This is a genomic window from Pseudoalteromonas sp. OANN1, assembly GCF_024124685.1.
In the GTDB taxonomy this organism is placed as follows: domain Bacteria; phylum Pseudomonadota; class Gammaproteobacteria; order Enterobacterales; family Alteromonadaceae; genus Pseudoalteromonas; species Pseudoalteromonas piscicida.
The window spans coordinates 1-115,343 of the sequence record NZ_JAMXSE010000015.1 but is presented as its reverse complement, the minus strand read 5'-3'; the positions used below and the strand labels follow the sequence as shown (position 1 = coordinate 115,343).

The following is a 115,343-nucleotide window of genomic DNA, read 5'->3' as shown; positions in this document are numbered from 1 at the left end:
AACGCAAACTGGTTCTTCGCACGGTCAAGATTATGATTGGCTCTGTGGGTTGCAAAATAATTATCTCCATCTAAGTGATCTGTTAAAAATCTCAGACCTATCATGAATGGCATCACTTTGGCGCCAAGAATAAAACTGTCTTTTTCTGCTTCAGTCACACTGTCTTGTAACGGTTCAATGTACCCTTGCGCCAGCGCAGCAAAGATATTTACTCTTACCTGCACATTACTCAAGTTCGTAGAGTCTTCAGCTTCTGGCGAACAGAAGGTACGTACCATATCGCCAAAATCAAACAACCAGTTACCTGGCATACAAGTATCTAAGTCGATAACGGCTCGTGCTGCATCACTCTGTGTTGAGAACAGCATGTTGTTGATTTTGGTATCGTTGTGGCAAGCTCTAAGTGGTACTTGTTTTTGTGCCTGCTGCAATTCTTCTGCAAGTGCAAATTGCTGCTGAAAAGCGGCGATAACATCACTGCACTTTTCCGCGCGACCATGCTCATCTTTCGCAAGTACTTGGTTGAATGCGTCAATACGCATCGCCAAGTTATGAAAGTTTGGAATGACATGATGTAACTGCGCCGCATCAAAATCATTTAGCGCATGTGCAAACTGCCCGAAGGCATTTGCAGCCGTTAATGCTTGTTGTTCGTTTGCCACTACGTCTTCGCTATAACTGCGGCCAATAAATGCAAGCGCACGCCAAACTTCGTCATTAATATCGACTAAATATTGGCCTGAACTCGTCGCTAAATGCTTTATGATAGCGAGACTATATTCACCATTTAAGGCTTTTGCTGTTAAGTGCTGTTCAATCGCTCGCGCATTTTCAACAAGGTGTAAAGGGTTTGGAAATACCGTGGTATTTAGTTTTTGTACTACCATGGTTTTGTGGTTGTCCTGCAACAGCATAGTCGTGTTGATATGACCACTACCAATCGGCTTCATTTTAGCTTCTTCACTAATGAGACCGTACTCATCAGCAAGTTGTTGCGCAACGGCTTGATACTCCATATTCACCTCAAAAGGAGTTAAGTCGGATGTAGTTGTGTGGAGATGATTATCTTCCCTGACGTGCTTCATAAATCTTTCTCGCGACAATGTCTAGTTCGCTCTTATAAGTTATACCGTACCAATGTGATTTAGCTTGGTAGACCGTCACGGTTTGCAGGCCCTTATTGATACTGTGTTGGATACAATCTGGCAGATAATACTCTTTTTTGACACCGTTGTCATAACTCCTTAAAAACGCATTAAATCCGGCTTCTAATGAATCAAAAAGTGACGGCGTCACACCCCAGCAGGTCATCGAAGCAAGCGCAGAGTGTGCGATCTTACATCGCTTACCTGCAATATCACCTGACAATTCGCCGTTTTCAAAGCGAATATCTAATGCTTCTTCAACCGAGTGTAGTTGTTGCGCTTGTACCTGACAAACGCCACGGTTTACTCCACCTTGTTCAGATAAGGTATTTATAATTGGGTATGCGACCATCGCCATATTGCGATGATTTTGAAAATGTTCAACAAGCTGCTCAAATGCATCAGGCCCGTAATAATCATCCGCCGTGATAACTATCGCTGGCTTATCAACGTATGCCTTTGCACACAACAGCGCGTGCCCTGTGCCCCATGGTTTTTCTCGCCCGGCTAAACAGTCGATAAATTCACTTGGAATATCGCTAAGCCGCTGCTGCACTAAAGTAATGTTCAGCGCCTTCGGCAATCGTGGCAATATCACATTTTCGATTAGGCTTCGCACTTTGTCATTAATGATCAAAATAACATCGCGCACACCAGCATGATGCGCGTCAATTATGCTCAATTCCATAATGCTTTTATCGATACTTGGCAGCTCAGCAACCTGCTTGTTACCACCAAAGCGGCTTCCTAATCCACCAGCCAAAATGATCAGCGTAGGGGGTTGTTCGATTCCTATCATTGAAAAAATATCAAAACTCAAATAAGCGGGTAAGTGTACTGAGCTTTTGCTCAGAATAAAAGCAATTGCGAGGAAAGGCGTCCTCGCAATTAGTGTGAACTAGCTAAACTTTTGGCATAAGTACTTTATTTCTTGGTATTCAAGCAGTCCTTCCTGTGCTCCTTCTCGGCCAAGACCTGAAAACTTCACACCACCGAAAGGCGCTACAGGATTGGATATGATCCCTTCATTAATCCCAACCATGCCATACTCAAGCGCTTGACTTACTCGCCTTATTTGATTGCCATCATTCGAATAAAAATAAGCAGCAAGCCCTTCTGGCACAGAGTTTGCCATTCTTACCACATCATCTTCACTCTCAAAATCAATAATGCTGACAATCGGTGCAAAAATTTCTTCATGGAAGATCCGCATGGCGCTATTTACACCCGTGATAACTACTGGTGCTATAAATTGGCCGCTTTGTTTATCACCTTGATAAGCGATGCTCGCACCTTTAGCTAACGCATCTTCCAACAACTGCTGTGCTTTTTGTTTGGCTTCAAGTGAAATGAGTGGACCAATATCAACACCTTGTTCTAAACCATTTCCCAAGGTGAGCGTGCTTACCTGCTGAGTGAGTGTATTGAGTAACTCTGCCGCGATACCTTTCGCGACAAACACGCGATTTGCGGCCACACAAGTTTGTCCTGCATTTCTAAACTTCGCTGCCATCAAACCACTTACCGCTTGCTCAACATCAGCGCTGTCGAAAACAATAAATGGTGCATTACCACCAAGCTCCATTGACGTTCTTTTCACCGTATCGGCACATTGCTTCAACAACGCACTCCCCACTTGTGTTGACCCCGTAAAAGTGAGTTTTCGCACTTGTGGTGACTCAGTAAGATGTGCTACTAACCCTTTAGAATCGTTAGTCACTAACACCTGAAAAGCACCAACTTCCATTCCAGCCTGGATAGCTAGCTTAGCCAGTGCGATGGCCGCTAGAGGGGTTTTCTCAGAAGGCTTTAAAATAAAACTACAACCTGCGGCATAAGCTGGTGCTACTTTTCTGGTGATCATCGCCAGTGGAAAATTCCACGGTGTGATCCCAAGTACAACACCAACCCCTTGCCTGATTGTAGTTAGCTCATGTGATTGAGAATGACTGGGAATAACCTTACCATAGGCGCGCTTGGCTTCTTCGCTATACCATTCAATAAATCCTGCTGCATAATCCGCCTCGGCAAGTGCCTCCTTGAGCGGTTTGCCTTGTTCCTTAGTGACGATTTCAGCCAAGGCCTGTCGATGCTCTATTACCAATTCGTACCATTTTCTGAGTACTTGACTACGGGCATGTGCTGTCGTGCTAGCAAGTCTTTCAAAGGTTTCAGCCGCTGCTTGCAGCGCTTTATCGGCAGCCTGGTTATCCGCCTCAGAAACCTGAGCAAGGTGCTCTCCAGTTGCAGGATTAACCACATCGACTTGCGTTTTACTATGATGTGCTTGGCCATTGATAAGTGAAAATTCGGGATTACTGATGAGTGACATAGCGTTCCTCCTAGAAAAGCAAAAAGCCGTAGTATAAGACTACGGCTTTTATTAAATTTGTCGGTAACAACCTAGGTTGTTAGCAGCTCTTAATGGTCTTCATTAACGATATTGAGATTGTACTTTGGAATTTCAACCACTAAGTCTTCATCACTAATTATCGCTTGGCAACCCAAACGAGACTCAGCTTCAAGACCCCATGCTTTATCTAGCATGTCATCTTCTAACTCATCGCTTTCTTCCAGCGAGTCAAAACCTTCACGAACAACGATATGGCACGTAGTACATGCACATGACTTTTCACAGGCATGTGGAATACTGATTCCGTTTTTCAACGCCACATCGAGTACAGTTTCACCCGTTTTCGCTTCGATTGCAGCACCTTCCGGACATAACTCTTCATGGGGTAAAAAGATAATTTGTGGCATATTACACCTCGTCTACCGACTGCCCTTGCAGTGCCTTTTTAATTGATTCATCCATACGGCGTGAAGCAAAATCACTACTCGCCTGATCGACTTCTTCGATCGCCTTTTTAATCTGCTCTGGATTGTCTGCACTTTCGCGAATTTGTGCAAGTTCAGTCATTGCACCGCGCAGTGTATTGAGCTCATCTTCTGCCAACAGATGACCATCCGTTGCAAGCGATGCCTCTAACGCTTCCAACACACGCAGTGCTTCAACCTGCTGCTCTTTAAGCATACGAGCGCTCATGTCTTCTTTGGCATTGCTCATCGAATCTTTTAGCATTTGTGCTACTTGGTCATCGCTCAAACCAAACGACGGTTTTACCTGGATCTCAGCCTGCACACCTGTCGACTTTTCTTCAGCCGAAACACTCAATAGACCATCAGCGTCAACTCTAAAAGTGACTCGAATATGCGCAGCGCCTGCCGCCATTGGTGGAATGCCTTTTAGACTAAATTTAGCCAAGCTACGACAATCATCAACGAGCTCTCGCTCACCTTGCAATACATGCAATGACATAGCAGTTTGACCATCTTTAAAGGTGGTAAACTCTTGTGCGCGTGCAACAGGAATAGTGGTATTGCGCGGAATGATTTTTTCAACCAGTCCACCCATAGTTTCTAGGCCTAAAGACAATGGCAATACATCAAGCAGTAACATGTCAGAGTCAGGCTTGTTACCCACTAAAATATCAGCTTGGATAGCAGCACCTAATGCCACCACACGATCTGGATCGATTGATGTTAGAGGCTCTTTGGCAAAGAAACTCCCGACTTCTTCACGTACCACCGGCATACGAGTCGACCCACCGACCATCACAACCTGCAAGACTTCTTCTGCTGTGACACCGGCATCTTTTAACGCGCGGCGACAAGAGCGTAAAGTCTTTTTAACCAATGGCATTGCCATTTCAGCGAATGCTTGACGCGTGATCGTAACAACCAACTTTTGCTCGCGAACTGGTAGCTCTACGTTTACCGTTTCATAGCTTGAAAGCGCTTCTTTACAGGCTCTTGCCTTATTGATAAACAAGCGTAGCTCTTTAGGGTTTAAATCAAATAGCTGCGTTTGCTGTTTGAAGAAATCGACCAACAGTGAATCAAAGTCATCACCACCGAGGCTAGAATCGCCACCGGTTGATAATACCTCAAACACGCCTTGGTTTAAGCGTAAGATAGAAATATCAAACGTACCACCACCAAGGTCATAAACCGCGATCACGCCTTCTTGACCAGAGTCTAGGCCGTAAGCTACCGCAGCTGCAGTCGGCTCATTGAGAAGTCTTAATACTTTTAGACCAGCAAGCTCGGCTGCGTCTTTTGTACTTTGTCTTTGTGCATCATCAAAATACGCAGGTACGGTGATCACTGCGCCCATTACATCTTCACCAGCAAAGCTATCAATAGCACGTTGGTGTAATGTTTTTAAAATTTCAGCGGAGGCTTGTACTGGACTTACAGCGCCAGCTACGGTTTCAATAGCAAGCGAACCGTTATTATCGACAAAGTTATAAGGCAACTGACCATAGCTTTGTTCTATTTCAGATTGCGTTTTACCTAAAAAACGTTTTACAGAAATAAGCGTATTTGTCGGGTCTTCAGCAGAAGCAGCTTGGGCTTGTTCACCAACGATAACCTCTGAGTCGGTGTACCTTACTACCGACGGCAGCATAGGTTTACCCATTAAATCGCTAAGGGTCTTCGTTTCGCCACTTTGTACTGTTGCCACAAGAGAGTTCGTGGTACCTAAGTCAATACCAATCGCTAATTTATGCTCATGAGGTGCCGCGCTCTGCCCCGGCTCAGCAATTTGCAATAATGCCATAATGCTCTTTTCACTTTAACGTTTGTTGATGCTATACATCATCAATCGAATAATTCATCTTCGATACGTGCTAATTCGTCGCGTAACTTGTAGACAAACTTTAGCTTACGAATATTGTCTGCTGCGGCTTCTAATGTGCTCATGTCATCGCTTTGAAGCTGCTCGGCAAGGGAGGCGCTAAACTCTGTATCTAACGCTTTAATCTGTGTTTCGAACTCTGCAATCGCGCCGTCAGGATCCGCCGCATCAGGTAATTCTTCTAATGCTTCGCGCAGCTCCATCTGTTGCATTAAAAACATCGGATCTTGCAACGTTTGTTGCTCTGCACGTATGTCTACACCCTTTTCGCTTAGCATATACTCGGCGCGTTTAACTGGGTGTTTAAGCACCGCTAGCGCGTCGTTGATCTCTGCGGTTTTCTGTACCGCGAGCAACTTCTCACGCTCACTTTTACCAGCAAATCTATCTGGGTGAACTGCACGCTGTAGCTCTAAATAACCTTGATTTAGTTTGTTTAAATCAACGTGATAATCAACAGGTAAATCAAATAATTCAAAATAACGCATACGCACCTAATACAGCAAAGCCCCACCAAGGCAGGGCTTTAAGCTATTCACTGTTGCAAACTATACGGTGAAGCTTTCGCCACAGCCACATTCGTCCTTCTGATTTGGGTTATTAAACTTAAACCCTTCATTCAGACCTTCTTTTGTATAATCAAGCTCTGTGCCGTCGATATAAACTAAACTTTTTGCATCAACGATGATTTTGACATCTTTGTCTTCGAATACTTCATCGCCTTCATCTAAATCGTCGACAAATTCGAGAACATAAGCAAGACCTGAACAGCCCGTGGTTTTAATACCAACGCGCAGCCCTATGCCTTTTCCACGGTTACTCAAAAAGGCTAATACGCGATTAGCGGCTGCATCTGTTAACGTCACTGCCATAATAGTCTCTTACTTCGCTTGTTTACTCTTATAATCTGCAATCGCAGCTTGAATCGCATCTTCTGCCAAAATTGAGCAGTGGATTTTCACTGGTGGCAACTCAAGCTCAGCACTGATATCAGTGTTTTTGATAGTCGCAGCTTCTTCTAACGATTTACCTTTCACCCACTCAGTCACAAGGGATGATGATGCAATCGCGCTACCACAACCATATGTCTTGAATTTCGCATCTTCGATGATGCCTTCTTTTGACACTTTAATTTGTAGCTTCATTACGTCGCCACATGCAGGTGCCCCCACCATGCCCGTTGCTACGCTTGGATCGTTCTTGTCTAAAGAACCTACGTTACGTGGATTCTCAACGTGGTCGATAACTTTATCACTGTAAGCCATAACTATTTCCTCACTACCTGCTTGCGGCCGGATGGTATCCAGCCAGCGGCTAAAACTTGCTTAATGGTGTGCCCATTCAACGCTATCTAAGTCGATGCCATCTTGGTGCATTTCCCAAAGCGGTGACATCTCACGTAAGCGACCAATAGAATTCTTAAGAAGATTGACGGTGTAATCGATCTCTTCTTCTGTCGTAAAACGACCAATACTGAAACGGATAGAGCTGTGTGCTAATTCGTCATTACGACCTAGAGCACGCAGTACATAAGATGGCTCTAAGCTCGCCGATGTACATGCAGAACCTGAAGAAACCGCAATGTCTTTAACTGCCATTAGTAGACTTTCACCTTCAACAAAGTTGAAGCTGATGTTTACAATGCCAGGTACTGATTGGTCGATAGCACCATTAAAATAAACTTCGTCCATATCCATTAGGCCATCCAATAGACGCTGACGAAGCGCACTGATGTGTGCATGGTCTTTTTCAAAGTCTTGCTTAGCAATTCTAAATGCAGTGCCCATACCCACGATTTGGTGAGTAGCAAGCGTACCAGAACGCATACCGCGCTCATGACCACCACCGTGCATTTGTGCTTCTAAACGCGCACGTGGCTTACGGCGTACGTACAACGCACCGATGCCTTTAGGACCATAAACTTTGTGGCCAGAAAATGACATAAAGTCTACTTTCAATGTTTGTAGGTCGATTAGTACCTTGCCAGCACTTTGCGCCGCATCAACATGGAACATGATCTTGCGCTCACGACACATCTCACCAATAGTCGCGATATCTTGAATAACACCTAGCTCGTTATTAACGTGCATTACGCTCACTAAAACAGTGTCTTCGCGCATCGTTGCTTCAAGCTTTTTCAAGTCAAGTAAGCCGTTGTCTTCAACATCCATATACGTCACTTCAAAGCCTTGACGCTCAAGCTCACGGCAGGTGTCTAGTACTGCTTTATGTTCAGTACGAACGGTGATGATGTGTTTGCCTTTCTTTTTGTAGAACTGTGCAGCACCTTTGATTGCAAGGTTGTTTGATTCAGTTGCACCAGATGTGAAAACGATTTCACGCGGATCAGCGTTGATTAAATCAGCGATATCATTACGCGCCTGATCAACCAGTTCTTCTGCTTGCCAACCGAAACGGTGTGAACGAGAAGCTGGATTACCAAAGTTACCATCCATTGTCAGGCACTGCATCATCTCGTCTGCAACACGCTGATCAACCGGAGCGGTTGCTGCATAATCTAGATATATCGGTAATTTCATTTATCTCTCCGCTTGACGTCAACCTAGAGTTGACAGCTCACTTGAATATTGTCTAATTGCTCGATAACACGTTTAACGTGCTTATCTTGCCGCGTTGCTACGGATTGAACATCCGCGTCGGCGACTAACTCGGCTAGGGAAATACTGTTTAAAAACTCTTCAATTCGCACACTTAAATCAGACCACAATGAATGAGTCAGACAGCGCATACCGCTTTGGCAACCGCCGCCTTCGCCGTGACAACGTGTTGCGTCAACGGACTCGTCAACTGCATTAATCACATCACCAACGGAAATCGTGTGTGCATCACGGCCTAATAAGTAGCCGCCGCCTGGACCACGTACAGAGCTAACTAAGCCATGTTTACGTAGACGGGCAAATAATTGTTCAAGGTAAGATAGCGAAATCTCTTGTCGTTCAGAGATATCGGCTAGTGGAACAGGGCCAATACTTGCGTGTAACGCAACATCTAACATTGCTGTCACGGCGTATCTGCCTTTTGATGTTAGTTTCATGCATAACCCCCGCTAATTTACCAAGCCGCAAATTTTAATTACTTGACTAAGATAGTCAAGTATTAACCAAGCATAATAACGGCTTTAAATCTGCAACCCTCGTATGCCTACCCGAAATACCTGAGTAATTTAATCAAGTATTATGGATATTGTAATTACCTGAGTATTTTAGTCAAGTATTAGTGATGAAGATTTATGCAAGATTTCACAAAAGGAATGGTTAATATTTAGACGATAGAAATATAACAGTATTGGCGCGCTGAGTTGGCCAATACTGCATCCTGTCTGGTTTACTTGTTAGTAGATTTATCTATCGAACTTAGGATCCCACGTAGAATATTAAGTTCTTGCTCTTCCGGTCTAGCGCGGTTGAACAAACGCTTTAGCTTAGTCATTACCATGCCCGGATGCTGCTTGATGATAAAGCCGGTGTCATTCAGGGTATTTTCAAGATGCTCGTAGAATAACTCCATCTGCTTTGATGATGGGTAAATCGTTTCATCTACTTCTTCTGGCTGCTTTTCTTGCGTGTCTAGATATGTCATACGCGTTTCGTAGGCCAAAGTTTGCACTGCCATGGCAAGATTAAGCGAGCTATACTCAGGATTAGCTGGAATACACACATGATAGTTGCACAATTGCAACTCTTCATTTGTTAGGCCGCTATTCTCACGACCGAATACAAGGGCGACAGGACCATTCACCGACTCAGCAACCAATTTTTGTGCACACTCACGCGGGTCTACCATTGGCCACGACAAAGTGCGTGAGCGCGCACTCGTGCCAATAGTTAAAGCGCAATCAGCAATCGCCTCTTGAAGTGTATCGACTTTAGTCGCTGCACCCAACACGTCGGTTGCGCCAGCCGCCAATGCACTTGCATGGCTGTCCACTTCACATGCAGGGTCAACTAAATAAAGCTTAGATAACCCCATCGTCTTCATCGCTCTCGCAACAGAGCCAATATTGCCAGAGTGTGAGGTGTTCACTAATACAATTCGAATATCTTCTAAAGCCATTTACACGAGTCTCAAACAAAAATAATGGCGCAGTGTAGCATATCTAATTTGCGTTTTTCCAAGCTCCACAACCAGAAATTAAAAATCTTTACGCAGCAACGGAGTACAAAAAACAACCAGAAAAATTCACAATTGGTTATTTACTTTAGAGAAAAAACCGCTAGAATACGCCGGCTCAAAATGATCCTGTTCTTTTACAACCTAAAGGTAATGCTATGCATCCAATGTTGAACATTGCGGTACGCGCTGCGCGTAACGCAGGTAAGATTATCCTACGTGCAAGTGAAGATTTATCGCGCGTTGAAGCCACTCAAAAAGGCACTAATGATTTAGTAACTAACATCGATAAAGATGCGGAATCAATCGTTCGTGACACAATTTTAAAATCTTACCCTGATCACTCTATTGTTGGTGAAGAATTTGGTCATCACGAAGGCAAAGATGCAGACTACCTTTGGGTTATCGATCCTCTAGACGGTACAACTAACTTCGTTAAAGGTATTCCTCACTATGCTGTTTCTATCGCGTTAAGAGTTAAAGGCCGCGTAGAGCAAGCTGTTGTATACGATCCAATCCGCGACGAGTTATTTACCGCTTCTCGTGGCCAAGGCGCACAGCTAAACAACAAACGTATTCGTGTATCTAAGTCTATTGAATTACAAGGCACTGTGCTTGCCACGGGTTTCCCTTTCAAGCAAAAGCACCACATGGATGCCTACCTAGAAGCATTCAAAGCATTATTCATTCATACAGCTGATATCCGCCGTGCGGGCTCTGCAGCTTTAGACATGGCATATGTTGCAGCAGGTCGTATGGATGGTTTCTTTGAAATTGGCCTTAAGCCTTGGGATACAGCAGCCGGTGAGCTGCTAGTAAAAGAAGCAGGCGGTATGGTCACTGATTTTGCTGGCGGTGCTAACTTTAACCGTAGCGGCAATATCATCTGTGGCGCACCTAAGCTTTGCCAAGCGATTGTAAAAGAAATTCGCCCGGTACTAACTGAGTCATTGTTAAAATAATAACTCTGGCTTAGATGAAAAACCCAAGCACTGCTTGGGTTTTTTTGTATCTGATTGAGTCTAAGAATAACAATAGCAAGAGCTAACTGTTACTCCAAAATCAGGTATTTAAGCTGAGCACCGGATGTCTACTTAATTTCCACACGGGCTGAGCGCATCACGATTTCATCGTTTAGCTCAATACCAAGCCCCGGCTCTTCTGACACTCTAAAGATACCATTCTTAGGCTGTGGATCTTGCAAGCATAGCTCTCTGTTCCACTTTTTGATTGCGTAAGTATGGTGCTCATGGATCAGGAAGTTTGGGATCGCGGTTTCCAAGTGTAATGAAGCTGCGGTTGCTACCGGGCCGCCACAGACGTGCGCCTGAATACGGATATCAAAGATATCAGCGTAATCACATACCTTCTTGGTTTCCGTAAAGCCACCACATAGGCCAATATCTGGCTGCAGTACATCAATACTTTGATCTTCAAAATAAGGGCGAACACCCCAGCGATTATACAAACGCTCACCACCAGCGATTGGCACAGAAGTTTTGTTGGCTACCTTTGCATGTAAAGAGTGGTTAAGATAATTCACAGGCTCTTCATAATACATACAATCAAATTCTTCAGCGATGTCTGCAATTTGAATGGCTGATGTCGCGCCTGGTAAGCTGTGGCACTCAAAAATAATATCGACTTCATCACCTACCGCTTCACGTATTGCTTTCATTCTTGCACGGTATAATTTCATTTCCGCGCGCGAGATAAGCTTAGTTCTATCGTAATAGGTGTTACCATCTTTATCGTACTGAATTGGGTCAACTTTAACCGCATCGTACCCTTCAGCAATGGCTTTGTGAGCCGCTTCAGCATATTCGTGTGGTTGAACTAGTGCTTTAAACTCGCTATCCCAATCAAACTGTAATTGCGAGGCATAGGTGCGAAGCTCAGGGTTCACTTTACCACCAAGCAATTGATAAACAGGTAGGTTTAAGGCTTTACCTTTAATATCCCAAAGCGCGGTATCTATTGCTGACATCGCCGCATATACCACAGGCCCGCCACCTAAACCCCAAAAACTTTCTCTGAGCATACGCGACCAAAGCAGCTCGGTTTGAAAAGGATCGTGACCAATTAAAAAGGCTTCAGCCATTTCTTTGATCATACTGGCCGCAGCGCTGTGGCCGAGATCGTATGCAAGCCCAGCTTCACCAACCCCTGAAATGCCTTCATCGGTATGAATACGAACAAAAACGGGTGTCCAAGCAGGTCTATCTGGACAATGAATATCGAAAACTTCGACGCGATTAACTTTCATGTTGACTCCTATTGAGCAAAGCTTGGGTCTAGGCGGTAAGCTTTACGAAGCATTGCAGGCCATGCTAATTGACCACCGGTGCTACCGCTATGCACGACATTCGCTTGGTTATAAATGTTATCAATAATGGGTTGTGGTACAGGTACTGCTTGTTGTCCCGTTGCTTGAATCGCAACTTGAATCTCGCATGCACGCTGTAAGTCATAAAAACGCATAAAAGCATCGCCTACCGTTGGTCCAACAGTTAAACCACCGTGGTTCACCAGCAGCATATGATTGGTTGTACCTAAGTCATATTGTAAGCGCTTTTTCTCATCCATATTCACTGCTAAGCCTTCATAGCCATGATACGATAGTGATGGTAAGGAGAACATACTGTGCTGACTCAAAGGCAATAAACCACATTCTACACTTGCGACTGCGATCGTCTCTTTGGTATGGAGGTGGATAACGCAATGCGCATCTTCTCGCACCTCATGGATCGCACTGTGAATGGTAAAGCCCGCCGGATTAATCTTAAATGGCGTACCATCAAGAATATTTCCTTCAAGATCGACCTTCACCAAATTAGAAGCAGTGACTTCATCAAAGGTCAGGCCAAAGGCGTTTACTAAATAATGATCCGTCCCCGGTAAACGCGCCGACATATGCGTATAAATTAGATCTCCCCAACGAAAGTGCTCAACCAGTCGATAGCAAGCGGCAAGGTCAACACGCAGCTGCCATTCTTCTGCGCTTACTTTGTCTTTTAAATTTAACTGAGGTAATTCGAACATGGGGATCCCTTATTGACTCCATATTTGGATGTATAGAAGTCTAAATTAGCTTAATTATATCTTCAACTAAAAACCACCGCGAACGGTGGTTTTTTATCATCTTTGATATCTAACTTTGATGTCATTCAACTTTAGATAGATACTCTGCAATCGCATCGATTTCAGCGTCCGTGACATTGGCAACCATCGCTTTCATCGCCGCTGACATACCATTATTACGTTTACCCGATTTGATATCTTTCATCTGCGCCGCTAAATACTCTTTATTTTGACCATTTAGCTTTGGATACAAAGGCATGATTGGTGCTTTACCTTCTGCACCATGACAGGTTTGACACATTTTTGCTGTGTATAATGCTTTACCATCTGCAGCCATTGAACTTGCTGAACCTAGTGCGCAAATTGCCACCGTAGTCCCTACTAGTAGTTTTTTCATCTTGCTCATATCATTACTCTTTTTATTGACGGTTAACGTTGTAAGTCAGTGTAGACTAAAGTTTGACCTAAAGCCTAATCACTACCACATCAAATCATCTGGGACCTCAAAGTCAGCGTAAGGGTCATCCTCATCACCTTGCTGATTGTCCTCAACATGGAAAACGATATACTTCTCGTCTACCTCTGCAATCTTTCTAGCAGGTTCATCTTGTAGTACGTAGAACTGCTCTTCTAACACACAAATCGCTAAACGCCCCTTTGATAGCGCTTTTTGTGTTTCGGAATTAACTTCTAACTCCTTCACCTTATTTTGGTATGTGAAGTTAAAGATCACATTGCCGCGGATCTCATCTTGGTTATGATGTTCTAAGATCTGCTTCACGCGAGCAATTTGCTCTTTATCTTTTAGCGTTTCTTGCTTCGCTTTATTTAGCTCTTCGGCACGCTTTTGCTGCTCAAGCTTTGTTTGCTCAATATGTTTTTGGAGGTCTGTTTGGTCGCTCGTTGCGCCTTTTTTCTTTTTCTTCTGCTGTTTACGCTTTTGTGTTTTTGCAACTTTCGCTTTGTGCTCAGTTGTTAGACCTGCTTTTAGCAACTGATCTTGCAGTGAACCCATCATGCAACTCCGTAAAATAGACTTTTCACTATTTTAACTCAGCAATTTCGATTGACCAGAGAGGAATCGTTCAATCTAATGTAAAACTACCAAAATTATTGTTGCACACCGTGATTTAGCGCAAAAAATTGTCATCTAGTTTGCTTTAATTTAAGCTAACTCATCGAAATAAAAAGCCTTATCGCTTAATGCCCGTCATACACCTATTGCTTTGCTCTGTTACCATTTTTTTTGTGCTTTACGCACCGCAGCCGCTGCTGGCTGAGTTTGCGGAGCAATTTAGTGTGTCAGCGTCAGATGCAGGCATGCTGATGTCAGCAACTATGCTACCTCTGGCTATCGCGCCAATCTGCTACGGATTATTGCTGGCAAAGTCTAATCCGCTGCGCATTTTAAAATGGACCATGCTGCTATTGGCACTCAGCAGTGTAGCATTTGCTTCAATGACTTCATTTTCAGGGCTCTTGTTTACCCGGTTAATTCAAGGACTATTATTACCTGCTGCACTCACTGCGATGACAGGTTATATCGGCCAACAGTTTAGTGGCTCACAGTTGAAAAGAAACATGAGCTTGTACATCGGAAGTACCATAGCCGGAGGTTATTTTGGCCGTACACTTGCGGCCAACTTTACTGTCTGGTTTGAGTGGCAAAGTTTCTATTACCTAAACGCATTGTTATTGATTGTGCTGGCATTTAGCATTCGAGCCAGCAAGAACAAACCACCAATAATTCACGCGACAAGGATCAGAGACTACCTGACACCACTCAAGCAATCGCGCCTAGTGAGATTATACAGCTCTGTATTTTGTATGTTTTTCTGCTTCGCGGGACTACTCAACTTTTTACCGTTTATACTCAAGTACGACTTTAATTTAACCGATCCCAGTAAAGTGGGCTGGGTCTATACAGGCTATTTGGTTGGTGCTTTAGGGTCCATCGTTACACCTTGGCTACAAAGTAAATTTCATTCTACCTGGCGATTTTTAGCTGTGATGTTTTTAGTCTACGCTGCAACCATTGCGCTATTACCCGTGGCGTCTGTGTTCTTTTTTGTGGTCTTATTTACGCTCTTCTGCGGCTGTATGTTTGTGATCCATTCTACCGCTGCACCATTAGCCAACAGTATTAGTCAGGCACCTGCAACCGTTACTAATGGCGCTTATGTTTCATTTTATTATTCCGGAGGCGTGCTGGGATCTTACTTTCCGGGTTTGATTTATGAGCAAGCAGGTATCACTTGGTTTTGTGCGTCACTTTTTATCGTTTGTACAGTCGGCTTAGCTCTGAGTTTGAGAAACACAGTCAACCCAGTGAGGTGAGTGCCCAGTGACTTGCCAAAAGCGCTTTAAATCTTCGAGCGTTAACACCCAAGTTTTAGTATTCACTAGGGGATGGCACTGCCATAAGTACGCAGATTGTAGTTCACTATCAAGCCATAATTCGACTCGTTGCTCACTGTCGTTATGCAATGTGAGTGCTGATACACAGCCTTGTTCCACTCCTAAATACTTCGCTAGCCTGTCCGTCGATGCAAAACCTAAACGCGACACCCCTTGAGATTTAGACAGCGCTTTTAGGTCGACTTGCTTATCTGCAGGAATAATAAAAAGAAAGTGTCGCTTTCCATAGTTATCTCGGAGGAAGAGATTTTTCAGTCGCGTCCCTTTTCTCTCTAACTCCAAGTTGTCAGCATCTAGACAAGTATGTAACGGTGGGTGCTCATAATTGAAATAGTTGATATCTAGCTGAGCGAGCCGCTCTGCAAGTGCACTTGGATTGTTTCTGATCACAAACACTTACCTCGTAACTGAACGCTACGCTGCCGCCAGTATACATCGGTAATTTTATGACCTCCGTTGCAGTAGTCCGCCTCAATCAAAGCCGGTTTTAATAAGGCGACGGCTTGCTCTTCTAACTTGAGTTTTAGAGAGGGGGAATCTTCAATACGTTCAAACTCGGCAAAACGTTTTAGCTCTCTTCTTGATATTGGCTTACTTGAATCCAGCTCCATTCGAGGTGTTGCTTGTACCGTTACAATGAAAGCAAATTCTTTATCACCAGTTGGCGAAAGACGCTTATGAAGAGATTGTTTTTCGATAATAAGTTCAGGCTCATCAGGCTGTGATGCACAACTCGCTAGAAGCCCAATAATGAGAATAGAAAAGATATGACGCAGAACCATAATTCGCTTAATTCGTTTTATTTTCAGTTCAGTGTAACAAAGACTATAAAAAAATAGCGAAATTTTTTGTCTGGGGTTGACGGCAATATAAAAAATGATTAAATTTCGCTTCGTCTACTGACGGAATGTGGGGCTATAGCTCAGCTGGGAGAGCGCCTGCCTTGCACGCAGGAGGTCAGCAGTTCGATCCTGCTTAGCTCCACCACTTTCCGCTCTTCTTACTTCTTACTTCTTACTTCTTACTTCTTACTTCTTACAAAATTAACACCCTAAATCGAAAAGAAAAAAGCCCAAGTCTTTCGACCCGAGCTTTGCAGTTACTTATGTCATTCTGTGTATACCACTGAGTATGATTCTTCCACCTACTCAAGCAGCATCAGTTCATTATTCTCTGATTTGGCCTTCACCATTCACTAAAAACTTTTCGGTTGTCAGCGACTCCAAGCCCATAGGTCCGTAAGCGTGCAATTTGGTGGTAGCAATCCCAATCTCGGCACCTAAACCTAACGCCGAACCATCACTAAAGCGTGAGGAAGCGTTAACCATCACCACGGAAGCATCAACACCGCGTTGGAACAAATCAGCAGCCACTTTGTCTTCCGTACAGATAACTTCGGTATGGTGGCTGCCAAAGCGATCAATATGTGCAAGCGCTGCATTAAAATCAGCAACCTGACGAACCGCTATTTCAAGGCTCAAGTATTCTTCACCAAATTCGTCATCACTTAATTCAACTGCATTATCAAAATAAGCTACGGTTTGCTTACACGCATTAATTTTCACACCCCTTTCAGCCAGTGCTGCAGCAACTTTCGGTAAAAAAGTCGGAGCGATATCTTGGTGAACGATTAACCCTTCAAGCGCATTACACACACCAGTACGCTGCGTTTTACCGTTTAACAGGAGCGCCATTGCTTTGTCGAGATTGGCTGTTTTATCTATATACAAGTGACACACGCCTTTAAAATGCTGGATCACTGGCACCGTGCTATTCTCAGTAACGAAATTGATTAGACCCTCACCGCCACGTGGGATGATAAGGTCGATATACTCTTTTTGCTGCATCAGCTCCATTAACAACGCGCGGTCTGGATCAGGAATAACAGAAACCAACGCGGCAGGTAGGTTATGTTTTTCAAGCGCCTTATGCATCGCTTTTGCGATCTCTAAAGAACTCGCTAACGCCTCTTTACCACCACGTAAAATAACACCATTACCTGATTTAAAACACAGCGCACCGGCGTCAGCGGTGACATTGGGGCGCGCCTCATAAATCATGCAGACAACACCAAGTGGCACTCGCATTTTGCTGATTTTAATGCCATTTGGTCTTACACCCATGTCTCTACGTGCACCCACTGGATCGTCCAGTCGAATGATGGTTTCGATACCTTCAGCCATGCTTTCAATCCGCGCTTGGTTAAGCGTTAATCTATCGATCATGGCGTCGCTAAGCTGGTTATCACGAGCAGCAGCTAAATCAGCTTCATTGGCTTTAATAATGGCATCGCTGTTTTCACGGATCCCTTTTGCCATATCTGCTAACACTGCATTTTTTTGCTCTGTAGATAATAGTGCTAACTGTTTCGCTGCTTTTGCAGCCTGTGATGAAATATCTGTGATTAAACTCATGTCTTATGACTTCTCCAATAATGCAATATCTTGTTCTGAAATAACGGGTCCGATACTATCTTGAATTCTTTCGCTGATCGGATTCTCTTCATGTTCAGTTAAAAAGTTTAATAGGCAGCTACTGTAATTGGTGGTTGCTTTGGCTAAGCGCTTACCATCTTTGCTCCTCACGAGTACGGTATCTCCAACAGAAAACTCACCTTTTACTTCAGTGATTTCTTCACCACTTAACTGACCCACCACTTGATTTTCGCCTGAGCCATAATCGCTATCTACGACCAGCTCACCTTGCTCTGATGCTGTGTGAGTCATCCAATGCACCGCTTCTTGCATCGGTTTATCATAGGCTGTAAATACCGTGCCTGGATTTTTTCCCGCCAACAATAATTCAAAGGTTGTTTCTTCGAAGCCGTTAACAATATAAGTATCTATACCGTGAGACGTCGCCTTTTCAGCAGCTTCAATTTTGGTCTTCATACCACCGGTGCCAACCTTGCTCGTTGGACAACCTGCCATATCGTAGATTTCTTCAGTGATCTCTGTCACCTCTGAAATCAGCACTGCGTCAGCATGTAAATTAGGGTTTTTGTTATATAAACCACTGACGTCGGAGCAGATAATTAGCCCATCAGCATCTGCAGCCCCCGCTACCATGGCAGATAAATTATCGTTATCACCCACCTTCAAATCGTCTGTGGTCACGGTATCATTTTCATTGATAATAGGCAGTATTCCATGATCGAGTAAAGTGAATATTGTTTCACGAATACTGGTATATCGCTCCCTGTCACGCAGGTCGCCATGAGTCAGCAATATCTGCGCCGACGGAAAGTCGAAGAAGCGGTCCCACGTAGCCATCATCTCGGTTTGGCCAGCTGCCGCCATCGCTTTTTTTACAGCAATGCTCGGCTGCTCTGAGTTTGGAAATAAGTGCGACCCTGCTGCGACTGAACCTGAAGAGACGAGGATCACTTCGATACCTCGGGCTCGACAACGCACGATGAATTGCGCGATGCTGAGTAAATAGCGGGATCGACACCCATCTTGCTCTGGCGCGATCAACGCACTCCCGATCTTGATTACTATACGTTTTGACTGTTTCATCGACATAAATTCCTGCTTTAAATTAACCACCCACTCACGAGTTGGTACTCCAAATATCTCCTATTAGAAGACAATAGAAAGCGCAATGCATCGACCAAAAAGTCGGCAAATAGATAAAACAAACAGAAGTGCGACGGCGAAGACCTTAGTCCCATCATGTCGCCACACATGCTAAACCCAGACACAGCAACAATCGTTAACTGGCTGACATTTCACTAATAGAAGATTGATTGTGACATCAAGTACTTAACCCTTGACGTCGAGCCGTTTCCAACAGGGCCACCATGGTTTGGTGCGGCCGGAAAGGCTGTACCGCAATGAATAATTGCGTAATGAGTAGATTGTGAATGATGGCGCGATTTACCCCACGCCTTGAACGCTTATTACCTTAACGTAAGCAAGGGTAAGATTGCAACCCTATCCCATGTTAATTATTTATGACCACCATAAATCAATTTTATAATACCTTATTTTCAGTAATTTATTCACTTTACCCTCATTCGCGCTGTGTTATAACAGGATGCTAGCTATACTGATAAAAATGTTGGGATAATCCAACCGGGGAGAATCTATGTCAGCAATCTACATTGCAGGTATTGCAGTATGTTCTGTAATAGCACAATGGCTTGCTTGGGCCTTTAAGGTTCCTGCAATTTTGTTTTTACTTCTTATTGGTCTTGCTTTGGGACCATTTAGTGGCACGCTGGATCCAGATGCCTTACTCGGGGATTTACTCTTTCCCGTCGTCTCACTTTCCGTTGCCGTTATCCTTTTTGAAGGTTCACTAACCCTGCATTTTAAAGAACTCAAAGGAATTGGTAAGGTCGTACGGAACCTTTGTTCTATCGGGATGTTAGCAACCTTTGCGGTGATAGCAACAACCGCAATTTTCGTGCTGGAGCTTAACTGGCAAGTTGCCGCCGTATTGGGCGCAGTACTTGTCGTGACCGGTCCAACGGTTATTGCCCCTATGCTGAACGCGATGCGCCCAGACAAAGACATAGACCGTATTTTACGTTGGGAAGGTATAGTCATAGACCCTATTGGTGCACTCTTTGCGGTACTCGTATTTGAAGCCGTCTCTTTAGTTGGTGGCGAAGGTATCTTCAGTCATACCCTATGGGCGCTTGTATCAACACTTGGTGTGGGGATAAGTATTGGCGTCGCATCAGGTTACCTCACCACTTACCTAATAAGAAAAGAGTGGCTTCCTTTCGAGCTTCACAAATTCGCCATTTTAGCGCTCGTGTTGTTTAGCTTTACGCTATCGAATCATCTGAGTCATGAGTCAGGCCTACTTGCCGTGACCATCTTTGGTATTTGGCTCGCTAACCAAGATGACTTGGAAATAGACTCAGTATTAGAGTTTAAAGAAGATCTCTCAATGATCCTGATTTCGAGCTTATTTATCTTACTCGCGGCACGACTCAAATTAGAAGATTTAATGCTGTTAGACACCGACGTCTTTATCTTTCTAGCTGTAGTATTATTTATTGCTCGACCACTGTCGATATTCTTATCGACGTTCAATACTGACTTACCGATAAAGTCTCGTATTCTGTTAAGCTGGATAGCTCCTCGAGGCATTGTTGCTGCAGCTGTAGGCTCAGTTTTTGCGTTGAGTATGACCAAATCACAGATAGCAGATGCGGATAAAATGGTGCCGCTTATTTTCACCGTCATCATTGTCACCGTGGTACTACAAAGCCTAACGGCAACGCCTTTCGCACGTCTTTTAGGAGTGCGTCAACCAAAGCCCAATACCTTACTTATCATTGGTGCAAACCATGTAGCTAGAGCGGTGGCTAAGGGCTTAAAAGACCAAAATATTGATGTTTATCTCTCCGATCCCGCATGGGAAAACTGCAAAATGGCAAGAATGGACGGACTGCCTTGTTACTATGGTAACCCACAGTCGGAACATGCCGAGCGTTACCTCCCGTTGACCAGCTTAAAGTCAGTGCTAGCGCTTTCACCTAACCGTCACCACAACGCATTAGGCGTACAGTACTTTTCTCATTTACTTGGCGATCAATGTGTTTATTCGCTCAAATCATCCACTAACCACGCTAAGGCGAACAAAGATAGCGCCACTTTCCTTTCTCGCCAAATCTTGTTTGGCGACGAAGGTAACTACGCCAAGCTAAGTAGTATGATGGCTAAGGGCGGCAAAGTGAGCGTAACTCGGATCTCAGAAGAGTTTAAATGGGAACAGTATAAAGAGGTTAACAGTGAAGCAATCCCACTGTTTGTACTCACAGAGCAGAACAAAGATGAGGAACCCATCTTGATCCGCCCGTTTACCTCTGACATGAAAAAGCTTCCAGAAGAAGGCGACCGCGTATTGGCGTTGCAGCCGCCTAAGTTAACGGTGCTTAAAGATCCAAATACGAATAAAGAAGGCCAAATTGGTGCAAAGCTTAGCAGCCAACAAATTACTTAACCAGAGATTTGGATAAGTAATAAGCTAGCTTACCGGCTTTATTTAGAAGCAAGCAAAGCGGCGTAACTTACGCCGCTTTTACTTTCCACTCATAACCTGCTGAAAGTAATACCTATTTATCCCACAGAGTTAACCTGAGCTTCAGGTTATATAACCTGAACTCGAGATAAGAAGTAAGTTGATCCACTAAAATCACTAAGCTCAAAAGCGTAGTATCACTCTAGCCAGAAGTTATTTCTTAATACAAGGCAAATTTGTGCGTCAATAGCTGGCCTATTGCAAGCAAATTTAACGCAGTAGTAAGGGATAGCAGCTGCTAGAGAACAAGTTGTTATCCCGAGTTCAGGTTATATAGGCAATCTAGCCCGCTTTACCACGCTATCAGGCATTTTGTTTGCCAATTGCCCTAGCGCTACCTGAATCCGCTTATGTAGCTTTTTATCTGCAACGGCGGAATGGAACAACCATCGATATGCATCTTCATAATCTCTTGGACTACCATGACCTTGATTAAATACATCTACGAGTCTTAACTGAGCGTTTAAATTGCCAAGTGCTGCGGCTTCTCTCAGATAGGTTACCGCCATCGCTTTATCTTCTTGCACCAACTGACCAACATCATAGTAGCGACCTAATTGTTCAAGCGCCGCGGCAAGGCCCTGCTCTGCTGCCCTTTTCATATAGTAAAGGCCGAGCTCAACATCTCTGTCTACACACACGGCATAAGCTAACATGTCACCATAAAGAAACTGATACGAAGGCAGCGCCATAATTTCAGCACGCGCTTCAATATCTTTAACCAGCTGGCACTCATCCGCTTTAACCCGAGCAAGGTGTTGATTTTTTTCAATGAGCGCTAGTAGCTCTTGCTGCGTATACAAAGGCACAGCTTCGATAGCCTCTTCGGCAGATACTTTGCTCTGTATACTGAGACTTAAGGAAACACTCAATGCTGAAGCTGCAAAATAACGAAGTAAGTAATTCATCGAAGACCCATCAAAGTAAAGCTGATTGTTTAACTATAGCAGGCTGCAAAAGCAAATTACTTGCTCTGCAGCAACATTGACACTCAAATTTGATTAAGCATTATTTACGCCAAAGCGAAGTCTAATTTCATCATCTGAGCAAACATTCGCTTAGTTATCGGCAGAAAGACAAAAACTTGTAGGGTAATAGACACAAAAAAAGCTGCCGTAGCAGCTTTTTTCTTTATCAATCGACAGCAGAATTATTCAGCAAAAGGGTTGCGAACAATCATTGTCTCAACGCGGTCTGGGCCTGTTGAGATGATATCAATTGGCACGCCAGTGATTTCTTCTAGGCGCTTGATATAGTTGATAGCGGCTTCTGGAAGTTGCTCAACAGAAGTTGCACCAAAGGTGTTTTCGCTCCAACCTGGCATTTCTTCGTATACTGGAGTTACTTTCTCGTAGCCTTCAGCAGCAAGAGGAGTCACATTAGTTACAGTGCCGTCTTCTAATTGATAACCAGTACAGATTTTCACTTTTTCTAGACCATCAAGTACGTCTAGTTTAGTTAAGCAGAAACCGCTGATGCTGTTGATTTGAACTGCACGGCGCATTGCCACTGCATCAAACCAACCGGTACGACGTAAACGACCAGTCGTTGCACCAAACTCGTTGCCTTTCTCACCTAAGTGTCTGCCAACTGGGTCTTGCTTGTCTTGACCATCGTAAAGCTCTGTAGGGAAAGGACCTGAACCAACACGAGTTGTGTAAGCTTTAACAATACCTAAAACGTAATCTAAGTGTAGCGGACCAAAACCTGCACCTGTCGCAACACCACCAGCCGTCGTGTTTGATGAGGTTACATACGGATAAGTACCGTGGTCGATATCAAGTAGTGTACCTTGCGCACCTTCAAATAGAATATGGTCGCCAGCATTACGCGCTTGATCAAGTAGTTCAGTAACGTCAACAATCATTGACTTAAGTACTTTTGCTACTTCCATTGCATCATCGTATGTCTTCTGGAAGTCTACTGGGTCTACTTTGTAGTAGTTAACCAAGGCGAAGTTGTGGAACTCTAGTACTTCTTTAAGCTTCGCAGCAAATTGCTCTGGGTTGAAAAGATCGCCAACACGTAAACCACGACGTGCAACCTTATCTTCGTACGCAGGACCGATACCACGGCCAGTTGTACCAATGGCTTTTTCACCACGCGCTAGTTCACGCGCTTGGTCTAGTGCAACGTGGTAAGGCAAGATCAAAGGACATGCTTCGCTGATCAATAGACGCTCACGTACAGGAACGCCACGCGCTTCAAGCATGTGGATTTCTTTCATTAGTGCATCTGGTGCAAGTACTACACCATTACCAATTACACATTTAACGTCTTCGCGTAGTACACCTGATGGGATCAAGTGTAGTACCGTTTTCTCACCGTTAATTACTAGTGTATGGCCAGCATTGTGTCCGCCTTGGTAGCGAACAACTAAAGAAGCCTTATCTGTAAGTAGGTCAACTACTTTACCTTTACCTTCGTCACCCCATTGGGTGCCTAATACAACGACGTTTTTACCCATTGCAAATTCACTTAGAAAAAATTAGGCGCAGATTTTACCAGAAAACCATAGTCGAAATCACCCCAATTTGCCTAATTTTTCTGCTTTCAATAAGATTGATGATGTAAAGCATCAAGGCAAGTTACATAACTTGTTGAAAAGGTGGATTAATAGCTGAAAATCAAACAACGTATTTTATTTTTATATCAAAATAGCTGTATTGTTCGGATTAATCGATAACTATCTCTTTGTTATCAAAAGTAAACTTTTATAAAACGTAAAAAGCCCAAAGGTTAACCTTTGGGCTTTTTAAAATATAGCTCAAGCTTGCTCGCGAGCAGTTAAGCTTGAGTGACTAGCCTATAGCTCTAAATCGTCTTCAACTTCAGCAAGACCTTTATCTTCTCCCTCTTCAGGCATAATAACCGCTTGCGCTAGGAGCATTTCTCTCAACTTGCCTTCAATTTCGTTGGCAATCTCAACATTTTCTTTCAAGAACTTAATTGAGTTTGCTTTACCCTGGCCAATTTTATTGCCGTTGTAGCTAAACCAAGCACCCGCTTTATCAACCAGTTTGTGTTTCACACCTAAGTCTATCAACTCACCTTGTTTCGACGTACCTTCACCGTACATGATGATGAACTCAGCTTGCTTAAATGGTGGTGCTACTTTGTTTTTCACAACCTTAACACGAGTTTCGTTACCAACAACCTCATCACCTTCTTTCACTGAACCGATACGACGAATATCAAGACGTACAGATGCATAGAATTTAAGTGCGTTACCACCAGTTGTGGTTTCAGGGTTACCAAACATCACACCAATCTTCATACGAATTTGGTTGATGAAAATACATAATGTGTTCGAGCGTTTGATATTAGCAGTAAGCTTACGCAATGCTTGTGACATGAGTCGAGCCTGCAAACCAACGTGTGAGTCACCCATATCGCCTTCGATTTCAGCTTTAGGGGTAAGTGCTGCTACCGAGTCAATAACAACCAAATCAACCGCACCAGAACGAACTAACATGTCACAAATTTCAAGCGCTTGTTCACCGGTGTCGGGCTGTGATACTAATAGCTCATCAACATTAACGCCTAGCTTTTCAGCATAGATTGGATCGAGTGCGTGTTCAGCATCAACGAACGCACATGTTTTACCAAGCTTCTGCGCTTCTGCAATCGCTTGTAATGTTAGCGTTGTTTTACCTGATGATTCTGGACCATAGATTTCAACAATACGACCAGTTGGTAAGCCGCCGATACCAAGTGCAATATCCAGACCTAGTGAACCAGTTGAGATGGCTTCAATATCTAGCGCCTTGTTCTCACCCAGTTTCATGATTGAGCCTTTACCAAACTGACGCTCAATTTGTGATAGTGCTGCGTCTAATGCCTTTTGCTTGTTATCGTTCATTTGCTTCTCCAATTCAGCGTAATGACACCTAGTATACTGTATGAAATTACAGTATCAAGTAGAATTTTATGATTTTACCATCTCTATAGTATTTTTTAATGCAAATTCAATAGCTTGAACTCTTACTTCAGCCCTATTCCCAGTAAATACTTGGTGAAATGCCTGAACTTTGTCACTATTTGCAATAGCAAACCATACAGTACCTACTGGCTTATCAGCACTGCCGCCAGAGGGTCCAGCGATACCAGACACAGCAATGGCAACTTCAGCATGAGCTACCTGCTGAGCGCCTTTGACCATTTCCAAAACCGTTTGCTCGCTCACGGCACCAAATTGCGTTAGGGTTTGTTGCGATACTCCTAATAATTCGTGCTTAGCTTGATTACTGTATGTCACAAAACAACGCTCTATATATGCAGAGCTCCCTGGCGTATCTGTTAACGCATAACTCACCCCACCACCTGTACATGACTCTGCGGTAGTGATTGTTACGCCGTTATTCGTTAGAATAGCGCCCAATTGTGCCGCATATTCGGCTATCTCTTTGTAGTGCTCCATAGGAAAACCTTTTAGGTATCAACAATGTCGTCAGATCTATATTCAGAACACACTATAAACCAACAAACCCCAATGATGCAGCAATACCTGCGAATTAAAGCTCAGCATCAAGAAATCTTGCTGTTCTATCGCATGGGCGACTTTTATGAACTCTTCTTTGACGATGCCATCAGAGCGGCGCAGCTTCTCGATATTTCTCAAACCTATCGGGGCAAAGCCGGTGGCAATCCGATCCCAATGGCGGGTGTTCCCTATCATGCAGTTGAAAACTACTTAGCTCGCTTGGTACAACTGGGTGAATCTGTTGCTATTTGTGAGCAAGTTGGCGACCCTGCGACCAGTAAAGGTCCTGTAGAACGTAAAGTTGTGCGTATTGTTACTCCAGGTACCGTCACCGACGAAGCACTATTGCAAGAACGCCAAGATAATTTACTTGCGGCGGTCTACCAACATCCAAAAAACTTAGGTTATGGCGTTGCCTATCTTGATATTAACTCGGGCCGATTTAATATCGTAGAACTACAGACTGACGAAGCACTTAACTCTACGCTACAGCGCTTGCAGCCCGCAGAATTGTTATATCCAGAATCATTTCAAAACCTTTTAGTGCTAGAAAGTATTAAAGGCAGTCGTCGCCGTCCGGATTGGGAGTTCGATTTAGACACAGCAAAGCATTTACTTTGTCAGCAGTTTGCAACCCGCGATTTAGTCGGTTTTGGTGTCGACAATGCCAATATGGGTTTAATCGCTGCGGGTTGTGTCATGCAATACGTGAAAGACACGCAACGCACTGCATTACCTCATATTCGTGCGATCACGCTCGAAAAGAATGAGCACGCAGTTATCTTAGATGCCGCGACGCGCAAAAACTTAGAGCTGACACTGAACCTCTCTGGCGGTGTTGAAAACACCTTAGCGCAGATTTTAGATAAGTCTTCAACGGCCATGGGTTCGCGCTTACTAAAACGCCGCATTCATACGCCCGTGCGCGAACGCAAAGAACTCAATGCTCGACTCAATGCGATTGCGAGCCTAATCGAACAACAACTATGCATGGAAGTTTACGATGCACTAAAACACATTGGCGATATTGAACGAGTTGTAGCACGGTTAGCGTTGTTTACCGCTCGTCCGCGTGATCTAACGCGTTTAAGAAGTGCATTACAAGCGTTACCGCCATTGCATGGTATTTTACAAGATGCGACGGATGCGAGACTTCAGTCTATCATTAGCCACTCACCGGCATTACCTAAGTTACAAGATTTGTTAGAACGAGCGGTTATCGACAATCCCCCTGTTCTCATTCGTGATGGTGGAGTAATAGCACAGGGCTACAATGCAGAGCTTGACGAGCTACGCGCATTAAGCGCAGGTGCCACGGATGTTTTAGAAAAACTTGAAGAAAGAGAGCGCGAACGCACGGGGATCTCGACATTAAAAATTGGCTATAACCGCGTTCACGGATTTTATATTGAGATCAGCCGCGCCAATTCGCACTTAGTGCCTGCGGAATACATTCGCAGACAAACACTGAAAAATAACGAACGCTATATTATTCCTGAGCTAAAAGAGCATGAAGACAAAGTGCTTGGAAGCCAATCGAAAGCACTAGCACTTGAAAAACGCCTGTATGAAGAGCTCTTTGAACTCATCGCTCCTTATATTGAACAATTGCAAGTCATGGCAGCAGCGCTTGCGGATTTGGACGTACTAAACACTTTAGCTGAACGTGCTCAAACACTAGACTATTGCAAGCCCACGCTTACCGACGGCACTGAAATTGATTTAGTGGATGGTCGCCATCCAGTCGTAGAACAAGTAAGTAAAGAACCATTCATTGCCAACCCGGTAAAACTCAACGATGAACGTAAAATGCTCATTATCACTGGGCCAAATATGGGTGGTAAATCGACCTATATGCGTCAAACCGCGTTAATTGTGTTGATGGCGCATATCGGCAGCTATGTACCAGCAAGCGCAGCTACCATCGGAATTGTCGATCGTATTTTTACTCGCATTGGCGCCAGTGATGACCTTGCCTCTGGGCGCTCAACCTTTATGGTTGAAATGACCGAAACTGCAACCATTTTAAACAATGCAACCGCCCAATCATTGGTGCTAATGGACGAAATTGGTCGTGGTACTAGCACCTATGACGGTTTATCACTCGCTTATGCGACAGCGGATTATCTCGCCAGCAAAATTGCAGCAAAAACACTGTTTGCTACTCATTATTTTGAGTTAACCGAATTGGCTGAGCAACAAGCAGGCCTTGTTAATGTGCATTTGGATGCCGTTGAACATAACGATACCATTGCCTTCAAACACACAGTAATGGAAGGAGCTGCAAGTAAGAGTTTTGGTTTACAGGTAGCAAGTCTTGCCGGCGTGCCAAAAGCGGTGATTAAGTTGGCGAAACAGAAACTCGCTTTGTTAGAGCAACATCAGAGCGTCGTTGGCGATAAGCCTGTTCATGTTACAGCGCCTGTACAGCAGAGCTTAATGCTTGCTAATGGGCCTTCTGAGGTTGAAGCGCTACTTGCTGATATGGATCCCGATGATATGACACCAAAGCAAGCTCATGCTTTGCTATATCAACTTAAGTCTATGCTATAGAAAGTAAAAAGCGGCTAAATGCCGCTTTTTTAATGTTCTCTCACAATTAGAACTTGTGGTTATACTGAAGACCAAAGATCATCGCATGGCCTTTAGAGCGATAGCCCCACTCACTGAATCTGTCAGCTTCAGTGAAAGTTTGTGTTTTACCTCTTAAAACACTGATCCCAAAATCTACAGTTGCTTGGTTAGCAAGTGTATACTCCGCACCAAATGAGTACCAAGTACGGTCTGTATCAGGAATTGAGATAGATAGATGGTTTTCATCCGCTGGTGACTCATCATACGCCATACCTGCACGTAGTTTCACCGCATTACTAAGCTGATAGTCAGCGCCAACTGCAAAACGTAATGAATTAGAGAAATTCTCTTCTTTAGTGAATACTGAACCTGCGTTACCAACTACAGCTTCAAGTTCATCAAAACTATTCCAGCCGGTCCAAAGTACGCTGTAGTGTAGTGAGGTTTCTTGGTTTAGTTTATGAGAACCTGAGATCTCAGCAATCGCAGGTAACGTTACATCTACTGAACCTGGTAGTGACGCGCCATTCAAGCCGCCAATCGCTGCTGGTAAGTCGTTGCTAAAGTGGCCATCAAATGTGATATCTGTTTCACTACGGTAATGGAAGCCGATTAGGTTGTTTTCATCAATTTGATAAGCAACGCCTAGGTTCCAACCAAAGCCATAATCGTCACCTTCTAAATGTACCGCTTGAGTACTTGCTGGCAAACCTGTCGTTGTCGCGCCAAGGTTACGGACGATTTTAGCATCAGCATAAACTTCATTAATACCAAACGCTACGCTCCATTGCTCATCAATTTGGTAAGCAGCAGAAATACCTAAGTTAACGGTCTTAATTTCAGTTTCACCCGCGATTTGGCCAGCAACATAATCCTTATCGAATTCTGTAGATAGGCCAAACTGTGAATAGATACCTGCACCAATCGACCATTGGTCATTATATTTGTGTGTTGCATAAATAGCAGGAATAATAGCACTTGGCGCGATGCTGTTGTCATTTAACGCTGCTGCAGGGATACCATTGCTAGTACCTGTTCCCGTCAGGCTTACGTCCGGTTGAACATACATAGCTGCTACTGATAATTGCGTGCCTGATAGCTTACCCATCAATGCTGGGTTACGTGCAACCACTGACGCATCGTCGGCTGCAGATGCTTCACCCGCATAAGCACGACCAAGGCCAGATACGTTTTGTTCCGCAAGTTGGAAGGCGGCAGCTAGTGCTTGTGATGACGATAAAATCGCACCTGATGCGATAAGACCTAATAATACTTTGTTCATACTCTAATCCCCTGTGAACTAACCATTTCCTGAGTAATGGTTAAAAAAACCAATTCGAGTAACACTGCGTAGCCTCACTTTGACCTTGCTCACCTAGCCAATATCCAGCTATGCCACACACCCACCAAATTGGCAGAATAATAAATTCATGACACCCTACCTAAAAGTGGAGTAGAAATCTCCTTTTTTGCGACTTTTCGTTGATTAAGTGAACATATAACGAACAAATTACGCACTTTATAAACTCATCGGATGAGATGAATTATCAAATGATAATAATTACCAATATCATTGACGTGCCTTCATCCCTTATATACACTCTTCAATCTGAGTATGAGTCATTCTGTGTGCTAATCGTGCCAAGGAGAACAACATGTCGATAGCATTAATCGTTTGCGCATTGGTATTTTGCGGTCTCAGCGTATATTGCCTGTGTAAAGCAAACTACTGTGCCTGTCGTCACGCGGGAGAGTGTGATAACCCGGTCAGTCAGTACTGGCTAGGAGCTATTGTCGCAGCGTTGCTATCACTGCTGCTAAGCTGTGCGGCGTTACATTCTGAAAAGGGAACATTACTGTGGATACTAATGATGGCGAGCTGTATGACTGGCGCAATGCTCTCTGCTAGATGGCAAAATCTCAAAAGACGCTGTAAAAACGCTTTCTTTCCAGTCGCGCAATCCAAACCTTAAATCAATAATTGATCTCTTAGCAGTCGTGAGAGGTTAATTTGATAATCAAGCGGCCTAACACTTGCGATCACTTTGATGTCTGACTCACTTAAATCCAAATCTTTTGCCGTAACATGGTGGAGATGTTTGGTATTGTAAAACACACGTACAAGAGGCGCGGTTGGTGCGTGCTTATTGCCTTCGAGTACCAATCCTAATCGCTCGTTGGTCAGTTTAACAATAGTCCCTACGGGGTGAACCCCCATACACTTAATAAAACGCTGCACTAAAATAGGATCAAATTGCTTTTTACTCGACAGCAAAAAGCGTAATGCATTAATAGGCTCATCAGCCTCTTTGTGGTGCTGATCTGAGGTTATGGCGTCGTATACATCCACAATCGCCATCATTCTAGCCGCGGTGCTGAGTGCGTCGTCTTTAATCCCTCTGGGATAACCTGTACCATCTAAGCGTTCATGATGGTTGATGATCATGTCCAGCATAATAGGCGTGATCCCAGACTCACCTTTACTCAACCCCAACGACTGTGCCACATGTTTTTTGACCGCACGATACTCAAGATCGGTAAAATTACCCGGCTTATTGATCAGCCCCTGCGGTAACTTAGCGTGACCAATGTCATGTAACATCGCCCCCATGGCTAACTGTTCAATAATGTGATGTTGCAAACCGAGATGCTTGGCAAATACGGTGATCAGAATTGCGCAATTGGTCATATGACGCCAATTGTAGGCATCTTTGTCTTTGATCCGAGTTAAAATCGCCATCGCATTTGAATTACGAAGTACCGAATCTACGATGTCTTTACTTACCTCATTGATGAGGCTCATATCGACCTTCAAACCCGATGTAACATCTCCATAGAGGCTTTGGATCTGACGGTTATTTTTTTCAAACTTTTGCATCGCAACCGCAAATTCTTGCTGCAAAGTTTGTTCTTTACTCACCGTTTTGGTTTTGGGTTTTGGCTTGCTGCGAGCGGTGGAAAGGCTACCATCCATGCCATTTTTGGCGACAGGTTCTTCAGGGGCTTGTGGCGCTTCAGTGACCGGTTCTGCTGACGGCTGATATTTCTGTGGTACAGGAATATCACTCTGCGTAAAGTCTATGGTGAGCTCCAGTACCCCTTTATCAATCAGCTTTTGAATGATGGCTTCATCTCTGACCATTCCCCGAGATTTGATCTTAATGCCCGCGTCAGACTTATGCTTGTGAACATTATCCACAAACATTCCTGGTCTAAGATCTTCAATGGGAAGGACAATCTGCATGAATCGCTTACACTACGTAGTTAGCCAATGAATATTAATACCATTGAATGAGGTGAAACACCATCTATTCAGATTAAATTCACACAAAGGTATGGTGAAATTACAACCGCTCAGAAACGCTTGTTATACCAGTTTACTTAATTAAGGGGTTTAATTTGAGGTATTTATGAAGTGTTGCAGGAGGGGAAACCCAACACCGTATACATGCTGGGTTTTATACGATTGCTATTCTTGGAAATAAGTTCCCCAGCCGTCGTATTCAACGCCAGCGTCTAATGCAACCTTTTCTAACTTGTCTACGTCTTCCATGATAACGTCGGTATCCAGTTCGGCTTCTACAACAACATCAAAGCCCCAAATTTTGCCGCCGTCTTCGAGCTCAAGCTCTGCAGGCTCTTCAACATCATAGCCCAATTTAAATGCCGCTAATGCTGCTGCTTCCAGCTTGTCAAAATCCTCACTTACAAAGTGATGTTCTACTTCATAAAGCGTTTCAGGGTTTGAGCCGTCTTCTAGCAATGAAGAAACAATGTCTTCACTTATCTCACGCCAGTTTTCCATTATTTTAATCTCGCTTTTGCATCTAGTTCAGCTATTCTTTGAGCCATTTTAGCATGGATCTGAGCAGCGTGATCCCTTGCTGGCACTTCTGGGTCTAAATATTCTGGCTCTAGTATGTCGATATAGACCTTACCATTATTCCAACGATTGAGCTTTATCTGCTCATGCGTTGAACTCATACATACTGGAATGATAGGCACATTGGCACTCATCGCAGTGTGAAATGCCCCGGTTTTAAATGGTAACAAACCGCGGCCATAGCTTCTGGTTCCTTCAGGGAACATCCAAACCGATAGTTTTGACTCGGTGATTTTTTTTGCTGATTTGGTCAGTGTACCTAAGGCTTTAGAACGATTAGCTCTATCAATCAAAATGTTGCCAGATAGCCAATACATTTGCCCAAAGAACGGGATCCACTTTAAGCTTTTTTTCCCCATGCTGACGGTGTTTTTTGGCACCACGGCCGGCAGCGTAAAGAGATCATAATTATTTTGGTGATTTGCAACATACATCGCGGGGACAACATGCTTGGCATTTTCATGCTGTGTAATAACCAACTCAACGCCTATCAACTTTGACATATAGCCATACCATTTGGCTATCGTGTGCACATTGTTAGCATGAAAAGGGCGCACAATACACAATAACAATCCGCAAATACCACTAACAATGATAAACACTGCTAATAAGAGAATTCGTATAATGGCAATCAATTTAACCACTCCAGAATTAAAATCTCGCGCATTATAGTAAAATAAGCGAACACTTGTAAGCTCAAAATGATGATAGTTTTGAGATTGCCAGATGAGTCTCTAGGTATGAGAGTTAAGGTGCTGATCTGTTTATAGAAAATAAAAATGCCGCTGAGTAGCGGCATTTGACACACGATTTATCATTTTTGCAAAATTTAGCTCATTGCGTTTTGCAGCTTTTTCATTGCTGACTTTTCTAGCTGGCGTACACGCTCAGCCGACACGCTGTATTTCTCAGCTAAATCTTGTAGCGTTGCCTTTTCGTCAGCAAGCCAACGTGCACTTACGATATCTTGAGAACGCTCATCAAGCGTTTTCAGTGCTGCAAATAGGCGGTTATGTGACTGCTCTTGCCACTGCTCTTGCTCAACTTCTTCGGCAAGGTCACTACTAGTGTCTGTTAAATACTGTACTGGAGAGAAGTTACCCGCTTGGCTTTCGTCATCATCAGCAGATAGGTCAAAGCCCATATCTTGGCCTGCCATACGAGATTCCATCTCGCGAACTTCTTTCTCACTTACACCAAGCTCGTTTGCAACCGTTGTCACTTCGTCTTGGTTAAACCAACCTAAACGCTTTTTATTTTTGCGCAGATTGAAGAATAATTTACGCTGCGCTTTTGTCGTCGCAACTTTAACAATACGCCAATTCTTTAATACATATTCATGGATTTCTGCTTTAATCCAATGTACCGCAAAAGAAACAAGACGCACACCCACGCTTGGGTCAAAACGCTTAACTGCTTTCATCAATCCAATATTACCTTCTTGGATCAAGTCAGCCTGAGGTAGGCCATAGCCCGAATAACTTTTTGCGATGTGAGCAACGAATCTCAAATGAGACATAATGAGTTGCTTAGCCGCGTTAAGATCCCCTTCTTCCTGAAGACGTGTCGCAAGTTTTTTCTCTTCCTCAGCGCCAAGCATAGGTATTGTGCTTACAGATTGAAGGTAACCTTCAACACTTGCGCTTTGCTGCCCAGTTAGTGCTAATGCGTATAAATCTTTAGTCATGTTTCACCTCAGTGATAAACCGTTTCGTGTATATTTAGCACTCTAACATCTAGAGTGCTAAATGCAATCTACTTTATCTGATTTTTAAAATCAACCTTTTTAGAAGAACTTCAAAAATAAAATGTAACCTACTGAATAATATTGAAAATATTGAATTAACTAGGCTTCTTTTTACGATATTATTTTTTTATGACAGTGCTAAATTTAATTAGTTCTGATTGTTTGAGTGCTAAAATCTGATAGTAATTGGCAATCGACTGCTACACTTTAGCAGTCGATTGGTGTTTGTAGCGTTAAATCATACCTTTTCAGGTTCAATCTCTTTGATATAACGGTGTACAGAAAGAAAAGAGCCTACAAACCCTAAGGTAATCGCAGTGCCAAGTAGCACTAAAAGTTCATTCCCTGCCATTCCCTGAAGCACAAAGTTGCTTTGATATACCCCAACAACCGTAGATACGGCTGACTCCAGCCACCACAACATAAGAGCTACACAGATAAAGGCAACCAAACCACCTACTATGCCATACCATACACCAGTCCAAAGAAACGGAGCCTGAATAAAGGTATTGGTCGCCCCCACCAGTTTTAGCACTTGGATTTCTTCTTTCTTGTCCATGATGGATAAGCGTATGGTATTTCCAATAATCAAGATAACGGCGCTAAGCAATAGAAACCCCACGGTGATCACACTTTCTTTTAGTAACCCCAGTAGTGCATTTAGGCGCTCTAGCCATTCAATATCCAGCTTACCAAACTCGACCTCGCGCTCTTTTTCAAGTTTAGTGAGAAGCTCTGTTGCAGCTTGTGGTTTTCTAAAACGACTAACAGGCGTTACCAGCACAACATTAGGCAGCGGGTTTTCTTCTAAATAGTTAAGCGCCTGACCAAAGCCAGACATAGACTTAAATTCATCCAAAGCTTGGCTTTTACTTATCAGTACTACTTTTTCTATTTCTGGATAGAGTGCAAGCCGCTTCACCAAGGTTTGTGTCTGTGCTTCTGTCATTTCATCTTTAACGAACAATGATATTTCAGATGCCTCTTTAAACCCGCTACTTACCTGCTGTACATTTTTCACTACCACATAAAGCGTCGCGGGCAATGTCAGGCTGAGTCCCAAAACTAGAATAGTCATTAAAGAGGCCATTGGCGTACGCCACATTTCCCCAAGACTCTGTACACCTTGACGAATAATCATCAAACAAAAAAAGTAAAAATGATGAAATACCGACTTTTTACTCTGTTCAGCCTGATTTCCTCGTCCTTTAAACAGCAAACTCATAACGTGTCCTCCGCTAGCGGATCTTGTAGCATGCGTCCTTGATTAAGCGTGAAGCTACGGTATTTCATGCGTGCTATTAACCCCAAATCATGAGTCGCGATAAGAACGGATGTACCACGGCGATTAAATTCTTCAAATAGGTTCAGAATTTCCATCGATAGTTCTGGGTCTAAGTTTCCCGTAGGTTCGTCTGCAAGCAGCAAAGGCGGTGAGTTAACAATCGCTCTTGCTATGCCAACACGTTGCTGTTCACCTCCAGATAACACACTCGGATGGCACTTTGCTTTATCAAGCAAACCCACCTTGTCCAGAGCGGCATGTACTCTTTTGGTGATCTGTTTATGGTGAGTACCTTCAATAACTAAAGGTAGTGCGACGTTATCAAATACGCTGTAACGTTCGAGTAGGCGGTGGTTTTGAAAAATAATCCCAATATCTCGGCGAACAAAAGGAACCTGCCGGTTAGATACCGTATTGAGATCGACACCATTAATGTAGACACGGCCTGCTGATGGCCTTTCCATCACGCTAACCAACTTTAATAATGTACTTTTACCAGCGCCACTGTGGCCGGTTAAAAATGCGAGTTCTCCATTTGCAAGTTCAAAGCTCACTTTTTCCAGCGCTTTGTGCCCACCAGGATAAGTTTTGCTCACTTGCTCAAATTTAATCATGTTGGCCTCTTATACTTATTTTAACCATGACACTCAGTCCGTGGCATTGTAGCAATTCGGCAATCGAATAAAGCGGGCAAATTTGCCCGCTTTATTGCAACTGATGTCTCTATTTATTCTTGACTGAACAATGCCTCGATAAAATCATCACTCTTAAAGGTGCGTAAGTCATCAATGCCTTCACCTACACCTATATATCGAATTGGCACCTTAAACTGATCCGCCACAGCAAAGATAACCCCACCTTTGGCTGTACCATCAAGCTTAGTTAACGTGATACCAGTTAAGCCAACTGCTTGATTAAACAGTTTTACCTGACTAATCGCATTCTGACCAGTTCCGGCATCAATCGTCAACATCACTTCATGTGGCGCGTCTGGGTCTAACTTTTTCATTACTCGAGCAATCTTCTCAAGCTCTTGCATTAGGTTATCTTTATTTTGTAATCGACCCGCTGTATCCGCTATTAATACATCGATATTTCTCGCTTTAGCGGCTTGGAAGGCATCAAATACCACCGACGCAGAATCAGCACCTGTGTGCTGGGCAACAACAGGGATACTATTTCTTTCACCCCATACCTGCAACTGCTCTACCGCAGCCGCGCGGAAAGTATCGCCAGCCGCCAACATGACGGATTTACCTTCGCTTTGAAACTGTTTGGCAAGCTTACCGATTGTCGTCGTTTTACCAACGCCATTTACGCCGACCATTAAGATAACGAAAGGTTTCTTGTCGGCAGGGATCTCAAGCGGTTGCTCTGCCGTTTTTAAGATCTCTGACATTTCTTTTTTCATTAGGTCATATAAAGCTTCACCGTCTTTTAACTGCTTTCTATCAGCAGCATCAGTCAGGTTATCTATCAGCTTCATTGTGGTTTCAACACCAATATCAGCCGTTAGCAATTGCGTTTCTAGATCTTCGAACAGCTCATCATCGATTTTTTTGCCTTTGAATACCGAAGCAAAGCCTGAGCCGATATTGGCCTTGGTTTTCAACAAGCCTTTTTTAAGGCGGGAGAAGAAACCTTCTTTTTTCGGCTTTTCTTGTTCTTGAGCTAATTGAGCCTGACGTTCTGCTTCTTCACGTTCAGCTTGTTCTTTAGCTAACTGTGCCTGACGTTCGGCTTCTTCACGCTCAGCTTGTTCTTTCGCTAATTGCGCCTGACGTTCTGCTTCTTCACGCTCGACTTGCTCTTTTGCTAATTGTGCCTGACGTTCTGCTTCTTCACGCTCGGCTTGCTCTTTTGCTAATTGAGCCTGACGTTCCGCTTCTTCACGCTCAGCTTGTTCTTTCGCTAATTGTGCCTGACGTTCTGCCTCTTCACGCTCGGCTTGTTCTTGAGCTAATTTTGCTTGACGTTCTGCTTCCTCACGCTCAGCTTGTTCTTTCGCTAATTGCGCCTGACGTTCTGCTTCCTCACGCTCAGCTTGCTCTTTTGCTAATTGAGCCTGACGTTCTGCTTCTTCACGCTCGGCTTTCTCTTTTGCTAATTGTGCCTGACGTTCTGCTTCCTCACGCTCAGCTTGTTCTTTCGCTAATTGCGCCTGACGTTCTGCCTCTTCACGCTCGGCTTGTTCTTGAGCTAATTGTGCCTGACGCTCAGCCTCTTCACGCTCGGCTTGTTCTTTCGCTAATTGTGCCTGACGTTCCGCTTCTTCACGCTCGGCTTGTTCTTTCGCTAATTGTGCCTGACGTTCCGCTTCTTCACGCTCGGCTTGTTCTTTCGCTAATTGTGCCTGACGTTCTGCTTCCTCACGCTCAGCTTGCTCTTTTGCTAATTGTGCCTGACGTTCCGCTTCTTCACGCTCGGCTTGCTCTTTTGATAACTGTGCCTGGCGTTCTGCTTCTTCATGCTCAGCTTGCTCTTTGGCTAACTGTTCTTGGCGTGCTGCTTCCTCACGCTCAGCTTGTTCTTTCGCTAATTGCGCCTGACGTTCTGCTTCTTCACGCTCAGCTTGCTCTTTGGCTAACTGTTCTTGGCGTGCTGCTTCCTCACGCTCAGCTTGTTCTTTTGCTAATTGTTCCTGACGTTCTGCCTCTTCACGCTCAGCTTGCTCTTTCGCTAACTGTTCTTGGCGTGCTGCTTCCTCACGCTCAGCTTGTTCTTTTGCTAATTGTGCCTGACGTTCTGCCTCTTCACGCTCAGCTTGCTCTTTCGCTAACTGTTCTTGGCGTGCCGCTTCCTCACGCTCAGCTTGTTCTTTTGCTAACTGTTCTTGGTGTTCAGCTTCTTGTTGCTCTTTATCGGATTTACCAAAGCCCAACCAAGATAAAAATTTGTTTTTCTTTCCCATATTCACTTATGACCGTGTTAGATAAATTGCATAAACCCAAAGCAAAATGTTGATGATCTTGCTACCATACTCGAAAACGCCAATCCGCATCAGCTTATTGCTTTTACTTGGATTGATATCACACTTAATTTTGGGCTCGAAAGGCAAGCCGAGGATGGCAACCTTAGTGCTTAGACAAAATTGCGTGCAAGTGTACCATGTTCCGTAAGGATGAAAAATCCTGACACCAAGAACCTTTAATAAAGAAGCAAATTACGTCGCTATGAGAAAATCTAAGCCTAAGTCAAATACCAAACAGTCTGGTTTCATCCGCCTGATCAGTGGTAAGCATAAAGGTCGCAAGTTACCAGTTCATGATGTTGTGGGATTAAGACCAACAACAGATAGAATGAAAGAAACCGTTTTTAATTGGCTCATGCAGGACGTAAGAGACGCAAAAGTACTCGATTGCTTTGCCGGTGCTGGCAGTCTAGGATTTGAGGCGATTTCACGCTTTGCAGCAAGCGGAACCTTTATCGAACTGGATAAAACCGCGGCGACGCAGCTTAGCAATAATGCAACTTTACTCAAACTGGATAACGTTGAAATCATTAATACCGACGCGTTAACCATGCTGGCAAATAACCTTAAGCAACAACAATATGACTTGGTTTTTATTGACCCACCCTTTCGCAAAGGGCTTGTGACTCCTTGTTGTGACTTACTTGAGTCACAATCTTGGCTCAGCGAAGACGCACTCATCTATGTTGAATTTGAACAAGAGGCACAACCTGACACACCAGAAAATTGGCAAGTGATTAAAGAAAAGCATGCAGGACAAGTGATCTGCCGCCTTTATCAACGCTGAAATTCCCTCATAAAGAATGAAAAAACAGCCGTTAGCGTATGACATGACAGGGCTGGTGTTTTTAGCTATAATTTAGGCTTTACATGCGGTCTTGCTTCAGATTACAATACCGCACCATTTTTGAACCAATTGGCTAGTTTTTAGCCAGATAGAGCTAAGCTCATTAATTAGGTAGGTGAATTTTTAATGCCAGTAATTAAAGTAAGAGAAAACGAGCCGTTTGACGTTGCACTACGTCGTTTCAAACGTTCATGTGAAAAAGCAGGTATCCTTTCTGAAGTTCGTCGTCGCGAGCACTACGAGAAGCCAACTGCTGAGCGTAAGCGCAAAAAAGCTGCAGCGGTTAAGCGTCACATGAAGAAGCTTTCTCGCGAAAACGCACGTCGCGTTAAATTATACTAATCAGTATTGGTCTTGTATCAATGAGCTTATTAGTTACGCTAAAAGACGCGCAAAAAGAAGCGATGAAAGCCAAAGAGAAACTTCGTCTTGGCGCGATTCGTGCGGTACTTGCTGAAATTAAACAGCGAGAAATCGACAACCAAACTACACTAGACGACGCAGGCATTACTGCGGTTTTAGTTAAGTTGGTTAAGCAGCGTCGCGATTCTTATACCCAGTATAAAGATGCAGGGCGTGAAGACTTAGCTGATATCGAAGCTAACGAAATTAGCGTACTTGAGACATTCCTTCCTAAGCCACTTAGCGAAGATGAAATTGTCGAGCTAATTGATGCCGTGATTGCACAAACTGGTGCGTCAGGCATGCAAGACATGGGCAAAGTAATGGGTGCGATTAAAGCAGAAGCTGAAGGTCGCGCTGATATGGGTAAAGTCTCTGGTTTAATTAAGCAAAGACTTACCGCTTAAGCCCACATACAATTGTATGATTGATAAGTGAACCGAGCCTAGTGCTCGGTTTCTTCGTTTTAGGCGTCATGTGTACCAATGCAGTACTGATAAAATATCTCACTTGAATTAAGTTGATTTTTTCTCGTTGCTACTTGATATAATGCGCTCACTCACTAGTACAACTTCGGAACATAAATGAAAGGCAAAATCCCTAGACAGTTTATTGATGACTTGCTCGCAAGAGCGGACATTGTCGAGCTCATAGACGGTCGTGTGGGATTGAAAAAGGCAGGAAAAGACTATCAAGCCTGCTGTCCATTTCACAATGAGAAAACACCTTCATTTACCGTGTCACGTGATAAACAGTTTTACCATTGCTTCGGCTGTGGTGCTAATGGCAACGCGATATCCTTCTTAATGGAATACGATAAGCTTGAGTTTGTCGATGCTATTGAAGAATTAGCCGCCCTATTAAACTTAGAAGTACCACGCGAAAATGCCCCGCAAGGGCCACAGCGTTCAATGGAAGAAAAAAAGTCTGACTATGACTTAATGCTCCAAGCCGCTAAGTTTTATCAGCACCAGTTAAAACACCATAGCAATGCCACTCAAGTAATTGACTACGTAAAAGGGCGCGGACTGAGTGGCGAAACTGTCCAAAAGTTTATGATTGGTTATGCACCACCTGAGTGGGAGTCATTGTGTAATCAAATAGCCCGCAAGCCTGAGCACAAACAACAGCTGCTCGATTTGAAATTAGCATCAGAAAAGTCAGCTGGCCGTCAATTTGACTTCTTCCGCGATCGCTTGATGTTCCCTATTCGTGATAAACGCGGTCGTGTCATCGCATTTGGCGGAAGGATAATGGGTGCAGATCAAGGCCCAAAATATCTAAACTCGCCTGAAACACGCATTTTCCATAAAAGTTTCGAGCTTTATGGTTTTTATGAAGCTAAACAGGCCCATAAGCAATTAGATAAAGTCTTGATTGTGGAAGGCTATATGGACGTCGTTGCCTTAGCAGAAAAAGGCATTGATTACGCCGTTGCCGCATTAGGCACTGCAACCACAGCTGAACACATGCAAACTTTGTTTCGTAATACCGACAGAGTGATCTGCTGCTACGACGGTGATAGAGCTGGCCGCGATGCAGCTTGGCGTGCACTTGACCATGCTTTACCTAACTTAAAAGACGGTAAGTCTCTACAGTTTGTCTTTTTACCTGATGGTGAAGATCCAGACTCATTGGTACAGCAAGAAGGCAAAGATGCCTTTGAAGCACGGCTGGAAACAGCAAGCGATTACACGCAAGTATTGTTTACCAAATTACGTGAGCAATGCGATCTTACAAATGATGCAGGCAAATCCAAGCTGCTTACCGATGCCATTCCACTGATCAGCAAAATACCCAGTGACTACTACCAAGAGAGTTTGTTAACCACCTTAGCCAGGTTAATTGGTCGTACTCGTGAGCAGCTTAGTGCTAAATTAGCAAGTAACAAACAGCAAAATAAAATTGAGCGCCAATTTAAAGTCACGCCGATGCGTCGAGCGATTGGCTTACTGCTCCAACATCCACAGCTTGCGCAAACGGTTGAGTATATGCCTGAACTCGGTGAAATGGCGATCCCTGGTATTCAACTGCTGCTGAGCTTACAAATGTTATGTCACGATAACCCGCAAATAAACACAGCACAGTTACTTGAACATTATCGCGACCAAGCTGAATTCGATGCCTTGAAAAAGCTTGCGGTGTGGCAACATGGCGTTGCTGAAGATAGGCTAGAAGACGAATTTAAAAATACTTTTCAATTTATTGAAGATCAGTGTTTAAATTATCGCCTAGAGACCCTATTAATAAAGGAGAAAACCGAAGGCCTAACAAATGATGAGCGGCTAGAATGCGCACTCCTTACCCAAGCGCTTAAACAGTAGAAGTTCTAGTCAATAGCAATTTTCGGTGCTATAATGTTCTATTCACTGCGTCATCAAAATTTAGCTGTTAAATAGCTGGCGCCTGTTGTATCAACTTTTCAGAGTGGAAGCAAATTTCTCTATGGATCAATCTCCTCAGTCACAACTCAAACTTCTGATTCAGAAAGGTAAAGAGCAAGGTTATTTAACTTTTGCAGAAGTTAACGATCATCTTCCACAAGACATCATAGACTCAGATCAGGTAGAAGATATCATCAGCATGATCAACGACATGGGTATTCAGGTCTCTGAAAATGCGCCTGATGCTGATGAGTTGATGATGCAAGAAACAACAACAGATGAGGATGCTGCGGAAGCAGCGGCTGCGGCATTAGCAACAGTAGAAAAAGAAATTGGCCGCACAACTGACCCTGTTCGTATGTATATGCGTGAAATGGGTACGGTTGAACTTCTAACTCGTGAAGGCGAAATCCAAATCGCTAAGCGTATTGAAGAAGGGATCAACCAAGTACAGATTTCTGTTGCAGAATATCCTGAAGCTATTACTTACCTGCTAGAGCAATGGGACAAGTACGAAGCAGAAGAAATGCGCCTAAGCGACATTGTTTCTGGTTTCTTTGATCCTAATGCTATCGAGGAAGACGAAGCGCCAATTTCAGCAACACACATCGGTTCTGAGCTAAGTGATGAAGACTTAGATGACGAAGATGATGATGAAGATGATGACGATGATGACTCAGAAGAAGGCGATTCAGGTCCAGATCCTGAAGAAGCTCGTGAGCATTTTGAACAACTTCGTACGCTGTACAATAAAGCGCGAGAAATTTTTGAAAGTAAAGGTCGCTCGCACCCAGATGCGAAAGCTGCAATTCAGGAAATCGGCGATCACTTCCGTACTTTCAAGTTAGTTCCTAAGCAATTCGACCGCATGGTAAACAACATGCGCGACATGATGGATAAAGTGCGTGTTCAAGAACGCATCATCATGAAACAAGCAGTTCAGATTGCTAAGGTACCGAAAAAGGTTTTCGTTAAGCACTTTGCTAACAATGAAACCGATACCGCATGGATCGATGCTGAAATTGCATCAGGTGAAAAACACTCAGCAAAACTTGCTGAAGTAAAACCTGAAATCGAGCGTTGTGTTAACAAGCTTAAAGCGTTTGAAGATAGCACAGGTCTTAGCATTGAGCGTATTAAAGACATCAACCGTCGCATGAGTATTGGTGAAGCAAAAGCTCGCCGTGCGAAGAAAGAAATGGTTGAAGCGAACTTACGTCTTGTAATTTCAATCGCTAAAAAGTATACCAACCGTGGTCTGCAGTTCTTGGATCTGATCCAAGAAGGTAACATCGGTCTGATGAAAGCGGTTGATAAATTTGAATACCGTCGTGGTTATAAGTTTTCAACATACGCAACTTGGTGGATCCGTCAGGCGATTACTCGCTCAATTGCGGATCAGGCAAGAACTATCCGTATTCCAGTACATATGATTGAAACAATCAACAAGCTGAATCGTATTTCTCGTCAAATGCTGCAGGAAATGGGCCGTGAGCCAAGTCCTGAAGAATTGGCAGAACGTATGATGATGCCTGAAGACAAGATCCGCAAAGTGTTAAAAATCGCCAAAGAGCCGATCTCAATGGAGACGCCTATTGGTGATGATGAAGATTCACATCTTGGTGACTTTATCGAAGACACTACTATCGAGTCGCCGATTGATTCAGCAACGATGGAAAGTCTTCGTGGCGCGACCAACGAAGTGCTGGCAGGTCTTACCGCTCGTGAGGCTAAAGTACTACGTATGCGTTTCGGTATCGATATGAATACAGACCACACATTAGAGGAAGTGGGTAAACAGTTTGATGTAACACGTGAGCGTATTCGTCAGATTGAAGCTAAAGCGCTACGTAAGCTGCGCCACCCTTCTCGCTCAGATCTATTAAAGAGCTTTTTAGACGTTAAGGGCTAAAAAGTAGCAAATAAGATTAAGGCCGCTATTCAGCGGCCTTTTTTATATTAATTGGATTAAATAGGTATACACACATGGCTTGGATCCAAATCCGAATTTATTCAGATAAAGCCGATGCCGATACTTTAAGCGATATGCTTATGGATGTCGGTTGTCCGTCTGTCACATTCATGGATAGTAAAAACAATCCCGTTTACGAACCAAAACCTGGCGAAGTCATCTTATGGCCTGAGACAACGGTGATCGGTTTATTTGAAGCGAACCATGATATGCAAGCAGTCGTTGACTTTGTCCAGTCACAATATGACAAGCCGTTAAACTACAAGCTTGAACAGCTAGAAGACAAAGACTGGGAACGCGAGTGGATGGATAATTTCCACCCAATTAAGTTTGGCGAGAGATTATGGATTTGCCCAAGCTGGCGCGATGTGCCAGATCCCAATGCCGTCAATGTGTTACTAGATCCAGGCCTTGCATTTGGTACTGGTACTCATGCGACAACCGCACTTTGCCTGCAATGGCTAGAACAACAAGACCTCAGTGGCAAAACGGTCGTTGATTTTGGCTGTGGCTCTGGGATCTTAGGCATTGCAGCAATCAAATTAGGCGCTGAGCGTGTGATTGGTATTGATATCGATCCACAAGCGCTGATCGCAAGCCGCGATAATGCCGAGCGTAATGGCGTCGCAGATAAACTAGAAGTGTATTTACCTGAAAACCAGCCGCAATTCAGTGCTGATATCGTTGTTGCTAATATTCTTGCACAGCCGCTGAGAGAGCTACACGAAATCATTCTCGGCTTCTTGGGCGACAAAGGCGCCATCGCTATGTCTGGTATTTTAGAAGAGCAAGCGCAATCCGTTGCGGATGTTTACGCACCATTTTTAAAGCTAGACAACATTGCCCAACAGGGTGAATGGACGCGCGTCAGCGGTGTGAAAAAATAAGGCTGCTAACGTAACGCTGACAAAAGTATCAGCGAGTCAATGAAAGTTAGTAAGTTTTAACTGGTAAAGCCTGTAATTAACAGGCTTTACGCATTTTTCACAGCTTAAATTTTCGGCTCAAATTGTACCTTTAAAATTGTTTTTGCATAAATTTCGTGCAAATTATCTGGGCTCTCAGGTTGTTATCAAATGTCAACCCATAAAGTTCAAAAAAAAAGCAATTATGTTCAATTTATAACCTTTGATTTTTGCGAAAAAAACCGTAAACTTAGCGCCCCTTGAGGTAAGGCGGATTAAACTGTAGTGCGTATTGGTCCATACCAACTTGAAAACAATCTTATCGTAGCACCAATGGCTGGGATCACCGACAGACCGTTTCGACAACTGTGTCGACGTCTAGGTGCTGGGCTTGCGGTATCAGAAATGTTGTCTTCAAATCCAAAAGTGTGGAAAACCGATAAGTCGCAAAATCGCATGGATCACAGCGGTGAATCGGGCATTCGCTCGGTACAAATCGCAGGAGCAGATCCTGAGTTGATGGCGCAAGCAGCACAATTTAATGTCGCAAACGGTGCGCAGATCATAGATATCAATATGGGCTGCCCCGCTAAGAAAGTGAACAAGAAGCTTGCAGGCTCAGCATTGTTGCAATATCCAGAGTTGGTTGACGAAATCGTAACCGCTGTGGTTGCTGCCGTTGACGTACCTGTGTCGTTAAAAATCCGTACAGGATGGGACACAGACAATCGTAACGGTGTTGAGATTGCTCGCATAGCTGAACGTCGAGGCATTGCTTCGCTAGCCGTGCATGGCCGTACAAGAGCATGTATGTATAAAGGCGAAGCTGAATATGCCACGATCAGAGAAATTAAACGTTCAGTATCTATTCCTGTGGTAGCAAACGGTGACATTACGTCTCCTGAAAAAGCGAAGCAGGTGCTGGAATACACGGGCGCAGATGCCATTATGATTGGTCGAGCCGCCCAAGGTCGTCCTTGGATTTTCCGAGAAATAGACCACTATTTGCGAACCGGTGAACATTTGCCAGAACCTGAAATAGCAGAGGTTCGAGCAATATTGATGGAGCACTTAGTAAACCTTCATCAATTCTATGGTGAGCCAATGGGAGCGCGCATCGCACGCAAGCATGTATCTTGGTATTTGCAGGCCCATGACCAAGAAGGTCAATTTAGGCGAGTATTCAATGCCTTGGAGACGCCAGAAGCGCAAATCGAGGCATTAGAAGACTATTTTGAAACATTAGGGTGAATGAATTTATTCATCCTTCAGGCTAACTAAGAAAGAGACATAACGATGTTCGAACAAAATGTGACTTCTCCATTTATTACTAACGCTCATGTTCAGTCACAAGAGAAACCGCAACCTTTGCGCGATGCAGTTAAAAAAGCTGTACATCACTACCTAAAGCAGCTTAATGGTCAAGACGTACAAGACGTTTATGAGTTAGTTCTTTCTGAGCTTGAAGCGCCTCTACTAGAAGAGGTTATGACTTATACTCGTGGTAACCAGACTCGTGCAGCGATCCTTTTAGGTATCAACCGTGGCACACTTCGCAAGAAGCTAAAAAAATACGGCATGAACTAAGCACTGCTGGTAAAATTTAGTTGATAAAAAAGCACCTTCGGGTGCTTTTTTATTGTTTAAAATTCAGCAGCTAGCGGACATTTATCCTTTTCATATCGCACTTTTCTCATGTTTATCTCGCCTTTTAACATCGTCATCTTAACAATAATGCGCTAAAATACCGGCTTTCTAAGCTAGCCCTTAACTAATCATTGAGGAAACCTGAACCATCATGGATATACATCGTCCAATTCGTCGCGCCCTACTAAGCGTGTCAGATAAAACCGGTATCGTTGAATTCGCCACAGCACTTGCAGCTCAAGGCGTAGAAATTTTATCAACTGGCGGTACTTGCAAACTACTTGCAGACAACGGCATTAAAGTAACAGAAGTATCTGATTACACTGGCCACCCAGAAATCATGGATGGTCGCGTTAAAACGCTTCACCCAAAAGTGCACGGCGGTATCTTAGGACGTCGCGGTCAAGACGAAGACGTCATGACTGAAAACAATATTTCAGCAATCGATATGGTAGTAGTCAACTTATACCCCTTCGCACAAACTGTTGCGAAAGCTGACTGTAGCCTAGAAGATGCAATAGAAAATATCGATATTGGTGGTCCAACAATGGTTCGTGCTGCGGCTAAGAACCACAAAGACGTGACCATTATTGTAAATGCGAGTGACTACAGCCGTGTTATTGAAGAAATGAAGGCGAACTCTGGCTCTACAACATACAAGACACGTTTCGACCTAGCTATTGCGGCCTACGAGCATACCGCACAGTATGACGGCATGATTGCCAACTACTTCGGTAAAATGGTTCCGGATTATACGGAAGAAGCGGCTGAGGAAACCAAATTCCCTCGCACTATCAATATGCAATTCACTAAGAAGCAAGATATGCGCTACGGTGAAAACTCGCATCAAGACGCTGCTTTCTATGTTGAAAACAACATTGAAGAAGCATCCGTCGCGACGGCTAAACAACTTCAAGGTAAGGCGCTATCTTATAACAATATCGCTGATACCGATGCAGCACTTGAGTGTGTTAAAGAATTTGATAAGCCGGCTTGTGTTATCGTAAAACACGCAAACCCTTGTGGTGTTGCTGTTGATGACAATATTCTTACCGCCTATGACCGCGCATTTAAGACCGACCCAACTTCTGCCTTCGGTGGTATCATCGCCTTTAACCGAGAGCTAGACGGCGACACGGCGGAAGCCATCGTAGCACGTCAGTTTGTTGAAGTTATCATCGCACCGAGCGTATCAGAAGAAGCCGCACAAATCGTTGCTGCGAAGCAAAATGTACGTTTACTAGAATGTGGCCAGTGGTCAAACAAAACCACAGGTACTGATATTAAGCGTGTTAATGGCGGTATCTTAGTACAAGATCGTGACCAAGGTATGGTTGGTTTGGACGACCTTAAGGTGGTTTCGAAACGTCAACCTACAGAACAAGAACTAAAAGATCTACTGTTCTGCTGGAAAGTCGCTAAATTTGTTAAGTCTAACGCGATTGTTTACGCCCGTGATGGGATGACTATTGGTGTAGGCGCAGGCCAAATGAGCCGCGTATACTCTGCAAAAATCGCGGGGATCAAAGCCGCCGATGAAAACCTAGAAGTACCAGGTTCTGTGATGGCATCTGATGCGTTCTTCCCATTCCGTGATGGCATTGACGCAGCTGCAGCTGCGGGTATTACCGCAGTTATCCAGCCGGGTGGTTCAATGCGTGATGAAGAGGTGATTGCCGCCGCTGATGAAGCAGGAATGGCAATGGTGTTTACCGGCATGCGCCACTTCCGCCATTAATCAATAAAGCGCGAAACTTATGAGTTTCGCGCTTTTTGTTTCAGCTAATTTCCAGTATTCTGGCTACAGCATAATCATAACAGAATGAAGGAAGCTAACGATGAATCTAGGTATGAAATCTCTTATCGCTGCGGCAGTATTTACCACTTTAGTGGGCTGTAACGCGACAGAATCCAACTCCAGCCAAGCTGTACCAAGCGCGATTGCAAAAGCCGTTGCTAGCGACAATCGAGCTGAGAAAAACAGAGCCCGAGACCAATATCGCCACCCAAGTGAAACGCTTGCTTTTTTTGGCATTGAGCCATCAATGACCGTGGTAGAAATTGCACCTGGTGGTGGTTGGTATAGCGAGATTTTAGCGCCGCTGGTTAAAGGTCAAGGCACCTATTATGCAGCGCACTTCCCTGCTGATTCAGATGTTGGCTACTATCAACGCTCATTAAAAGGCTACAAAGACAAAGTAGCAACCAACCCAGACTATAGTGAAGTAAAGATCACCGAATTTGCACCAGTGACACACAGTAATATTGCGCCACAAGGCAGTGCAGACGTGGTACTTACCTTCCGTAACGTGCATAACTGGTACATGGGTAAAGGGGATGAAGGTGTACTTAGCGCGTTCAACGCGTTTAATAAGGCACTGAAACCTGGTGGCATTTTAGGTGTGGTTGAACACCGTCTGCCTGAGCACCGCCAACTTGAAGATCAAAAGTCGTCAGGTTATATGAAGCAAAGTTATGTTGTTGATATCGCCAAGCAAGCTGGGTTTGAATTAGTTGCAAGCAGCGACATTAACGCCAACCCGCTAGACAGCGCCAATCATCCAAAAGGCGTCTGGACTCTGCCACCTCGCTTAGCGCTGGGTGATGAAAAAGCAGCGCAATATAAAGCGATTGGGGAAAGCGACCGCATGACCTTAAAATTCAAAAAGCTTTAATAGGAAAATTTCGCCATGAATGTACTAGTCATTGGCAGCGGTGGACGTGAGCATGCGCTTGCGTTCAAAGCCGCACAAAACCCATCTGTAAAAACAGTTTTTGTAGCACCTGGTAACGCTGGTACTGCGCTTGAGCCTAAACTCGAAAACGTGGCTATCGGCGTTGAAGATATCGATGCCTTAGTCGTCTTCGCTAAAGAAAACAATGTGCAATTAACCATTGTTGGCCCTGAAGCGCCACTGGTTATCGGTGTAGTTGACCGTTTCCGTGACGAAGGCTTAGCTATTTTTGGACCTACTCAAGCGGCAGCACAGTTGGAAGGTTCAAAGTCGTTTACTAAAGACTTTTTAGCACGTCACGATATTCCAACAGCGGCTTATCAAACGTTTGAAGAAATTGAGCCTGCGCTTGCCTACTTGAAAGCGCAAGGTGCACCTATCGTCGTTAAGGCTGATGGTCTTGCTGCTGGTAAAGGGGTCATCGTGGCAATGACCGAAGCGGAAGCAGAAGAAGCTATCCGCGATATGCTTGCGGGGAATGCTTTTGGCGAAGCGGGCAGCCGCGTGGTTATCGAAGAGTTTTTAGAAGGTGAAGAAGCCTCTTTCATCGTCATGGTTGACGGCAAAAATGTACTTCCTTTTGCCACCAGCCAAGATCACAAACGTGCATACGATGGTGATAAAGGCCCAAACACAGGAGGTATGGGTGCATACTCTCCAGCTCCTGTAGTCACGCCAGACATTCATGATCGCATCATGGCCGAAGTGATCAATCCAACGGTTGACGGTATGGCGAAAGAAGGTCACCCTTATACAGGTTTCCTATACGCTGGTTTGATGATCACTGCGGATGGCACGCCAAAAGTTATCGAGTATAACTGCCGTTTTGGTGACCCAGAAACACAACCTATCATGTTACGCCTCCAATCTGATTTAGTTGAGCTGATTGAAGCGGCAAACCGTGAAGAGCTTGATCAAACATCGATTGAATTCGATCCGCGAGCGGCTGTTGGTGTTGTGCTTGCAGCTAGTGGCTACCCTGGGAACTACCCTAAGGGTGACGCTATTTCAGGTCTTCAAGTGAACTATCCTGAAGGTGAAAAAGTGTTCCATGCTGGTACTAAGCAAGATGGCGAGCATGTAGTCACCGCTGGTGGTCGAGTATTGTGTGCGACGGCCCTTGGCCACACAGTAACCGAAGCGCAAAAACGCGCCTACTCTCTAGTGAAAGACATTCACTGGGATGGCGTAGAATACCGTACAGATATCGCATATCGCGCAATCGCACGCGAAAGCTAATTCACATTAAGCTTTGCAAGGCCAGCCCGGCGCTGGCCTTTTTCATTTTTACACACTGCGTTTCTAAGTTTGTAATGGTATCCTACCCTTTTATGAGCATTTTTAGGGGCAAAGATGCAAGTACAAGGTACACTCAGCAAGTTGAAATCAGCGCTTGTTGAACCTATTCAATATCAATTACCCGTGGGTGATAACTTAGTATCACTCAATGACTACTTTGGTAAACCTGTTACCCTGACCTTCACCGGCAACATATTTTGCAGTAGCTGTGGTAAAAAGACCAAAAAGAGCTATTCGCAAGGCCACTGTTTCGTGTGTATGAGAAAACTCGCTAGCTGCGACATGTGCATTATGAAGCCAGAGACCTGCCACTATGATCAAGGCACCTGTCGTGAACCCCAATGGGGCGAAGAGAACTGTATGATCCCGCACTATGTGTATTTGGCCAATACCTCAGGTCTTAAAGTTGGGATCACTCGTCACACGCAGATCCCAACGCGTTGGGTAGATCAAGGCGCAACGCAAGCACTGCCGATTTTTAAGGTGCAGACCCGTCACCAGTCAGGATTAGTGGAAGTGGCACTGGCTCAGTTTATTGCCGATAAGACTAACTGGCGCAATATGCTCAAAGGCATCAATCCTGAAATAGACCTCAAAGCAGAAGCCGCTAAGCTTATTCCCGAGATCCAAACAAAGCTCGACGAACTTGCTGAACTCTTTGGTGCAACCGCCATTGAAGTGCTGGACGAGGAAGTGGTTGATCTCACTTTCCCTGTAGAGCAGCACCCGAGTAAAATCAGCTCGTTCAACTTTGACAAAGACCCTGTAGTTTCAGGCGTGCTTGAGGGGATCAAAGGCCAATATCTTATTTTTGATAATGGCGTGATCAATATCCGTAAGTTTACCTCTTACGAAATCACCTTCTCTGACGAATAAAATGTATGCCAATCGTCTTCTGTAAGTGGCTTACAGAAGACGTAACCTTGAATTGTATGACAACCTAGCTTGCGCAGGTAACGTTTCTGTACAGGCTTTTCAACGCCCTCAGCTACAACTTGCAGGTTTAATGCCTTAGCCATCGCCACAATTGCCGAAACAATTTCGCTGTTGCCATATTCATCGGGCACTTTAGCAATAAAACTAGCATCTATTTTTAGGATATCGATGGGCAGTTTAGCCAAGTAACTGAGCGCAGAATACCCTGTACCAAAGTCATCAATCGCCAGTTTTACACCCAGCTCCTTGAGTTTTTTCAAGGTGTACTTAGCCTCAAGCAGATTACCGATAAAGCTATTTTCGGTAAGCTCAAGCTCAAGATACTTGCCGTCGACGTTGTGCTTCTTTAATGCCTGCGCAACACATTGATAAAGGTCGCCTTGAGTGACATGAGACGCCGAGATATTAATCGCCAAGCGCCTAATATCAACACCTGCGCGTTGCCATTTAGCCAAGTGCTGACAGGCTTTATCTATTACCCATTGATCTAAGCGAATAATAAGCCCAAGCTCCTCTGCGAGTGGAATAAATTGAGCCGGCGAGATCATCCCAAGATTTGGGTCGCGCCATCGCAGCAAACACTCAACACTGGAAATACGACTGCTAGTTAAGCACTGCAAGGGTTGAAAATGCAGTTCAAATTCATCATTTTCTAAGGCATTCTGAAAACGGCTTAGCATGGATAAGCGCTCAAATGAGCGTGCATTCATTGAAGCTTCGAATAATTGGAAGGAGTTGCGCCCTACTTCTTTGGAGCGATACATAGCAACATCGGCGTGTTTAAGCAATGTTTCCGTGTCATGACCATCTTCGGGATAAATAGCAGCCCCCATCGAGGCTGTTGCAGCCACCTGCATATCACCAAGTTGAAAAGGGCTCGATAGTGCCATCAACATTTGGTCAGCAAACTCAATGACCTCCGACATACCATTCACTTCGCTCAGAAGCACAACAAATTCGTCGCCACCAAGTCGCGCTAACGTGTCACCTTCGTTTAGAATAGACTTTATTCGCTCACTAACCTGTACCAATAACTCATCTCCGGCGCTGTGACCAAGCGAGTCATTCACTTCCTTAAAGCGGTCTAAATCTATAAACATCACACTGAGTTTTTGTTTATAGCGGTGCGCTGATGCCAATGCCATAGAGAGTCTGTCGTAAAATAAGCGGCGATTAGGCAGCCCAGTCAATTCATCAAAATAAGCTAAGCGAGCAATTTTTTCTTCAGCATTTTTGCGCTCCGTAATGTCGCTAAAAATCGCTGCGTAGAGCATGTCGTCACTGTACGGCTCTCTGATCTCAATAATCGTGAGCCATTCAACATAGATTTCACCGCTTTTTTTACGGTTGCAGATCTCACCCTGCCACACACCTGTTTCTCTGAGCGTTTGCCACATGCTCTGATAATAGCATTCATCATGTAGCCCAGAGCTCAATATGCTGGGGTTTTTCCCCAGTACTTCATAATCTTTGTAGCCAGTAAGCGCACTAAACGCGGGGTTGATCTGGATTATTTCACCTGAACTTTTGGTGATCATGATACCATCGAGAGAAGCATCAATAATGCGGTTTGCTAGATAAAGATTCTTCTCCGATTTTTGCAGTGCAATATCACGTTGTACTAGGACTTTTTCCAGCTCGCTACAATACGCAGTTTCGATTTCAGTCAGGACATTTTTGAGCGCTAATAGCCCTATCACTTGTTGCGATTTTGGGGACGTCACCACCAAATGACGAATGGAGTTTACCGTCATCAGCCGATAAGCATCGAATAGGCTGTCTTTTGGCGTCATGGAGAGCATCGGATAGCTAGCTAATTGCCAGCAAGGCTGACGCCAATCAGGGTTGAGAATAATGTACGCAATATCACGCTGAGTAATAATGCCATACTCATTTAATTCACGGTTATACACCAGCACAGCGGTAAGCTTAAGCTCACGCATATTATTGATAACATCAGAGACGCAGTCTTCACTGTCTAAAATCACAATGCTCGAGTCAAAGTGTTGCTCAATTGGTCTAAAATGCAAATAATGGTCGAGCCCTTGGCTGCGCACAATATCGGATAAAGAGACCACACCACAAGGCAGATTATCCTGGTCCACCACAAGTAAGTGACGGATCCCTAGTTGGTGGAACTTGACCGTCGCCTCACTCAAGGTTTTATCTATTTGAATTTTTTGCACCGGTGTAGTCATCACTTCCCGGATCGGCACCTGGGAAAAATCAGGATCGTTAAAGTTGAGCTTAACGCAATCCGACTCAGTCCAGATTCCAATAATGTCATCGGCACGGGTAATAAAGATCGAGCTCACTCTGCTCGCTCGCATTTGCGCAACCGCATCATATAGACTGGTTTGCTCATCGCAACATAACAAGCTATTGGTAAATACTTCTTTGATCTGTAACTGACGTGAATCACCAACCATAAGCACACTCTCGCAATATTATTCCAATTTGAAGTATACTGGGCGACACTTTTGATAACTTGACCAAGAACAAATTATGGCGATAAAAACCTATCCTTTATTGCTGGTATTGGACCAAAGTATAGAGTTTATCGAAGATGAAAAAGCACTAAGAGATGCAACGCATCTGCTCGATGATGCGTCACTCAAACGTGTAATTCTAGTATACACAAACGATTGCTGTAGCAACGTACAAGGTGCACCTGTGCAATGTATTGAGTTGAAATATTTAACCGAATTAGTGCAACAATATCTCGTTGACGAAGGCCAGTGTTGTGTGAGCAAAATCCAACTGAGAAATACTCAGCAGGCTTTTGATTTATTAAGTCTAAGCTAACCGGCTTCAACCAGCGCTTTGATATGTGTCACGGCGCTGCGGCCTAAAGAAGAAAGATCATAGCCCCCTTCTAAGTAGGAAATAATCCCCAAACAGTCCGATGAGTTTGCAAACTCAACCACTTGCTCAGTAAACCACTGGTAATCTTGTTCAACAAACTTGAGCCCACCCATATCATCTTCTAAATGACCATCAAACCCTGCACTGATAAAAATGAGCTGAGGTTTAAATGATTGCAGCTTAGGTAACCATTGCTGCTCCACCAAGGCTTTTAAGTCTGTGCCATCCGCTCCCGCACTCAACGGGGAATTGATAAGTGTTTGATGATTCTCAATCGCGGTATTTGGATAAAAAGGGTGTTGAAACAAAGAGCAAAGTAACACGCTATGATCGTCTTTGAAAATATCTTGCGTGCCATTACCATGATGTACATCGATGTCTAATATAGCCACCCGCTCTACGCCCTTTGTCTTGGCATAAGCGGCAGCAATGGCAACATTATTAAAGACACAAAACCCCGATGAAGTACTTTGATTGGCGTGGTGCCCAGGAGGTCTAACAGAACAAAATGCAGCATCAAGTTTACCTGCAACCACTTCGTCCACCGCAAGTATTCCTGCGCCGACAGCGCGTTCAATCGCTTTCATAGAATCAGGACAAAGCCAAGTGTCGCCGTCTAACTCGGTTAACCCTTCATTAGGGATTTTATCCATTACTTCTTTGATCATGGCTTGATCATGAACCAATGCATAGTGTGAGGTATCGGCTTTCAGCGCCGTTTTGTGCTCAATGGCGATATCAAGTCCAGACGCTAGCAACCTGTCTGATATCGCATCTAACCTCGCAGGACACTCAGGATGTTCCTCGGTCATTTTATGCTTGCGGCAATATGGATGAGTAATAATTGCAGTACGCATAACGAATATACATCCTATGTTAGTTTGCGACGTGGTTGATTTAAATAACCTGAGCTGCGGATAATTAATGCCTTTCTAGCAGCCAGTTTTAGCGCTAACTGCGTTGAATTCACTTCCAATAGCCAGCTATTGGTGCGTAAATTCGCCTTGTTTTCCCTAAAACTTGCTGGCTAGACAAGGAAAAAACTAAGTTGTGCTTTAGCAACAATGAGTTGGAACATTCCTTATCCAAACCTCAGGTTAAATAGCTATCCTTTCACTATATCAAAGCCACATAATTGTGGCTTTGATACTTTGGTATATCCTAATGCTGGATTTCTTTCGCCTTTAAATCCAAGTTATGGAAATCGAAACTAAAGTCGGTTATTTCCGGATTAACAAATTCCATCGCAGCAGACTCAACCCGTTGAGATTTATCCATCACAAAATTGATGTAAGCATCTGCTTCAAGTAATGGCTCATCCCACCGTACCACAAAGGTGTTACCGGTTAGGTGCTCAAGTTTCCCTTTTAAGCGCTTAGTATGCGTAAAATCAATGCGCAGTTCCTTACCGAGCTTTTCCACTACCACATCGCCATACCAAGCGCTAGTTAGTGTCCCCGTGTAGTGGTTTAATGGTAAAGCTGGTTGTGGTTTTGCAACTTCGATTATCCCAGCTTTAGCGTATTTTTCTTGTTGCGCCTTAAAGTAGTCATCGGCGATGATCTGCACCCAGTCTTTATCTTCTAGGCCAAGTGCATCTTCAAACACTTCATTGATAATCGCTGAAAGTGCGGGGTATTTTTGTTGGTTTGATAAGACCACCACACCCAATTTTTTCTCTGGGATCATCGCAACTTGCGACACCATACCTAAAATCCCGCCGCCGTGACCTACCTTTTTATAACCAAAGTAGTCCTCCACTGCCCAGCCAAGGCCGTACCCTCTAAACTGCTGGTGGTATACTTCTGCGGCTTTTGCTGCGGGAATACGTGTAATGTGTGGATGCCACATTTGCACTTGTTGCTCTTGGCTAAATAGCTGCTCGCCAGAAGGTAAGCGACCACCTTCAAGCTGAGTTTGTAACCACTTGGTCATGTCATCCACGTTAGACGCAATGGCGCCAGCACCACGGAAATCTTCTAGGTAGTTAACAAAGAACGGTGTAAGTTTGCCATCCATCGGAATATGGCCAGTCGCCCAATTACTATTGTTAGCTGGGATCCGAGAGAATCCAGCCTTTGAATCATCCATATCCAGCTTGGTAAACATTTCCTGCTCAACAAAATCGCGCCAATCTTTACCACTGACTCGGCTTACGACTTCTCCTGCAACCACAAACATCAAATTGTTATAAGCGTAATGGCTACGGAAACTTGAATCAGGTTTGAGATGTGAAATACCTGCTAGCAATTCTGGCATGGTTTTATCAGTATCAGGCCAGATCATAAGATCGCCCGCCCCAAGACCCAACCCACTTCGATGACTTAATAAATCTCGGATCGTCATCTCTTGAGTAACATAACTATCGTAAAGCTTAAATTCTGGAATGTGTTTGGTGACTTTGTCATCCCAATTCAGTTTGCCTTGATCTATCAACATCGCCAGCGCTGCTGCCGTGAATGCTTTGGTGTTGGATGCAATACCAAACAAGGTATCCGCATTGACCTTGGCTGGTTTATTTAAGTGCGTCACCCCAAAACCCTTGGTCATCACAACCTTGCCATCTTCTACGATACCGATTGCCAAACCTGGAATATTAAATTTTGCCATTGCGCTTTTTACCGCAGTTTCAACATCTTGTTGGTTTACTGCCGCACTTGCCTGCGCACTAAGAAAACTTGCTGCAACTAGGCCGGAGGTTAATAGCCATTGTTTTATTTTCATTATTTTTCCTTGGATTTTTGCCACAACTAATCATGATGTTACGAGTTAGGCCTTAAGGTTTAACTTTGTAGCATCACAGTGGTAGATGGCTAATTCTTGTTGTTGTCTGTCACTATTATTATCTGTAACGTGTGGTTGCGCCGAAATTGCCTGTAAATAGCTGGTTGGAAACTGATGCTCCTTTGCCCCAGCGAACACATGATGTAAGTACCAATCGAAAGGTAATTGTTGTTCCACAAAAGTGTTAGCAATATAGCACCAGGCGTCCACGATACCGCCATCTTGTCTTTCAACTGGCAAGCAATGACAGCTGTAGCGCTCCCCTTCAATGTCGTCCAATCGCGCCTTTTCTTGCTCATCCAACGCATACAAAACGCCATAAACATGGCTATTTACTTCAGTGCTCGGCGTAATACTGCACTTGGCTGAACCATCGGTGCTCAACATATCAAAAGTCAGCCGATAGCCATGCAATTTCCCCACTCCAAGTAGCTTCGCTTGTGGTAAGCGAGCAAGCAAACGTGCAGTCGACATATTTGAACCAAAGCTAAAGTTAATAATGTTTTTGTCACACATTAGACCACCAATCTTACTGCAAGCAATAACATGATCACACCGATCCCGCGATCAAACCAATGTCCTGCACGACGAAAAAATTGTCTTACCCTTGTTTTTGATAAAACTAAAGATAAAAACGAAAACCAAGCCCAGGTAGCCAACGCCATATAAACACCGTAAAACAACTGCACACTGCTTGGTGTGGTTGGCTCAATCACTAAGGTAAAAAGCGATAAGAAAAACAACGTTGCTTTGGGATTTAAGGCATTGACTAAAAAGCCTCGCTTTAACGCAGTCCAATTAGACTCAGTAACAGCGTGTTCAGTGATATTTTCTTGCTCTGAATTGGGTTTTGCATACCGCAACGCTTGAACACCAAGGTAAGCGAGGTAAAGCGCGGCTAAGTATTTTACTGCTGTGAACAAGGTTTCAGATTGAGATAGCAGTAACGCAACCCCCAATAAGCAATAACTGACATGTACTAAAATACCAAGGCCAACGCCAAAACTTGTCCAAAGGGCGTTTGCTCTACCCTGCTGTACACTTTGTTTAAGCACTATCGCAAAATCAGGACCAGGACTTGCGACGGCAAAAAAGTGTGCCAGCGCAATTAAGATAAACTCATCAAGATAAACGAGCATGTGCATGCTCCTGTAAAGCCAGTAAATCACCTCGCTCTGAGTTATCCATTAAGGTATTAATTTGCTTTTTCGCCTTTTTATACTGACTCACAAGGTGTGACTTAAGATGCTTATGACCATCTTTCACCCCTTTAAAATGACATACTAGGGCATGTACAAAAATACTCTGCTGCTCCGTCAGTGCAGCTTTTCGGTTAGCATATTGGTTGTAGCAAGAACCACATCCTCCCCTAAAGTGATATACAGTATTAGACACCATAACCCCAAAGCCAAAGAAGCTCGCCAGCACATCACAAGCCGCGTCTAATTGCGCTTCCCCACCTGGAGGTAACACGCCACGCTGTAAAATTAAAACTTTTGCCATAACACCTGCATAACTGGCGATCAGATCTTGAGGCTGATTTATTTGATTGGGATTATAAGAAATCAAAATAGGCGCAGCCGGTTCAGCGATAACCGCTTGCTCACCGCGCCAACGCCCTGCAATGTTTAACTTAGTCATGCTGGTCGACGCGAGCATGCGTTCAGGCGCAACCAAAGTGATTGGCCACCGTTGTAATCCCGCATAGGACTTTACTCGGGAGAAAACCACTGCCGCCATCTCTTCAATACTGGATACCGGCTCAGGAAAACAACTGGGAGTCGGAGTAATGATCTGCGTTTCATTTAAAAAGTACTCGCCATCAAAATGCTCAAATGCCCAGACAAAGGTATCAATTAACCATTGGGTTTCTTCATCGCTAAGCAAAGGTGAGACTTTAAATAAGGACAGCATGCTAATAATTCACTCTTTTCTGGAATAACCCCTGATAAATAGCATAAACTCTGAGCCTAATGCAAAAACATGGAGTTTCACATGCCACACTTTATTCTCGAACACTCAGCTAATTTGCCAATTGACACCGAGGCATTAGTATCACAGGTGCAGCAATTTGCCTGTGCAAGTGACTTGTTTGATCCAACTTCCGTCAAAACCCGTGCTGTTGCTTTTGAGCATTTTCAGTTAGGTGATGGCAAACAAGGATTTATTCACCTACAAATCCATATGATGGCTGGTAGAACATTAGAGCAAAAACAAATGCTCACGGAAGGTGCTCTAAAGCTTTTGCTCGCAAAGGTCGGGGAGCATTTTGCTCTCAGTGTCCATTGTTATGATTTATTATCCGATATTTACCGCAAAAACTAATTTATTATTCGAGTTATTTAGCTATGAAATTTCCATGTAGATTGGAGAAATTTTTGAGCCACGTTGCAGAGATGCCGCGCAGCAAGGTCAAAATTAATATTAAAAAAGGTCTAGTTACCGTCAATGGCAATGTCGTCAAAAAAGGCGATATTCAAGTCACCCAAGCAGACCATATTACTTTCGATGGCAAACGCCTAGAGTATTTGGGTTTACGCTACTATATGCTAAACAAACCACAAGGTTATGTATGTGCAAATAGTGATGAATTACACCCTACAGTATTCGATTTAATCGAAGAACCTAACTTAAAAGATTTTCATGTTGCAGGTAGACTGGACATCGATACGACGGGCTTGGTTCTGCTCACGAACGATGGTGATTGGTCTCATCAAATCACCTCGCCAAAGAAACAAAAGTTTAAAACTTATGTACTAGAAAGTCGCGATGAACTCACTGAAGAAGCGCTAACACAGCTTGAGCAAGGCGTTGAGTTACATGGTGAAAGACAAGCAACCTTACCAGCAAAAGCCGAGCTTATTGATAAATTTGCACTACGCTTATCTATTTGCGAAGGAAAATATCATCAAGTAAAGCGCATGCTTGCCGCAGTTGGCAACCAAGTAGTTGAACTTCATAGAGAAAACATTGCAGGGATCGAACTTGATCCAACCCTTGCTGAGGGAGAATATCGCCCGTTAACTGATGAAGAAATAAGCATAATTAATGCAAATTAGTCTTCACCCTTAAGTAGTATGAGTAAATATCATCTCAAAATAACCCGCATAGGGCATTAACCTACTTACAAACTCCCCCTAAACATGCTAAATCATGTAATGAGAGTATTTTTAGGGGGCGATCCTGTGTTTTCTAGTTTCACATTAAAAGCAAAAATAATTACCTTTGCCGCCGCAATATTTGTTTCATTACTTGCCGTTGCCTTTGTAGGTCTTCAAGCTCTGCGCCATGCCAGTGAAAGCGATAATATTGCACGTATCAACCAATTAATGAAAAGCACCATTAATATTGTTAAACAGTTTGAGCACTTTGCAGAGCAAGGAAAACTGACTGAGCAACAAGCAAAAGAGATGGCAATTCAGGTTTTAAGAGAAAATAAATACCATGACTCTGAGTATGTGTATGTTGTTAATGATAAAATGGACTTCGTAGCAACACCTCATGACCCCCAACTACATAACACCAGCTTTAATGACTTTGAAGATGCTGACGGCAAAAGCATAGGCAGCATGGTGAAGCGCTTAGTCGGTAACCAATTTGATCAGATCATTACCTACAATTGGACCTCACTACGAGATGGAGAAGTTGTCGACCTGACCTCAGTGGTTCAAAAAACCCCAGGATTTGGCTGGTACGTCGGCACAGGTATTAGTTATAAAGAAGTGAATGAGCGCTATTGGGACACCGCAATCTGGTTAGTTGCACTTTCTTTAGTGGTTGCCGTTGCATTAACCACCGCACTTGCGCGGTTTGGACTGTCTTTGAATAACAAACTTGGTGCTGAAATCAATGATGTACTCGAAATCGTAAAACATGTTTCAAGAGGAAACCTGACTACACCAATCGATACTGATGAATGCCAAGATTATAGTATTCTCGCAGCCATGGCCTATATGCAAGGCGGACTAAGAGGTGTAGTTGAAGGACTTAAGGAAGCAACCAAGGCGCTACAAAACCAAACATCAGACAGCGAAGTACGCTCAGTAGAACTTGAGAATCTAACTCGTAGTTTAAATGCAGAAACTCAGATGGTGGCTTCAGCAATTACCGAACTCACAGCATCAGCACAAACCGTCGTCGAACATGCCGAGCAAGCTGCAGATTCAGTTCAAGAGGCTGAAAAGCAAGGTAATGCAGCCGACAAACTGACCGCCCAGGCAGCGACTGAAATTGCATTATTAGAGCAACAAATTGACAGCGCTGGTAATAACATTCAAGTGCTAGATGAAGAAGTATCTAACATAGCCAATGTACTTACCGTTATCCAATCTATCGCCGAGCAAACCAACTTGCTGGCACTCAATGCTGCGATAGAAGCAGCACGAGCTGGAGAGCAAGGACGAGGCTTTGCTGTCGTAGCGGACGAGGTCAGACAGCTTGCTCAGCGCACTCAAACCAGTACAGAAGAGATCCGTACCATGATCACTAAGCTGCAAAGTGCGACTCAAGATGCGAAGGCTTCGGTAAGTTTGAGTATTGCAACAAGTGAAAAGACGGTGAGTATGTCATCTAAAGCTTCCCAAGCGCTTGTGCAAGTCGCCGATTCGTTAAAATCTATATCACAGATGAGTCATCAAATAGCTCAAGCAGCCAAAGAGCAATTGGATGCAGGTGAAGATACAGCCAAACGTGTCGTTATTATTTCTGATACCGCATCGCAAACGGCTAGCGTCTCAGAAAAAGCGCACAAAGCGACAGATACGATTAAATCATTATCCGGAAATCTAGAGCTTGAGATGGCTAAATTCAAGGTGTAAAAAACTAAGTTTATCTTTACTTTTCATACCATTAGAATAGTGTAAATATATCTAAACTATTATTTGAAAATTTTCTTTAATTTTTCATTCACCTTGTGTTTATTTGGTGTTAAGTTTGTACCTGTCGGGAGTGTCGGTTGAGTAGTCTGGCACGGCCCTCCTGAAGTTGTGATAATCACAATAAAAGATAAACCCAATACTATTTGATCACTTGGAATTCAAGTGAGTTCAATAAGGACTATGATAATGCAAAAGCTAAATTTGAAAGAATGCAAAAAGGTTTCTGGTGGTAATATTTACGAGCCAAACGATCCCAAAGCCGCAAAGAGCGAAACGCCAACAGCAAAAAATGAAGCTAGCAAAAAAGATTAGCACTCACCTATGAAGAAAAACTTTTCATTAGGAGACTTACTCATTCCATACGCCATTGTGGCAGTAGGTCTCCTAGTTCTGTACGATATTAGGTTTCATTTCTATCTCATTTACCTGTTAATCGTTTTAACAGTCTTTATTTTGGGGGCTCGCTTAAAAGACATCAATATATGCGCTTTATCTCTTCTTGCCATTGTACCGTTTACCCTAGAAACAGCGGTGTTTTCCTCCGGCCTCATCAGTTTAGAATCGTCTAAAGATCAGAGGTTACTTCAAAATACTCTCATTTTTGGAGCACACTTTTTAATCGACTTAATGATCGTATTCCCTCTTACTTATCGTGTAGAATTGACGAAAAAGTTATTTCCTAAATTCAAAACTCGCTATACCTTTGCTGATGCAATAATGCCTTGGTTAGCGATATTTAGCGTATGTATGAGCTTTGCTGCACTAGTTGAAAATTACTTTAGAAATGCGAAGGGTGTAAATCTGACATTTTTCTTCTACAGCTTTGATGTTAGCGGTTACCTGATATACAGCGCTAACTGCCTAATTTTATTAATTTTAGCCGCCGTTACTTACAAAGAAGCGTATGATTATGCACTTCCAAGCCTGAGGAAAAAGAGATAATCAACTCAAAAGTAAGGGTTGACTAGCTCGATACTCTCACTTTCAAGTTGCTTGTTAAGACCATACTTTTGCTTTAAAGATTGTAACTCGCCAGACGCTTGAAGTTTGGCAAGTCCCTCTTTCAAGGCTGTTGCTAAAGCCTGTTTATCCTTATTCACAAAGAAATAAAATGCGGTTGAATAAGAAAGGTGGAAATCAGGCACTATCATCAAGTTTGCATTATTTTGCGCAATGAGTTCTGATTCTGCCTCGATTATTGAACGTGGAAAATAATCTGCTTTCTTATCCGCAATCAGATTAAACATGGTTTGATAATCAGAAATCGGTCTGACCTTAAGACCGTTGTAGCTTAGAATTTTGGTATCAGGCCAATCGTGCCCCTGAACTGCGGTAAAACGCTTTAATCCATTAAGTGACCGAACTGCTTTTATGGCGGGATAAATATCTTTATGAACAATCAGCACACGTTTACCAATAAGTTCATCATACAAGGGGACCTTAATAGGAATAGCAATTCGCTCACGGGCTGGGCTGGTCATCGACCAATGCAAATCAACCTTACCTCGGCTTAGTGCCATTAACGTGCGCTGTTGATGAGGGTGGATTTTGATGTGTTCAATTTGAGCTGAGTACTTAGCAGCCGCTAGCGCCTTTTCTAGTAATTCGTAAAGATAAAGATCGCGATCGTACAAGGTTCGCGCTTCTTTCGCGACATAGATTAACTCGGGGGTTTGCGCCGCTATACAAGCACTTTGAAACACCAGAGCAGAGATAATTACACTCAACTTTAACTTCATCGCACAACCCTCTTTTAGGGGAAACAATACTACAATCAAGAGTATTTTTACGGATTGCTATTACTATTGCGTAATTAAAAATATAGTCAACCTGCATTTTCCAATCGTACAGTCGATACCGTAGGCTTGCGACGGTTACATACAAATAAATAGCTATTACGATAGCGCTTTGCTTCTTTCTTAGCATCCGTTGCTAAAGCTGCAACTTGGTGCGAATTTATACAGTGTTGTAAATCTGGTCTCACTAAACCAATCGATAAAGTGAGTAAAGGTACAAATTGCTTTTGCCCTTCACGATTTGTTGCCCAGTAACCGCCAGCACTAACATGCTCGGGAGTAAAAAAGGCTTTTGATTTAAGCTCAAACTGAGTGATGATTTCATGACACAACACTTCTGCATCATTATTATCGAACACCACCATAAAGTCGTCGCCCCCGATATGCCCAACAAAGCTTGAGCTCTGTGCACATACATCAACTGTCACCTCAGCAAGTAGCTTAATCACGCTATCGCCACTGGCATACCCATATAAATCATTAAACTGCTTAAAATGATTAAGGTCGATATATGCAAGAGAAAAGTCATGATGTGAACGTAACCTTTGCTCTATTGCCTCATTTATCGCGACATTGCCCGGCAACATGGTTAATGGATTGGCATGTTGAGCATGACGAATTTTTTCTTCTGTAATATGCTTGAGTATGTCTCTCAAGGGCGCTAAGCCAAGATAACGACTATCTCTTGTAATAATGATATGACGTCGAATATCAAATTCATGGTCGGTTATTTGCTTACTCACCGTATCAAGCTCTTGCTGCTCATCCACCACTAACGGCTGTTTATCCATCAACTTAATCACTGATTTCTTATCGAAGAGTGCATGACCATATGGTGCCGCAAAGACCTCAGTCAGTTGATCTCTATGTAGCAGCCCAACAGGCTCTCTAGCATCGTTAACCACTGCAAGGCTGGTTAGCTTACGATCTTGTTCAAACAACCTATGAGCATCGATACATTGCGTACATTCATGGATAGCATTAGCCTCTTTAGCAAGCCAACCGATTGCCATCGACTGCTCAAATTGATTGAAGGCCGTTTTGGATTCCGTGTGCAAAGATTTAAACAGTGCAAGTTCAGTGGGAGGCTTTCGAGTTGGCTTAGCAAGTAAGAAGCCCTGCGCAATCACTATACCGAGCTGCTCAATAAGCTTCAGCTCTTCAATTCGCTCAATTCCCTCAGCTATAACCTGAGTGCTAGTGGCTTTAGCAAGCTCGATAATGGACTTTAAAAACTCGCGTTTCACCACACTTTGGTCACAATGGTCGATAAAATATCTGTCGACTTTGACGTAATCAGGGCATAACTCCGACCACTTCTTGAGACCAGAGTAACCCGCTCCCAAATCATCAATCGCAATTTGAAATCCAAGTTCTCGATAATGGGTAATTGTAGTTAGTAGCAGATCCGCATCATCTACTTTGTCTTGCTCAGTCACTTCAATGACGACACGCTTGGGATCGAGCCCATACACTTCTGTAAGATGTCTGGTTTCGCCCTTTGGGTGGCTCGGATCAAGTAACGCTTTTGGACTAACGTTTAAAAATAACTTACCAGGAAGGTTGAGTGAGACAAACTGCTTAATAGCGGCTTCACGACAGATAATCTCGAGTTCTGACAAACGCTCCTGCTTACTCGCAATCGCAAAAAGCTTGTCTGGAGATTCCAACAATGAGCCAGACATGCCACGACTTAATGCTTCAAACCCTAAGATTTGCCGTTTCGCAAGATCGTAGATAGGCTGAAACAGAGTAAATACAGCTTTTTCTTTTATTATTGTATTAAGTACTAACGTGCGCGAAGGATCCACAGCATTAAACTCACTGTAAAAGTATAATCGCGCACGGTAGCAACAGTGTATGACAGATATATGTCAATCGGGTGAAATGTACCCAATTTGCAATTGAATGATTTTCAACCGCTTACTTCAGCGCTCGCTCTACCTGATCAAAGTGTGCAATCACTTCCACAATTTCCATCTCTGCACTCTTATAGTCTTCAGCACCACTAAACCCTTTCATCGCAATCGCTTGAACAGTTGCTGGATGCACTAATAAATCTTTTGCATGGTAGCAAACTGGGTCATCAAACTTGGGTAATTTACCATCTGCGTGATAGCCCGTTTCGATTTCTTCAAGTGGTAAAGTAGGAATGATATCAGCGGCCTTATCCAAGGCATCTAGATAAGTCTGACACTGAGGATACTTGGCCACAAACTCATTAAGCAAAGTTCTAGAAAGCGTCACAAGATCGGCGGATTGTGCTTCAAGTGCTGCAGCACCTTTCTCGATACGAATATCCGCAAGTAAAGTCTCGGCTTGTGCTTTATATTGTGCCAAAGATGAGGTTGCTTCCGTGGGAGCGGACTCTGTGCGTTGTTCTAATTCAGGTTGCTTAGAACATGCGGTCATTAATGTTAATGCGCCAACCGCCATCACAAGTTTGTACATAAGTATCTCCTTTATTGATAACGATTATCATTATATACTACTGTCATTTTTTAGAAACAATAAAATGAAGTTTTACAAGCAACAAAAAAGCGGCCAAAAAGCCGCTTTCGATTATCACAATAATTTCTGTGATTAAGGCATAGCGTCTAGGTCTGCACCTTCTTTTTCAACTTCTACCGGGATCAAATCTTCTTTGCTAACGCCCATTGCTACTGCAACTGAACTCGCTACATAAACAGAAGAATAGGTACCGATAAATACACCGAACAGTAAGGCCGTCGCAAAACCATGAATGGTTTGACCACCCCAAACAAATAGCGCGATCAATACAAGGATAGTCGTGATTGAGGTCACTAATGTACGATTAAGCGTTTGTGTCAGTGAAATGTTGATGATCTCTAAGGTGTCATCAATACGTACTTTACGGAAATTTTCACGAATACGGTCAGACACAACGATAGTATCGTTGAGTGAATAACCTATTACCGCCAATATTGCCGCTAAAATCGTTAAGTCAAATTCCAGACCTAAGATTGAGAACAGACCCATTGTCAGTACAACATCGTGGAAGAGTGCAAATACAGCACCTACCGCAAAGCGCCATTCAAAACGAAAAGCAACGTAAATCAAGATACAGATAAGCGCGGTTAGCATCGCTAAGCCACCCTGCTCTTTGAGATCTTCACCAACACTTGGACCTACGAATTCAATGCGGCGCATCACCACACTTTCGTCCGCTTGTTTAAGTGCTGCAATAAGCTGGTTACCTAGTACCTCAGCTTTCACGTCGTCTCCACGAGGGGCGAGTCGTACTAATACCTCTTGGCTTGAACCAAAAAGTTGCACAGAGGCATCGGCAAAACCGCTTTCAGCTAATACACTACGTACCTTCGCTAAGTCCGCAGGCTGTGAAAACCCAACTTCAACTGCCGTACCACCGGTAAAATCCAAACCAAAGTTTAGTCCTTTCACCATAAACGAGCCGATTGAAGCCAAGATCAACAATGCCGAGAAAGCCATTGAAAGCTTTCTTGCCGACATAAAACGGATAGTGCCTTTTAAGTTTAATAATTGCATGTCCGTCTCCTAGATTGATAGCTTAGTGATACGTCTGCCACCGATGATGGCATTAATAACCGCACGCGTACCAACGATCGCTGTAAACATCGAGGTAATGATACCGATAGCTAAGGTTACCGCGAAGCCTGCAATTGGACCTGTACCAACAGAGAATAGGATCACCGCAGCAATTAAAGTGGTGATGTTGGCATCAAAAATCGTACTAAATGCACTATCGTAACCATGGTGAACGGCTTGCTGTGGACTGCGGCCTTCCGCTATTTCTTCACGAATACGCTCAAAGATAAGTACGTTGGCATCAACGGCCATACCGACGGTTAATACAATGCCTGCAATACCTGGCAACGTCAGCGTCGCACCTGGGATCATCGACATCACACCCACAATCATAATGAGGTTAGCCGCAAGTGCTAAGTTTGCTACCAGACCGAAGCCTTTGTAGTACAGCAACATAAAGGCAAGAACAAACGCAAAACCAAGGACAACCGCAGTCATACCAGCTTCGATATTTTCCTGACCAAGGCTTGGACCTACAGTACGTTCTTCAACGATTTGAATTGGTGCAACCAGTGCTCCTGCACGTAGTAGCAAGCTTAAGTTATGTGCTTCTGCTGGGCTATCAATACCAGTAATACGGAAAGAGCTATTTAAACGCGCTTGAATCGTTGCAACGTTAATCACTTCTTCCACTTTGATTGGTGGTAACGCTTTGCCGTTTTCATCTTTTTTGCCAGACGGTTTGTACTCGATGAAAACCGTCGCCATACGTTTGCCGATAGCACGTTTGGTAAAGGCATTCATTTTTGCCCCACCTTTGCTATCAAGCTTGATATTCACCTGAGGGCGCTGATATTCATCCATACCAGATTGCGCACCTGTGATATGCGTACCTTCAAGAATAACGCGCTTTTTCAGCACGACAGGATAGCCATCTTTATGTGGGATCACTTCTGTGCCAGGAGGAATGCGACCTTGTGCTGCTGCACGCACGTCGGCATTTTCGTCTACTTCACGGAACTCAAGTGTCGCCGTAGCACCGAGGATCTCTTTCGCGCGAGCCGTGTCCTGAACACCTGGAAGTTGAACAATTATGCGCTCACCACCTTGACGTTGAACATTTGGTTCAGCAACACCCAGTTGGTTAATACGGTTACGAATAATGGTTTCATTTTGCTTGATAGCGTATTCGCGCAACTCTTTATATTTAAGGTCGCTAAGGCTTGAGAAGAAAGCGAGGCTATCGCTACTATCATTGATAAAGTCGTTACCCGGGTAACGCTTTCTCAAGAAGCTCATTGCTGCGTCTTTATCTTCTTCCGAGCGCATCGTTACTTGTACACGTTCACTATTAGAAACACGACGAACCGCACGATAGCGCAATTTCTCATCACGTAAATCGCTCTTGAAATCTTGCTCCATTTGCTCAAGTGCATTGTCCATCGCCGTGACCATATCCACTTCCATTGTGAAGTGAACACCACCACTTAAATCTAGACCGAGCTTCATTGGGTTTGCACCTAAGTCTTTTAACCACTCAGGTTGTGCCGGAGACATATTGATTGCTGAAATATAATCATCGCTTAAGCTATTACGCAAAATATCTTGTGCTTTAAGCTGATCTTCAACATTTTTGAAGCGAACAAGGATTTGACCATCTTCTAACACAGAAGATTTTACGGCAAGGTTGTTCTTTTGCAGGGTTTCGTTAACTTGATCTAATACACTGAGCGTCGCATCAGCACCTTTTGTGCCAGATACTTGTATGGCCGGATCGCGACCATACAAGTTAGGTGTGGCATAAAGAATACCGATAGCCAACACAGCGAGAACAAGTAAGTACTTCCACATTGGAAACTTGTTTAACACTGGGCTATCCCTTTATTGTTATTCTTATAGAGATTTCATTGTACCTTTAGGTAACACAGCTGAAACCGCTGACTTTTGCACTGTCACTTCAGTTTGGTCGTTTAGTGCGATTACAACAAAGTCTTTATCATCAGCAACCTTTGTGATTTTACCCACAAGTCCACCTTGAGTTAGTACTTCGTCACCCTTACCTAATGCACCCATTAGGTCTTTGTGTTCTTTAACACGCTTGGCTTGTGGACGGTAAATTAAAAAATAAAATACCAAACCAAAAATACCTAACATGATTAGCATTTCCATGCCACCACCAGCAGGTGCTGCCGCAGCAGTACTAGCATGCGCGTTTGAGATAAAAAAGCTCATTTCACTTCCTCGTTTATAAATTAATTATTTTCTGTCAAACCAACGTCAGCCAACTCTGGCACCGCAATGCCACGGCGCGCATAAAAGTCTTCGACAAATTCATCAAATGTACCTTCAGATAAGGCGTTTCTCATTCCTTCCATCAAGCGTTGATAATAACGTAAGTTATGGATGGTATTGAGTCGAGCGCCTAGAATTTCATTACACTTATCTAGGTGATGTAAGTACGCTCGAGAGTAATTCTTACAAGTGTGGCAATCACACTCCGCATCTAGTGGACTAGTATCTGTTTTGTGTGCTGCATTGCGGATTTTCACCACGCCACCTGTCACAAACAAGTGACCATTACGAGCGTTACGTGTTGGCATTACACAGTCAAACATGTCAATACCACGACGCACCGCTTCAACCAGATCTTCTGGTTTACCAACGCCCATTAAGTAGCGTGGCTTGTTTTCTGGCATTTTATAGGCACATTGGTCAAGAATATTGATCATGTCTTCTTTTGGCTCACCAACTGATAAACCACCAAGTGCATAACCGTCAAAGCCGATTTCTTCTAAGCCCTTTTGCGACTCAGCACGAAGCTCTGGGTACATACCGCCCTGAATAATACCGAATAGCGCAGAAGGGTTGTCAGCATGTGCATCTTTGGAGCGCTTAGCCCAACGTAAGCTTAGCTCCATCGAGTCTTTTGCTTCTTTTTCTGTCGCTGGATACGGCGTACATTCGTCAAAAATCATGACGATATCTGACCCTAAATCGCGCTGTACTTCCATCGCTTTTTCTGGAGATAACATGATTTTCTCACCATTAACTGGTGACTTGAACAACACACCTTCTTCCGAAATTTTACGCATCGCACCAAGACTAAATACTTGGAAACCACCTGAATCGGTCAAAATCGGTTTATCCCAGTTCATAAAATCATGCAGATCGCCATGCTGCTTGATGATCTCAGTGCCAGGTCTTAGCATCAAATGGAAGGTATTTCCTAAACAGATATGTGCGCCCGTTTCTTTGAGCTCATCAGGGGTCATGCCTTTTACTGTGCCGTAAGTACCAACAGGCATAAATGCAGGCGTTTCTACCACACCACGGTCAAAAATCAAGCGACCTCGGCGAGCCTTACCCTGTTTGCTATCTAATTCAAATTTCATTGTTACCTCTTTGTCGGAAAAACAGTCCAACTTTGACTAAAAAACGTGCTAAGCCAATGCTTAGGGCAGTGATCTTTCGATTCTACCAAGATTACTAGCGCAATTCTAATATTGGGATAAAAAACACAAAGTCCATATCGAGCTTGCAACTTTACAGCCATAAAACGCAAAATGCCCAGCAACACTGGGCATTTTAATAGTTGTATGGCGTAAGTTACTTATCTTGCTTTTGTAAGAACATCGCATCACCGTAACTAAAGAAGCGGTATTTCTGTTCAATGGCGGTTTGGTAGGCCTTCATAATATGCTGTTGCCCAGCAAACGCGCTAACTAACATGATTAGCGTTGATTCTGGTAAGTGAAAGTTAGTCACCATTGCATCTACCACGTTAAAACGGTAGCCCGGATAAATAAAAATATCGGTATCGCCGTAAAGTGGAGCTATTTCGCCACCGTTTGCTTTTGCCGCAGACTCAAGTGAGCGCACCGACGTAGTACCCACCGCGATGACGCGTCCGCCTCTGGCTTTTGCCGCTTTGATTGCCTCCACGACTTCTGCTGAGACCTCGATATATTCTGAGTGCATAACATGCTCTTCCACCGAATCGACTCTCACTGGCTGGAACGTACCTGCCCCCACGTGCAAAGTAACAAAGGCCATCTCAACACCTTTGTCTTTTAGCTTGGCCATCAATTCATCATCAAAGTGCAGTCCAGCGGTAGGTGCGGCGACTGCGCCTGGTTTCTCACCATACACAGTCTGATAACGCTCTTTATCTTCTTCGTCATCCGGTCTGTCGATATAAGGAGGCAAAGGCATATGGCCAATTTTATCTAAAATAGCCAATACATTTTCTTCGCCCTCGAATCTCAGCTCAAATAATTCACCATGGCGCTGAACCATTTCTGCGGTTGCTTGGCCTTCAAGCTCAATCTTAGTACCAGGTTTTGGCGACTTGCTCGCTCTTACGTGAGCAAGCACAGTACGCTCATCTACAACGCGCTCAACCAGTACTTCGAGTTTTCCACCACTGGCTTTTTGACCAAACATACGAGCAGGAATAACTTTAGTGTTATTAAAGATGATTAAGTCTTCTGGATTAATAAGTGCCAAAATATCTCTAAATACTTTGTGTTCTATTTCACCACTATTGCCATTTAAGGTAAGAAGACGACTGCTAGAGCGTTCCTTCATTGGGTGTCTGGCAATCAACTCATCAGGAAGATCAAAACTAAAGTCTGCTACGCGCATGGAAAGGCCTCATTTCTAAAAGTGCGCCAAGTCTAGTGCGGTGTTTTGGCGAAATCAAGTGCTTGTAACCTTGCGTAAATACCTTTAACCTAGCGAGTCTAAAACGGTAATCACCATGTAAAATTTTGTACGGTGTGCACCTTTGTTTAGTACGTTCTTTATTCTTTACGTTTAAACAATAACTTATCGCTATCGGCTATAATTTCCGAGCAAAGTTCGCGTCACTGTTTGATTATTATCAAGCGGCGGTTAAGTACGATTTGCTAACTTTAAGACAAGCCCAATGATTGTGTCGCAGTATCTGGTGAGGTTTTTTTATTGTGTCTAGACAACTAACGTTGCTCATTGTTAACGCCAGTGCTCACGAGCGTCAAACCTTGACTAAAACTCTTAGTGCATTAGATGTCTTTACTATCATTGCCAAGTCCGACTCTCAAGATGCCCTAAGCTTACTGAAGACCCAAGCTGTAGATTTAGTGATCACCGGCTTGGATGTTGGCAAAATTGACGGTTGGCGATTCTCTCGCATGATCCGCTCAGGTCTGCTGGCAACGCCCAAAAACACACCCATTGTGCTTATTCCACCGACTTATTGTGAACGAATAGCCGAAACCACCGCCCGTAGCTACAGTATTGATGCCGTGCTGCCATTTGAGCGTCAAGACATGTTGCCGCAAATTCTGGCCAATGTGTTGTCAACGCATTTAGATAAAAGCAGCCGCCTCAACTTGCTGTTGTTAGAGCCCAACCAACAACGTGCGCAAAAGATATGTGAGCACTTATCGCACAATTTCGTTTGCACACATGTAAGCTCGGCGGCCAGCGCTTTATCACTATTTCTACAAGATCACTACGCCATTGTTTTAATGGACACTACGTCTAACTTGTCAGGTTCCGCAGAAAACTTAGTCGAAAGTATTCTCAAACATCGTCCAAGCCAAGCCATTGTAACCATTATTGACAAACGCGATGCCGACCATGCCGAACAACTATTATTATTAGGTGTTACCGACTTTGTTCGAGCGCCATACGATATGCCGTTTTTAAGCAAGGTATGCGACCATGCGGCGCGGCGAGAAGATTTTATGGTGAGCTATGCTGAGTTTGCGAATAAAGTTGAGCAACTCAGTCGCAGTGAAAGTCGCTATAAAGATTTATTTTCTGCACACCAACGGATCTTACTGCACCTCAGAACTGTGGTCGTCGAATTGGATTTGGAAGGCGCGATCCGCTTTATAAATCCAGCTTGGGAATACCTCTCGGGCTTTGGTATTAAGTCGAGCCTCAATACCCAACTAAGCAATTACATTGCCAAAGACGAACTTGCAACTTTCAACAAAGTCATTCGAGAAATTCAAAGTGGGGTAAGGCAACATGCGCAAGTCGAGTTGCAACTCTGCCATAAAGCTGGACATCTAGTGTGGGTCGAGTGTCGCCTGCAACTTATCAAGAACACCTCAAGTTCAGTCGCAATAACTGCAACACTCGATAACATTCACGAGCGCAAGCAAGCTGAACTACAACTCAGACACTTAGCACTGCATGATACGCTTACCGGCTTACACAACCGCTACTATTTTGACCAGCAATTAAATCAGCTGTGCAATGAAGTAAAGTCTGCAGAAGAGATAGAACACGCGCTAATTTACATCGACTTAGATCACTTTAAGATCATCAATGACAGTAAAGGTCATCAGCAAGGAGATATCGTACTCAAAGAAGTATCTGAGTTGTTTGGCGACAAAATAGGTGAAGAGCACCTCACTTTCCGTATTGGTGGAGACGAATTTGCTGTACTGCTTAAGCACACCAATTTACTCGACGCTCATATGTGCGCTGAAAGCATCTGCATGGCTATCGAAGAACATAAATTTCACTTTGAAGACAATGCATACTCTCTCAGTTGTTCTATCGGATTAACGCAAATTACCAATGAAAATGCGGATCCCAGCGAGTGCTTAAAACAAGCAGACATAGCCCTTTATATTGCCAAAAATCTCGGCCGCAACTTGGTTCATTGTTATAACAAAGAAGATGAACAAAACCAGACACTGCAAACCGGTTTAGAATGGGGCCATAGTGTTAGGCAAGCGCTTCAGAACGACAGCATAGAACTCCACTATCAACCGATCTGGGATTTCAAAAAACAACAAATAGCCTATTACGAAGCACTGCTTAGATTAAAGATCAACGGTGAGACTATTTACCCAAATCAGTTTATTCCTGCATTAGAGCTACTTAATGATACATTTTTGATGGATCAATGCGTGATCAGAACAGCCATTAAAGCACTGGCGGAACACGAGATCCTGAGCCAAGTGGCGATTAACTTATCCGCTCATTCATTTTTAGATGAACGACTGCAGCCACACATTCAAGCCTGCTTAAAAGAGCATCAAGTTTCAGCTAATCGCGTTATTTTTGAGATCACTGAATCTGCCAGTATTAACAATCTTAACGCAACCCAGACGATGATCAAAAACCTGAACGATCTTGGCTGTCATTTCGCTATTGATGATTTCGGGACAGGCTTCAGCACTTTTAGCTACCTAAAACAGCTACCCGCACAGCATGTTAAGATAGATGGTTCCTTTGTTCGAGACATGCTCAACGACCCAATTGACCTGGCGCTGGTCAAAGCTGTAAACGATATTAGTCACTCATTAGATAAGTGTTCAGTTGCCGAATATGTTGAAAACAAAGAAATATTTCAACAACTTAAAGAAATAGGTGTGGACTATGGACAGGGTTACTTTATCTCCAGACCGCTCCCTATTGAGCAACTAGCGAGCAGTGCAAAAACTATTTTATCTCTAAAAACAGCGTAGTAACATTTTTATACTAAAGGTTACTTTTACTTCTTGCAAAGTCCACTATAATTAAAGAAACCAGTTTAAAATGTCACCAAATTTTAAGGTAACACCTTAATTTTATAGACATTCAAAGGATTGAGTTACATCTTGCTATGGACTTCAAGGGGTAAATTATGCTGTCATTATCACTGTTTTTACTACTTACAAACTTGCTCATCGCGTATCAATGTTACCGCTATGCCAACACTAAAGGATATCCGGTAAAATTGTTCACAGGGCTTGGTTTGCTACCCTACTTTAATCTAGTGGTTTGGGTTTACTTACTCTTTTTACCAAATTTAACTACTGCAAAAAATATAGAGCAGGCTTAATACAAGCAAGTGTAGTTCCTTTACTAGCGTAAGTTCCTTTATAAATAAAACAGCATGTAATCATGCTGTTTTGTCCCAAGCTTAGGTTAACTAAAAGCGATAGCTAGTTACTGTCTCGGCTAGCTCCTTAGCCGTTTTCTCACCTTTAACACATTGCTGCACCAAGGATTTTGGATAAACAAATACCTGTTTATTGTTTGGATTACTAAGCTCACTGTAAATAAAACTTACATGCTCATTTCTAGGTAAACTTCTTAAACCTGCACCATAGTCACATAAACTTCGGGCTAAGCTGGTTACTAGCATTTTTTCAAACGCCTGCTGCTTTTCTGCTTTCTCTTTCGCTCGTTTGACCCGAGAAGCTTCAAGACTTGCTTTCAGCTTATCCTTAAGGTCTTTTAATTCCGAATCCTTAAGTGAAAGCTTTTCTATGCGTTTCTCAACTTCTCTCAATGACTCCGTAAATTCTTTTACTTGATCATCACTTTCGTGCCTTTTCGCAAACTCCAGCTCCGCTTTTTGGCGTTCAAGTTCCCTCAATTGAATTCTATTCTCTCTTTCTTGCTCTACGGCTTCGCGGACCTTCTCGGCTCCTGCTCTCACTTTCTCAGCTGCATCCGAATAAGCTTGAGAAAAAGCTTCAGCTATCGGCTGTGAAATCTCAATCTCCGCGATGTCCATATCAAATTCCGGTAGTTCAAACTCCCCTATTGCAGCCACATCATCGAGATTATCGATATGAGAGATCCACTCTAAACGGTGCCGGCGTTTTAATGCCAGTTCAAACACAACTCCCTGATCTTTTAAATAATAGCCAGAAACACTACGAACTTGATCTTGTGTATCATGCTGTAGTGCACTCATTAATACCCGCTCAAAAATAGTAACCTCACGCTTTAGCGCTTCATCAACAACTTGGGCCTGAGCAAAGCTTGTAGCAATGGCTGCGACAGCGCCAAAACAAAGTGGAATTAACTTCATGGTTTACCTCGATACTGTGCTAAATTTTGTGTCGGTGTTTGCTCTACTTGCTCTGCCAATTCATTCAATTGCAGCCTAAGTAGGGCTTGATCTTGCGCTCTTTGTGCTTGGATCAGATCAACGAGATTATTCATTGCCAAACTGCGCTCTTTACGATTTTGTTCAACCACTTGTGTTGCTAACTTGGCAAGCGTAGCTTGATCTATTGGCTTAGTCTCATCAAGTTTTGCGAGCATGGCCTGCATAGCGCTTTGCTGCTGTGCCAGTTGTGTTTGTTGAACACTCAACTGTTGATGCAAGCCTAAATTCTGTAGCCAAAGCCCTGATACACCAAGCCCGACAACCAGCCAAGCTGCAACGGCAGCCACTGGCCAAGCGCGAGTTTGATGCTGCAAAGTGAGTTGTGAGGGAGGCGCTTGCTCTTCAAAGCTAGCAGCACGTTGTTGCCAAGTAGTGGCAGCACTCATCATTTCTCGATATTCACTATCTGCCTGAAGTTCAGCCAACTCTGCCTCAGAAAGCACTTTACCATCTAACCACTGCTCAAATAAGTGTGCTAATTTAGCCATGATTTTGCACCTCTAGTTGCCCTTTCATCTTACCTAACGCACTGTATAGCCTAGCCTTTACCGTATTACTTGATAACTCAAGCTGCAGCGCAATTTCATCAAAGGTGTAATGCTGGAAAAACTTTAGCTCCACGACAATGCGCTGCTCAAATGGTAGTTGTTTCAGCGCGATATATATCTCTTCATTACTTTGTTGTTGCGCTATTTTGCTGTCTGGTCCGTGTTGCGGCATCTCAGGTTCTTTACCTTCAATCGATTCAAACTTATGTTTTCGCATGTGATCCACAATCCTTGCATGGGTGATTTTAAATACCCAAGTCGAGAACTTGGCATCGCCATTAAAGGTATGCAGATTTCGATACATACTTAAAAATACATCTTGAGCAATATCTAGCGCGTCTTGCGGATTACCAACCAGCCTCAAACATTGGTTATACACACGGCTATGATGCTGGGCGCAAAGCTTTGACCATGCCCCTTGATTACCTTGCAGTGCTCTTTTTATTAATTGTTTTTCGCTATTAAAAAACACGCAGTTCACTCATCCAATATACTCACTAACTGTTAATCGTAGCGGGCGCAAAAAAAGTTGTTCAGACGGGAAAATTTTTTGAAAAAAAAGCACCGTTAAGGTGCTTCTTTCGTCATCACTACTGCGACTGACATTGGCCACTGATGTAGCCACCAACAAAGTCGCTAAACAGTCTAAAATCTCTGATCCGCCCCGTGGTACGACGCCAAATCAAGCCAATCTCACGATATGCATGATCTTGTGGTGGCATAGCCACTAAAGGTTTACCTTCCAAAATCCCCGCATTAATCGCCATTTGAGGTAAAAACGTTACGCCATTTTTATATTCCACCATACTTAATAAAGTATGTAGGTTTGCCGCCTCAAATGGATTAATGCACGCGCTACGGTTTAAGTGGCAAGCGCTAAGAGCATGTCCCGTCATACAGTGCTCTTTTTCGAGTAAAAATACACTTTGCTCAGGTAACAGGTTAAAGTCCTCTATCGGCTCCGGTACGCTGTACTCAGCGTGGCGAACCAAGCTAAAGTGATCTTTTGCAAGCACTTGAGTATGGAACTTATCGGTTCTATATGGCAGCGCCAACATGGCCATATCAATATGACCATGCTCTAACTTATCCAGTAAGTTATCACTGGTATCTTCAACCAGTACCAAATTAAGCGCTGCAAACTCCTTTTTGCACGCCTGATAAAGTGGCGCAGCAATAAAACTCGCAATGGTGGGAATGATCCCTAACGTCAACTTGCCTGATAACGGATTTTTATAGCTTTTAGTTAGCTCTTTAACGCTCATGGTGTCGTCGATAATTTTCCGCGCTCGTTCAACCACTTCCTCACCAATATCGGTAAACATTAGGCTGCGATTTTCGCGTTCAATTAGCTGACATCCTAATGTCTCTTCAAGGTTTTGTATCGCGCTACTTAGCGTCGATTGACCAATAAAGCATGCTTCCGCTGCACGACCAAAATGTTGGTGCTGATGCACCGCAAGAAGGTATTGTAGTTGTTTGATACTAGGTAAATTCGTCACAAGCTTTACTCTTAATTTTCAACAGCACAAATAAAAAGACCCCAACACCAAAGGTGTTGAGATCTTTTCAAGCTAAAAGTCTGTCTTTTTGAAAAGTGTGGTTTATTTTTATACGCCGAACACTAATCTCAAAATATAGAATATAACAATAGCAAGGGCAGCACCAACTGGCAATGTAATTACCCAAGAAACTACGATGTTACGGATAACACCCATGTTTAATGCCGCAATACCACGTGCCATACCCACACCCAATACCGCACCAACTAAGGTTTGAGTTGTAGAGATTGGTAAGCCTGTGCCTGATGCAATTACTACTGTTGAAGCAGCAGCAAGTTCAGCTGCGAAACCACGGCTAGGAGTAAGATGCGTGATGCCTTCACCGATAGTCTTGATAACTTTCTTACCAAGGATCGCAAGACCCGCAACAATACCTAAACCACCTAGTGGTAGGATCCACCAAGCAAGGGCCGCTTTCTTAGCAATTTCACCATCGTTTTCAACAATGTTTACCACTGCAGCTAATGGACCAATTGCGTTAGCAACGTCATTCGAACCATGCGCGAATGCCATACAACATGCCGTTAGTACCATAAGGATAGCGAATACTTTTTCAACATTATTGAACTGCATTTGCTTGTCTGCATTGGGATCCATCTTCAGCTTAGAAATCGCAATCTTACCGATAATAGCAATGATAATAGCGATACCGATAGCAAGCGCAAAACCTTCGAATGTGCCAAGCTTGATACCAATATGCTTAAGACCTTTTTTGATTGTAACCAAAGACATAACAAAGCCCGCTAGACCCATGTAAATAGGCACAAAGCGTTTGGCATTTTCTAGTGGCTTATTGGTATCAAATATGAGCTTTTGGGCACTCATAAAGATGAGATAAGCAATAAAGCCAGAGATGGCCGGGGTGACAATCCAGCTCCCAACTATGCCTGCAACTTTACCCCATTGAATTGCTTCGCTGCCTACAGCAACTAGCGCAAAACCAATGATTGCACCAATAATTGAGTGCGTCGTAGATACCGGCCAACCTAACATTGAGGCCATCAATAACCAGCTACCCGCAGCAAAAAGTGCAGAGATCATTCCCAGTATCATCAGTTCAGGAATATCAATGAAAGGGGTTGAATCTATAATCCCTTTTCGGATCGTTGATGTTACCTCACCACCAGCAAGATAAGCACCAGCGAATTCGAAGATCATAGCAATGATAATTGCTTGTTTGATGGTAAGTGCTTTTGAACCTACCGAAGTACCCATAGCATTCGCAACATCGTTTGCGCCAATACCATAAGCCATAAAGAAACCAACTGCTGCGGCAATTAAAACCAATACTGTGCCGTAGGATGCAATGATATCCATAAGAAACCTTACTTTATTTTAAAAGATCGATTTTTATTAACGAGCTAACATCAGCTCAAGACGTGAACCAACGCGCTCTGCGATATCTGCAAGCCCACCGACCCATTCGATGATCTTGTATAAGAACATCGCATCAATTGGGTTAAGCTCGCTTTCAACAGCGCGTAACTCTCGACGAATTTTAATTTGCATATCGTCGGTATCTTGCTCGATGGCATCAAGCTCAACTAGCATTTTTTCAACTAAAGTGACTTCACGGCCTCTAAAGCCTGTCTCAAGCAGTTCATCAAACTCATTAATCGCTTCTGATGCTTGTTTAGTTGCGTCCACACAACGAGTGACGTAAGCAAGAAAATCTTTTTGAATGGATTCAGGGATGACCATTTCACGACCGATAACGCGACCTGCGATATCTTTCGCTTTGTTGGCTATCTTATCTTGGTGGGTGATAAGTTCCAGTAAGTCAGTCCGTTCTACTGGCATGAATAAACCACGAGGCAAATGTAAGCGTACTTCACGCTTTAGTTCATCTGCTTCACGCTCTAGGTTGCGGATTTCAATGCGAATTGCATCCGCTTCTGTCCACTCCCCTTTGAAGACATGGTTAAAAAATGGGATCAAAGCCGCACTGGCTTGATGGACTATTTTTATATGCTCTTCAATTGGCTTAATAGGAGATTTAGCAAATACTCCTAAAAACGCGTTACTAGGCATAACTGACCCTTAAATCATATTTGTATGCATGTGCAAAGTGTAATTTTACAGCATTGAGCGCTGTTGTGAACGGTTTTATTGCAAGTTTAGATGAACTTACTATGAAATTGCGCGCCGAAAGCGCGCAACTAATTGATAAGCATCACAAGGTTTTTGCGATATCTTCTTGAGATGTATGACGAATATCTTTGCCATTTACGAAATAAATCACATATTCCGCAATATTTTGACAACGATCGCCGATACGCTCTAATGAGCGTACAGACCAAATTAAATCCATAATTTTTGGAATAGAACGCGGGTCTTCCATCATATAGGTCATAATTTGACGCGTTACAGCTTCGTATTCACGGTCCACTTTGGCATCCGCTTTGTGCACTTCAAAGGCCTTTTGCGCGTCCATCCGGGCAAACGCATCGAGCACATCATGCAGCATTTGTGATACTTGTCGACCCATATTGTCAATATTCACCAATAGATCTTGCTGATCTTTGGTAAACGAATCCAAGGCAACTTTGGCAATACGCTCCGCTTCGTCTCCGATACGCTCAAGATCTGCAATCGTTTTAGCGATGGCAACAACCAAACGCAAGTCACTGGCTGCAGGCTGTCTTTTGGCGATGATACGTGTACATTCTTCGTCAATATTCACTTCCATCGCATTGACTTTGTAGTCGTTCTGACTGACCTTTTTCGCTTTTTCAGCATCATTGTGATTAACCGCATCAAGCGCAGTGTTTAATTGCTGCTCTACCAGTCCACCCATACTGAGTACGTGATTTCTCACGTTTTCTAGCTCTTCATTAAAGCGGCCAGAAATGTGCTTATTAATATTGTGTTCCATTATATTCTCCTCGCAAGCTCGCCTTAACCGTAACGACCTGTAATATAGTCTTCTGTTTTCTTCTTAGACGGCGTGGTGAATAAGGTATTGGTATCTGCATACTCAATTAACTCACCCATATACATAAACGCAGTTTGATCAGATACACGCGCAGCTTGTTGCATGTTATGTGTAACGATAACTACAGTATACTTGTTTTTCAGGTCGTTAATGAGTTCTTCGATAACCAATGTTGAAATTGGATCGAGTGCTGATGTTGGTTCATCAAGTAACAACACTTCTGGTTCAATCGCGATAGAGCGAGCAATCACCAAACGCTGCTGCTGACCACCAGATAAACCAAATGCACTGTCATGAAGTCGGTCTTTCACTTCATCCCAAAGTGCGGCGCCACGGAGTGACTTTTCAACCACTTCGTCTAACTTGCGCTTATCTTTGATCCCTTGCAGACGTAGACCATAAACCACATTCTCATAAATAGATTTAGGGAAAGGGTTTGGTCTTTGGAATACCATGCCTACGTTACGGCGCAGTGCCGCAACATCTACGCTCTTGTCATAAATGTTCTGTCCTTGAAGGTTGATTTCCCCTTCAATACGACAGCTATCAACAAGGTCGTTCATACGGTTAATACAACGCAATAACGTTGACTTACCACAACCTGATGGACCGATAAACGCGGTTACCTGCCCTTTTGGGATCAACATATTGACGTTACTAAGGGCTTGTTTATCACCATAGTAAAGATCTAGGTTTTTGATCTCTAGTGCGGTGAGTTCTGGACTTAAGTTTGCTAAATCAAGCTTGTTATTGCCGTTTGCTTGATTGACTTCTGGCGCTACTGTAATCATGTTTTTACCTATTAAAAATCTTTACTATTAATGCTCTAACGATCTGAATTTTTCGCGTAAGTGGTTACGAATACCAATTGCTGTGATATTCAGTGCAATAATCACTGTAACCAGTAGGAACGCGGTTGCATAAACCAAAGGTCTAGCAGCTTCAACATTCGGGCTTTGGAAGCCAACATCATAAATATGGAATCCTAAGTGCATAAACTTACGATCCAAGTGAATATAGGGGAAGTTTCCGTCTAGCGGTAGGGTTGGTGCCATTTTTACTACACCAACCAGCATCAGAGGGGCCACCTCGCCCGCGGCACGCGCAACAGCAAGAATAAGACCCGTCATAATTGCCGGACTTGCCATTGGAACAATGATCCGCCATAGGGTTTCTGCTTGAGTCGCACCAAGCGCAAGTGAACCATGACGCACTGAGCTTGGGATCCGAGACAGACCTTCTTCCGTGGATACAATAACCACAGGCAAAGTAAGGATAGCAAGTGTAAGTGCAGACCAAATCACACCCGGTGTACCAAATACAGGACTTGGCGCAGCCTCAGGGTAGAAAAGTTCATCAATTGACCCACCTAGCATATAAACGAAGAATCCTAAGCCAAACACCCCATATACAATGGATGGAACACCTGCAAGGTTGATCACCGCGATGCGGATCATCTTGGTCACGGCATTCTTTGCTGCATACTCATGAAGATAAATTGCCGCAATAACGCCGAATGGTGTCACGATCACCGCCATCAGCATAACCATAAATACCGTACCAAAGATTGCAGGGAATACCCCACCTTCGGTGTTTGCTTCACGCGGGTCATCACTCACAAACTTGCTGATTTGCACCAGGTAGTGACCCACCTTGGCAAAAAAGCCCATGTCATTTGGAAACCAAACGTCCAACACTTGATACAGAGGTAAAGTCACTTCTTCACCACGCATATCACGGACCACAACTTGGTCACGCTTGGCCTGTTTTCTTAGCTCAAATAAACGCTTTTCGAAGACTTTGTAATCTTCGCGTAACTCAGCACGGCGTGCATTTAACTCTGCTAACTTTTCCTCTGTCAGGTCATTATCAAGCTGATACGACTTTTCTTTTAAACGTAGACGTTCAAGCTCATAGTTAATGTGCCCGATTTCGCTATTTTGTAGATCAAGCGCTTCGTCATTAAGGTCAACGGCGCGTTCAACAAGCTCATGTAGCCTTTCAATCGGCTGCTCAGTGACTACTTTACCGTCTTCTAAAACGCGGGCAACATAGCCATAGAAATTACCATTTTTACTACGTTCAAATACCGCTAATTCCGCTGGCGTAGACTGGCTTTTGATATCCGTTGATAATACCCAACGGAAATCAAGTTCTACATATTCACGGTTACCCGTTTTAACGAGCAAACGCTCGATTTGTTCGCTGTTGTAACCTGAAAGATCGAATCCAGCCGCTTCAAGGCGAGATTTTGGTACCATCTCGCGGTCGTATATTTCACCAATAACGGTTTGCTTAGCCACTGAACCGTCAAGATGCATCTCAACAACTTGAGACGGCCAAAAGAAGCTCAGTCCTTTCCACGCGATCATCGCAAGTAGTCCAATTACTGAAATCAAACTAATACTGACCGCGCCACCTGTCATCCAGATCCACGGAGAACCTGACTTAAACCACTGTTTTACCATGTCATGTCACTCCAATTACATTGAGCTGTACTTTTCACGCAGCTGCTGGCGAACAAACTCAGCAACGGTGTTAAATACAAAAGTAAAAATAAACAATACAAAGGCAGCTAGGAACAGAATGCGATAGTGAGAGCTGCCAACTTCAGACTCCGGCATTTCCACCGCAATGTTTGCAGCAAGCGTACGCATACCCTGGAAGATACTCCAGTCCATGATTGGCGTGTTACCAGTTGCCATTAATACAATCATGGTTTCCCCTACAGCGCGGCCAAGACCCATCATTACCGCAGAGAAGATACCTGGACTTGCTGTTAGTAATACTACACGAACCAAAGTCTGCCACTGCGTGGCACCGAGTGCTAATGAGCCATTAGAAAGATGCTTAGGTACGCTAAATACCGCGTCTTCTGCAATAGAAAAGATTGTAGGAATAACCGCAAAGCCCATCGCGATCCCCACCACTAGCGAGTTACGCTGGTCGAATGTTAGACCTAACTCATTGGTTAGATACTGACGCACATTACCGCCAAACAGCCAAGACTCAATACCAGCGCTCATGGCGAATGAAATCCAGCCTACAATGAGTACAACAGGGATCAGTAAGATTGAATGCCAGCCTTCAGGCACAACGTGTCTTACTTTTGCAGGTAGCTTAGTCCAGCCAAATGCCGTTGCTATCATCGCGATTGGCAATAACACCAATAAAGCAACCACAGCGGGTAGATGCGTTTCAATTAAAGGCGCTAGCCAAAGACCCGCCAAGAAGCCCAAGATAACCGTTGGTAGTGCTTCCATTATCTCGACCGTTGGTTTCACCACGCGGCGTAATTCACTCGACATGAAATAGGCGGTGTAGATTGCTGACGCTAATGCAATAGGAACAGCAAACAACATGGCATAAAGCGCCGCTTTTATGGTACCGAATGAAATAGGCACTAATGAGAATTTCGACTCAAAGTCATCACTCGCAGAGGTTGACTGCCAAGTATAAGCAGGCTCAGGATACCCTTCGTACCATACCTCTTGCCACAAAGCAGACCAAGTTACTTCTGGGTGTTCATTGTGTAGTTCTACCACCGTTAACGTATCATCGGCGAGTAACAAAGCCGCATTAGCTCGAGGTGCTACCGCAAACTTTTGCACAGCTTTATCTGTAATTTTACCTTGCCATAAGTGTGCTTCACTGGTGGTGTAATATAGACCTAATTGACCATTTTCGTTGGTCGTGAAGAAAGTACGGCGATAATATTCACTAAATAGTTTGACCTGTTTGCTCTTTGGTGTCTCAAAAGAGCGGATTTTAGCAAACTGGCGTCCATCATCGGTATTGACTTCAAACCACTGTGAAACCTCACCGTTGTCGTTAGCAAGCATTAATGAATTGGCGCCCGCTAGCAGATTCATATCGACCAAATTGGCATTTTCTTCGTTTGCTGCAAGCAATTGGAATAACTCAACTTCAGAAGCATAGCGAGAATCAAAGACGTAAACCTGATTTGCTGAGCGAACAAATGTGCGCGATGTGTCTGGAGAAATAAGTAACTCATCAACACGACCATCAATATCTAGCTCGGTACGCTCAACTGCCCACTCAACCTCTCCAGTAAACATGTTTTCTTCTGCAACAAAGGAGGCAAAAATCACACGTTTATCCGCAGTCTGTGCAACAACAGCAGTTTTATCTTCGAAGTGACTAAAGGCGAATTTACGAATTGCTTGCCCTTGTTCATCAACTATCAGTTGCTTCGCATTAAGTGGATAACTTAAGCGAGGGGTTAAAACACGTTGATTTCCCGGAAAGCTTACCGTAAACATCGGCTTCACGAGTTGTACCTGACCGTTATCCAGACCAAATGCATATTGCCCTAAGAAAGGCGCACTTTCTGCAAATGCTGTGACATTACCGTCAAGTTCAACATCCAATGTATCTAGTAATTTACCGGCGCTTTCACCTTTGATCTGGTAATAATCTACCGAACCTCTGCTGCCGAGTAAGTACGCAATTTCCGTTTGTTCTTCTACCCCTACACCTAAATATGTTTTGTCTTGTGTAAGCTGAATATCCATACGCTTTTCAACCTTTGCTGATTCAAAGATTGGTTGAACGACATATAGTAAATAGAAGAAGATAAGTAAAAGTGCGACTAATACCATTACTCCACCAGAAGTAATGCCAAATTGTGCAAACCTGTCTTTAAAGAGACGGCTTCTATCCGTTTTAAAGGATGGCTTTTGCGGATTTGAAGTCATCAATATACCCTTTGGTTTAAAAATTGGGGGCATTATATTTCATCAAGATGACAGTTGTGTTACACCTGAGACACAATTGAACTTTCTTCAATTGGCATTTACCCTCAAATTCATTATAAGAATAATGGAACTAATCGGCTCAAAAAACGCTCTGATTGTTAGCCTAGAGTAAATACATAAATTTCGTTGCATTTCTTTACATTAAGTGTTTCTGAGCACTGGACAAAGTAAGTTTTTAGACTAGTCTAAATCATGCGCCGAATTCGTTTTTTCGCCTACGGGCGCCACAAAAAAAGAGACATGATATGAAGCAGTTAATATTAACACTTATAGGTAAGGACCGACCGGGTCTCGTTGAGGAAATCTCTTCCACTATTCTTTCCCACCATGGCAATTGGTTAACCAGTAATTTAAGCCACCTTGCTGGACAATTCGCAGGCATAGTGCAGGTTGAGGTTGCTGAAGAACATTTGCAAGAAATACAAGATGCATTGCATAAATTGCCAGGTTTAGACGTGAGAGTTGAATCAGGCGAAAACTTGCCAGCGCAAGAAGAGCCAGACACATTAAATTTAATCATTACAGGCAACGATAGACCGGGAATTGTGCAAGAACTTGCTACGGTTATTCGCCACAAAGGTGCAAACATCACGCACCTAACTTCAAAACAACGTAGTGCTCCAAACTGGGGACTACCTATTTTCAGCGCTTTTGCAACCGTGACTTTACCTGCCGGCACGGTCAAAGAAAACGTAATTGAAGCACTCGAGTCAATCACCAGTGATTTGATCGTGGACATAGAAGAAAGCTAAAACCTACACTATACTCATGATGGTTGAATGACAAACACGACAGGCGCGTTGTGTTTGTCATAATTATGTCACACACCCTGCTTAAGCTGTAAAAATAAGCTGTACCTATGGAAAGAACCATGCAGGCCGTATCTCCAGAGCATAAAACTATCACGTACTTTGCCAAAGAATTAAGCTGGCTTTCTTTTAACGAACGCGTTTTACAAGAAGCCAAAGACCCAACCAACCCGATCATCGAGCGGATCCGCTTTCTTGGTATATTTTCCAATAATTTAGACGAGTTTTTCCAAGTTCGTGTTGCAGATGTAAAGCGCCGTATCTTATTAAATAATCTGCCTGATACCAATTTCGATGAAGATGAAGTGCTACTCGCCGACATTCAAAAGAAAGTGTTGGAACTGGGTAAGAAGTTTAGTGTTATTTATGATCAGATCCTCATCGATTTAAATGAGCATCATATCCATATTAAGCAACCTGATGCGCTGTCTGACTTCCACAAGAATTGGTTGGCTAACTACTTTAAAGACCAAGTGCTACCTCACCTATTACCAATGATGATTAACGAAAGTAAGGACTATTCGGACAACATCAATGACACCATGACCCACCTATTTGTGGAGTTAAATGGAGAAAAACAGCATCACGCCTTTTTGGAAGTCCCGACTGACCGTCTGAACCGTTTTGTCCAGCTGCCACCAGAAAAAACCCGAAGGCATAAAACGATTGTGTTGCTTGATGACGTTATTCGATTTTTTATTGCCGATGTGTTTAAAAGTTTTTTCAAGTTTGAGCGCATTGAAGCCTATTCGATGAAGCTCACTCGAGACGCTGAGTACAACTTAGATGATGAGCTAGAAGAAGGCGTGTTAGATACGATGTCTAAAGGCCTGAAACAGCGTTTATATGCCGAGCCTGTACGTTTAGTCTACGAAGAATCTATGCCTGAAGAAATGCTCAAGCTGATGAAAAAGCGCTTAGGGGTGACAGGTCAAGATGCCATGATCCCAGGCGGTAGATATCGCAATTTCAGAGATTTTATTTCTTTTCCAAATGTTGGCCGCGGCTATCTAGAAAACAAGCCATTACCGCCGCTTAAAAGTGCAGCCTTTTCAAAATATAGCAGCGTCTTTCGCGCAATTTCAGTTCAAGATATCTTACTGTACTACCCCTACCATACCTTCAATCACATGCTGGAATATATCCGCCAAGCGGCGTTTGACCCCAGAGTGACGCAAATCAAGGTCAACATTTATCGTGTGGCAAAGCAATCTCGATTGATAGGCTCATTGATCAATGCAGCAAAAAATGGCAAAAAAGTCACCGTGATGGTTGAATTGAAAGCCCGCTTCGATGAGCAAAATAATATTGAATGGGCAAAACTCATGAGTGAATACGGTATTAAGGTCATGATTGGCATACCGGCGCTTAAGGTCCATAGTAAACTTTGTGTGGTTCACCGTAGAGAAAAAGGCAAAATCGTCAAATATGCACACATAGGTACGGGTAACTTCCACGAAAAAACTGCTCGGATTTATACTGATTTCAGTCTATTTACCAAACACCCCGATATTACGGAAGAATGCGATAGCGTGTTTCGCTTTATCGAGAGTAGTTACCTGCCGTTTAAATTCGAACACCTGATGATTTCCCCCATCAATGCACGCAGTAGAATTGTAGAGTTGATCGATGAAGAGATAACTCATGCAGAGCAAGGGAGAACAGGAAAAGTAACAATTAAGATCAACAACTTAGTTGATAAGCAGCTCGTTGATAAGCTTTACGAAGCATCGCGAAAAGGCGTCAAGATCCGCCTCATTGTGCGGGGTATGTGTGCCCTTGTACCGGGCCTTGCACAGTTTAGCGATAATATAAAAATCATTAGTATCGTCGATCGTTTCTTAGAACACCCGCGAGTGATGATTTTCGACAACAACGGCGACCCCAAGGTCTATATTTCTTCAGCTGACTGGATGACCCGTAACCTTGACCACCGTGTTGAAGTCGGCACACCTATTTATGCCGAGCATTTGAAGAAACTAATTATCGATATCATTGAACTGCAGTTTAAAGATCGCACCAAAGCCAGAGTTATTGACGCCGAACAGAAGAATCTGTACGTTCGCCGAGGTAACCGTAAAAAAATTCGCTCTCAGATTGCGATTTATGACCATTTAAAAAAATGGGAGTTACACCAATTAAATGAAGCGAAAGAATAACCGTTGAGGAAGAATATATGCGCGACTACCCTTCTATTGCCGCAGTGGACTTAGGTTCAAATAGTTTTCACCTTGTTGTAGCAAGAGAAGTAGATGGTCGCCTTCAACTCCTCCATAAAGAAAAACAACGTGTATACTTGGCCGCAGGCCTTGATGATGATTTCAATTTAAGTGACGACGCAATAGCCCGAGCATTAGATACACTCTCACAATTTGCGACGACACTACATGATTTTCCGAAAGAATCCGTGCAAGTAGTGGCAACCTATACACTGCGAAATTGCAAAAACCTTAATTATTTTCTCGCTAAGGCAAAACAAGTTTTTCCATACCCAATCAATGTGATTTCAGGTCAAGAAGAAGCTCGGCTTATTTACCAAGGGGTCGCCAACCATGAACATGACAGTCATAACCGTTTGGTTATCGACATCGGTGGTGGCAGCACAGAGTTGGTTATTGGTCAGCACCTAACACACAAACTGTTAAGTAGTCGCAATGTAGGCTGCGTGACCATGCAAAAAGCCTACTTTGCTGATGGTAAGCTATCTGCAAAGCGATTTAAAAAAGCAGAAATAAAAGCAGAGCAACAAATTGAGAGTGTTACCGCGAGCTACTTAAGGCTCGGCTGGAATAGCGTTATCGGTACTTCCGGTACTATTAAGGCGATTGCGGCCATGGTTCACGAGCTCACTCAAGCCGATGAAATTACCCTGCCTATTTTGGAGCAAATTAAGCAGTTATTTATTGATGCTGGACACATAGACAACGTCTCCTTAAAAGCACTACCTGAGGAGCGAAAAAGCAGTATTGCTGGCGGCCTTGCTGTATTGATAGCACTGTTTAGACAATTAGGACTTGAGCGCATGCGCCTTAGTGAATATGCATTGCGAGAAGGCTTATTGTTTGAAATGCATCAAACCGACGAGTTTGATATTCGTACCCGCACAATTAACACGTTCAGCGATCACTATAATATTGATAAGCAGCACGCCGAAAATATTTGTGAAACCATAAAGCTTTTTAGCACTCAACTAAAGGCGCAATGGCAACTATCCTCTTATGATGTCGAAATGTTATGTTGGGCAGCAAAACTCCACGAAGTTGGGCTTGCCATTAACTCTTCCGGCATGCATAAACACGGTGCATATATTGTCAGACACAGTCAACTTCCGGGCTTTACTCAAGCCCAGCAATTAAGGCTAAGTGCACTTGTACGCTTTTATCGAAAAAAAATAAAAATGCCAGAGTTAACAGAGTTAATCGACGAAGAACTAACCCACTTTAACCGTATTTTGGCAGTGTTTCGTCTCAGCGTTTTAGTGAACCAAAAACGCCAGCAAGACCAACTCCCAGAGCTAAGCATCACAGCCGTTGATAACGCCTTAATACTTCACATTGCAGCTGAGTGGATCGAATCACATTCACTGTTTCAAGCAGATTTAGAGCAAGAACAACACTATTTAAAAACAATAGGTATTCAATTTAACCTGAGCTTTGGATAAGTATTACCAATAGCTAGCATTAGCGCTTAGATGGGCAGCTAGAAAGGCGCTAATTATCCGCAACTCCTATTACTTACCTTTTCATATTGTCAGGTGAGAACTACTGTTCATCACCTGCCACAATAGAGAGGATCTCATCTGCGTAGGCTCGACTAGAAAGCGCCATATCATAGAGATAATTGGTCGGTGTTGCTGGTCGAATAGCTTGTAAAATAAGCTCAGCCTCGCGCCAGTCATTGCGCTCAATTTCGAATGCTAAACGTAGCGCTCCACCAAGCAATCCTTGATAACTCAGTAACGCGCTGGAAAGCGAATCATCGAGAGAAAATTCCGCAGCAATCACAGAAAGATCAACATCAAGGATCACATCTAGGATAGACATGAGACCAAGTAAATAGCCGGTTTCTGCCATTTCTTCGCCCCCTGGCATCAAAAATGTTTCCACAAACTTGGCACGAGTTAACCCCATTCTTGTCAGCTCACTGGGCTTATCTGAACCCAATTCGCTCAACGCGAGTACTTTAACAAACTGCCTAATTGCGTCTTCACCTAAATACACAACGGCCTGAGAAATAGACTTGATTTCTAATCTGTCTTCACCGGCTTTCGCGTTCGCCAGTTTTAGCAATCGTGCGGTTAAACTCAGATCTTTGCTTACTCTAGTTTGTATTTCTTTAAAGCATAAAGACTTTCTGGCTGTTGCTTGTAGCAGCTGAAAGACCACCATTTTCGATGGTTCCACGTTGCCATGGTTGAGCATTTCAGGCTTGGCGAAAAAGAAACCTTGGAAAAAATCAGCTCCAGAGGATTTGATGATCTCGAACTCTTCTTTTGTTTCAATACGCTCAACAATAACCTTAATATCGGGATACTGACGCTTGAGCTTTTTTACCGTCATATTGGTTTTTATAATTGGCTGCTCAACCTCAATTTTGACGAACTCCATGAGTGGTAACAGCGGATCCCACTTTGACGTGCCGTCGTAGTCATCTAGCGCAAACCGGTAGCCTTTCTCTGTTAACTTAGTCACTGTATTCACCAGTGAAGGAATATTTTTAGAGCGCTCAACGATTTCCACCACAATCTTTTGTGGCGCTAATAAGCTAGGTAATTCTTGCAGCAAGGATTCGTCGGATAGGTTGATAAAGGCAAGCTGTCCCGCAGCCAAACGGTCTACACCGATAAACATTAGGGAGTTAAAAAACATTCGCCCAGTCGCTTGCCCATCGCTCACCCCTACTGGGAAAGCATTGTTGTCTGAGTCTCTGTAAAGCAACTCATAGGCAAAGACTTCTTGATCTGGCCGCAAAATGGCCTGTCGTGCAATATACTGCACCGCTGATTTACGTACTTCAGTCACCGGACCACTCATTAACATTCGTATCCTTTATTAGGTAAAAGGAAACCACGTATCTCGGAGCGTATAATATGGTAACGCCCCGAGCAATAAAAAAGTTTCGCTATTTTACAACACTTATAACCAAAAGTTACCAACTTATTAAACTAAGTCCTTATAAAGAGTAGGCTTTTAATTCACAGAACGCCAGCGGCTTGCCTGTCTAAGAAAAGTTAAGCTAAGATGAGTGCATGAAGCAAGTTTTGATCGTCTGGTTATTCGCCTTTGCCGGTTTGACTAAGGCAGAACAAGTCCCCTACTTAAAGTACAGTTTAAGTGGCTCGGGAAGCTTTTACCCTTATTTTACTCACAGCGAAGATGCGCCTGGGATCCTACCTGAAATGGTAGAAGCCATTTTGGTTAAGGCAAAGATCAGAGGCGAAAATCTGCTTCTCCCAGCAAAGCGCACTAACTTTTATTTAGAGAAGCAGCAAATTGATTTTGATATCATCAGTCCAGATTGGCTGAACGAGCAGCAAAAGCAAGACGATAGATTTATCTATTCAGACCCCATTCTACCTATTAAAGAGTACGTTGTTACTCGTCAGTCTCAACCGCCAGTACTAACCCTAGCGGGTATTGAAGTTGGGACAGTGAGAGGCTACTACTACCATGATGACCACATATTCGAGCGGGTTGATTTCGCATCCGAAAAGGAACTACTGCAGGCCCTAAACTTACGCCGAATTGAACATATTATCATTGGTGATTTGCCCGCATTATATTGGTCAGAACAACTAGGTATTGCTTTTAGCTTCAACCAACTACATTCAGAAGGAATGTTGCAGCTACGCCTGTTAGCTAAGCATCAAGGATTACTTAAGCGGATAAATCAGGCTATCGCACAACTTAAAGACACTGGTGAAATCGAAAAAATAGAACAGCAGTATATTTCACAACTACCTATACACGCAAAAGGTGGCAGATAACCTCTGCTCTGGACATAGATCAAGTTATACGCATAAATTCTTCCCATAAATTGAGCATCAATTGACGCATTTGGTATAATGGCGCTTTTACAGCTTGGGAAATCATTATGACTATCGCTGCCGCGCTTGCTGAGCGCAGTAACAATCAATGTGAGCTATGTACCTCAACGGATGGTCTCGAAGTATACGAAGTACCACCAGTCGCCGAGGCGCATTCTGACAAATGTGTTTATCTTTGTAGCCAGTGCAAACCACAGGTTGAAGGTCAACAGGATTTAGAAGCCAACCATTGGCACTGTTTAAACGATAGTATGTGGAGCCAAGTTCCTGCCGTTCAGGTTGTTGCCTACCGTATGCTTAAACGCCTCGCGCCAGATAATGGTTGGGCTCAAGATGCATTAGACATGCAGTATCTAGAAGATGAGACTCGAGCATGGGCTGATCAAGCACTTGCAGAGGATGACGACCTTGTCCACTTAGACAGTAACGGGGTGAAGCTGAGTGCTGGTGACACTGTAACCTTGATTAAAGACTTGGATGTTAAAGGTAGTAGCCTAGTTGCAAAACGCGGCACTGCGGTACGTAACATTCGTCTTTCGCCTTCAAACCCAGAGCATATTGAAGGCCGTGTAGAGGGTCAAAACATCGTTATTTTAACGAAGTTTGTTAAGAAATAACTAGCGCTAGCTAACACCCCCCAAGATAAACTGCTAAGTATCTTCAATACCTTATCGACTAGGGCCTGTTGATCTTTGCTGTTTGATTTTTGTTCTCCTGAGTGTGTTTTGGTCGCGACGCTCGACTTGCCGCCTAGTAATCTAGGCAAAAGTTGAGCAACAATGAACAAAGCGCACTCAGGTGAACCCAAAGGGCAGCGCTTGATTAGCATTTCTACTGTGTTCTCGCCTGACTCACATAGAATAACTATGCTACGCAGGCTCTGCCTTGTACAAATACCAATCAAACTGCTGCAAAAACAAACTTGAAAGGTAAACAGGCCCTAGATAGCTTAGCAGTTTATTTTTACTATTCTTCTACTAATTGAATGCTGCGATAAAACGCACCATCATCCTCGGCCAATAACGAAACCAGCTCGGGCAGCACTTGATCCATGGTTTTCTTTAAGGTCCAAGGCGGATTGATCACCATCATTCCAGAAGCCGTCATGCCTCGTTCTTGGGTATCTGCGCGGGTGGCAAGTTCAAACACTTGAATATTACGCACTCCAGATTCAATCAGGCTAGACTCCATGGCATCAATGCGTTCACGGTCAACAACGGGATACCAGATCATATACACGCCGGAATCAAACTTTTTGTGCGCTTTTATGATGCTTTTAACCGCAACATCATAATCGGATTTGATCTCATAAGGAGGATCCATCAGCACGCAGGCTCTACGTGAAGCTGGTGGCACCAATCCTAATAGCCCTTTAAAACCATCACTCCCTGTGACTCGTAGTGACTTTTTATGTGCCGTATTTTGCTGTAACAGCTCTAGATCTTTTGGGTGTAATTCAAAAAACCAGCCGTTATCCTGACGACGTAAGAAATGCTCCGCCACCTTAGGAGAGCCGGGATAATGACTTAATTTATCGCCTTCGTTAAAAGACTTGATTAGTGCCACATAATCGCTAATTGCCGACACGGATCCAGAATAATTCCACAGCTTAGCGATGCCTTGCAGATACTCCTGAGTTTTTTGTGCATCACTGCTCGCCAGCTCAAAAAAACCAGCGCCAGAGTGCGTATCCACGTAATCGTACGGCTTATCTTTTTTAGCCATGTATGACAGAGATTCTGCCAATACTAAATGTTTGATCACATCGGCAGGGTTTCCTGCATGAAAAGAATGTCGGTAACTGAGCATAACCCCGCCTTGATAAAAATAATAACAACACAGGTGAAATAAACCTGAGCTAAATTTGAGCAATGATTCATCAATTTTTAACTTTAGACTGAATCACTTCTGAACAAAATATTCCAATATCGGCATTATCTCTTAAAAGTTGAGAAAAATCAGCAGAAAGTCGCGTAAACACTAGCATCCTTAGCCGCTTTGTTTTACATTTGCATGACAAATCACAGTCATATGAGCGCATTAATGAATAACCAAGATCTCCAAAAACTCGACCAGTTGATTGACCAACTTTTGAGCCAAAATAACCAGTTAAAATCGGAAGTTTCGGCACTAAAAGAACAAAATCAAAAACTCATCGATGAAAATGAAACCCTACAGCTTGAAATGCTAGAAAGCGAAGAAAAGCAAAAAGAATTTAGTTCATCTTTATCTGGCCTACTTGATAAGTTGCAAACACAACAGGCTAGCTAATGTCTGAGCAGAATAACCAAGTAACAGTGACGTTACTTGGCAAGTCACATCAATTTGCATGTGCGCCAGATCAAGAAGAAGCGCTGCATAACGCCGTAGCGCTTTTAGACCGACGTGTAGAAGAAATGCGTAAACGCTCAACCGTTCGCAATGATCACAATGCGTTATTACTCGCAGCCCTACATCTTTGTCATGATTTACAAGCATTGGAAGCAAAGCAACAGCAAGACACAGAATTCGTTTCCACGCTCATCGACAAGTTAGTGCTGCCAGCAGGCGAATAATGCCGACATACTGGAGCAAACCTATCTTACGCAGCATCTCTCTTATTTGGGCTATCACTCTATTGGCGGCAAGTTTTAAAAGCACCGCCACCAATGCTAACCAGTTCCATAAAGTCAATGACGCGGTTTATTTTATCCAAGGAAAAGATAGCGCTTTACAGCCCAATCAAGCTTTAGTTATTGGCAAACAGTGTGCACTGTTAGCATCCATACATGGCGATCTTGTCGCCACAGAAGCCTTTATCCACGAATTAGAAAAGCGCCTCACCGTTCCGCTTTGTTACGTAATCTCTTTGCATGCCGATATCAAACAAGACACCAGCATAGTGCTACTCAAGCATGCTTATCCAAATTTACAATGGCTAAGTCCAACGGCAACATCAGCCAACGCATTGACGACAGCCTTTCACTCACAGCTTGAGCTTTTTAACCAAAGCGTCATGCTTAGTGAAAATCGTATCGCGCTTCTTGAGCCAAGTGAACGGCCAAAGTGGCAAGCCAAACTTGCACTAGCAAAAAATAGGATTGCAACGTGGTCCAAGCTCGCCACACAAGCGCCATCGAGTAAAGCCATTGATAACGCGCCTAAAACCGTGGAGCTCGGAGATTTGGTGGTTGAGCTTACTCAAGTCACGGGCTTTAGCGGTCATGACATCAGTGTTTATCTGCCAAAATATCAAGGCTTGATAGCAGGTTATAGCGTGGATCAGATCCCACTTGCGCATTTACCACATACTACACAGTGGCAACAAGCGATTACTCACTTTAATCGCTATGCACTCGATTGGATATTACCAGCAACAGGAAAACCCTATCGTCCAGAAATGCTGACCACTCCAGCACAATTTTTGGCTTTATTAGAGTTACAAGACACTCAGCAAGCAATTGAAAAAATAAGTATTTTATATCCAGATAAGCACATGCAGCAACGCGCGTTATTGCAGTGGCAGCACTTTCAACAGCAAAGAAATTTTGAATAAAACTTAACCTCTCGGTATAGTTAAAGGATGAACAGAGTATTAATACAGCTGAGCGGGTTAATATTATTAACCATGCTCTCTGGGTGTAAAAGCAGTAGCAGTCCACAGGTGAGCAGGCAAGCCATTTTGTCGGCTCTCACTCAAGTGCCCGTAGAAAAGCCTGTCACGCCTCTTGCTATAGTTGAGGTAAAACCACCCAAAGCCACTACTGTTAAAGCCCCTCTCAGAGACGATGATTTATGGCAACACATACGCCAAAAGCTCAGTTTTAATACTGCACCTCACCCAAGACTTGATAAGCGCATAAAATGGTATTTATCACAGCCTAATTATCTCAATGTGGTAAATAGGCGCGCCGCTCCCTACTTTTATCACGTAGTAAAAAAGGTAGAACGCAAAGGCCTTCCTATTGAAATCGCATTACTTCCTTTTGTCGAAAGTGACTTTAGACCAAAAGCAAAATCGCAACAAAATGCTGTTGGAGTTTGGCAGCTAGTGGATGCCACTGCCTACCATTTCGGCATCAAGAAAGATGAATGGTATGACGGTCGACAGGATGTGTTAGCATCGACCGACGCCGCGCTTGATTATTTGCTGTACTTGCATGAACGCTTTGATGGCGACTGGCTACACGCGCTTGCAGCCTACAATAGTGGTGAAGGGCGCGTCAAAAAGGCCATCGCAAAAAATAAAAAAACAGGAAAGTCGACCCACTTTTGGCATTTAACATTACCAAAAGAAACTGCAGACTACGTGCCCAAACTCTTAGCGCTCAGCCACTTACTAAAAACCTCACCCAAGGGTTTTAAGATACCAAGTTTGCCCAATAAAGCCACTACGTCGATACTTGATATTGGACAGCAATTTGACGTCAATCAACTGGCTAAACTCAGTGGCATCAAAAAGCGTCAACTATACGCACTCAATCAAGGGATCTTAAAACATAGAAGCTCTCCAAACGGTCCGCACAAAGTGTTATTACCGTTATCCGAGCAAGCATTATTGAAAAGTGCATTTTTCAGGGAAAACTTCAGCCAAGGCTACACAGTCAAAGCCAACGACACACTCTACCGCATCGCATTAAATGCGGGGATGAGTGTTAGTGCACTGAAAGCGCTAAACAATAAGCGCTCTGATTTGATCCGAGTTGGCGAAAAGCTATTAGTTTCCGAGAGTAATGAGCAGTTAGATTTACTCGTCGACTATGATGTAAGCCCTTATATTAAAGAAATAAAAGCCAAACCCATACCTCAAGTGGAACATCACCACACCATAAAACAAGGTGAGTCATTGTGGACAATCAGCCGTCACTACAAGGTCGCGGTAAAAGATTTATTAAATTGGAATTCACTCACGGCACAGAGTCTATTAAAACCGGGCAAAGTGTTAATGGTATTTTTACCGGCTCCTGCTGCGCCAAAAAGCAATAAGACTCAACCAGCTAGCTCCTCAATCTCTAGCATTGAAGCGCTCCAATCAATACTGCGCCATGGCAAACCAAAGCAAGGTGAGAGCCCAAATTAAAGGGATAGACTTGCGTCCGAGAAGCGCACTCACGTAAACTACACGCTTTACAGGTGGATGCTAAATGGCGTCACCGAATACTATTTATTTAAGGTTTACTTATGCAAATTGCAAAGAACACAGTGGTAGAGTTTCACTACACACTTCACGAAGGTGACAGCCAAATCGAATCAAGCAAAGAAGGCGAGCCACTAAACTACCTGCACGGTACTGAAGGCATGCTACCTGGTCTTGAAAGTGAACTTGAAGGTAAAACCGGTGGCGATAGCTTTACGGTAACCTTAACGCCTGAGCAAGCTTATGGCGAATATCAAGAAGGTCTAGTACAGCGCATTCCTATTAAGCACCTTCAAGGTATTGGTGACAGCAAAGTTTGGAAGCCAGGCATGACTGCTATTGTCGATTCAAACCAAGGTCGTCATCAGGTTAAGGTAGTAAAAGTAGGACGCTTTAATGCGGACTGCGACTTAAACCACCCATTTGCAGGCAAAACACTAACGTTTGATGTTGAGATCCTTTCTGTACGCGAAGCAACTGCAGAAGAAATTTCACATGGTCACGTACACGCTGCTGGCGGCTGCGGACACTAATTATGAACCAAGTTGCCATCGTTACCGGTGGCAGCTTTGGCATTGGCGCCGCCATTGTCAACAAGCTGCTATCGCAACAATACACCGTTTATAACCTCGATATTCAGCCCAGTGAACAAGGGATTTTTCGCCATTGTGACGTCAGTAAAGTCGCCGATGTAAAAGCAACAATTGCAGATATAGTCGCAGAAACAGGGAAAATAGATGCGCTCGTTTCAAACGCGGGGAAGCATCTGAGTGCTACAATCGAAGATACCGACGAAGCCACATTTGATGCCCTTTTTGCATTGAATGTGAAAGGCGCTTATGCTGCCATTCAAGCCGTATTACCAAGCATGAAATCACAAGGTAGCGGTAGCATCGTATTGATGTCTTCGGATCAGGCCGTTATTGGTAAACCTAACTCCTTCGCTTACAACCTGTCTAAATGTGCGCTTGCTTCGATGGCGAAAACCACAGCATTGGATTACGCCAAATTTAACATTCGCGCGAATGCAGTGTGCCCTGGCACAATTGAAACTCCATTATTCCATCATGCCATTGATAGTTACTGCGCACGTAGCGGCGCTGATAAAGCGGAAATCGTTGCAGAAGAAGCCCAGTTACAGCCGTTGGGTAGATTAGGGCAGCCGCAAGAGGTTGCAGCGCTGGTCGCTTTCTTGCTAAGTGAAGATGCGAGTTTTATTACAGGTAGCCTGCAAAGCATTGATGGCGGTTATACCGCACAGTAAAAAAGGAATGCGTGATGAGTCTGAGAGTTATTGATAGCCACCTACACTTTTTCGATTTAGCGTTAGGACAATATTCTTGGCTCAAGCACAACCCGCCCGCTTGGCCTAATCTGGAAAAAATAAGACAGAACCATACCCTTACAAGTCTTCCCCAACATTCACAGTTTACACTCGAAGCCTTAGTGCATGTGGAAGCCGGTTTTGATAATCAAAATCCCATCAACGAATTACATTGGTTAAATCAGGAACTGGGCAGCTTTCCTTTTAAAGCCGTCGGTTATGCCCCCATCAACGCGACTCCTGAGCAATTTAGCGCAGCCATAGCGCATTTAGCACATCCTCACCTAGTGGCGATAAGAGACATCACCGAAGGCAGTGACAGCCAACGTTTATCCGCGCCTTTCGTGCTCGAAAATCTCACTTGTCTTGCCGAGCACGGACTACATTTTGAGGCGCAATTAGAATTTAAACAAAGCGAAAAAGTCGACCTTTTATTACAACTTGCAGAACAAGAAGCTGACCTTAAAATCGTATTTAACCATGCAGGGTTTATTGACGCTACCAGCCCTTGTACAGATATATTAAGGCGCATTGAAGCGCTTAATAATGTCATGATTAAGTGCTCTGGCCACGAAATGTTAGGAAATCCACTCACACTCTCTAAGTGGCTTACTCACTTAATCACACATGCGGGAGAAGAGAGCCTAATGCTAGGTTCGAATTATCCGGTTTCTCTTATGCAAAAAAGCTATTGGCAAATATGGCAGGACTATCTTGACGTAATAGGCATATCGTCAACTTGGCATAAACTCAGCCGAGACAATGCTAAAAGTTGCTATGGATTATGAGCGGATCTGGACGAGATCGTAAGCAACTAGCTCAGGTACTATACGCTGTAGTTTTTCTTCCGTTTGATCTAAGGTGTTTAAGCACTCGCAATATTCTGCCGCTTTTTCTTCTAATTGATGGGCCTTTTTCTGCAGCGATTTATCTATCTCTTTCGAAATAATCTCCATGCGTTGCCCCATATCGTTAATGCGATCTTCGATATTCCCTTCGCGAGATTTAAATGCATCCCCCAAAGAGACTAAAATAGAGCCCAACGAACCATGAACAGCAGAGTGAATTTTTTGGCTGATCTCTTTAGTAAAGAAATCATCAATTTTAGAAAGTGACTGTGGTGCGATAAAAAAGAAATCATCTCCACGCTTAAACTTATCCATCAGCGCACGTTCAACGTATTGCAACTGCGTTTTGAGCACTTCAGGTTCTTTGTCGGACATCCCCTCAACTACTTGCTCAATTGCACTCAACCCAAGGTTGACGCCATCGGTCGCCAGATTAACCAGCTCAGGAACGGTATCCCGTATTCCTAAAGAATACTCGCGCACCACTTTCTCCCCTTCCTGATCTAACTCAATCCAGCGGCCTAAAATAAAAAGCTGACTATCATTGTTGATTTGAATTCGGGTCTGACCATCATCAACGATACGAATTTCGTTGTCAGTGATGATAAGACCATGCCCAAGTTCAACATCGCACTTATTGTTAGCATAAGCAGAAGACGTAAATACGGCACAAGACAAGGCTATCGCGCTGAGTAATCGATTCATATGGCCTCCTGTGTGCAGAATGTAAGACGGGAAAGGGGTGCTTCGGAGAGTACCAAAAGATCAAACAATCCCAAAGCCATTTTAGACGGATGAAAGTAACAAGCTATGTCTGACTGACAATATTAGAAATCCATACCCGTTAGTGTCAAAGGCAGTAGCAATAACACTAATAAGGGCTATTGATAGTATCTCACTAACCTGACAAAGGCATCCGCTGTTTTAATAGTTGGATTATTTTTACCATCAGCAAACTGATACACCCAAGCAAACTGAGGTTGGCTAGTTTGGGTCGTTGCCGACCAATAATTATTACTTTTGGTCGTTGGAAATACCGTTATGTTTATTGCTGGAGTCACACACTCATGATACACAATACTGGCCAGCTCTTTAACGTTAGGTACTTGCCAGTCTGTAAACCCTGCAAATTGGTCTTCGTTGGCAACCATCAATGCCTGTTGCCAAGTAAGTTGCTGAGCATTGTCTTCACAGCTTTGAGCAGTTGCGTTGTAACTTTGCCCAAAGTTGCAGCGCTGCCACATTAATCCCGTTTGGCTATCCAGTACAGTACCGTTGCTGTTTATCGTATAGCGGCTGGTATTGGAGCCGGTACCAACGCAAGTTTGCGCTTGGCAAACAGCCGTGAGTGACAAAGTAAATAGTATAGTTGCAATAATTTTCATACCACGCTCCCTAAGGGTTCCTTACCAACCTAACAAATGCGCTGCTAGACTTTTCTACTGCAAAATCATTGCCCGTATCCATATCGATAACATAAGCTCTTCTCAGCGTGCCACCGGTACCATCTAAACTCGACTGCAAGGTCCAGAAATAACGATGACCAAGCGTGGTCGTGCTAGGTAAGTTAGGGAAAAGCGCTTCATCTATCACCGCACTACTTGCACTGCCGTAATCTAGCAGTCCGAGTAGTTCCATATAAGTTGGTAAGCGCCAATTGTTACCACCACAGTAACTTTGCTCTCCAACGGCAGGGTTATTCACCTCATCAATCAAAGCTTGAATACCACAGTGACTATCCTGGGGGCAGGTTGTATTTGCTGCAGCCTGCACACTCCCCTCAGCAATCGCTCCGTCTACCTCAACATACCAGGTATAACTATTTTGTGCGTTGCGAGAAGAAGTGTTTGGTAATGTACCCGAGCTCGCTTCTTTTACTTCCCAAATCAGTCCTGTGACGTTATCACGAACACAAGCAAAGTCCGTAGCGTCATCAGGTAATTCATCCGCAAAGCGATTTAGTTTGGTAAAGTCAAAACCTGCTCGACCACTGCCCTCTTTCGCCACCTGAGTGGCAAAATTATCACGTCCACGCTGCGCATCTTGAGCCGAAAACTGCGTCATACTGCAGGTGATCACATCCGTATTGTTAAAACACGCAGTTTGGCCACTATCGTTTAGCTTACCTAACGGCTTTTTCTCGATATCAATGCGCACGGTGTCGGTAGCAGAACGGTTTTGTGAGTCAGTAACGGTCAGCTCAAATTCCACTTGCGACAAAATATTTTGATCTGGTGCGTTAAAAGTTGTTGAACACCCGGTAACAGAACTTAATGCTACCTGAGTGCCTGACGTCACCTGCCGCCATACACACTGTTTCTGACCAGATACAGTATCACTGTTTGAACCGTCAAGCGTGACCTCATCAAACTCTTGCACTTGCTGGTCGGTCCCAGCATCTGCCACTACCACATCCGAATTCGCAAGCAGCCCGAGGGTAAACTGGGTACTGGCTTGTCCGCCTTCATCATCGGTAATTGTCAACTGCCAGATTGACGCCTGAGAGCTGGCCAATAATGGATGGACAAAAGATAAAGTAGCCGTATTCAACCCCGTTGGCTGTATTGTTGTGGGACCACTTACTTGCTGCCACTGATAAGCAACCACTTGGCCATTTTCATCTGGATCGGAAGAGCCTGCGCCACTTAGGACGATAGTGTCTTTATATTTGGCTGGTAGTGTTTCCGGTGCACTTTGGCTAATACTTGGTATAGGTAATTGATTGTTAGATTTGATAGCAACCGTCACTTGGTCGCTTGCAAGACTGCCATCAGGCGCAACATAGTCAACCTGAATAAGTAAATTGACATCGGCTTTGATATCCGGTGCAACGAAAGCGGCTTGTTGCTCCGTAATTGGAAATTCACTGACGTTTGCACCAGAGATAACCTGCCAGTTAAAGGTGCCGCCAGCAGGTGATGCTTGAGCATTCAAGGTGACTTCTGTTTTTTCGGTCACTTGGATATCAGCACCCGCATTAACCGACGCACTGACTTGACTCGGTTCATCACTCCCAGAGCCTCCACCACAACCCGTTAATATTAGCGCAAGTACAACCCAACTTCCCTTGAATGCATTCATATTATTCCTTATGAATTATAGATAACTTTCTTGATGTATCCGCACAAATAACTTAGTGCCAACTTTACTATAATCTACTTTGTATTCTCGACCATCTAAAGCCTGAATAAACAACAACCGCTTCACTTCACCAAACACATCAATACTCGAAACGTGGACGACTTCTAAATAACGCTCTTTAGCTTCTCTTCGATTTCTCGGCAGCTCTTCCTTAAAAGGCACCAAACCATTTGCAGTCACCTTGATTTTTGGGTGTGCTTCACCATTTACAATCACAAGATCTAACTTCTTCTCTTTGTGAATAATGGTATTACGCCCACTTTTAATATAGGCCGTTTCTAAGCTCATATTGGTGTATCCTGTTACATCTTCAGTAGGTGGTTTGTTCTTCTAACAATGCTTTTACCACCTCTTTAGGGTTAAGTTTCCAGCGGTTTAACATGACTGAAAATTGCCAAATATCCCTGTCTAAGGCAGTCGCGGGGATCAATAAATCATATCCCGTCACTGTCTTTAAATTATCCATCCGGTTTGCAAACATTGCCATTAAACCAGTATATTCTTTTCCCGCCTTGGAGCGAAAAACGGTTTCTTCTATCAACCATTCAGATGGGCAGTTGCCATTTTCGCAATGCATTTTAACAGCTTGTAAAAAAATATGCCGCTGCTCGATCAATAATTTACCCGCAAGTCGAGGTGTTAAATTTAATAAAAACGCATCAATATCATTAAGTTTAATACCAACTGCATTTAACTCAAGTGTTTCAACACCTTGTTGAACTTTGGGAATGCCGCTGGAGTGAAAGTTTACAATGGATAGCGGCCAAGCTCCATATTTATGCACATACCTAAACTCTTGTTCTGTAAAGTATAAACTAAAATATGGTTGCTGACTTTTGAGAAAGCCAACAAAAATAGCCACTAACATGGCGCTGGCAAGAAATATTTCTACAATAGTAATAGCTGTACCACGCAAGTTGACAAAAAGCATGATAACAACCAATCCAATTGCACCAACCAGCATAAATTCAACGCCATTGCGGTCAGCAGTTGCACGTAGTTTTGCTTCAAGCATGGGTATACCAGACATAAAAGATGTACATAATGATCGCCCATGCGACTAATTTACGTATTGTGATGCATCGTTTACATGAATGACTGTGTTTCATAATTTTTAATTTAGGTACAAACACTTAAATTGAATTACATTTTCGTTTAATGCACAAATTTACAGGATATGCCGTCGACTTTGTTAGCCTTTAATTTTGTAAACTAGAGACAAATTATAATCTGGGTCACTTTTATGCGTCATCAATCAGGAAAAGCACTGTTTCCTTTTATCATTGTAGTGCTAGTCGTCATCAGCGGCTATTTATATTTACCAGCCTCGGAAGGCAAAATGAGTGGCAACTCGGCACCCGTAACCTCCGTTCAAGCTCATACCGTAACCAAAGAGGAACGTATTATTGCTGTTCACTCTATTGGTTCCGCCAGAGCAAATCAAGCTATCAACGTGAGTAGCGCCCAAAGCGACTATGTGGCAGCCCTATATTTCGATGACGGAGACGTAGTAAAAAAAGGCGATCAGCTAGTCCAGTTGCGTGATGCCGAAGAGAAACTCGATATCGAAGCGCTGAAAGTGACGCTAAAGGAAGAAATTAGACAACTAAACCGCCTTAAAGACCTCGCAAAAACTCAATCGGCGGCTCGCTCTCAACTAGAAGCGCAATCAGCAAAGGTAGACACCTTAACGGCACAATTAGAAGCCACCAAAACAAAACTCGCCGAGATGACCATTTATGCGCCATTTGATGGATTATTGGGTACTCGAAATGTCTCTATCGGTAGCTTCGTAAACAACAATACAGTGATCACCACACTCGATGACATTAGCATCATTAAAGTGGATTTTCAGGTACCAGAAAAATACCTAGCGCAACTACAACTTGGTATGCAAGTGAATGCACAAAGCGAAGCTTACCCAGAGCAACTATTTACCGGTAAAGTCTCCCATATTGACCCGCGCATTAATGAACAAACGCGCTCGGTACGAGTGACAGCGAGCTTCACCAATCTAGACCATAAACTTCGCCCTGGTATGCTACTACATATGGGACTCGAACTGGCTCGATTACAAGCCCTTGTGGTGCCAGAAAAAAGCATCATTCCAAGACAAGATAAGCATTTTGTATTTGTCATTGACGACCAAGGTAAAGCGCAACAACGCGAAGTACACCTGCAAACTCGCTTTAGCGGCTGGGTAGCTATCGATGAAGGCCTTACAGAGGGACAACAAGTGATCACGGAAGGCACCCTGAAGATCCGCTCAGGCTCTAAAGTTGAAGTAAAGGGGTAAGGCGACGTGAGAATCACTGATACGGCGGTAAAGCGCCCGATCTTCGCGATCGTCATTAACTTACTGCTGCTGACCTTTGGCTTAGTGGCATTTACTATGCTACCACTGCGCGAATACCCTGATATTGAAACTCCAATAGTCAGTGTAAGTACTAACTACACAGGCGCATCGGCGGAAGTTGTAGAAACCAAGATCACCCAAGTATTAGAAAACCGGATTTCGGGGATCGAAGGGATCAAAAGCATAAATTCCAGTAGCCGCAACGGTAGCTCCAATATCACTATCGAATTTAATATCGATCGCGATATCGACGCTGCTGCAAATGATGTACGTGAGCGCGTTTCTCGTGCGCTAGATAGACTACCAGAGCAAGTGAGGCCGCCTGAAGTATCGAAATCAAACAGCGATGAAAGCCCTATCGCTTGGTTTGTACTCAATAGCGAAACCATGGATACCTTGCAGCTTTCAGACTACGCCCAGCGCTTTATCGTTGACCGTTTGGCGGTTGTTGATGGCGTATCGAATGTACGTATTGGCGGTGAGCGTCAATACGCCATGAAGATTTGGCTAGACCGAAAGGCGATGGCTGCTCGTGGAGTCACAAGCAGTGATATTGAACAAGTGCTACGCAGAGAAAACGTAGAATTACCCGCTGGCGAAATAGAATCCGTTGACCGTGATTTTTCTGTTCGTATTGCCAGAAGTTATAAGACTCAAGAAGACTTTGACAACCTAGTAATTAAGCGTGGTGAACAAGGCTATTTGGTGCGACTTGGTGAAGTCGCGCAGGTCGTACTTGAAGCCGCTGACGACGAAAGTACCTTCCGTGGTAATGGTAAAAATATGATTGGCCTTGGCGTTGTCAAGCAAGCTAAAGCCAATACGCTAGAAGTGGTCGACAACGCCCGTAAAGAGCTTGAAAAAATAAAACGCAACCTGCCTCAAGGCACCACCATAGAAGACAGCTACGATTCTTCTATTTTTATCCGTGAGTCCATTGCTGAAGTATACAGCACACTTGCGATTGCCATGGCGTTGGTAGTACTCGTTATCTACATCTTCCTTGGCAATATCCGCGCTACGCTGATCCCTGCTGTTACCGTGCCGGTAGCCTTAGTTGCAACCTTTATGTTCTTACTGGCCATGGGGTATTCTATCAACTTGCTGACGCTGCTTGCACTTGTGCTTGCCATCGGCCTTGTGGTCGATGACGCCATTGTAATGCTAGAAAATATCTACCGCCGCATCGAGCTTGGCGAACCTAAGTTACTGGCAGCGTACCGTGGCGCGCGTGAAGTAGGCTTTGCCATCATTGCAACAACGCTGGTTTTGGTTGCCGTATTTATTCCCTTGGTCTTTATGGATGGTCGTATTGGTGCCCTATTTACCGAGTTTGCCTTTGCAGTAAGTGCTGCGGTACTGTTCTCCAGCATTACCGCGTTGACCTTGTCTCCAGCCCTTTGCTCCAAAGTGTTAAAGCCTAGCAATAAAGAAAACCGCTTTAGTCAGTGGATGGACCGTCAATTTGGACGACTTGAACAAGGGTATCGTCGAGTTTTACAAGACAACTTATCGCGTAAATACAGCCTGATTGTGATGTTGGCACTGGCGGGCTTTACCAGCTACAGCCTGTTTAAACAGATCCCGTCTGAACTGACACCAAAAGAAGACCGCGGTACTTTCTTCGTTATGATGAATGGCCCAGAAGGGGCAAGCTACGAAAACAACTCGCAAAATATGGCAAAAATTGAAGAGCGCCTACTTCCTTATGTAGACTCAGAGGAACTTAGCCGCGTGCTTATTCGCGTGCCTGGTTGGGGTGGTCAAGGCGGTGTTGCTATTATCGGCATGCCAGACTGGGATGAGCGAAAACGCTCTACTTGGGAAGTCATGGATGAGATCAGCGGTAAAATGCAAGATGTTACAGATATTCGCGCCTTTGCTATTATGCGCCGTGGTATTGGCGGCGGCGGTAACTCACGTCCCATTGAGTTTGTACTGCAAGGCAACGACTATGACGAATTGGCCGCATGGCGCGATCGCATTCTAGAACGCGCACGAGAAAATAAAGGACTGGTTCGTCTCGATCACGATTACAAAGAAACCTTCCCACAGTTTTTGATAAGCATTGATAAAACCAAAGCTGCAGACTTAGGCGTGTCGGTAAGTGCTATAGGCCAAACGCTAGAAACCATGCTGGGACAACGTCGTGTTACCACCTTTATTGACCGCGGTGAAGAATACGATGTGATTTTAAAAGGCACTAAAGCCGACTTCTCTGCTCCAGATAATATTTCTGATATTTATGTGAAATCTCGTAGCGATGAGCTCGTGCCATTAGACAGTTTGATCACTATAAAAGAAGAAGCCACAGCTTCTCGATTAAACCGCTACAACCGTATGCGCGCGATCACTATTACGGCAAACCTCGCTGGCGACTATACACTGGAGCAAGCGCTCGACTTTTTAAATAAAGTTGCCGCCGAAGAGAATGATATCGATGGCGCCATCGACTACAAAGGCGAGTCACAGCTGTTTTATGAAGGTGCATCAGCGATGACCTATGTGTTTATTCTGGCGCTCACCGTTACGTTCTTGGTATTAGCCGCACAGTTTGAAAGCTTTGTCCACCCACTGGTTATCATGCTCACCGTACCGCTGGGCTTAGTCGGTGCGATGTATGGGTTATTTATCACCGACAGCACGCTCAACATTTATAGCCAAATTGGTATTGTCATGTTGATTGGCCTTAGCGCCAAAAACGGGATCTTAATCGTGGAATTTGCTAACCAATTGCGTGACAAAGGCATTGCCTTCGAACAAGCCATTGTTGATGCTGCTGCGCAGCGATTAAGACCTATTATTATGACCTCGCTAACAACCGTGATGAGCTCTATCCCGCTTGTGTTTGCAACAGGCCCTGGGTTCGAAAGCCGCATGGTGATCGGTGTCGTGATTTTTGCCGGTGTCAGTGTTGCCACCATTTTAACCTTGTTTGTTATCCCAACCGCCTATACTTTACTAGCTAAGAAGACGCAATCTCCAGAAGAGACGACAAAACGTCTTGAGGAGCAGTCGAAACAACATCCTGAGCAGGAGGTATAATGGCAAATTTACAAACCGCAACTTTTGGTGGTGGTTGTTTTTGGTGTATTGATGCGGCATTTCGCCGCGTCAATGGCGTTGAGTCAGTGCAATCAGGTTACGCGGGTGGCCACACAGATAACCCCACCTATCAAATGATATGTCGGGGAGACAGTGGCCATGCTGAGGTAGTCCAACTACAATTTGATGCCGATATTGTCAGCTTTGATACTTTGCTTAATATGTTTTTTACTCTGCATGATCCAACGCAGTTGAACCGTCAAGGCAACGACATTGGTACTCAGTACCGTAGTGTGGTGTTTTATCATGACCAGCAGCAACAGCAGCAAACTCAAGATTGTATTGCGCAGCTTCAAAGCCAGTTGAGTGAAAAAATAGTGACTGAGGTCAGCCCTGCGCCTGAATTTTATCCTGCTGAGCACTATCACCAAGATTATTACACTGAAAACCCAAACCAAGGCTATTGCAGTGTGATGATTGCCCCTAAAATTGCAAAGTTTGGAAGCCATTTTGCGGCGAATTTAAAGCACTAAACTTGTGTGCCGAACGCAATAGATTGCGTTCGGCTTACGCCTTACGGCAACATAGGTATAGCAAATACATAAAAGCTAGTGCGGCCATCTTTAATCCGCAAATGCCCACGCGTTACTTCCATTTCTAAATTCGCAGTATCACCAGGTCTTAAGGTATCTAAGCCTTTAAGCGGAACAACACCTGAATTTATTAACTGGGCGTTGTGTTTAATGACCTGCGGAATATCTTCGCTCATATCCACACCCAAGAATTCAAACACATCAATCACAATACGGCTAAATTCAGTATAAAGCTTGTCAAAAATCCCCGGAGTCAAGGTATCTATCAAATCGAGGATCCACGGCAACTCTACCTTTGTCGTCACCACAGGCTTAAAGCTAGAAATTAAAGGATCTAACTCAAGCTGCTGGGTACGTACATCATACTTACCTTTGATGGTGACATTTTCGTTGTTAATATAGACATGGATATAGATATTCATCCCAAGCTGCTTCTTACGAAACTTAGCGTAAGATTTCAAATCGAAACCATCGATCAGCACAGGTACTTTATTTTGCGCATCGACTCTACCTGCAATTTTCATATGCATAGTGCCGTAGAGACTAGTGGTGTGGCTCACTTTATTTGAACTAGATTGCGCGGCAATATTGTTGACGATATCGGTCGTCAACTCTTTGTAGTTATGTTCCACATTCGAAAATTGCTGATGAATGATATCTGAAACCTGCGTATACATTTCCTTTGGACCTTGGCTAGATGTTGTCCTGCCAGTAGACCAACACTCTCCACCAGTATAAATCACAGGCACTGATATAGGCGTTAGATGATCGTTGCCGGGGTGGCGATAGTACATCATGCTGCGGATCCGACTACAGGTTTGCGATGGCGCGTTAAACCAAGCGAAATCGCCCGTCATTGATTGTGTTGAAAATTGAGGTTCAAGCTGATTTTCAGGTAGTGAGGCTTGCGCTGATGTGACAATCCCAAGCGTGAGTAACCCAAATAATAGTGACTTCATGTTCTTTTCCTTAAGGTAGTAATAATACAAATCAAATCTATTATCAACCACACATAAGGTAGAACACCAGTTACAAATGTAATGCAACTAGGGCCTGTTGATCTTTCAAGTTTGTTTTTGCAGCAGTTTGACTGGTATTTATACAAGGCAGAGCCTGCGTAGCATAGTTATTCTATGTAAGTCAGGTGATAACACAGTAGAAATGCCAGTCAAGCGCTGCCCTTTGGGTTCACCTGAGTGCGCTTTGTTCATTGTTGCTCAACTTTTGCCTAGATTACTAGGCGGCAAGTCGAGCGTCGCGATCAAAACACACTCAGAAGAACAAAAATCAAACAGCAAAGGTCAACAGGCCCTAAATGATAAATAAGAAAAGTGATCCATTACTCATGATGGATCACTCTGGGTATTGAAAAGCAGTTAACGCATTAGAAGCTATAGCTCACACCAACGTAGGCTTGTCTACCTAGTGGCTTATAGCCCAGTAAAGAGCCATCTTTTGCTTCGCCCGCTGTGGCATTGAAATAACGCTTATCGGTTAAGTTTTCAATACGGCCATTTAACTTGAATCCATCGAAAAACGTATAGTTAGCAGCTAAGTTAAACAGCGTATATGACGGTAAAGTCACTGTATATGCACCTTCAGCTCCCCATACTTTATCGTCGCGATTACCTCTATGGACTAAGGTCAGTGTTGCGTCGACATTTTCCCACTCTTTACTGACTGAATAAGTTAAGGTGCGTCTCGCTCTGCGCTGTAATTGCTTGTCGGTATCAGCGTCTTTAGCACTCACATAGCTCGCATTTACCGTATGCTCGATACCAAAGTTGTCTTCAATTTCAACAGAAAGATCAGCACCTTCAAAGTCAGCGCGCTGAACATTGTAAGGGATGTATTTCCATTTATCATTTTGCTGATAAACGATTTTATCGGTAATACGGTTATCGTATACCGCAGCTTCCACACGAAAGTTCTTGCCGCTCCATGTGACAATAATTTCGTTATTAGTGGCTTCTTCCGGCTTAATATTTGGGTTAGGCAGATAGTAAGGACTATCAATCACAAACGCCTGTGATAAAGAAGGTGCTCTAAAGGCAGTACCATGATTCAACTTAACACTCAGGCCATCCATGAGTTGCTTGCCTACAGCAACCGTGTAGGTGTTTGCGCGACCATGAAAATCATAATCATCCGTTCTCAGTACAACCTCTGCCAGCCAATTTTCATCGTTGTAAAACCCACCTAATGCTAAAGATAAGTTGTCACGCTCAGGCTCTGAAAAAGAGGCGGTAGAATCACCAACATCTTCATTTAGAAAGGTAAAGTTACCAGTGAAAATCAAAGCTTCAGTTAAACTATATTGCGACTGATATTCAAATTGGCTGCGTTTGGTGACATAAGCGTTATCGTCAGCACTATTGCCGATTTGAACGTTTTGTTCCTTACCTAAGCTGTATGACGCACTTTGACTAAACTTGTCAGTACGTCTTTTCCACGCCAACTTATTGGTGTAGTTATGGAAACGGTAAGCATCACTACCAAAAGAGTCATACTCCCCCTCACCTTCACTGTACTGTGAACGTAAGCTAAAAATGCCACTTTCTTCATCACCATACTGCACATTTAAACCGGCATTACCGTTATAATATCCATCACGGTCATGGTTTTTTGTGATTGCAGCTTCAGGGTCTTTCTCAATCACATCATAGCCATCGGTATGAGTGTAACCCGCATTAGCTGCAATACTAAACTTGTCTTTTTTGTAATTTACCGTTGCTTCGGTCTTGGAGTAATTGTTACTCCCAGTCGTAAGCGCGATTGTATTGTTATTCCCTTCGCGACTAATAATATTAATCACGCCAGCAATGGCATCTGAACCATAAATCGCAGCTTTGGCACCACGAATAATCTCAATTCTTTCGATGCTATTAAGTGGTAAATTAGTGAGTGAATTGTCACCGGAGTTTGCATCCGTCACTCGAACCCCATCGATTAACACTAGCGTATGCTTAGCATCATTACCGCGTAGAAATAAACTCACGCTTTGGCCAAAGCCACCGTTTCTAACCGCTTGAATACCAGCGATATTATCGAGTAGCGATACGACATCTTGAACATTGCTTTTTTCAATATCAGCACGACCTATAACCGTAATGGCAGACAATGCGCTTTCTAGAGATTGTTCAAGTTTATTGGCAGTAACAGTGATATGTTCAACATTTTGATCCGCAAATGCTGAAAAAGAGAGCGCCGTCGCTATCGCCGCGCTTAGAGCAGTTTTATTTAACATGGTTTCCCCTAACTTGTACCCACCGTACAAGAACACAAAGTGACTGTTTCAAGGCCGGTCTCCGGGCTCAGTAAATCTGCAGATTGGCAGTTCACTCTACCGTTGCGGGGGCAGCGCTGGCATAGAACCGATCCAAGCTAATCACGTGTAATAAACTGTCTTACTCAATTTATTATTGATTAACGCAATTAGATGTTCCCTTGTGTTCGCACCAGTTTCCCGATTATCTATACACTTAGCAACCACACTAGGTTGTGTACAGCACCTTGAAAATGCGAGGCTATTGTCTTGGGTTTCGGAATGATTGTCAATGGACGTCTAGAAATCCAAAAGTGCAATCTATGCACTTTTGGAATGAAGGAAAGCGTAACTAGGGCCTGTTGACCTTTGCTGTTTGATTTTTGTTCTCCTGAGTGTGTTTTGATCGCGACGCTCGACTTGTCGCCTAGTAATCTAGGCAAAAGTTGAGCAACAATGAACAAAGCGCACTCAGGGGAACCCAAAGGGCAGCGCTTGATTGGCATTTCTACTGTGTTATCGCCTAACTTACATAGAATAACTATGCTACGCAGGCTCTGCCTTGCATAAATACCAATCAAACTGCTGCAAAAACAAACTTGAAAGGTCAACAGGCCCTAGTCGCGGAAGTTTTTGAATTGAAATGGTTGGCCAAGCTCACCGGTACGAACCAGTTGCATCGTTTCTTGCAAATCATCACGCTTTTTACCCGTTACACGCACCGTATCACCTTGAATTGACGCTTGAACTTTAACTTTTGAGTCTTTAATAAGCTTAACCAGTTTTTTCGCCATCTCTTTGTCGATGCCTTGCTTTAACGCCACCTTACGCGATACGTATTTGCCAGAGCGCTCAATGTCTTTTAACTCGAAGCTTGCCACATCAAGGCCACGCTTAGCCGCTTTACCCACTAGCATATCGAACAATTGCATAACTTGTTGTTCTGCTTCCGCTTTGAGGTTAATCATTTCACCGCTTAGCTCGATTGACGCATCAACGCCACGAAAATCAAAACGCGTATCAAGCTCGCGAACCGCGTTGTCTACGGTATTTTTTGCTTCTGTCATATCAATTTCAGATACAATATCAAATGAAGGCATGCTTCTCTCCTAAAGTCATTTTGGCTCGATTATAGCAGTTTATGCCTAATTTGAGTTACTTTAAGTTTTTAAACAGCGTATTAGGATGTTCACCCAATGGACAGTTTTCGATGGTATACTGCTCGCTTAGTCATACAGAAGTAGGATGTATTGTGACACGGCGCGTTTATAAAGCTCTTTTGATTATCTCATTAATTATATGTACGGTGCTATTCGCAAAGGAAATTAGCTTGTCTCCAAAGCTGTTCCCAAATATCGATAAAGTGGCGCATTTTGGTGTATTTTTTGTGCTTGCGTTTATCTCTCACCATGCTTTTAAAGTAAAGGTATGGACACACATAGTGCTACTGTCCTTATATGGTGCAGGAATTGAGTGGATGCAACATACACTGCCGTACCGCCAAGCATCTACCGCTGATTTTTTAGCTGACTTAGCCGGTGCGGTCAGTTATTTTGTTCTATTTTATATTTGGGCAAGTTGGCGCAACAGAAAACATGGCTAACATACATATTTTAGGTGAAGGGGCGATAGGATTACTGCTCGCCCAGCACCTTAGTCAATCTCATCAAATTACGCTGATCACTCGAAATAAACGCGCAGCGACTTATCTCTATCAAACAGCAAGTATTCAACAAACCATCCCATGCTGCACAAAAACGCTTACAGAACTACCAGCCAGCAGTATAGATACGCTAATTATTCCCGTTAAAGCATATCAAGTCATCGAAGCACTCCGAGCGCTTCGCCCTGCACTTTCAAAAAATGGCACGCTAATCCTTAGTCATAATGGCATGGTAGATTGGTCTGGTGAGTTAGCAGCGCTTGAAAAAACACAATCCGCCTACTTCTTAAGCACATCCATTGCGGGCTATAAAGTCGCAGACACTGTGCATCATACAGGACAAGGTGCAACTTGGTTTGGGCCGTTAAATTCACCAGCAGAATGCCACTACCAGCGCGTATTCTCACAACTGTTTAGCACATTTGAAAATGCCCAAACCACGTTTGATATCATGCCAACACTTTGGAAAAAGCTGGCGGTTAATATTGCCATTAACCCGTTAAGTGCATTGGAACAAGTCGCAAATGGTCAGTTAAGACAACCCAAATACGCAACCCAAATCCTTAATTTAATGAATGAAGTACAGCTTGTGGCCGCAAGTACAGGCGTAACCTTAGCGCTTAGCGAGCTAACCACGCTTGCTTACACCGTAATGGCACAAACCGCAAATAATCGATCTTCTATGAATCAGGATATCGCGAATAACAGGCGCACAGAAATTGACGCCATGTGCGGGTATATTTGCGAGCTAGCAGCAAAACAAAATATTGATGTACCGTTTAATCAACAGTTATTCGAGGAAGTGAATAAGCGCAGGCAGCTAGCGCGACAATAAGCTTAACTTCTCGGCGGGTAAACCGCCTTATATGGACTCCTCCAATTGTACAAGCCACTTTTAGCATTATTAGTGTGATTGCGTGCTTATATCCGGGCTCTTGATGAGGTGCTACCTCGGCCTCTTTGATGTATTCGCGCCCTTGTGCCTTCT

At 43.6% G+C, this 115,343-nt stretch carries 108 protein-coding genes, 1 tRNA gene and 1 riboswitch (1 of these 110 running past the window's edge); of the genes, 43 read left to right on the top strand and 66 right to left on the bottom strand.

The window, feature by feature from the left end:
* The 11 genes from NH462_RS13685 to trmJ form a co-directional block, all read right to left on the bottom strand.
* Positions 1-1,016, bottom strand: partial view of an aminoglycoside phosphotransferase family protein gene (locus NH462_RS13685; protein WP_253106079.1) — the 5' portion only. Its footprint begins 58 nt before the window's first position; 1,016 of the gene's 1,074 nt are visible here — the first part of the coding sequence; its start codon is at positions 1,014-1,016; its stop codon lies beyond the left edge, outside the window.
* A 46-nt stretch (positions 1,017-1,062) separates the two neighbouring features.
* On the bottom strand, positions 1,063-1,944 hold the full coding sequence (locus NH462_RS13680) for an NTP transferase domain-containing protein (RefSeq protein ID WP_010378978.1): 882 nt from the start codon (positions 1,942-1,944) through the stop codon (positions 1,063-1,065).
* 99 nt (positions 1,945-2,043) lie between these two features.
* Positions 2,044-3,477 carry an NAD-dependent succinate-semialdehyde dehydrogenase gene (locus NH462_RS13675; protein WP_253106059.1) on the bottom strand — a complete coding sequence of 478 codons (1,434 nt, stop codon included), beginning with the start codon at positions 3,475-3,477 and terminating at the stop codon, positions 2,044-2,046.
* Positions 3,478-3,566: 89 nt separating this feature from the next.
* Positions 3,567-3,905 (bottom strand): ISC system 2Fe-2S type ferredoxin, encoded by a 339-nt coding sequence (gene fdx, locus NH462_RS13670; protein ID WP_010607222.1) that lies wholly within the window; start codon positions 3,903-3,905, stop codon positions 3,567-3,569.
* Position 3,906: 1 nt separating this feature from the next.
* The gene (gene hscA, locus NH462_RS13665) at positions 3,907-5,769 is read right to left on the bottom strand and encodes a Fe-S protein assembly chaperone HscA (RefSeq protein WP_010378972.1); all 1,863 of its coding nucleotides are present in this window, start codon (positions 5,767-5,769) and stop codon (positions 3,907-3,909) included.
* Between the two features lie 41 nt (positions 5,770-5,810).
* Entirely contained in the window at positions 5,811-6,335 is a 525-nt protein-coding gene (gene hscB / locus NH462_RS13660) for a co-chaperone HscB (protein WP_010378969.1), read from the bottom strand.
* Between the two features lie 60 nt (positions 6,336-6,395).
* Positions 6,396-6,719: an iron-sulfur cluster assembly protein IscA gene (gene iscA, locus NH462_RS13655; RefSeq protein WP_010378967.1), complete on the bottom strand. Its 324-nt coding sequence runs from the start codon at positions 6,717-6,719 to the stop codon at positions 6,396-6,398.
* A 9-nt stretch (positions 6,720-6,728) separates the two neighbouring features.
* A complete protein-coding gene (gene iscU / locus NH462_RS13650) occupies positions 6,729-7,112 on the bottom strand; it encodes a Fe-S cluster assembly scaffold IscU (protein ID WP_010378965.1) in 384 nt (127 codons plus the stop codon).
* A gap of 60 nt (positions 7,113-7,172) precedes the next feature.
* Complete coding sequence (locus NH462_RS13645) at positions 7,173-8,387, bottom strand: IscS subfamily cysteine desulfurase (RefSeq protein WP_010378962.1); 1,215 nt, start codon at positions 8,385-8,387, stop codon at positions 7,173-7,175.
* Positions 8,388-8,410: 23 nt separating this feature from the next.
* Positions 8,411-8,902, bottom strand: a complete 492-nt coding sequence (iscR, locus tag NH462_RS13640; protein ID WP_010378960.1) for a Fe-S cluster assembly transcriptional regulator IscR — start codon at positions 8,900-8,902, stop codon at positions 8,411-8,413.
* 290 nt (positions 8,903-9,192) lie between these two features.
* Positions 9,193-9,921, bottom strand: a complete 729-nt coding sequence (trmJ, locus tag NH462_RS13635; RefSeq protein WP_010378958.1) for a tRNA (cytosine(32)/uridine(32)-2'-O)-methyltransferase TrmJ — start codon at positions 9,919-9,921, stop codon at positions 9,193-9,195.
* A 215-nt stretch (positions 9,922-10,136) separates the two neighbouring features.
* On the opposite strand from trmJ, the gene suhB reads away from it, so the two are divergent.
* A complete protein-coding gene (gene suhB / locus NH462_RS13630) occupies positions 10,137-10,940 on the top strand; it encodes an inositol-1-monophosphatase (RefSeq protein WP_045988903.1) in 804 nt (267 codons plus the stop codon).
* 128 nt (positions 10,941-11,068) lie between these two features.
* On the opposite strand, the gene NH462_RS13625 is transcribed toward suhB, so the two are convergent.
* The 4 genes from NH462_RS13625 to NH462_RS13610 all read right to left on the bottom strand — a co-directional run bounded on the left by NH462_RS13625 (position 11,069) and on the right by NH462_RS13610 (position 14,074).
* A complete protein-coding gene (locus NH462_RS13625; protein ID WP_039493039.1) occupies positions 11,069-12,244 on the bottom strand; it encodes a mandelate racemase/muconate lactonizing enzyme family protein in 1,176 nt (391 codons plus the stop codon).
* A gap of 8 nt (positions 12,245-12,252) precedes the next feature.
* Positions 12,253-13,020 carry a class II aldolase/adducin family protein gene (locus NH462_RS13620; protein WP_253106057.1) on the bottom strand — a complete coding sequence of 256 codons (768 nt, stop codon included), beginning with the start codon at positions 13,018-13,020 and terminating at the stop codon, positions 12,253-12,255.
* Between the two features lie 121 nt (positions 13,021-13,141).
* Positions 13,142-13,465 (bottom strand): c-type cytochrome, encoded by a 324-nt coding sequence (locus tag NH462_RS13615; RefSeq protein WP_017218486.1) that lies wholly within the window; start codon positions 13,463-13,465, stop codon positions 13,142-13,144.
* A 72-nt stretch (positions 13,466-13,537) separates the two neighbouring features.
* Positions 13,538-14,074, bottom strand: coding sequence for a DUF2058 domain-containing protein (locus NH462_RS13610; protein ID WP_253106077.1), 537 nt, complete (start codon positions 14,072-14,074; stop codon positions 13,538-13,540).
* 188 nt (positions 14,075-14,262) lie between these two features.
* Here NH462_RS13610 and NH462_RS13605 point away from each other — a divergent pair, with 188 nt between their 5' ends.
* The gene (locus NH462_RS13605; protein WP_253106055.1) at positions 14,263-15,396 is read left to right on the top strand and encodes an MFS transporter; all 1,134 of its coding nucleotides are present in this window, start codon (positions 14,263-14,265) and stop codon (positions 15,394-15,396) included.
* Here the strand turns inward: NH462_RS13605 and NH462_RS13600 are convergent.
* Together NH462_RS13600 and NH462_RS13595 are read right to left on the bottom strand one after the other, a co-directional pair.
* Positions 15,355-15,867 carry a prolyl-tRNA synthetase associated domain-containing protein gene (locus NH462_RS13600; protein WP_253106053.1) on the bottom strand — a complete coding sequence of 171 codons (513 nt, stop codon included), beginning with the start codon at positions 15,865-15,867 and terminating at the stop codon, positions 15,355-15,357. The two genes, NH462_RS13605 and NH462_RS13600, sit on opposite strands and share 42 nt — an antisense overlap.
* Positions 15,864-16,259, bottom strand: coding sequence for a hypothetical protein (locus NH462_RS13595; RefSeq protein WP_253106051.1), 396 nt, complete (start codon positions 16,257-16,259; stop codon positions 15,864-15,866). The genes NH462_RS13600 and NH462_RS13595 overlap by 4 nt, the downstream gene beginning before the upstream one ends.
* A gap of 129 nt (positions 16,260-16,388) precedes the next feature.
* Between NH462_RS13595 and NH462_RS13590 the strand changes: the two genes are divergently transcribed.
* A tRNA-Ala gene (locus NH462_RS13590) sits at positions 16,389-16,464 on the top strand.
* A 179-nt stretch (positions 16,465-16,643) separates the two neighbouring features.
* Here the strand turns inward: NH462_RS13590 and NH462_RS13585 are convergent.
* Positions 16,644-17,891: a glutamate-5-semialdehyde dehydrogenase gene (locus NH462_RS13585; protein WP_253106049.1), complete on the bottom strand. Its 1,248-nt coding sequence runs from the start codon at positions 17,889-17,891 to the stop codon at positions 16,644-16,646.
* A gap of 3 nt (positions 17,892-17,894) precedes the next feature.
* Positions 17,895-18,995, bottom strand: coding sequence for a glutamate 5-kinase (gene proB, locus NH462_RS13580; RefSeq protein WP_253106075.1), 1,101 nt, complete (start codon positions 18,993-18,995; stop codon positions 17,895-17,897).
* Between the two features lie 571 nt (positions 18,996-19,566).
* On the opposite strand from proB, the gene NH462_RS13575 reads away from it, so the two are divergent.
* Entirely contained in the window at positions 19,567-21,438 is a 1,872-nt protein-coding gene (locus NH462_RS13575) for a sodium:proton antiporter (protein WP_017218480.1), read from the top strand.
* Between the two features lie 347 nt (positions 21,439-21,785).
* Here NH462_RS13575 and NH462_RS13570 read toward each other — a convergent pair whose 3' ends face one another.
* The 4 genes from NH462_RS13570 to NH462_RS13555 form a co-directional block, all read right to left on the bottom strand.
* Entirely contained in the window at positions 21,786-22,424 is a 639-nt protein-coding gene (locus NH462_RS13570; RefSeq protein WP_010378945.1) for an SEL1-like repeat protein, read from the bottom strand.
* A gap of 242 nt (positions 22,425-22,666) precedes the next feature.
* The gene (locus NH462_RS13565; protein ID WP_010378944.1) at positions 22,667-23,983 is read right to left on the bottom strand and encodes an adenylosuccinate synthase; all 1,317 of its coding nucleotides are present in this window, start codon (positions 23,981-23,983) and stop codon (positions 22,667-22,669) included.
* Between the two features lie 339 nt (positions 23,984-24,322).
* Entirely contained in the window at positions 24,323-25,378 is a 1,056-nt protein-coding gene (recA, locus tag NH462_RS13560; protein ID WP_017218478.1) for a recombinase RecA, read from the bottom strand.
* Positions 25,379-25,444: 66 nt separating this feature from the next.
* Positions 25,445-25,936, bottom strand: a complete 492-nt coding sequence (locus NH462_RS13555) for a nicotinamide-nucleotide amidohydrolase family protein (protein WP_253106047.1) — start codon at positions 25,934-25,936, stop codon at positions 25,445-25,447.
* A 24-nt stretch (positions 25,937-25,960) separates the two neighbouring features.
* Here NH462_RS13555 and mutS point away from each other — a divergent pair, with 24 nt between their 5' ends.
* Complete coding sequence (mutS, locus tag NH462_RS13550) at positions 25,961-28,552, top strand: DNA mismatch repair protein MutS (protein ID WP_253106045.1); 2,592 nt, start codon at positions 25,961-25,963, stop codon at positions 28,550-28,552.
* Between the two features lie 46 nt (positions 28,553-28,598).
* Here the strand turns inward: mutS and NH462_RS13545 are convergent, their stop codons facing one another.
* Positions 28,599-29,855 carry an outer membrane protein transport protein gene (locus NH462_RS13545; protein WP_253106043.1) on the bottom strand — a complete coding sequence of 419 codons (1,257 nt, stop codon included), beginning with the start codon at positions 29,853-29,855 and terminating at the stop codon, positions 28,599-28,601.
* A 373-nt stretch (positions 29,856-30,228) separates the two neighbouring features.
* Between NH462_RS13545 and NH462_RS13540 the strand changes: the two genes are divergently transcribed.
* On the top strand, positions 30,229-30,546 hold the full coding sequence (locus NH462_RS13540; RefSeq protein ID WP_010374094.1) for a hypothetical protein: 318 nt from the start codon (positions 30,229-30,231) through the stop codon (positions 30,544-30,546).
* Here NH462_RS13540 and NH462_RS13535 read toward each other — a convergent pair.
* The 7 genes from NH462_RS13535 to ftsY form a co-directional block, all read right to left on the bottom strand.
* Positions 30,543-31,817 carry an HD domain-containing phosphohydrolase gene (locus NH462_RS13535; protein WP_026345593.1) on the bottom strand — a complete coding sequence of 425 codons (1,275 nt, stop codon included), beginning with the start codon at positions 31,815-31,817 and terminating at the stop codon, positions 30,543-30,545. The genes NH462_RS13540 and NH462_RS13535 overlap by 4 nt on opposite strands.
* A 225-nt stretch (positions 31,818-32,042) precedes the next feature.
* Positions 32,043-32,378, bottom strand: coding sequence for a ribonuclease E inhibitor RraB (gene rraB / locus NH462_RS13530; protein WP_010374098.1), 336 nt, complete (start codon positions 32,376-32,378; stop codon positions 32,043-32,045).
* Entirely contained in the window at positions 32,378-33,091 is a 714-nt protein-coding gene (locus tag NH462_RS13525; protein WP_010374100.1) for a 1-acylglycerol-3-phosphate O-acyltransferase, read from the bottom strand. Before NH462_RS13525 ends, rraB begins: the two co-directional genes overlap by 1 nt.
* A 194-nt stretch (positions 33,092-33,285) precedes the next feature.
* Complete coding sequence (gene rpoH, locus NH462_RS13520) at positions 33,286-34,143, bottom strand: RNA polymerase sigma factor RpoH (protein ID WP_010374102.1); 858 nt, start codon at positions 34,141-34,143, stop codon at positions 33,286-33,288.
* A gap of 298 nt (positions 34,144-34,441) precedes the next feature.
* Positions 34,442-35,428 carry a permease-like cell division protein FtsX gene (gene ftsX / locus NH462_RS13515; RefSeq protein WP_010374104.1) on the bottom strand — a complete coding sequence of 329 codons (987 nt, stop codon included), beginning with the start codon at positions 35,426-35,428 and terminating at the stop codon, positions 34,442-34,444.
* Complete coding sequence (gene ftsE, locus NH462_RS13510) at positions 35,425-36,102, bottom strand: cell division ATP-binding protein FtsE (protein WP_017218471.1); 678 nt, start codon at positions 36,100-36,102, stop codon at positions 35,425-35,427. The genes ftsX and ftsE overlap by 4 nt, the downstream gene beginning before the upstream one ends.
* Positions 36,103-36,215: 113 nt before the next feature.
* Positions 36,216-38,399: a signal recognition particle-docking protein FtsY gene (ftsY, locus tag NH462_RS13505; RefSeq protein ID WP_253106040.1), complete on the bottom strand. Its 2,184-nt coding sequence runs from the start codon at positions 38,397-38,399 to the stop codon at positions 36,216-36,218.
* Positions 38,400-38,661: 262 nt separating this feature from the next.
* Between ftsY and rsmD the strand changes: the two genes are divergently transcribed.
* From rsmD to NH462_RS13445, 12 genes are all read left to right on the top strand, one after another.
* Positions 38,662-39,246 (top strand): 16S rRNA (guanine(966)-N(2))-methyltransferase RsmD, encoded by a 585-nt coding sequence (gene rsmD, locus NH462_RS13500; RefSeq protein WP_010374109.1) that lies wholly within the window; start codon positions 38,662-38,664, stop codon positions 39,244-39,246.
* A gap of 186 nt (positions 39,247-39,432) precedes the next feature.
* Positions 39,433-39,648, top strand: a complete 216-nt coding sequence (gene rpsU / locus NH462_RS13495) for a 30S ribosomal protein S21 (protein ID WP_010362466.1) — start codon at positions 39,433-39,435, stop codon at positions 39,646-39,648.
* A 20-nt stretch (positions 39,649-39,668) separates the two neighbouring features.
* Positions 39,669-40,115 carry a GatB/YqeY domain-containing protein gene (locus NH462_RS13490; RefSeq protein WP_010374111.1) on the top strand — a complete coding sequence of 149 codons (447 nt, stop codon included), beginning with the start codon at positions 39,669-39,671 and terminating at the stop codon, positions 40,113-40,115.
* A 177-nt stretch (positions 40,116-40,292) separates the two neighbouring features.
* Positions 40,293-42,032 (top strand): DNA primase, encoded by a 1,740-nt coding sequence (gene dnaG / locus NH462_RS13485; protein ID WP_017218469.1) that lies wholly within the window; start codon positions 40,293-40,295, stop codon positions 42,030-42,032.
* Between the two features lie 121 nt (positions 42,033-42,153).
* Positions 42,154-44,004, top strand: coding sequence for an RNA polymerase sigma factor RpoD (gene rpoD / locus NH462_RS13480; protein WP_010374116.1), 1,851 nt, complete (start codon positions 42,154-42,156; stop codon positions 44,002-44,004).
* A 74-nt stretch (positions 44,005-44,078) separates the two neighbouring features.
* Positions 44,079-44,951, top strand: a complete 873-nt coding sequence (gene prmA, locus NH462_RS13475; RefSeq protein ID WP_253106038.1) for a 50S ribosomal protein L11 methyltransferase — start codon at positions 44,079-44,081, stop codon at positions 44,949-44,951.
* Positions 44,952-45,254: 303 nt separating this feature from the next.
* Positions 45,255-46,220: a tRNA dihydrouridine synthase DusB gene (gene dusB / locus NH462_RS13470; RefSeq protein WP_045962649.1), complete on the top strand. Its 966-nt coding sequence runs from the start codon at positions 45,255-45,257 to the stop codon at positions 46,218-46,220.
* A 45-nt stretch (positions 46,221-46,265) separates the two neighbouring features.
* Positions 46,266-46,556, top strand: a complete 291-nt coding sequence (gene fis, locus NH462_RS13465; protein WP_010374122.1) for a DNA-binding transcriptional regulator Fis — start codon at positions 46,266-46,268, stop codon at positions 46,554-46,556.
* Positions 46,557-46,767: 211 nt separating this feature from the next.
* Positions 46,768-48,354, top strand: a complete 1,587-nt coding sequence (gene purH / locus NH462_RS13460; RefSeq protein ID WP_253106036.1) for a bifunctional phosphoribosylaminoimidazolecarboxamide formyltransferase/IMP cyclohydrolase — start codon at positions 46,768-46,770, stop codon at positions 48,352-48,354.
* A 100-nt stretch (positions 48,355-48,454) separates the two neighbouring features.
* Positions 48,455-49,291, top strand: coding sequence for a class I SAM-dependent methyltransferase (locus tag NH462_RS13455; protein ID WP_010374126.1), 837 nt, complete (start codon positions 48,455-48,457; stop codon positions 49,289-49,291).
* Positions 49,292-49,306: 15 nt separating this feature from the next.
* Positions 49,307-50,590 carry a phosphoribosylamine--glycine ligase gene (gene purD / locus NH462_RS13450; RefSeq protein ID WP_010374128.1) on the top strand — a complete coding sequence of 428 codons (1,284 nt, stop codon included), beginning with the start codon at positions 49,307-49,309 and terminating at the stop codon, positions 50,588-50,590.
* Positions 50,591-50,704: 114 nt separating this feature from the next.
* On the top strand, positions 50,705-51,526 hold the full coding sequence (locus NH462_RS13445; RefSeq protein ID WP_010374130.1) for a DUF2797 domain-containing protein: 822 nt from the start codon (positions 50,705-50,707) through the stop codon (positions 51,524-51,526).
* Here NH462_RS13445 and NH462_RS13440 read toward each other — a convergent pair.
* Positions 51,499-54,015, bottom strand: coding sequence for an EAL domain-containing protein (locus tag NH462_RS13440; protein ID WP_253106034.1), 2,517 nt, complete (start codon positions 54,013-54,015; stop codon positions 51,499-51,501). The two genes, NH462_RS13445 and NH462_RS13440, sit on opposite strands and share 28 nt — an antisense overlap.
* 76 nt (positions 54,016-54,091) lie before the next feature.
* Between NH462_RS13440 and NH462_RS13435 the strand changes: the two genes are divergently transcribed.
* Complete coding sequence (locus NH462_RS13435) at positions 54,092-54,391, top strand: DUF4144 family protein (RefSeq protein ID WP_010374135.1); 300 nt, start codon at positions 54,092-54,094, stop codon at positions 54,389-54,391.
* Here NH462_RS13435 and NH462_RS13430 read toward each other — a convergent pair.
* The 5 genes from NH462_RS13430 to NH462_RS13410 all read right to left on the bottom strand — a co-directional run bounded on the left by NH462_RS13430 (position 54,388) and on the right by NH462_RS13410 (position 59,149).
* The gene (locus NH462_RS13430; RefSeq protein ID WP_010374136.1) at positions 54,388-55,308 is read right to left on the bottom strand and encodes a histone deacetylase family protein; all 921 of its coding nucleotides are present in this window, start codon (positions 55,306-55,308) and stop codon (positions 54,388-54,390) included. The two genes, NH462_RS13435 and NH462_RS13430, sit on opposite strands and share 4 nt — an antisense overlap.
* Positions 55,309-55,612: 304 nt before the next feature.
* Entirely contained in the window at positions 55,613-57,175 is a 1,563-nt protein-coding gene (locus NH462_RS13425) for a serine hydrolase (RefSeq protein WP_253106031.1), read from the bottom strand.
* Between the two features lie 45 nt (positions 57,176-57,220).
* On the bottom strand, positions 57,221-57,751 hold the full coding sequence (locus tag NH462_RS13420; RefSeq protein ID WP_010374140.1) for a gamma-glutamylcyclotransferase family protein: 531 nt from the start codon (positions 57,749-57,751) through the stop codon (positions 57,221-57,223).
* Positions 57,751-58,374, bottom strand: a complete 624-nt coding sequence (locus tag NH462_RS13415; protein ID WP_010374142.1) for a LysE family transporter — start codon at positions 58,372-58,374, stop codon at positions 57,751-57,753. The genes NH462_RS13420 and NH462_RS13415 overlap by 1 nt, the downstream gene beginning before the upstream one ends.
* On the bottom strand, positions 58,358-59,149 hold the full coding sequence (locus NH462_RS13410; protein ID WP_253106028.1) for a hypothetical protein: 792 nt from the start codon (positions 59,147-59,149) through the stop codon (positions 58,358-58,360). The genes NH462_RS13415 and NH462_RS13410 overlap by 17 nt, the downstream gene beginning before the upstream one ends.
* A gap of 81 nt (positions 59,150-59,230) precedes the next feature.
* Here NH462_RS13410 and NH462_RS13405 point away from each other — a divergent pair, with 81 nt between their 5' ends.
* The 5 genes from NH462_RS13405 to NH462_RS13390 all read left to right on the top strand — a co-directional run bounded on the left by NH462_RS13405 (position 59,231) and on the right by NH462_RS13390 (position 63,054).
* On the top strand, positions 59,231-59,560 hold the full coding sequence (locus tag NH462_RS13405; RefSeq protein WP_253106026.1) for a 5-carboxymethyl-2-hydroxymuconate Delta-isomerase: 330 nt from the start codon (positions 59,231-59,233) through the stop codon (positions 59,558-59,560).
* 23 nt (positions 59,561-59,583) lie between these two features.
* Positions 59,584-60,294, top strand: a complete 711-nt coding sequence (rsuA, locus tag NH462_RS13400; RefSeq protein WP_026345592.1) for a 16S rRNA pseudouridine(516) synthase RsuA — start codon at positions 59,584-59,586, stop codon at positions 60,292-60,294.
* Between the two features lie 99 nt (positions 60,295-60,393).
* Positions 60,394-62,052: a methyl-accepting chemotaxis protein gene (locus NH462_RS13395; protein ID WP_253106024.1), complete on the top strand. Its 1,659-nt coding sequence runs from the start codon at positions 60,394-60,396 to the stop codon at positions 62,050-62,052.
* A 246-nt stretch (positions 62,053-62,298) separates the two neighbouring features.
* Positions 62,299-62,424: a hypothetical protein gene (locus tag NH462_RS22920; protein ID WP_019647436.1), complete on the top strand. Its 126-nt coding sequence runs from the start codon at positions 62,299-62,301 to the stop codon at positions 62,422-62,424.
* Between the two features lie 9 nt (positions 62,425-62,433).
* Entirely contained in the window at positions 62,434-63,054 is a 621-nt protein-coding gene (locus NH462_RS13390; RefSeq protein WP_236596530.1) for a hypothetical protein, read from the top strand.
* Positions 63,055-63,059: 5 nt separating this feature from the next.
* On the opposite strand, the gene NH462_RS13385 is transcribed toward NH462_RS13390, so the two are convergent.
* The 8 genes from NH462_RS13385 to queA all read right to left on the bottom strand — a co-directional run bounded on the left by NH462_RS13385 (position 63,060) and on the right by queA (position 72,080).
* A complete protein-coding gene (locus NH462_RS13385) occupies positions 63,060-63,851 on the bottom strand; it encodes a transporter substrate-binding domain-containing protein (protein ID WP_010374156.1) in 792 nt (263 codons plus the stop codon).
* A gap of 86 nt (positions 63,852-63,937) precedes the next feature.
* Entirely contained in the window at positions 63,938-65,719 is a 1,782-nt protein-coding gene (locus NH462_RS13380; RefSeq protein WP_253106022.1) for a bifunctional diguanylate cyclase/phosphodiesterase, read from the bottom strand.
* Between the two features lie 112 nt (positions 65,720-65,831).
* Positions 65,832-66,359, bottom strand: a complete 528-nt coding sequence (locus NH462_RS13375) for a hypothetical protein (protein WP_017218452.1) — start codon at positions 66,357-66,359, stop codon at positions 65,832-65,834.
* Between the two features lie 132 nt (positions 66,360-66,491).
* Positions 66,492-67,436, bottom strand: coding sequence for a protein translocase subunit SecF (gene secF, locus NH462_RS13370; protein ID WP_010374162.1), 945 nt, complete (start codon positions 67,434-67,436; stop codon positions 66,492-66,494).
* Between the two features lie 9 nt (positions 67,437-67,445).
* Positions 67,446-69,305 carry a protein translocase subunit SecD gene (gene secD, locus NH462_RS13365; RefSeq protein WP_010374164.1) on the bottom strand — a complete coding sequence of 620 codons (1,860 nt, stop codon included), beginning with the start codon at positions 69,303-69,305 and terminating at the stop codon, positions 67,446-67,448.
* 24 nt (positions 69,306-69,329) lie between these two features.
* Positions 69,330-69,668, bottom strand: coding sequence for a preprotein translocase subunit YajC (yajC, locus tag NH462_RS13360; RefSeq protein WP_010374166.1), 339 nt, complete (start codon positions 69,666-69,668; stop codon positions 69,330-69,332).
* A 20-nt stretch (positions 69,669-69,688) separates the two neighbouring features.
* Positions 69,689-70,828: a tRNA guanosine(34) transglycosylase Tgt gene (gene tgt, locus NH462_RS13355; RefSeq protein ID WP_010374167.1), complete on the bottom strand. Its 1,140-nt coding sequence runs from the start codon at positions 70,826-70,828 to the stop codon at positions 69,689-69,691.
* A 214-nt stretch (positions 70,829-71,042) separates the two neighbouring features.
* Entirely contained in the window at positions 71,043-72,080 is a 1,038-nt protein-coding gene (queA, locus tag NH462_RS13350) for a tRNA preQ1(34) S-adenosylmethionine ribosyltransferase-isomerase QueA (RefSeq protein ID WP_010607167.1), read from the bottom strand.
* Between the two features lie 320 nt (positions 72,081-72,400).
* Between queA and NH462_RS13345 the strand changes: the two genes are divergently transcribed.
* Entirely contained in the window at positions 72,401-74,908 is a 2,508-nt protein-coding gene (locus NH462_RS13345; protein ID WP_010374172.1) for an EAL domain-containing protein, read from the top strand.
* A 158-nt stretch (positions 74,909-75,066) separates the two neighbouring features.
* Positions 75,067-75,264, top strand: coding sequence for a hypothetical protein (locus NH462_RS13340; RefSeq protein WP_010374175.1), 198 nt, complete (start codon positions 75,067-75,069; stop codon positions 75,262-75,264).
* A gap of 90 nt (positions 75,265-75,354) precedes the next feature.
* On the opposite strand, the gene NH462_RS13335 is transcribed toward NH462_RS13340, so the two are convergent.
* From NH462_RS13335 to NH462_RS13290, 10 genes are all read right to left on the bottom strand, one after another.
* Complete coding sequence (locus NH462_RS13335; protein ID WP_253106020.1) at positions 75,355-76,245, bottom strand: hypothetical protein; 891 nt, start codon at positions 76,243-76,245, stop codon at positions 75,355-75,357.
* The gene (locus NH462_RS13330; RefSeq protein WP_010374179.1) at positions 76,242-76,814 is read right to left on the bottom strand and encodes a hypothetical protein; all 573 of its coding nucleotides are present in this window, start codon (positions 76,812-76,814) and stop codon (positions 76,242-76,244) included. Before NH462_RS13330 ends, NH462_RS13335 begins: the two co-directional genes overlap by 4 nt.
* Positions 76,807-77,346, bottom strand: coding sequence for an RNA polymerase sigma factor (locus NH462_RS13325; RefSeq protein WP_010374182.1), 540 nt, complete (start codon positions 77,344-77,346; stop codon positions 76,807-76,809). Before NH462_RS13325 ends, NH462_RS13330 begins: the two co-directional genes overlap by 8 nt.
* A 118-nt stretch (positions 77,347-77,464) precedes the next feature.
* Positions 77,465-78,376 carry a hydrogen peroxide-inducible genes activator gene (locus NH462_RS13320; protein ID WP_010374185.1) on the bottom strand — a complete coding sequence of 304 codons (912 nt, stop codon included), beginning with the start codon at positions 78,374-78,376 and terminating at the stop codon, positions 77,465-77,467.
* Positions 78,377-78,484: 108 nt separating this feature from the next.
* Positions 78,485-79,753: an inorganic phosphate transporter gene (locus NH462_RS13315; RefSeq protein WP_017218447.1), complete on the bottom strand. Its 1,269-nt coding sequence runs from the start codon at positions 79,751-79,753 to the stop codon at positions 78,485-78,487.
* 36 nt (positions 79,754-79,789) lie between these two features.
* Positions 79,790-80,467 (bottom strand): TIGR00153 family protein, encoded by a 678-nt coding sequence (locus NH462_RS13310; protein ID WP_010607159.1) that lies wholly within the window; start codon positions 80,465-80,467, stop codon positions 79,790-79,792.
* A 142-nt stretch (positions 80,468-80,609) separates the two neighbouring features.
* Entirely contained in the window at positions 80,610-81,311 is a 702-nt protein-coding gene (phoU, locus tag NH462_RS13305; protein WP_010607158.1) for a phosphate signaling complex protein PhoU, read from the bottom strand.
* Positions 81,312-81,334: 23 nt separating this feature from the next.
* Positions 81,335-82,162: a phosphate ABC transporter ATP-binding protein PstB gene (gene pstB, locus NH462_RS13300; protein ID WP_010607157.1), complete on the bottom strand. Its 828-nt coding sequence runs from the start codon at positions 82,160-82,162 to the stop codon at positions 81,335-81,337.
* A 27-nt stretch (positions 82,163-82,189) separates the two neighbouring features.
* On the bottom strand, positions 82,190-83,839 hold the full coding sequence (pstA, locus tag NH462_RS13295) for a phosphate ABC transporter permease PstA (protein WP_017218446.1): 1,650 nt from the start codon (positions 83,837-83,839) through the stop codon (positions 82,190-82,192).
* 15 nt (positions 83,840-83,854) lie between these two features.
* Positions 83,855-86,089, bottom strand: a complete 2,235-nt coding sequence (locus tag NH462_RS13290; protein WP_010374197.1) for an ABC transporter permease subunit — start codon at positions 86,087-86,089, stop codon at positions 83,855-83,857.
* A 305-nt stretch (positions 86,090-86,394) separates the two neighbouring features.
* Here NH462_RS13290 and NH462_RS13285 point away from each other — a divergent pair, with 305 nt between their 5' ends.
* From NH462_RS13285 to NH462_RS13275, 3 genes are all read left to right on the top strand, one after another.
* On the top strand, positions 86,395-86,901 hold the full coding sequence (locus NH462_RS13285) for an ACT domain-containing protein (protein ID WP_017218444.1): 507 nt from the start codon (positions 86,395-86,397) through the stop codon (positions 86,899-86,901).
* Between the two features lie 119 nt (positions 86,902-87,020).
* Positions 87,021-89,117, top strand: a complete 2,097-nt coding sequence (gene ppk1 / locus NH462_RS13280) for a polyphosphate kinase 1 (protein WP_010374201.1) — start codon at positions 87,021-87,023, stop codon at positions 89,115-89,117.
* 17 nt (positions 89,118-89,134) lie between these two features.
* Entirely contained in the window at positions 89,135-90,619 is a 1,485-nt protein-coding gene (locus tag NH462_RS13275) for an exopolyphosphatase (protein WP_253106018.1), read from the top strand.
* Positions 90,620-90,719: 100 nt separating this feature from the next.
* Here the strand turns inward: NH462_RS13275 and NH462_RS13270 are convergent, their stop codons facing one another.
* Positions 90,720-91,997 (bottom strand): HDOD domain-containing protein, encoded by a 1,278-nt coding sequence (locus NH462_RS13270; RefSeq protein WP_010374204.1) that lies wholly within the window; start codon positions 91,995-91,997, stop codon positions 90,720-90,722.
* A gap of 209 nt (positions 91,998-92,206) precedes the next feature.
* Here NH462_RS13270 and NH462_RS13265 point away from each other — a divergent pair, with 209 nt between their 5' ends.
* The gene (locus tag NH462_RS13265) at positions 92,207-92,944 is read left to right on the top strand and encodes a transporter substrate-binding domain-containing protein (protein WP_253106015.1); all 738 of its coding nucleotides are present in this window, start codon (positions 92,207-92,209) and stop codon (positions 92,942-92,944) included.
* A 107-nt stretch (positions 92,945-93,051) separates the two neighbouring features.
* A complete protein-coding gene (locus NH462_RS13260; RefSeq protein ID WP_253106013.1) occupies positions 93,052-93,621 on the top strand; it encodes an alkylphosphonate utilization protein in 570 nt (189 codons plus the stop codon).
* Here the strand turns inward: NH462_RS13260 and NH462_RS23030 are convergent.
* The gene (locus NH462_RS23030; protein ID WP_081629150.1) at positions 93,582-93,833 is read right to left on the bottom strand and encodes a hypothetical protein; all 252 of its coding nucleotides are present in this window, start codon (positions 93,831-93,833) and stop codon (positions 93,582-93,584) included. The genes NH462_RS13260 and NH462_RS23030 overlap by 40 nt on opposite strands.
* Before the next feature lie 137 nt (positions 93,834-93,970).
* The gene (gene rlmJ, locus NH462_RS13255; protein WP_010374209.1) at positions 93,971-94,813 is read right to left on the bottom strand and encodes a 23S rRNA (adenine(2030)-N(6))-methyltransferase RlmJ; all 843 of its coding nucleotides are present in this window, start codon (positions 94,811-94,813) and stop codon (positions 93,971-93,973) included.
* Positions 94,814-95,047: 234 nt separating this feature from the next.
* On the opposite strand from rlmJ, the gene NH462_RS13250 reads away from it, so the two are divergent.
* The 7 genes from NH462_RS13250 to NH462_RS13220 all read left to right on the top strand — a co-directional run bounded on the left by NH462_RS13250 (position 95,048) and on the right by NH462_RS13220 (position 100,232).
* Entirely contained in the window at positions 95,048-95,275 is a 228-nt protein-coding gene (locus NH462_RS13250; protein WP_010374211.1) for a hypothetical protein, read from the top strand.
* Positions 95,275-95,559 carry a cell division protein ZapA gene (locus tag NH462_RS13245; protein ID WP_010374213.1) on the top strand — a complete coding sequence of 95 codons (285 nt, stop codon included), beginning with the start codon at positions 95,275-95,277 and terminating at the stop codon, positions 95,557-95,559. The genes NH462_RS13250 and NH462_RS13245 overlap by 1 nt, the downstream gene beginning before the upstream one ends.
* Entirely contained in the window at positions 95,559-96,539 is a 981-nt protein-coding gene (locus NH462_RS13240) for a hypothetical protein (RefSeq protein WP_253106011.1), read from the top strand. Before NH462_RS13245 ends, NH462_RS13240 begins: the two co-directional genes overlap by 1 nt.
* 108 nt (positions 96,540-96,647) lie before the next feature.
* Positions 96,648-98,063 carry a LysM peptidoglycan-binding domain-containing protein gene (locus NH462_RS13235; protein ID WP_253106009.1) on the top strand — a complete coding sequence of 472 codons (1,416 nt, stop codon included), beginning with the start codon at positions 96,648-96,650 and terminating at the stop codon, positions 98,061-98,063.
* A 101-nt stretch (positions 98,064-98,164) separates the two neighbouring features.
* Complete coding sequence (locus NH462_RS13230) at positions 98,165-98,653, top strand: peptidylprolyl isomerase (RefSeq protein ID WP_010374221.1); 489 nt, start codon at positions 98,165-98,167, stop codon at positions 98,651-98,653.
* A 2-nt stretch (positions 98,654-98,655) separates the two neighbouring features.
* The gene (locus NH462_RS13225) at positions 98,656-99,384 is read left to right on the top strand and encodes an SDR family NAD(P)-dependent oxidoreductase (RefSeq protein WP_010374223.1); all 729 of its coding nucleotides are present in this window, start codon (positions 98,656-98,658) and stop codon (positions 99,382-99,384) included.
* A 14-nt stretch (positions 99,385-99,398) separates the two neighbouring features.
* On the top strand, positions 99,399-100,232 hold the full coding sequence (locus tag NH462_RS13220; protein WP_010374225.1) for an amidohydrolase family protein: 834 nt from the start codon (positions 99,399-99,401) through the stop codon (positions 100,230-100,232).
* Here the strand turns inward: NH462_RS13220 and NH462_RS13215 are convergent.
* The 5 genes from NH462_RS13215 to NH462_RS13195 form a co-directional block, all read right to left on the bottom strand.
* Complete coding sequence (locus tag NH462_RS13215) at positions 100,227-100,997, bottom strand: YggN family protein (protein ID WP_010374226.1); 771 nt, start codon at positions 100,995-100,997, stop codon at positions 100,227-100,229. The genes NH462_RS13220 and NH462_RS13215 overlap by 6 nt on opposite strands.
* A gap of 176 nt (positions 100,998-101,173) precedes the next feature.
* Positions 101,174-101,677 (bottom strand): DUF1566 domain-containing protein, encoded by a 504-nt coding sequence (locus tag NH462_RS13210; RefSeq protein WP_253106008.1) that lies wholly within the window; start codon positions 101,675-101,677, stop codon positions 101,174-101,176.
* Between the two features lie 10 nt (positions 101,678-101,687).
* Positions 101,688-103,373, bottom strand: a complete 1,686-nt coding sequence (locus NH462_RS13205) for a DUF1566 domain-containing protein (RefSeq protein WP_253106006.1) — start codon at positions 103,371-103,373, stop codon at positions 101,688-101,690.
* Between the two features lie 15 nt (positions 103,374-103,388).
* A complete protein-coding gene (locus tag NH462_RS13200) occupies positions 103,389-103,721 on the bottom strand; it encodes a hypothetical protein (protein ID WP_102057579.1) in 333 nt (110 codons plus the stop codon).
* Between the two features lie 22 nt (positions 103,722-103,743).
* Positions 103,744-104,448, bottom strand: a complete 705-nt coding sequence (locus NH462_RS13195) for a DUF2982 domain-containing protein (protein WP_017218431.1) — start codon at positions 104,446-104,448, stop codon at positions 103,744-103,746.
* A 228-nt stretch (positions 104,449-104,676) separates the two neighbouring features.
* Between NH462_RS13195 and NH462_RS13190 the strand changes: the two genes are divergently transcribed.
* The 3 genes from NH462_RS13190 to msrA are packed head-to-tail and all read left to right on the top strand — an operon-like array spanning position 104,677 to position 109,367.
* Complete coding sequence (locus NH462_RS13190) at positions 104,677-105,729, top strand: efflux RND transporter periplasmic adaptor subunit (protein ID WP_010374231.1); 1,053 nt, start codon at positions 104,677-104,679, stop codon at positions 105,727-105,729.
* Between the two features lie 6 nt (positions 105,730-105,735).
* Positions 105,736-108,834 carry an efflux RND transporter permease subunit gene (locus NH462_RS13185; protein ID WP_017218429.1) on the top strand — a complete coding sequence of 1,033 codons (3,099 nt, stop codon included), beginning with the start codon at positions 105,736-105,738 and terminating at the stop codon, positions 108,832-108,834.
* Complete coding sequence (msrA, locus tag NH462_RS13180) at positions 108,831-109,367, top strand: peptide-methionine (S)-S-oxide reductase MsrA (protein WP_253106073.1); 537 nt, start codon at positions 108,831-108,833, stop codon at positions 109,365-109,367. The genes NH462_RS13185 and msrA overlap by 4 nt, the downstream gene beginning before the upstream one ends.
* A 41-nt stretch (positions 109,368-109,408) precedes the next feature.
* On the opposite strand, the gene NH462_RS13175 is transcribed toward msrA, so the two are convergent.
* The 3 genes from NH462_RS13175 to NH462_RS13165 all read right to left on the bottom strand — a co-directional run bounded on the left by NH462_RS13175 (position 109,409) and on the right by NH462_RS13165 (position 113,792).
* Entirely contained in the window at positions 109,409-110,386 is a 978-nt protein-coding gene (locus NH462_RS13175; RefSeq protein ID WP_017218428.1) for a hypothetical protein, read from the bottom strand.
* Between the two features lie 425 nt (positions 110,387-110,811).
* Positions 110,812-112,674 (bottom strand): TonB-dependent receptor, encoded by a 1,863-nt coding sequence (locus NH462_RS13170; RefSeq protein WP_253106004.1) that lies wholly within the window; start codon positions 112,672-112,674, stop codon positions 110,812-110,814.
* A gap of 34 nt (positions 112,675-112,708) precedes the next feature.
* A riboswitch (cobalamin riboswitch) is annotated at positions 112,709-112,955 on the bottom strand.
* 354 nt (positions 112,956-113,309) lie between these two features.
* Entirely contained in the window at positions 113,310-113,792 is a 483-nt protein-coding gene (locus tag NH462_RS13165; RefSeq protein WP_010374237.1) for a YajQ family cyclic di-GMP-binding protein, read from the bottom strand.
* 152 nt (positions 113,793-113,944) lie between these two features.
* Between NH462_RS13165 and NH462_RS13160 the strand changes: the two genes are divergently transcribed.
* On the top strand, positions 113,945-114,295 hold the full coding sequence (locus NH462_RS13160) for a VanZ family protein (RefSeq protein WP_026001022.1): 351 nt from the start codon (positions 113,945-113,947) through the stop codon (positions 114,293-114,295).
* Positions 114,288-115,190 carry a 2-dehydropantoate 2-reductase gene (locus tag NH462_RS13155; protein ID WP_253106002.1) on the top strand — a complete coding sequence of 301 codons (903 nt, stop codon included), beginning with the start codon at positions 114,288-114,290 and terminating at the stop codon, positions 115,188-115,190. Before NH462_RS13160 ends, NH462_RS13155 begins: the two co-directional genes overlap by 8 nt.
* The last annotated feature ends 153 nt before the right edge of the window (positions 115,191-115,343 follow it).

Bases quoted from the DNA above. Each gene is read 5' to 3' on its own strand.
- NH462_RS13680 (WP_010378978.1), bottom strand. From the start codon at position 1,944: ATGATAGGAATCGAACAACCCCCTACGCTGATCATTTTGGCTGGTGGA.
- NH462_RS13675 (WP_253106059.1), bottom strand. From the start codon at position 3,477: ATGTCACTCATCAGTAATCCCGAATTTTCACTTATCAATGGCCAAGCA.
- fdx (WP_010607222.1), bottom strand. From the start codon at position 3,905: ATGCCACAAATTATCTTTTTACCCCATGAAGAGTTATGTCCGGAAGGT.
- hscA (WP_010378972.1), bottom strand. From the start codon at position 5,769: ATGGCATTATTGCAAATTGCTGAGCCGGGGCAGAGCGCGGCACCTCAT.
- hscB (WP_010378969.1), bottom strand. From the start codon at position 6,335: ATGCGTTATTTTGAATTATTTGATTTACCTGTTGATTATCACGTTGAT.
- iscA (WP_010378967.1), bottom strand. From the start codon at position 6,719: ATGGCAGTGACGTTAACAGATGCAGCCGCTAATCGCGTATTAGCCTTT.
- iscU (WP_010378965.1), bottom strand. From the start codon at position 7,112: ATGGCTTACAGTGATAAAGTTATCGACCACGTTGAGAATCCACGTAAC.
- NH462_RS13645 (WP_010378962.1), bottom strand. From the start codon at position 8,387: ATGAAATTACCGATATATCTAGATTATGCAGCAACCGCTCCGGTTGAT.
- iscR (WP_010378960.1), bottom strand. From the start codon at position 8,902: ATGAAACTAACATCAAAAGGCAGATACGCCGTGACAGCAATGTTAGAT.
- trmJ (WP_010378958.1), bottom strand. From the start codon at position 9,921: ATGGCTTTAGAAGATATTCGAATTGTATTAGTGAACACCTCACACTCT.
- suhB (WP_045988903.1), top strand. From the start codon at position 10,137: ATGCATCCAATGTTGAACATTGCGGTACGCGCTGCGCGTAACGCAGGT.
- NH462_RS13625 (WP_039493039.1), bottom strand. From the start codon at position 12,244: ATGAAAGTTAATCGCGTCGAAGTTTTCGATATTCATTGTCCAGATAGA.
- NH462_RS13620 (WP_253106057.1), bottom strand. From the start codon at position 13,020: ATGTTCGAATTACCTCAGTTAAATTTAAAAGACAAAGTAAGCGCAGAA.
- NH462_RS13615 (WP_017218486.1), bottom strand. From the start codon at position 13,465: ATGAGCAAGATGAAAAAACTACTAGTAGGGACTACGGTGGCAATTTGC.
- NH462_RS13610 (WP_253106077.1), bottom strand. From the start codon at position 14,074: ATGGGTTCACTGCAAGATCAGTTGCTAAAAGCAGGTCTAACAACTGAG.
- NH462_RS13605 (WP_253106055.1), top strand. From the start codon at position 14,263: ATGCCCGTCATACACCTATTGCTTTGCTCTGTTACCATTTTTTTTGTG.
- NH462_RS13595 (WP_253106051.1), bottom strand. From the start codon at position 16,259: ATGGTTCTGCGTCATATCTTTTCTATTCTCATTATTGGGCTTCTAGCG.
- NH462_RS13585 (WP_253106049.1), bottom strand. From the start codon at position 17,891: ATGAGTTTAATCACAGATATTTCATCACAGGCTGCAAAAGCAGCGAAA.
- proB (WP_253106075.1), bottom strand. From the start codon at position 18,995: ATGAAACAGTCAAAACGTATAGTAATCAAGATCGGGAGTGCGTTGATC.
- NH462_RS13575 (WP_017218480.1), top strand. From the start codon at position 19,567: ATGTCAGCAATCTACATTGCAGGTATTGCAGTATGTTCTGTAATAGCA.
- NH462_RS13570 (WP_010378945.1), bottom strand. From the start codon at position 22,424: ATGAATTACTTACTTCGTTATTTTGCAGCTTCAGCATTGAGTGTTTCC.
- NH462_RS13565 (WP_010378944.1), bottom strand. From the start codon at position 23,983: ATGGGTAAAAACGTCGTTGTATTAGGCACCCAATGGGGTGACGAAGGT.
- recA (WP_017218478.1), bottom strand. From the start codon at position 25,378: ATGAACGATAACAAGCAAAAGGCATTAGACGCAGCACTATCACAAATT.
- NH462_RS13555 (WP_253106047.1), bottom strand. From the start codon at position 25,936: ATGGAGCACTACAAAGAGATAGCCGAATATGCGGCACAATTGGGCGCT.
- mutS (WP_253106045.1), top strand. From the start codon at position 25,961: ATGTCGTCAGATCTATATTCAGAACACACTATAAACCAACAAACCCCA.
- NH462_RS13545 (WP_253106043.1), bottom strand. From the start codon at position 29,855: ATGAACAAAGTATTATTAGGTCTTATCGCATCAGGTGCGATTTTATCG.
- NH462_RS13540 (WP_010374094.1), top strand. From the start codon at position 30,229: ATGTCGATAGCATTAATCGTTTGCGCATTGGTATTTTGCGGTCTCAGC.
- NH462_RS13535 (WP_026345593.1), bottom strand. From the start codon at position 31,817: ATGCAGATTGTCCTTCCCATTGAAGATCTTAGACCAGGAATGTTTGTG.
- rraB (WP_010374098.1), bottom strand. From the start codon at position 32,378: ATGGAAAACTGGCGTGAGATAAGTGAAGACATTGTTTCTTCATTGCTA.
- rpoH (WP_010374102.1), bottom strand. From the start codon at position 34,143: ATGACTAAAGATTTATACGCATTAGCACTAACTGGGCAGCAAAGCGCA.
- ftsX (WP_010374104.1), bottom strand. From the start codon at position 35,428: ATGAGTTTGCTGTTTAAAGGACGAGGAAATCAGGCTGAACAGAGTAAA.
- ftsE (WP_017218471.1), bottom strand. From the start codon at position 36,102: ATGATTAAATTTGAGCAAGTGAGCAAAACTTATCCTGGTGGGCACAAA.
- ftsY (WP_253106040.1), bottom strand. From the start codon at position 38,399: ATGGGAAAGAAAAACAAATTTTTATCTTGGTTGGGCTTTGGTAAATCC.
- rsmD (WP_010374109.1), top strand. From the start codon at position 38,662: ATGAGAAAATCTAAGCCTAAGTCAAATACCAAACAGTCTGGTTTCATC.
- rpsU (WP_010362466.1), top strand. From the start codon at position 39,433: ATGCCAGTAATTAAAGTAAGAGAAAACGAGCCGTTTGACGTTGCACTA.
- NH462_RS13490 (WP_010374111.1), top strand. From the start codon at position 39,669: ATGAGCTTATTAGTTACGCTAAAAGACGCGCAAAAAGAAGCGATGAAA.
- dnaG (WP_017218469.1), top strand. From the start codon at position 40,293: ATGAAAGGCAAAATCCCTAGACAGTTTATTGATGACTTGCTCGCAAGA.
- rpoD (WP_010374116.1), top strand. From the start codon at position 42,154: ATGGATCAATCTCCTCAGTCACAACTCAAACTTCTGATTCAGAAAGGT.
- prmA (WP_253106038.1), top strand. From the start codon at position 44,079: ATGGCTTGGATCCAAATCCGAATTTATTCAGATAAAGCCGATGCCGAT.
- fis (WP_010374122.1), top strand. From the start codon at position 46,266: ATGTTCGAACAAAATGTGACTTCTCCATTTATTACTAACGCTCATGTT.
- purH (WP_253106036.1), top strand. From the start codon at position 46,768: ATGGATATACATCGTCCAATTCGTCGCGCCCTACTAAGCGTGTCAGAT.
- NH462_RS13455 (WP_010374126.1), top strand. From the start codon at position 48,455: ATGAATCTAGGTATGAAATCTCTTATCGCTGCGGCAGTATTTACCACT.
- purD (WP_010374128.1), top strand. From the start codon at position 49,307: ATGAATGTACTAGTCATTGGCAGCGGTGGACGTGAGCATGCGCTTGCG.
- NH462_RS13445 (WP_010374130.1), top strand. From the start codon at position 50,705: ATGCAAGTACAAGGTACACTCAGCAAGTTGAAATCAGCGCTTGTTGAA.
- NH462_RS13440 (WP_253106034.1), bottom strand. From the start codon at position 54,015: ATGGTTGGTGATTCACGTCAGTTACAGATCAAAGAAGTATTTACCAAT.
- NH462_RS13435 (WP_010374135.1), top strand. From the start codon at position 54,092: ATGGCGATAAAAACCTATCCTTTATTGCTGGTATTGGACCAAAGTATA.
- NH462_RS13430 (WP_010374136.1), bottom strand. From the start codon at position 55,308: ATGCGTACTGCAATTATTACTCATCCATATTGCCGCAAGCATAAAATG.
- NH462_RS13425 (WP_253106031.1), bottom strand. From the start codon at position 57,175: ATGAAAATAAAACAATGGCTATTAACCTCCGGCCTAGTTGCAGCAAGT.
- NH462_RS13420 (WP_010374140.1), bottom strand. From the start codon at position 57,751: ATGTGTGACAAAAACATTATTAACTTTAGCTTTGGTTCAAATATGTCG.
- NH462_RS13415 (WP_010374142.1), bottom strand. From the start codon at position 58,374: ATGCTCGTTTATCTTGATGAGTTTATCTTAATTGCGCTGGCACACTTT.
- NH462_RS13410 (WP_253106028.1), bottom strand. From the start codon at position 59,149: ATGCTGTCCTTATTTAAAGTCTCACCTTTGCTTAGCGATGAAGAAACC.
- NH462_RS13405 (WP_253106026.1), top strand. From the start codon at position 59,231: ATGCCACACTTTATTCTCGAACACTCAGCTAATTTGCCAATTGACACC.
- rsuA (WP_026345592.1), top strand. From the start codon at position 59,584: ATGAAATTTCCATGTAGATTGGAGAAATTTTTGAGCCACGTTGCAGAG.
- NH462_RS13395 (WP_253106024.1), top strand. From the start codon at position 60,394: ATGAGAGTATTTTTAGGGGGCGATCCTGTGTTTTCTAGTTTCACATTA.
- NH462_RS22920 (WP_019647436.1), top strand. From the start codon at position 62,299: ATGCAAAAGCTAAATTTGAAAGAATGCAAAAAGGTTTCTGGTGGTAAT.
- NH462_RS13390 (WP_236596530.1), top strand. From the start codon at position 62,434: ATGAAGAAAAACTTTTCATTAGGAGACTTACTCATTCCATACGCCATT.
- NH462_RS13385 (WP_010374156.1), bottom strand. From the start codon at position 63,851: ATGAAGTTAAAGTTGAGTGTAATTATCTCTGCTCTGGTGTTTCAAAGT.
- NH462_RS13375 (WP_017218452.1), bottom strand. From the start codon at position 66,359: ATGTACAAACTTGTGATGGCGGTTGGCGCATTAACATTAATGACCGCA.
- secF (WP_010374162.1), bottom strand. From the start codon at position 67,436: ATGCAATTATTAAACTTAAAAGGCACTATCCGTTTTATGTCGGCAAGA.
- yajC (WP_010374166.1), bottom strand. From the start codon at position 69,668: ATGAGCTTTTTTATCTCAAACGCGCATGCTAGTACTGCTGCGGCAGCA.
- tgt (WP_010374167.1), bottom strand. From the start codon at position 70,828: ATGAAATTTGAATTAGATAGCAAACAGGGTAAGGCTCGCCGAGGTCGC.
- queA (WP_010607167.1), bottom strand. From the start codon at position 72,080: ATGCGCGTAGCAGACTTTAGTTTTGATCTTCCTGATGAGTTGATTGCC.
- NH462_RS13340 (WP_010374175.1), top strand. From the start codon at position 75,067: ATGCTGTCATTATCACTGTTTTTACTACTTACAAACTTGCTCATCGCG.
- NH462_RS13335 (WP_253106020.1), bottom strand. From the start codon at position 76,245: ATGAAGTTAATTCCACTTTGTTTTGGCGCTGTCGCAGCCATTGCTACA.
- NH462_RS13330 (WP_010374179.1), bottom strand. From the start codon at position 76,814: ATGGCTAAATTAGCACACTTATTTGAGCAGTGGTTAGATGGTAAAGTG.
- NH462_RS13315 (WP_017218447.1), bottom strand. From the start codon at position 79,753: ATGGATATCATTGCATCCTACGGCACAGTATTGGTTTTAATTGCCGCA.
- NH462_RS13310 (WP_010607159.1), bottom strand. From the start codon at position 80,467: ATGCCTAGTAACGCGTTTTTAGGAGTATTTGCTAAATCTCCTATTAAG.
- phoU (WP_010607158.1), bottom strand. From the start codon at position 81,311: ATGGAACACAATATTAATAAGCACATTTCTGGCCGCTTTAATGAAGAG.
- pstB (WP_010607157.1), bottom strand. From the start codon at position 82,162: ATGATTACAGTAGCGCCAGAAGTCAATCAAGCAAACGGCAATAACAAG.
- pstA (WP_017218446.1), bottom strand. From the start codon at position 83,839: ATGGTAAAACAGTGGTTTAAGTCAGGTTCTCCGTGGATCTGGATGACA.
- NH462_RS13290 (WP_010374197.1), bottom strand. From the start codon at position 86,089: ATGACTTCAAATCCGCAAAAGCCATCCTTTAAAACGGATAGAAGCCGT.
- NH462_RS13285 (WP_017218444.1), top strand. From the start codon at position 86,395: ATGAAGCAGTTAATATTAACACTTATAGGTAAGGACCGACCGGGTCTC.
- ppk1 (WP_010374201.1), top strand. From the start codon at position 87,021: ATGCAGGCCGTATCTCCAGAGCATAAAACTATCACGTACTTTGCCAAA.
- NH462_RS13275 (WP_253106018.1), top strand. From the start codon at position 89,135: ATGCGCGACTACCCTTCTATTGCCGCAGTGGACTTAGGTTCAAATAGT.
- NH462_RS13270 (WP_010374204.1), bottom strand. From the start codon at position 91,997: ATGTTAATGAGTGGTCCGGTGACTGAAGTACGTAAATCAGCGGTGCAG.
- NH462_RS13265 (WP_253106015.1), top strand. From the start codon at position 92,207: ATGAAGCAAGTTTTGATCGTCTGGTTATTCGCCTTTGCCGGTTTGACT.
- NH462_RS13260 (WP_253106013.1), top strand. From the start codon at position 93,052: ATGACTATCGCTGCCGCGCTTGCTGAGCGCAGTAACAATCAATGTGAG.
- NH462_RS23030 (WP_081629150.1), bottom strand. From the start codon at position 93,833: ATGCTAATCAAGCGCTGCCCTTTGGGTTCACCTGAGTGCGCTTTGTTC.
- rlmJ (WP_010374209.1), bottom strand. From the start codon at position 94,813: ATGCTCAGTTACCGACATTCTTTTCATGCAGGAAACCCTGCCGATGTG.
- NH462_RS13250 (WP_010374211.1), top strand. From the start codon at position 95,048: ATGAATAACCAAGATCTCCAAAAACTCGACCAGTTGATTGACCAACTT.
- NH462_RS13245 (WP_010374213.1), top strand. From the start codon at position 95,275: ATGTCTGAGCAGAATAACCAAGTAACAGTGACGTTACTTGGCAAGTCA.
- NH462_RS13240 (WP_253106011.1), top strand. From the start codon at position 95,559: ATGCCGACATACTGGAGCAAACCTATCTTACGCAGCATCTCTCTTATT.
- NH462_RS13230 (WP_010374221.1), top strand. From the start codon at position 98,165: ATGCAAATTGCAAAGAACACAGTGGTAGAGTTTCACTACACACTTCAC.
- NH462_RS13225 (WP_010374223.1), top strand. From the start codon at position 98,656: ATGAACCAAGTTGCCATCGTTACCGGTGGCAGCTTTGGCATTGGCGCC.
- NH462_RS13220 (WP_010374225.1), top strand. From the start codon at position 99,399: ATGAGTCTGAGAGTTATTGATAGCCACCTACACTTTTTCGATTTAGCG.
- NH462_RS13215 (WP_010374226.1), bottom strand. From the start codon at position 100,997: ATGAATCGATTACTCAGCGCGATAGCCTTGTCTTGTGCCGTATTTACG.
- NH462_RS13210 (WP_253106008.1), bottom strand. From the start codon at position 101,677: ATGAAAATTATTGCAACTATACTATTTACTTTGTCACTCACGGCTGTT.
- NH462_RS13205 (WP_253106006.1), bottom strand. From the start codon at position 103,373: ATGAATGCATTCAAGGGAAGTTGGGTTGTACTTGCGCTAATATTAACG.
- NH462_RS13200 (WP_102057579.1), bottom strand. From the start codon at position 103,721: ATGAGCTTAGAAACGGCCTATATTAAAAGTGGGCGTAATACCATTATT.
- NH462_RS13195 (WP_017218431.1), bottom strand. From the start codon at position 104,448: ATGCTTGAAGCAAAACTACGTGCAACTGCTGACCGCAATGGCGTTGAA.
- NH462_RS13190 (WP_010374231.1), top strand. From the start codon at position 104,677: ATGCGTCATCAATCAGGAAAAGCACTGTTTCCTTTTATCATTGTAGTG.
- NH462_RS13175 (WP_017218428.1), bottom strand. From the start codon at position 110,386: ATGAAGTCACTATTATTTGGGTTACTCACGCTTGGGATTGTCACATCA.
- NH462_RS13170 (WP_253106004.1), bottom strand. From the start codon at position 112,674: ATGTTAAATAAAACTGCTCTAAGCGCGGCGATAGCGACGGCGCTCTCT.
- NH462_RS13165 (WP_010374237.1), bottom strand. From the start codon at position 113,792: ATGCCTTCATTTGATATTGTATCTGAAATTGATATGACAGAAGCAAAA.
- NH462_RS13155 (WP_253106002.1), top strand. From the start codon at position 114,288: ATGGCTAACATACATATTTTAGGTGAAGGGGCGATAGGATTACTGCTC.